Annotated in this window: 86 protein-coding genes, 2 rRNA genes, 3 pseudogenes and 1 riboswitch; of the genes and pseudogenes, 26 read left to right on the top strand and 65 right to left on the bottom strand. The window is 73.2% G+C overall.

Features of this window, described 5'->3' with window-relative positions; translation table 11 throughout:
- Nucleotides 1-227: 227 nt before the first annotated feature.
- On the bottom strand, nucleotides 228-1,391 hold the full coding sequence (dusB, locus tag ABTW87_RS24815) for a tRNA dihydrouridine synthase DusB (protein WP_350653356.1): 1,164 nt from the start codon (nucleotides 1,389-1,391) through the stop codon (nucleotides 228-230).
- A gap of 178 nt (nucleotides 1,392-1,569) precedes the next feature.
- On the opposite strand from dusB, the gene ABTW87_RS24810 reads away from it, so the two are divergent.
- On the top strand, nucleotides 1,570-2,529 hold the full coding sequence (locus tag ABTW87_RS24810; protein WP_350653355.1) for a type IV toxin-antitoxin system AbiEi family antitoxin domain-containing protein: 960 nt from the start codon (nucleotides 1,570-1,572) through the stop codon (nucleotides 2,527-2,529).
- A gap of 61 nt (nucleotides 2,530-2,590) precedes the next feature.
- On the opposite strand, the gene ABTW87_RS24805 is transcribed toward ABTW87_RS24810, so the two are convergent.
- The 3 genes from ABTW87_RS24805 to ABTW87_RS24795 all read right to left on the bottom strand — a co-directional run bounded on the left by ABTW87_RS24805 (nucleotide 2,591) and on the right by ABTW87_RS24795 (nucleotide 5,028).
- Nucleotides 2,591-3,970 carry a glycine--tRNA ligase gene (locus tag ABTW87_RS24805; protein ID WP_350653354.1) on the bottom strand — a complete coding sequence of 460 codons (1,380 nt, stop codon included), beginning with the start codon at nucleotides 3,968-3,970 and terminating at the stop codon, nucleotides 2,591-2,593.
- A 113-nt stretch (nucleotides 3,971-4,083) separates the two neighbouring features.
- Complete coding sequence (locus ABTW87_RS24800; protein WP_350653353.1) at nucleotides 4,084-4,662, bottom strand: Rv0361 family membrane protein; 579 nt, start codon at nucleotides 4,660-4,662, stop codon at nucleotides 4,084-4,086.
- A gap of 24 nt (nucleotides 4,663-4,686) precedes the next feature.
- Entirely contained in the window at nucleotides 4,687-5,028 is a 342-nt protein-coding gene (locus tag ABTW87_RS24795; protein WP_350653352.1) for an antibiotic biosynthesis monooxygenase, read from the bottom strand.
- Nucleotides 5,029-5,055: 27 nt separating this feature from the next.
- Here ABTW87_RS24795 and ABTW87_RS24790 point away from each other — a divergent pair, with 27 nt between their 5' ends.
- From ABTW87_RS24790 to ABTW87_RS24760, 7 genes are all read left to right on the top strand, one after another.
- Nucleotides 5,056-5,313 (top strand): hypothetical protein, encoded by a 258-nt coding sequence (locus ABTW87_RS24790; RefSeq protein WP_350653351.1) that lies wholly within the window; start codon nucleotides 5,056-5,058, stop codon nucleotides 5,311-5,313.
- Nucleotides 5,314-5,367: 54 nt separating this feature from the next.
- Nucleotides 5,368-6,357: a metal ABC transporter substrate-binding protein gene (locus ABTW87_RS24785; RefSeq protein ID WP_350653350.1), complete on the top strand. Its 990-nt coding sequence runs from the start codon at nucleotides 5,368-5,370 to the stop codon at nucleotides 6,355-6,357.
- Nucleotides 6,354-7,106: a metal ABC transporter ATP-binding protein gene (locus tag ABTW87_RS24780; RefSeq protein WP_350653349.1), complete on the top strand. Its 753-nt coding sequence runs from the start codon at nucleotides 6,354-6,356 to the stop codon at nucleotides 7,104-7,106. Before ABTW87_RS24785 ends, ABTW87_RS24780 begins: the two co-directional genes overlap by 4 nt.
- 11 nt (nucleotides 7,107-7,117) lie before the next feature.
- The gene (locus ABTW87_RS24775) at nucleotides 7,118-7,993 is read left to right on the top strand and encodes a metal ABC transporter permease (protein ID WP_350653348.1); all 876 of its coding nucleotides are present in this window, start codon (nucleotides 7,118-7,120) and stop codon (nucleotides 7,991-7,993) included.
- A 37-nt stretch (nucleotides 7,994-8,030) separates the two neighbouring features.
- The gene (locus tag ABTW87_RS24770; RefSeq protein WP_350653347.1) at nucleotides 8,031-8,330 is read left to right on the top strand and encodes an ArsR/SmtB family transcription factor; all 300 of its coding nucleotides are present in this window, start codon (nucleotides 8,031-8,033) and stop codon (nucleotides 8,328-8,330) included.
- Between the two features lie 101 nt (nucleotides 8,331-8,431).
- On the top strand, nucleotides 8,432-9,061 hold the full coding sequence (locus ABTW87_RS24765) for a hypothetical protein (protein WP_350653346.1): 630 nt from the start codon (nucleotides 8,432-8,434) through the stop codon (nucleotides 9,059-9,061).
- 9 nt (nucleotides 9,062-9,070) lie between these two features.
- Complete coding sequence (locus ABTW87_RS24760; RefSeq protein ID WP_350653345.1) at nucleotides 9,071-9,238, top strand: hypothetical protein; 168 nt, start codon at nucleotides 9,071-9,073, stop codon at nucleotides 9,236-9,238.
- A 79-nt stretch (nucleotides 9,239-9,317) separates the two neighbouring features.
- Here ABTW87_RS24760 and ABTW87_RS24755 read toward each other — a convergent pair whose 3' ends face one another.
- The 4 genes from ABTW87_RS24755 to ABTW87_RS24740 form a co-directional block, all read right to left on the bottom strand.
- Entirely contained in the window at nucleotides 9,318-11,321 is a 2,004-nt protein-coding gene (locus ABTW87_RS24755) for an acyl-CoA dehydrogenase family protein (protein WP_350653344.1), read from the bottom strand.
- A gap of 119 nt (nucleotides 11,322-11,440) precedes the next feature.
- Nucleotides 11,441-11,941 (bottom strand): DUF6328 family protein, encoded by a 501-nt coding sequence (locus ABTW87_RS24750; protein WP_350653343.1) that lies wholly within the window; start codon nucleotides 11,939-11,941, stop codon nucleotides 11,441-11,443.
- A 341-nt stretch (nucleotides 11,942-12,282) separates the two neighbouring features.
- Complete coding sequence (locus tag ABTW87_RS24745) at nucleotides 12,283-13,032, bottom strand: sugar isomerase domain-containing protein (RefSeq protein ID WP_350653364.1); 750 nt, start codon at nucleotides 13,030-13,032, stop codon at nucleotides 12,283-12,285.
- A gap of 71 nt (nucleotides 13,033-13,103) precedes the next feature.
- A complete protein-coding gene (locus ABTW87_RS24740; RefSeq protein ID WP_350653342.1) occupies nucleotides 13,104-13,925 on the bottom strand; it encodes an alpha/beta fold hydrolase in 822 nt (273 codons plus the stop codon).
- A 124-nt stretch (nucleotides 13,926-14,049) separates the two neighbouring features.
- A riboswitch (TPP riboswitch) is annotated at nucleotides 14,050-14,155 on the top strand.
- 73 nt (nucleotides 14,156-14,228) lie between these two features.
- Between ABTW87_RS24740 and ABTW87_RS24735 the strand changes: the two genes are divergently transcribed.
- The 3 genes from ABTW87_RS24735 to ABTW87_RS24725 all read left to right on the top strand — a co-directional run bounded on the left by ABTW87_RS24735 (nucleotide 14,229) and on the right by ABTW87_RS24725 (nucleotide 17,194).
- Nucleotides 14,229-14,819 (top strand): ECF transporter S component, encoded by a 591-nt coding sequence (locus ABTW87_RS24735; RefSeq protein ID WP_350653341.1) that lies wholly within the window; start codon nucleotides 14,229-14,231, stop codon nucleotides 14,817-14,819.
- A 150-nt stretch (nucleotides 14,820-14,969) separates the two neighbouring features.
- On the top strand, nucleotides 14,970-16,394 hold the full coding sequence (locus ABTW87_RS24730; RefSeq protein ID WP_350653340.1) for an ABC transporter ATP-binding protein: 1,425 nt from the start codon (nucleotides 14,970-14,972) through the stop codon (nucleotides 16,392-16,394).
- The gene (locus tag ABTW87_RS24725; protein WP_350653339.1) at nucleotides 16,394-17,194 is read left to right on the top strand and encodes an energy-coupling factor transporter transmembrane component T family protein; all 801 of its coding nucleotides are present in this window, start codon (nucleotides 16,394-16,396) and stop codon (nucleotides 17,192-17,194) included. The genes ABTW87_RS24730 and ABTW87_RS24725 overlap by 1 nt, the downstream gene beginning before the upstream one ends.
- Nucleotides 17,195-17,251: 57 nt before the next feature.
- Here the strand turns inward: ABTW87_RS24725 and ABTW87_RS24720 are convergent, their stop codons facing one another.
- Complete coding sequence (locus tag ABTW87_RS24720) at nucleotides 17,252-17,488, bottom strand: hypothetical protein (protein WP_350653338.1); 237 nt, start codon at nucleotides 17,486-17,488, stop codon at nucleotides 17,252-17,254.
- A 388-nt stretch (nucleotides 17,489-17,876) separates the two neighbouring features.
- Between ABTW87_RS24720 and gnd the strand changes: the two genes are divergently transcribed.
- Nucleotides 17,877-19,316, top strand: coding sequence for an NADP-dependent phosphogluconate dehydrogenase (gnd, locus tag ABTW87_RS24715; RefSeq protein ID WP_350653337.1), 1,440 nt, complete (start codon nucleotides 17,877-17,879; stop codon nucleotides 19,314-19,316).
- 26 nt (nucleotides 19,317-19,342) lie between these two features.
- On the opposite strand, the gene ABTW87_RS24710 is transcribed toward gnd, so the two are convergent.
- From ABTW87_RS24710 to recO, 5 genes are all read right to left on the bottom strand, one after another.
- Nucleotides 19,343-20,104: a pirin family protein gene (locus tag ABTW87_RS24710; RefSeq protein WP_350653336.1), complete on the bottom strand. Its 762-nt coding sequence runs from the start codon at nucleotides 20,102-20,104 to the stop codon at nucleotides 19,343-19,345.
- Nucleotides 20,101-20,322, bottom strand: coding sequence for a thioredoxin reductase (locus tag ABTW87_RS24705; protein ID WP_350653335.1), 222 nt, complete (start codon nucleotides 20,320-20,322; stop codon nucleotides 20,101-20,103). Before ABTW87_RS24705 ends, ABTW87_RS24710 begins: the two co-directional genes overlap by 4 nt.
- Nucleotides 20,323-20,511: 189 nt before the next feature.
- Complete coding sequence (locus ABTW87_RS24700) at nucleotides 20,512-20,697, bottom strand: hypothetical protein (RefSeq protein ID WP_350653334.1); 186 nt, start codon at nucleotides 20,695-20,697, stop codon at nucleotides 20,512-20,514.
- Nucleotides 20,698-20,760: 63 nt separating this feature from the next.
- On the bottom strand, nucleotides 20,761-21,537 hold the full coding sequence (locus ABTW87_RS24695) for an isoprenyl transferase (protein WP_350653363.1): 777 nt from the start codon (nucleotides 21,535-21,537) through the stop codon (nucleotides 20,761-20,763).
- A 32-nt stretch (nucleotides 21,538-21,569) separates the two neighbouring features.
- Entirely contained in the window at nucleotides 21,570-22,412 is an 843-nt protein-coding gene (gene recO, locus ABTW87_RS24690) for a DNA repair protein RecO (protein ID WP_350653333.1), read from the bottom strand.
- 102 nt (nucleotides 22,413-22,514) lie between these two features.
- On the opposite strand from recO, the gene ABTW87_RS24685 reads away from it, so the two are divergent.
- Nucleotides 22,515-23,288, top strand: coding sequence for a DUF4097 family beta strand repeat-containing protein (locus ABTW87_RS24685; RefSeq protein WP_350653332.1), 774 nt, complete (start codon nucleotides 22,515-22,517; stop codon nucleotides 23,286-23,288).
- A 16-nt stretch (nucleotides 23,289-23,304) separates the two neighbouring features.
- Here the strand turns inward: ABTW87_RS24685 and ABTW87_RS24680 are convergent.
- The 9 genes and pseudogenes from ABTW87_RS24680 to ABTW87_RS24635 form a co-directional block, all read right to left on the bottom strand.
- Nucleotides 23,305-24,369 (bottom strand): annotated as a pseudogene (locus ABTW87_RS24680) (acyltransferase family protein); the annotation flags it as partial.
- A 181-nt stretch (nucleotides 24,370-24,550) separates the two neighbouring features.
- Nucleotides 24,551-25,453 carry a GTPase Era gene (gene era, locus ABTW87_RS24675; RefSeq protein WP_350653330.1) on the bottom strand — a complete coding sequence of 301 codons (903 nt, stop codon included), beginning with the start codon at nucleotides 25,451-25,453 and terminating at the stop codon, nucleotides 24,551-24,553.
- Nucleotides 25,450-25,827: a cytidine deaminase-like protein gene (locus ABTW87_RS24670; RefSeq protein ID WP_350653329.1), complete on the bottom strand. Its 378-nt coding sequence runs from the start codon at nucleotides 25,825-25,827 to the stop codon at nucleotides 25,450-25,452. Before ABTW87_RS24670 ends, era begins: the two co-directional genes overlap by 4 nt.
- Complete coding sequence (locus ABTW87_RS24665; RefSeq protein ID WP_350653362.1) at nucleotides 25,820-27,235, bottom strand: hemolysin family protein; 1,416 nt, start codon at nucleotides 27,233-27,235, stop codon at nucleotides 25,820-25,822. Before ABTW87_RS24665 ends, ABTW87_RS24670 begins: the two co-directional genes overlap by 8 nt.
- Nucleotides 27,211-27,684: an rRNA maturation RNase YbeY gene (gene ybeY / locus ABTW87_RS24660; RefSeq protein WP_350653328.1), complete on the bottom strand. Its 474-nt coding sequence runs from the start codon at nucleotides 27,682-27,684 to the stop codon at nucleotides 27,211-27,213. The genes ABTW87_RS24665 and ybeY overlap by 25 nt, the downstream gene beginning before the upstream one ends.
- Before the next feature lie 18 nt (nucleotides 27,685-27,702).
- Nucleotides 27,703-28,065: pseudogene (locus tag ABTW87_RS24655) on the bottom strand (PhoH family protein); the annotation flags it as partial.
- 264 nt (nucleotides 28,066-28,329) lie between these two features.
- A pseudogene (locus ABTW87_RS30280) lies at nucleotides 28,330-29,556 on the bottom strand (PhoH family protein); the annotation flags it as partial.
- 497 nt (nucleotides 29,557-30,053) lie between these two features.
- Complete coding sequence (locus tag ABTW87_RS24640; protein ID WP_350653327.1) at nucleotides 30,054-31,433, bottom strand: serine hydrolase domain-containing protein; 1,380 nt, start codon at nucleotides 31,431-31,433, stop codon at nucleotides 30,054-30,056.
- Complete coding sequence (locus ABTW87_RS24635) at nucleotides 31,430-31,792, bottom strand: histidine triad nucleotide-binding protein (protein ID WP_350653326.1); 363 nt, start codon at nucleotides 31,790-31,792, stop codon at nucleotides 31,430-31,432. Before ABTW87_RS24635 ends, ABTW87_RS24640 begins: the two co-directional genes overlap by 4 nt.
- 94 nt (nucleotides 31,793-31,886) lie before the next feature.
- On the opposite strand from ABTW87_RS24635, the gene ABTW87_RS24630 reads away from it, so the two are divergent.
- A complete protein-coding gene (locus tag ABTW87_RS24630) occupies nucleotides 31,887-32,648 on the top strand; it encodes an SDR family NAD(P)-dependent oxidoreductase (protein ID WP_350653325.1) in 762 nt (253 codons plus the stop codon).
- Between the two features lie 102 nt (nucleotides 32,649-32,750).
- Here ABTW87_RS24630 and ABTW87_RS24625 read toward each other — a convergent pair whose 3' ends face one another.
- The 3 genes from ABTW87_RS24625 to hrcA form a co-directional block, all read right to left on the bottom strand.
- Complete coding sequence (locus ABTW87_RS24625) at nucleotides 32,751-33,485, bottom strand: 16S rRNA (uracil(1498)-N(3))-methyltransferase (protein WP_350653324.1); 735 nt, start codon at nucleotides 33,483-33,485, stop codon at nucleotides 32,751-32,753.
- A 45-nt stretch (nucleotides 33,486-33,530) separates the two neighbouring features.
- A complete protein-coding gene (gene dnaJ, locus ABTW87_RS24620; RefSeq protein WP_350653361.1) occupies nucleotides 33,531-34,676 on the bottom strand; it encodes a molecular chaperone DnaJ in 1,146 nt (381 codons plus the stop codon).
- Between the two features lie 72 nt (nucleotides 34,677-34,748).
- Nucleotides 34,749-35,771: a heat-inducible transcriptional repressor HrcA gene (gene hrcA / locus ABTW87_RS24615; protein ID WP_350653323.1), complete on the bottom strand. Its 1,023-nt coding sequence runs from the start codon at nucleotides 35,769-35,771 to the stop codon at nucleotides 34,749-34,751.
- A gap of 249 nt (nucleotides 35,772-36,020) precedes the next feature.
- Between hrcA and ABTW87_RS24610 the strand changes: the two genes are divergently transcribed.
- A complete protein-coding gene (locus ABTW87_RS24610; protein WP_502891639.1) occupies nucleotides 36,021-36,596 on the top strand; it encodes a DUF4870 domain-containing protein in 576 nt (191 codons plus the stop codon).
- A 78-nt stretch (nucleotides 36,597-36,674) separates the two neighbouring features.
- On the opposite strand, the gene hemW is transcribed toward ABTW87_RS24610, so the two are convergent.
- Nucleotides 36,675-37,898: a radical SAM family heme chaperone HemW gene (gene hemW, locus ABTW87_RS24605; RefSeq protein WP_350653321.1), complete on the bottom strand. Its 1,224-nt coding sequence runs from the start codon at nucleotides 37,896-37,898 to the stop codon at nucleotides 36,675-36,677.
- Between the two features lie 20 nt (nucleotides 37,899-37,918).
- On the opposite strand from hemW, the gene ABTW87_RS24600 reads away from it, so the two are divergent.
- Nucleotides 37,919-38,722 (top strand): enoyl-CoA hydratase-related protein, encoded by an 804-nt coding sequence (locus ABTW87_RS24600; RefSeq protein ID WP_350653320.1) that lies wholly within the window; start codon nucleotides 37,919-37,921, stop codon nucleotides 38,720-38,722.
- A 132-nt stretch (nucleotides 38,723-38,854) separates the two neighbouring features.
- Nucleotides 38,855-39,718 (top strand): hypothetical protein, encoded by an 864-nt coding sequence (locus ABTW87_RS24595; RefSeq protein WP_350653319.1) that lies wholly within the window; start codon nucleotides 38,855-38,857, stop codon nucleotides 39,716-39,718.
- 184 nt (nucleotides 39,719-39,902) lie between these two features.
- Here ABTW87_RS24595 and ABTW87_RS24590 read toward each other — a convergent pair whose 3' ends face one another.
- The 8 genes from ABTW87_RS24590 to ABTW87_RS24555 all read right to left on the bottom strand — a co-directional run bounded on the left by ABTW87_RS24590 (nucleotide 39,903) and on the right by ABTW87_RS24555 (nucleotide 47,485).
- Entirely contained in the window at nucleotides 39,903-40,541 is a 639-nt protein-coding gene (locus ABTW87_RS24590) for an MOSC domain-containing protein (protein WP_350653318.1), read from the bottom strand.
- Between the two features lie 133 nt (nucleotides 40,542-40,674).
- Nucleotides 40,675-41,505, bottom strand: a complete 831-nt coding sequence (locus ABTW87_RS24585; RefSeq protein ID WP_350653317.1) for a carbohydrate ABC transporter permease — start codon at nucleotides 41,503-41,505, stop codon at nucleotides 40,675-40,677.
- On the bottom strand, nucleotides 41,502-42,488 hold the full coding sequence (locus tag ABTW87_RS24580; RefSeq protein ID WP_350653316.1) for a carbohydrate ABC transporter permease: 987 nt from the start codon (nucleotides 42,486-42,488) through the stop codon (nucleotides 41,502-41,504). Before ABTW87_RS24580 ends, ABTW87_RS24585 begins: the two co-directional genes overlap by 4 nt.
- Complete coding sequence (locus ABTW87_RS24575; protein ID WP_350653315.1) at nucleotides 42,485-43,774, bottom strand: sugar ABC transporter substrate-binding protein; 1,290 nt, start codon at nucleotides 43,772-43,774, stop codon at nucleotides 42,485-42,487. Before ABTW87_RS24575 ends, ABTW87_RS24580 begins: the two co-directional genes overlap by 4 nt.
- 237 nt (nucleotides 43,775-44,011) lie before the next feature.
- A complete protein-coding gene (locus tag ABTW87_RS24570; protein ID WP_350653314.1) occupies nucleotides 44,012-44,296 on the bottom strand; it encodes a GlsB/YeaQ/YmgE family stress response membrane protein in 285 nt (94 codons plus the stop codon).
- Nucleotides 44,297-44,520: 224 nt separating this feature from the next.
- Nucleotides 44,521-44,808, bottom strand: a complete 288-nt coding sequence (locus ABTW87_RS24565; RefSeq protein ID WP_350653313.1) for a GlsB/YeaQ/YmgE family stress response membrane protein — start codon at nucleotides 44,806-44,808, stop codon at nucleotides 44,521-44,523.
- A 152-nt stretch (nucleotides 44,809-44,960) separates the two neighbouring features.
- Entirely contained in the window at nucleotides 44,961-46,838 is a 1,878-nt protein-coding gene (gene lepA, locus ABTW87_RS24560) for a translation elongation factor 4 (protein WP_350653312.1), read from the bottom strand.
- Between the two features lie 110 nt (nucleotides 46,839-46,948).
- Nucleotides 46,949-47,485, bottom strand: coding sequence for a DUF4240 domain-containing protein (locus ABTW87_RS24555; protein ID WP_350653311.1), 537 nt, complete (start codon nucleotides 47,483-47,485; stop codon nucleotides 46,949-46,951).
- Between the two features lie 119 nt (nucleotides 47,486-47,604).
- Between ABTW87_RS24555 and ABTW87_RS24550 the strand changes: the two genes are divergently transcribed.
- Both ABTW87_RS24550 and rpsT read left to right on the top strand, forming a co-directional pair.
- Nucleotides 47,605-48,579 carry an aminoglycoside phosphotransferase family protein gene (locus ABTW87_RS24550; protein ID WP_502891638.1) on the top strand — a complete coding sequence of 325 codons (975 nt, stop codon included), beginning with the start codon at nucleotides 47,605-47,607 and terminating at the stop codon, nucleotides 48,577-48,579.
- 128 nt (nucleotides 48,580-48,707) lie between these two features.
- Nucleotides 48,708-48,974 (top strand): 30S ribosomal protein S20, encoded by a 267-nt coding sequence (gene rpsT, locus ABTW87_RS24545; protein WP_350653310.1) that lies wholly within the window; start codon nucleotides 48,708-48,710, stop codon nucleotides 48,972-48,974.
- 169 nt (nucleotides 48,975-49,143) lie between these two features.
- On the opposite strand, the gene ABTW87_RS24540 is transcribed toward rpsT, so the two are convergent.
- From ABTW87_RS24540 to pepN, 10 genes are all read right to left on the bottom strand, one after another.
- Nucleotides 49,144-49,602, bottom strand: a complete 459-nt coding sequence (locus tag ABTW87_RS24540; protein ID WP_350653309.1) for a hypothetical protein — start codon at nucleotides 49,600-49,602, stop codon at nucleotides 49,144-49,146.
- Nucleotides 49,599-50,579 (bottom strand): DNA polymerase III subunit delta, encoded by a 981-nt coding sequence (gene holA / locus ABTW87_RS24535; RefSeq protein ID WP_350653359.1) that lies wholly within the window; start codon nucleotides 50,577-50,579, stop codon nucleotides 49,599-49,601. The genes ABTW87_RS24540 and holA overlap by 4 nt, the downstream gene beginning before the upstream one ends.
- A gap of 113 nt (nucleotides 50,580-50,692) precedes the next feature.
- Complete coding sequence (locus ABTW87_RS24530) at nucleotides 50,693-53,095, bottom strand: ComEC/Rec2 family competence protein (protein ID WP_350653308.1); 2,403 nt, start codon at nucleotides 53,093-53,095, stop codon at nucleotides 50,693-50,695.
- A complete protein-coding gene (locus ABTW87_RS24525; protein ID WP_350653307.1) occupies nucleotides 53,092-53,958 on the bottom strand; it encodes a ComEA family DNA-binding protein in 867 nt (288 codons plus the stop codon). The genes ABTW87_RS24530 and ABTW87_RS24525 overlap by 4 nt, the downstream gene beginning before the upstream one ends.
- A gap of 124 nt (nucleotides 53,959-54,082) precedes the next feature.
- The gene (locus ABTW87_RS24520; RefSeq protein WP_350653306.1) at nucleotides 54,083-54,913 is read right to left on the bottom strand and encodes an SDR family NAD(P)-dependent oxidoreductase; all 831 of its coding nucleotides are present in this window, start codon (nucleotides 54,911-54,913) and stop codon (nucleotides 54,083-54,085) included.
- Nucleotides 54,914-55,025: 112 nt separating this feature from the next.
- Nucleotides 55,026-55,883 carry a DegV family protein gene (locus ABTW87_RS24515; protein WP_350653305.1) on the bottom strand — a complete coding sequence of 286 codons (858 nt, stop codon included), beginning with the start codon at nucleotides 55,881-55,883 and terminating at the stop codon, nucleotides 55,026-55,028.
- Nucleotides 55,884-55,892: 9 nt separating this feature from the next.
- Nucleotides 55,893-56,525, bottom strand: coding sequence for a histidine phosphatase family protein (locus ABTW87_RS24510; RefSeq protein WP_350653304.1), 633 nt, complete (start codon nucleotides 56,523-56,525; stop codon nucleotides 55,893-55,895).
- Entirely contained in the window at nucleotides 56,522-56,923 is a 402-nt protein-coding gene (rsfS, locus tag ABTW87_RS24505) for a ribosome silencing factor (RefSeq protein ID WP_350653303.1), read from the bottom strand. Before rsfS ends, ABTW87_RS24510 begins: the two co-directional genes overlap by 4 nt.
- 110 nt (nucleotides 56,924-57,033) lie before the next feature.
- On the bottom strand, nucleotides 57,034-57,630 hold the full coding sequence (nadD, locus tag ABTW87_RS24500) for a nicotinate-nucleotide adenylyltransferase (protein ID WP_350653302.1): 597 nt from the start codon (nucleotides 57,628-57,630) through the stop codon (nucleotides 57,034-57,036).
- A 59-nt stretch (nucleotides 57,631-57,689) separates the two neighbouring features.
- Complete coding sequence (pepN, locus tag ABTW87_RS24495) at nucleotides 57,690-60,206, bottom strand: aminopeptidase N (RefSeq protein WP_350653301.1); 2,517 nt, start codon at nucleotides 60,204-60,206, stop codon at nucleotides 57,690-57,692.
- A 66-nt stretch (nucleotides 60,207-60,272) separates the two neighbouring features.
- On the opposite strand from pepN, the gene ABTW87_RS24490 reads away from it, so the two are divergent.
- Together ABTW87_RS24490 and ABTW87_RS24485 are read left to right on the top strand one after the other, a co-directional pair.
- Entirely contained in the window at nucleotides 60,273-60,491 is a 219-nt protein-coding gene (locus ABTW87_RS24490) for a DUF397 domain-containing protein (RefSeq protein WP_350653300.1), read from the top strand.
- 134 nt (nucleotides 60,492-60,625) lie between these two features.
- The gene (locus tag ABTW87_RS24485; protein ID WP_350653299.1) at nucleotides 60,626-61,873 is read left to right on the top strand and encodes a cytochrome P450; all 1,248 of its coding nucleotides are present in this window, start codon (nucleotides 60,626-60,628) and stop codon (nucleotides 61,871-61,873) included.
- 42 nt (nucleotides 61,874-61,915) lie between these two features.
- On the opposite strand, the gene ABTW87_RS24480 is transcribed toward ABTW87_RS24485, so the two are convergent.
- The 5 genes from ABTW87_RS24480 to ABTW87_RS24460 form a co-directional block, all read right to left on the bottom strand.
- On the bottom strand, nucleotides 61,916-63,085 hold the full coding sequence (locus ABTW87_RS24480; protein ID WP_350653298.1) for a zinc-dependent alcohol dehydrogenase: 1,170 nt from the start codon (nucleotides 63,083-63,085) through the stop codon (nucleotides 61,916-61,918).
- Nucleotides 63,082-63,714, bottom strand: a complete 633-nt coding sequence (locus ABTW87_RS24475; RefSeq protein WP_350653297.1) for an SRPBCC family protein — start codon at nucleotides 63,712-63,714, stop codon at nucleotides 63,082-63,084. Before ABTW87_RS24475 ends, ABTW87_RS24480 begins: the two co-directional genes overlap by 4 nt.
- Before the next feature lie 215 nt (nucleotides 63,715-63,929).
- Entirely contained in the window at nucleotides 63,930-64,580 is a 651-nt protein-coding gene (locus tag ABTW87_RS24470; protein ID WP_350653296.1) for a DUF3618 domain-containing protein, read from the bottom strand.
- Nucleotides 64,577-65,005 (bottom strand): phage holin family protein, encoded by a 429-nt coding sequence (locus tag ABTW87_RS24465; RefSeq protein ID WP_350653295.1) that lies wholly within the window; start codon nucleotides 65,003-65,005, stop codon nucleotides 64,577-64,579. Before ABTW87_RS24465 ends, ABTW87_RS24470 begins: the two co-directional genes overlap by 4 nt.
- 28 nt (nucleotides 65,006-65,033) lie before the next feature.
- On the bottom strand, nucleotides 65,034-65,786 hold the full coding sequence (locus ABTW87_RS24460) for a hypothetical protein (RefSeq protein WP_350653294.1): 753 nt from the start codon (nucleotides 65,784-65,786) through the stop codon (nucleotides 65,034-65,036).
- A 252-nt stretch (nucleotides 65,787-66,038) separates the two neighbouring features.
- Between ABTW87_RS24460 and ABTW87_RS24455 the strand changes: the two genes are divergently transcribed.
- Complete coding sequence (locus ABTW87_RS24455; RefSeq protein WP_350653293.1) at nucleotides 66,039-66,509, top strand: DUF4383 domain-containing protein; 471 nt, start codon at nucleotides 66,039-66,041, stop codon at nucleotides 66,507-66,509.
- Nucleotides 66,510-66,512: 3 nt separating this feature from the next.
- On the opposite strand, the gene obgE is transcribed toward ABTW87_RS24455, so the two are convergent.
- From obgE to ABTW87_RS24425, 6 genes are all read right to left on the bottom strand, one after another.
- Nucleotides 66,513-67,979: a GTPase ObgE gene (obgE, locus tag ABTW87_RS24450; protein ID WP_350653292.1), complete on the bottom strand. Its 1,467-nt coding sequence runs from the start codon at nucleotides 67,977-67,979 to the stop codon at nucleotides 66,513-66,515.
- Between the two features lie 90 nt (nucleotides 67,980-68,069).
- Complete coding sequence (gene rpmA, locus ABTW87_RS24445; protein WP_073838295.1) at nucleotides 68,070-68,324, bottom strand: 50S ribosomal protein L27; 255 nt, start codon at nucleotides 68,322-68,324, stop codon at nucleotides 68,070-68,072.
- An 11-nt stretch (nucleotides 68,325-68,335) separates the two neighbouring features.
- The gene (rplU, locus tag ABTW87_RS24440; protein ID WP_350653291.1) at nucleotides 68,336-68,650 is read right to left on the bottom strand and encodes a 50S ribosomal protein L21; all 315 of its coding nucleotides are present in this window, start codon (nucleotides 68,648-68,650) and stop codon (nucleotides 68,336-68,338) included.
- A 245-nt stretch (nucleotides 68,651-68,895) separates the two neighbouring features.
- Nucleotides 68,896-72,054: an Rne/Rng family ribonuclease gene (locus ABTW87_RS24435; RefSeq protein ID WP_350653290.1), complete on the bottom strand. Its 3,159-nt coding sequence runs from the start codon at nucleotides 72,052-72,054 to the stop codon at nucleotides 68,896-68,898.
- Between the two features lie 132 nt (nucleotides 72,055-72,186).
- Nucleotides 72,187-72,912: a TIGR03936 family radical SAM-associated protein gene (locus ABTW87_RS24430; protein ID WP_350653358.1), complete on the bottom strand. Its 726-nt coding sequence runs from the start codon at nucleotides 72,910-72,912 to the stop codon at nucleotides 72,187-72,189.
- 100 nt (nucleotides 72,913-73,012) lie between these two features.
- Nucleotides 73,013-75,052, bottom strand: coding sequence for a TIGR03960 family B12-binding radical SAM protein (locus ABTW87_RS24425; RefSeq protein ID WP_350653289.1), 2,040 nt, complete (start codon nucleotides 75,050-75,052; stop codon nucleotides 73,013-73,015).
- Nucleotides 75,053-75,632: 580 nt separating this feature from the next.
- Between ABTW87_RS24425 and ABTW87_RS24420 the strand changes: the two genes are divergently transcribed.
- Nucleotides 75,633-76,745, top strand: coding sequence for a hypothetical protein (locus tag ABTW87_RS24420; protein WP_350653357.1), 1,113 nt, complete (start codon nucleotides 75,633-75,635; stop codon nucleotides 76,743-76,745).
- 18 nt (nucleotides 76,746-76,763) lie between these two features.
- Here the strand turns inward: ABTW87_RS24420 and ABTW87_RS24415 are convergent, their stop codons facing one another.
- The 3 genes from ABTW87_RS24415 to ABTW87_RS24405 all read right to left on the bottom strand — a co-directional run bounded on the left by ABTW87_RS24415 (nucleotide 76,764) and on the right by ABTW87_RS24405 (nucleotide 82,727).
- Nucleotides 76,764-77,462: a lysophospholipid acyltransferase family protein gene (locus ABTW87_RS24415; protein ID WP_350653288.1), complete on the bottom strand. Its 699-nt coding sequence runs from the start codon at nucleotides 77,460-77,462 to the stop codon at nucleotides 76,764-76,766.
- 164 nt (nucleotides 77,463-77,626) lie between these two features.
- Entirely contained in the window at nucleotides 77,627-80,773 is a 3,147-nt protein-coding gene (ileS, locus tag ABTW87_RS24410; RefSeq protein ID WP_350653287.1) for an isoleucine--tRNA ligase, read from the bottom strand.
- A gap of 385 nt (nucleotides 80,774-81,158) precedes the next feature.
- Nucleotides 81,159-82,727: an alkaline phosphatase D family protein gene (locus tag ABTW87_RS24405; protein WP_350653286.1), complete on the bottom strand. Its 1,569-nt coding sequence runs from the start codon at nucleotides 82,725-82,727 to the stop codon at nucleotides 81,159-81,161.
- Between the two features lie 175 nt (nucleotides 82,728-82,902).
- Between ABTW87_RS24405 and ABTW87_RS24400 the strand changes: the two genes are divergently transcribed.
- Nucleotides 82,903-83,343 (top strand): carboxymuconolactone decarboxylase family protein, encoded by a 441-nt coding sequence (locus ABTW87_RS24400; protein WP_350653285.1) that lies wholly within the window; start codon nucleotides 82,903-82,905, stop codon nucleotides 83,341-83,343.
- A 59-nt stretch (nucleotides 83,344-83,402) separates the two neighbouring features.
- On the opposite strand, the gene ndk is transcribed toward ABTW87_RS24400, so the two are convergent.
- On the bottom strand, nucleotides 83,403-83,828 hold the full coding sequence (gene ndk / locus ABTW87_RS24395) for a nucleoside-diphosphate kinase (RefSeq protein ID WP_350653284.1): 426 nt from the start codon (nucleotides 83,826-83,828) through the stop codon (nucleotides 83,403-83,405).
- Between the two features lie 141 nt (nucleotides 83,829-83,969).
- Between ndk and ABTW87_RS24390 the strand changes: the two genes are divergently transcribed.
- Nucleotides 83,970-85,328 carry a VOC family protein gene (locus tag ABTW87_RS24390; protein ID WP_350653283.1) on the top strand — a complete coding sequence of 453 codons (1,359 nt, stop codon included), beginning with the start codon at nucleotides 83,970-83,972 and terminating at the stop codon, nucleotides 85,326-85,328.
- Nucleotides 85,329-85,337: 9 nt separating this feature from the next.
- On the opposite strand, the gene ABTW87_RS24385 is transcribed toward ABTW87_RS24390, so the two are convergent.
- Genes ABTW87_RS24385 through ABTW87_RS24375 form a run of 3 tightly spaced genes read right to left on the bottom strand, consistent with a single transcriptional unit; the run spans nucleotide 85,338 to nucleotide 89,676 of the window.
- Nucleotides 85,338-85,730 (bottom strand): DUF4233 domain-containing protein, encoded by a 393-nt coding sequence (locus ABTW87_RS24385; RefSeq protein ID WP_350653282.1) that lies wholly within the window; start codon nucleotides 85,728-85,730, stop codon nucleotides 85,338-85,340.
- Nucleotides 85,727-87,061: a bifunctional folylpolyglutamate synthase/dihydrofolate synthase gene (locus ABTW87_RS24380; RefSeq protein ID WP_350653281.1), complete on the bottom strand. Its 1,335-nt coding sequence runs from the start codon at nucleotides 87,059-87,061 to the stop codon at nucleotides 85,727-85,729. The genes ABTW87_RS24385 and ABTW87_RS24380 overlap by 4 nt, the downstream gene beginning before the upstream one ends.
- On the bottom strand, nucleotides 87,058-89,676 hold the full coding sequence (locus ABTW87_RS24375; protein WP_350653280.1) for a valine--tRNA ligase: 2,619 nt from the start codon (nucleotides 89,674-89,676) through the stop codon (nucleotides 87,058-87,060). Before ABTW87_RS24375 ends, ABTW87_RS24380 begins: the two co-directional genes overlap by 4 nt.
- Before the next feature lie 69 nt (nucleotides 89,677-89,745).
- On the opposite strand from ABTW87_RS24375, the gene ABTW87_RS24370 reads away from it, so the two are divergent.
- Nucleotides 89,746-90,429 carry a hypothetical protein gene (locus ABTW87_RS24370; protein WP_350653279.1) on the top strand — a complete coding sequence of 228 codons (684 nt, stop codon included), beginning with the start codon at nucleotides 89,746-89,748 and terminating at the stop codon, nucleotides 90,427-90,429.
- Nucleotides 90,430-90,615: 186 nt separating this feature from the next.
- Here the strand turns inward: ABTW87_RS24370 and rrf are convergent.
- Together rrf and ABTW87_RS24360 are read right to left on the bottom strand one after the other, a co-directional pair.
- Nucleotides 90,616-90,732, bottom strand: a 5S ribosomal RNA gene (gene rrf, locus ABTW87_RS24365).
- An 81-nt stretch (nucleotides 90,733-90,813) separates the two neighbouring features.
- Nucleotides 90,814-90,911, bottom strand: a 23S ribosomal RNA gene (locus ABTW87_RS24360); the annotation flags it as partial.

Here is a 90,911-nt window from a genome sequence, read left to right as displayed (position 1 = left end):
GAGGCCCTCGCCGACTGGATCGCCACCCGCGGCTACAGCACCAGCTGACCCACCACGACAAGGGCCGGCCCCTGACGGGGCCGGCCCTTTCGTCGTCCCCCGCCCACGCCACCAGGCGACACCTTCGGGGAAACTGCTGCCTCGACCCAGACGGAGGCAGCAACTTCCCCGAAGTTGTCACCCGCCCGTCGTTGCCGGGTGCGGGGGGCGGCTCGGGCGGCTCCGGCTCAGCCGCCGGAGTCGTCCAGCTCGGCGCCCTCGGGGACGGTGTCGTCGTCGCGGCTGGCCAGCCAGCCGTCGGGCAGGAAGACCTTTCCCGGCGAGTTGGTCCGCCCGCGCGGCTGGCCCAGGGTCTCCACCGGGAACGGCACCGCCGGGTCGAGCTTGCCGAGCAGGTCGTCGAGCTGGGCCAGGCTGTCGATCATGGCGAGCGAGCGGCGCAGCTCGCTGCCGATCGGGAAGCCCTTCAAGTACCAGGCGACGTGCTTGCGGAAGTCGGTGCAACCGTCCCGCTCGCCCCGGGCCGCCGTGCGGGCGCCCGCGGTGAACTGCTCGACCAGCAACTCCGCGTGGCGGCGCATCGTCGTCGCCACCTCGCCCAACGTCGGCAACCGCCGCTGCGGGGCGCCGTTGAACGCGGCCTCCAGGTCGGCGAAGAGCCACGGGCGGCCGAGGCAGCCGCGCCCGACCACGACACCGTCGACGCCGGTGTGCGCGACCATCCGCAGCGCGTCGTCGGCCTCCCAGATGTCGCCGTTGCCGAGGACCGGTACGTCGAGCGCCGCCTTCAAGGTGGCGATCGCGTCCCAGTCCGCGGTGCCCGAGTAACGCTGCGCCGCCGTACGCCCGTGCAGGGCCACGGCCGCGACACCCGCGTCCTGGGCGGCGAGGCCCGCCTCGACGTACGTCAGGTGGTCGTCGTCGATGCCCTTGCGCATCTTGACCGTGACCGGCACCCCGGCGGGTGACGCGGCGTCCACCGCGGCCTTGACCAGACGGGCGAAGAGCCGGCGCCGCCACGGCAGGGCCGAGCCGCCGCCCTTGCGGGTGACCTTCGGGACCGGGCAGCCGAAGTTCAGGTCGATGTGATCGGCGAGGTCCTTCTCGACGACGATCCGCACGGCGGCGGCGGTGATCTCCGGGTCGGTGCCGTAGAGCTGGAGGCTACGCGGCGACTCGTCCGGGCCGAAGGCGATCATCCGCAGGGTCTTCGGGTTCCGCTCGACCAGCGCGACCGTCGTGATCATTTCGCAGACGTAGATGCCGCCGCCCTGCTCGCGGCAGAGCTGGCGGAAGCCGACGTTGGTGATGCCCGCCATCGGAGCCAGCACCACCGGCGGCCACACCTGGTGCGGCCCGATCGTCAGCGGGCGAAGCTGGGCAGCAGTCACCGCCCAAGTGTAAGGAAGGGCCCCTTATTAACGTCTCCGGTAGAGCAGGGGCCCCTTGTTAACAGGGCCCATATCACAACCGACCCCTCGTGCGGGGGTTTTCCACAGCGGCACCGGCTGTCCACAGATCGGGCGCACGGGCAGGAAGCGGCGCCGCGGAACAAGCAGGCTGCGGTGCATGCGTGAACACCCACCCGAACTCGCCGACCTGGCGGAGCGCCAGCAGCAGATCGTCACCCGGACGCAGCTCCTGAGCGTCGGATTCGACGACATGTACCTGTACCGGCAGACCCGACGAGGCCTGTGGCAGCGGGTCCTGCCGGCGACGTACGCCCTGGTCACCGGCACCCTCACCGACGAGCAGCGACGCATCTCGGCGGCGCTCTACGCGGGCACCGACGCGCAGCTCACCGGTCTGGCGGCCCTGATCTGGTACGGCTTCCGGCACAGCCCGCGCACCACTGACGTACACCTGATCCTGCCGCACCACGCGCGGCGCCGGTCGGCCGGTCACGCCCTCATCGCGCGTGCCCTGGAGCTTGATCCGCGCGCCCGGCGCACGGCGCTGTACCCGGTGTGCTCGCCGGCGCGGGCGGTGGTGGACGCGGCCCGCGACCTGCGCCACCTGCGGCCGGTCCGGGCGACCGTGGCCGAAGCGGTCCAGCGGGGCTACACCGACCTGGCCAGCCTCGACGAGGAGATCCGCCGGGCCAGGCGGAGCCGCACCGCGCTGATCCGCAAGGCGTTCGCGGAGATCACCGACGGCGCCCGGTCAGCGCCGGAGACCGAACTGCGGGAGTGCCTGGGCGGCAGCGGCGTGCTCCCCGAGATCCTGTGGAACCCGCGGTTGTCGGCGAGCGACGGGACCCGGCTGCCGACGCCGGACGGCTACCTCCCCGACTGCGCGGTGGCCCTGGAGGTCGACTCGCGGGAGTACCACTTCAGCCCGGACGACTGGGCGCGGACGTTGGACCGGCACAACGAGCTGAGCCGGCACGGCGTCCTGATCCTGCACTTCACGCCGGCGCAGATCCGGCGCGAACCCCGGCGCGTCCGGCGCATGGTGGAGGACGCGTACGCGGCCCGGCGCGGATTGGGCGCCGGGACCGGCGTACGAGCGGAGCGGGTGCCGGGTTGAGTGTTAAGAAGGGGCCCCTCCTCTACGCCAGGCGTTAAGAAGGGGCCCCTCCTTACCAAGCTCAGCAGCCGGGGAGGCGCTCGATGAGGTAGCGCTCGACCTGGTCCAGGGCGATCCGCTCCTGGGCCATGGTGTCCCGGTTCCGCACGGTCACGGCGTCGTCGTCGAGCGTGTCGAAGTCGACGGTCACGCAGAACGGCGTGCCGATCTCGTCCTGCCGGCGGTACCGGCGGCCGATCGCCTGCGAGTCGTCGAACTCCACCACCCAGCGCTTCCGCAGGTCGGCGGCGAGCTGCTTGGCCTTCGGCGACAGCGCCTCGTTGCGGGACAGCGGCAGCACCGCCACCTTGACCGGGGCGAGCCGCGGGTCGAACCGCATCACGGTGCGCTTGTCCACGCCGCCCTTGGTGTTCGGGGCCTCGTCCTCGTCGTACGCCTCCAGCAGGAACGCCAGCACCGCGCGGGTGAGGCCGGCGGCCGGCTCGATCACGTACGGCACCCAGCGCTCGCCCTTGGTCTGGTCGAAGTACGACAGGTCGACGCCGGAGTGCTTGCTGTGTGTGGACAGGTCGAAGTCGGTGCGGTTGGCGACGCCCTCCAGCTCGGCGAACTCGGTGCCGCCGAACTGGAACCGGTACTCGATGTCGACGGTGCGCTTCGAGTAGTGGGAGAGCTTCTCCTTCGGGTGCTCGTACAAGCGCAGGTTACCCTCGGACAGGCCGAGGTCGACGTACCAGTTCCAGCGCTCCTGGAGCCAGTACTCGTGCCACCCCTCGTCGGTGCCCGGCTCGACGAAGAACTCCATCTCCATCTGCTCGAACTCACGGGTGCGGAAGATGAAGTTGCCCGGGGTGATCTCGTTGCGGAACGACTTGCCGGTCTGGGCGATGCCGAACGGCGGCTTCTTGCGGGCCACCGTCTCGACGTTCTTGTAGTTGACGAAGATGCCCTGCGCGGTCTCCGGCCGCAGGTAGTGCAGGCCTTCGTCGCTCTCCACCGGGCCGAGGAAGGTCTTCATCAGGCCGTTGAACATCTTCGGCTCGGTGAAGGTGCCCTTGTTGCCGCAGTTCGGGCAGTTCAGCTCGGTCAGCGAGGCCGGCGGGCGACCGTGCTTGGCCTCGTACGCCTCCTCGAGGTGATCGGCCCGGAACCGCTTGTGGCAGGACTGGCACTCGGTGAGCGGGTCGACGAACGCGTCCAGGTGGCCGGACGCGGCCCAGACGTCGCGGGCCAGGATGACCGCGGAGTCGAGCCCCACCACGTCGTCGCGCTGCTGGACCATCGTCTTCCACCACTGCCGGCGGACGTTCTCCTTCAGTTCCACGCCGAGCGGACCGTAGTCCCACGCCGAGCGGGTGCCCCCGTAGATCTCACTGGAGGGGAAGACGAAGCCCCGGCGCTTGGCGAGGCTGACAACGGCGTCGATACGGTCGGCTGGCATGTTTCCTCCTACGCCGGCTGGCGGTCGGCGGGGACAGTGTGGGATGGATCGAACAGTTCGGGACAACGGTACGACCAGCGGCGTCCCGAGCCCAGCAGAATACCGGTGGCGGGTCAGTTGACCCCGCACACCTCCAGTTCGCCGGTCTGCCGGTCCTGTTCGAGGTTGACCTGCTGGCGTTCGCGGTCCCCGCCGGTGTACGTGACGTCGACCGGCACGGTAAGCGTGTTCGGGTCGACGTCACCGACCCGGAACGAGTCGATCTGCGGTTCGTCGGCGACGCGCCGCTCGAACTCCCGCCGCGACTCGCGCCGCTGCGCGGAGTCGCAGAGCTGGTCGTACGCCGCGCCGTACTTCCGTTCCGCCAGCGCCCGGTAGTAGTCGGTGGAGACCGCCCGCCCCTGCTCCTCGATGGCCTGCACGCCAGTCACCGCGAGGCCGACCACCGCGGCCCCGCCGCCGCCGCAGCAGAGCAGCAGGGCGAGCGCGCCGGCGCCGAGGCCCAGCCAGAGGCGGGTGTTGCGCCCCTCGGTCGGCGGCGCCGCGAACGGCGGCGCGACGCCGGGACCGGCCGGCGGGGCGGGGACCCCCGACTCCGGGGGCGGGCCGGGCACGGCGGGCGGTGGCGCGCCGCCCTCCTGGCCGGGCACCGGAGGGTACGGCGAGGAGGCGGCCGGTCCGGGAGCGGTCATGAGATCAATGTAGTGCGTACGGGCTCAGCGGTAAGGACCGGCGGCCCGATCGCTGGACGCCACGACCACCTCGCCGCCGGGCGCGGCGGTGGCGAGCGCCTCGTACGCGGACGGCTCGTCGACCGACTCGGCGAGCAACGGGATCGCGGTGACCTTGACGTCGAAGTCGCCGAGCGCCCGCCGGTAGGTGCCGACGGACTCCCACTCGGTGAGCAGGCACCAGTGGCGCGGGTCGTCCAGGGCGCGTACGAGTTGGCCGCGCAGGTACCCGGGGCGGGCCGCGAGTGTGGCGAGCGCGGCGTGCGCCCGCGCGGTGAAGTCGTCGGCGACATCGACGTCGACCACGAACCGGTTGGTCACCAGCACCGGGTTCCTCCTCGTAGAGTCTGTGGGATGCAGCGTACGCAGAGCGGGCTGGCGAGCCGGTTGGCCCGGGCGAACCCGACGACGGTCTTCCTGATCACCCTGGTGCTGGTGCTTGTCGCCTTCTTCACCCCGGGGGTGGTGGGCGGGCTGCTCACGCTGGCCCTCGCGGCGGGCGTGGCCGCGCTGCTGGTCACCACGTGGGCGGTCCAGACGCCGCAGACCCGGGTGATCCGGCTGCTGGTGCTGACGCTGCTGGTCACGGCCGGGCTGGTCAAGCTGCTCTGACATGCACTCATGCGTTTTTGACAATCATTATCGTTGGCGCGGACAGTTGACGACATGAACAACCGATCCGTTCCGCGTACGCTGGCCGCCGCCTCCGCCGCCCTGCTCGCCCTCGGCGGCGTCGCCGCCTGCTCCGACGAGAAGGCCGGCGGCGACCCGCAACGGGTCGACGTGGTCGCCGCGTTCTACCCGCTGCAGTTCCTCGCCGAGCGGATCGGTGGTGACGCGGTGACGGTCAGCAACCTGGTCAAGCCGGGCGCCGAGCCACACGACGTCGAGCTCAACCCGAGCCAGGTCGGCGACGTGGCCGGGGCCGAGCTGGTCGTCTACCTCAAGGGCTTCCAGCCGCAGGTCGACGAGGCCGTGGAGCAGAACGCCGCCGACCGGGCGTTCGACGTCGCGACCGTCGCGCCGCTGCTGGACGCGGCCGCCGGCGGGCACGACCACGAGCACGAGGGCGAGGAGCCCGGCCACGCCGAGGAGTCCGGCGCAGCCGAGGAACCGGGCCACGAGGAGGAGACCGGCGGCAAGGACCCGCACCTGTGGTTGGACCCGACCCGGCTCGCGACGGTCGGTGACCAGCTCGCCGAGCGGCTCGGGAAGGCCGACCCGGACCGCGCCGCCGACTACACCGCCCGGGCCGCGTCGCTGCGCACCGAGCTGGAGAAGCTCGACGCCGACCTCGCCGCCGGCCTCAAGACCTGCCAGCGCCGGGAGATCGTGGTCAGTCACACCGCCTTCGGCTACCTGGCCGAGCGCTACCAGCTGGAGCAGATCGGCATCACCGGGCTCAGCCCGGACAACGAGCCGTCGCCGCAGCGGCTCGCCGAGGTGATCGAGGAGGCGAAGGAGCACAAGGCCACCACGATCTTCTTCGAGACCCTGGTCAGCCCCAAGGTCGCCGAGACCATCGCCGACCAGGTCGGCGCGCGGACCGCGGTGCTCGACCCGCTGGAGGGGCTGTCGACCGACGACGGCGGGGACTACCTTTCGGTGATGCGCACCAACCTGGCGACCCTGAGGACGGCGTTGAGCTGCTCGTGACCACCCCTGTCATCACCGTCACGCACGCGGCCGTCGGGTACGACGGCCGCGCCGTGCTACGCGACGTCTCCCTCACGGTGACCACCGGCGAGGTGGTCGCCGTGCTCGGCGCCAACGGCTCCGGCAAGTCCACCCTCATCCGCGCCGTGCTCGGGCTGGTCCCGCTCGGCGCCGGGTCGGTCGCCCTCTTCGGGCAGCCACTGCGCCGGTTCCGGCAGTGGCACCGCATCGGGTACGTCCCGCAGCGCCTCGGCGCGGGCGGCGGCGTACCGGCCACCGTCCGCGAGGTGGTGGCCTCCGGCCGGCTGGCCCGCCGAGGTGTCCTGCGGCCGCCGGGCCGCGCCGACCGGGCCGCGGTGGAGGCCGCGCTGACGTCGGTCGGGCTCGCCGACCGGGCCGGCGACCCGGTGGCCACCCTCTCCGGCGGGCAGCAGCAGCGGACCCTGATCGCCCGGGCGCTGGCCGGTGAACCGGAGCTGCTCGTCCTCGACGAGCCGACCGCCGGGGTCGACGCCGCCAGCCAGGAGGCGTTCGCCGGGGCGCTGAAGGACTTCGTGGCCGGCGGCGGCACGGTCCTGCTTGTCGCGCACGAGCTGGGGCCGCTGCGCCCGCTGATCTCCCGGGCCGTGGTCGTGCACGCCGGCGGGATCGCGCACGACGGGCCGGTGCCCGAGCCCGCCGGCCACCACGCCGACCCCGACCACGACCACGTGCACCCGCACGGTCCCGACGAGCCCGCCGGGCTCTGAAGCAGCTGAGCATGGAACTCTTCCAGTACCCGTACATGCAGCGGGCCCTGATCGGCGCGCTGGTCATCGGGCTGGCCGCCCCCGCGCTCGGCATCTACCTGGTGCAGCGGCGGCTGGCGCTGATCGGCGACGGGGTCGGGCACGTGGCGCTCACCGGCGTCGGCGCCGGCCTGCTGCTCAACCGCTCCCCGGTGCTGGTGGCGGTGATCGTGGCGAGCCTCGGCGCGATCACCATCGAGCTGGTCCGGGCGCGTGGCCGCACCTCCGGCGACCTGGCCCTCGCCCTGCTCTTCTACGGGGGCATCGCCGGTGGCGTGATGCTCGTGGGGCTCTCCGACAGCACGAGCGCGAGCCTCAACGCGTACCTCTTCGGCTCGCTGTCCACGATCAAGCCCGAGGACCTGGTCGTCATCGCGGTGCTCGGCGCGGCGATCCTGCTGACCATGCTGGCGCTGCGCCCGGCGCTGTTCGCGATCTGTCACGACGAGGAGTACGCCCGGGTCTCCGGGCTGCCCGTCCGTACGCTCAACCTGCTCCTCGCGGTGGCCACCGCGGTCACCGTGACGATCGCGATGCGCGCCGTCGGCGTCCTGCTGATCAGCGCGCTGATGGTGGTGCCGGTCGCGGCCGCCCAGCAGGTGACCCGCGGCTTCCGCAGCACGATGACCGCGGCGATGACGCTCGGCCTCTTCGCCGCCGGCTCCGGCGTGTACGTGGCCGCCACCGCCGACACCGCCCCCGGCGCGTCGGTGGTGCTGATGGCGATCGCCTCGTTCGCGGTCGTGGCGCTCGCCGGCGCCGGCTGGCGTACGCTGCGGCGACGCCCGGTCGCCCCGGCCACCGCGCCGACCGCCGAGCCGCACGAGGTCGTCCTGGACCGGTCCTGACCAGCGGCCCGCCCGTGCCATTGGTTACCGTTAGCCGGTGAGCAGCGGGTCAGGGTACGACGCCTTCGACGGGGCGAGCGAGCTGCTGCGTGCCCTGTCCGCGCCGATCCGGCTGGCCATCGTCAGCGAACTCGCCACGGGCGAGCGGTGCGTGCACGAGCTGGTCGACAAGCTCGGCGCACCGCAGCCGCTGGTCTCCCAGCACCTGCGGGTCCTGCGCGGCGCCGGCGTGGTGCGCGGTTCGCGCCGCGGACGCGAGATCGCGTACACGCTCGTCGACGAGCACGTCGCACACATCGTGGCGGACGCCGTGAGCCACGCCGGCGAAAGCGTGTAAGGAAGGGCCCCCTGTTAACGCCTGGCGTTGTACCGGGGCCCCTTCTTAACACCTGGCCGCACGGGGTGCCCCGGCCGCGCCGCCGTGGGACGCTGTCCGGCGTGAAGATCTACGCCGATCGCTTCCCGACCGCCGCCCGCCAGTTCCTCACCGACCTGCTCGTCGTCGCCTGGGTGTACGCGTCGGTGCGCGGCGCGCTGTGGCTGCACGACCTGGTGCAGAAACTCGCCGTACCCGGACAGAAGCTGGAGGGGGCCGGTAGCGGCCTGGCCGACAACCTGGCCGAGGCCGGCGGCAAGGTCGGCCGGGTCCCGCTGGTCGGGGACGAGCTGACCGCGCCGTTCGAGCGGGCCGCCGGTGCGGCGCGGTCCCTCGCCGACGCCGGCCGCGACCAGCAGGAACTGGTCGACCAGCTCGCCCTGGCGCTCACCGTCGCCGTGCTGGTGTTCCCCCTCGGCCTGGTGCTCCTCGGCTGGCTGCCGCTGCGGGTGCGGTGGATGCGCCGCGCCGGCGCCGCCGCCCGGCTGGCCGCCGCGCCCGCCGGCCGGGACCTGCTCGCCCTGCGGGCTCTGGCCACCCAGCCCCTCGGCCGGCTGACCCGGATCGCGCCCGACGTGGCGGAGGGGTGGCGGCGCGGCGACGACGACACCGTCGAAGCGCTGGCGGCGTTGGAGTTACGCCAGCTCGGCCTGCGCCCAGCCGCTGACGCTCGACCCCCGGCCCGCCGTTAAGGTCGTCGGGTGTTCTACTTCCTGGTCGTCATCGCCGTGCTGCTGCTCGGCTACGCCGCGTTCCTCGTCCGCTTCGTCCGGCAGGGGCGGCGGATCCCGCCGGCGGCGTACCTCGGGCTGGCCGTGCTGAACGGCCTGATCCTGGCGGCGGTACTGGCCTGGGCCGTCGCCCGCTGAGCGACCCCGTGCCAGCGAGATCCCGCAGGTTGCGGTGCCGGCGTGCCGGGACACCGCGACCTGCGGGACCTCGAGTGGATCAAGCAGGTGGCGGGATGCGCCGGCGGGCGTCGGCGGCGGTGGACGGGCCAGGCGACCAGGGCGCCACCCAGGGCAGGTCCGCCGGCGGCGTGATCACGCCCTCCTCGAGGCTGGCGTAGCGACCGGCGAGGATCCGCTTCGCCGCCGCCGTGTCGACCGAGTCGGTGTTGTCCCAGAGGGCGGTGAAGAGCGCGTCCACCCGGACCCGGGCCTGTCGGCAGAAGAGATCGGCCAGCTCGACGTTCTCCGGATGGGTCTCCCGCTCGGCCGCCGCCCGGACGCAGACCGCCGCCATCGCGAACAGCTCCGCGCCGATGTCCACCACCCGGCCGAGGAACGCCTGCTTGCGCTCCATCTTTCCCTGCCAGCGGGACATCGCGTAGAACGTCGACCGGGCCAGCTTGCGCGAGAACCGCTCCACCTGGCGAAGGTGGCCGGCGAGCGGGCCGAACTCGGCGTACGCCCCAGGTGCCTGCCCGCGGCCCACCGCGAGGGTCGGCAGCCACTTGGCGTAGAAGACACCGGCCCGCGCGCCGGCGCGGGCCTTGCGGCCGAGCCCGGCGTCCGGGTCGATGATGTCGCCGGCAACCGACAGGTGCGCGTCGACCGCCTCCCGGGCGATCAGCAGGTGCATGATCTCGGTCGAGCCCTCGAAGATGCGGTTGATCCGCAGGTCGCGGAGCATCTGCTCGACAGCGGCCGGACGTTCGCCCCGGGCCGCGAGGGACTCGGCCGTCTCGTAGCCACGCCCGCCCCGGATCTGGATCAGCTCGTCGGCGACCCGCCAGGCCATCTCGCTCGCGTAGAGCTTCACAAGCGCGGCCTCGATGCGGATGTCGTTGCGGTCGTCGTCGGCGAGCAGGCAGCACAGGTCGAGCATGGTCTCCATGCCGTACGTGGTCGCGGCGATGAAGGACAGCTTCTGCGCCACCGCCTCGTGCTCACCGACCGGCCGGCCCCACTGGACCCGCTCGGCCGCCCACTCGCGGGCGACGTTCAACGCCCACTTGCCCGCGCCGACACACATCGCGGGCAGCGAGAGCCGGCCGGTGTTGAGCGTGGTCAACGCGATCTTCAGGCCCTTGCCCTCCCCGCCGATCACGTTCTCCTTGGGTACGAAGACGTCGTGGAAGCGGGTGAGGCTGTTCTCCAGGCCGCGCAGGCCGAGGAAGGTGTTGCGACGTTCCACCGTGATGCCCTCGGAGTCGCCCTCGACGACGAACGCCGTGATCCCGCCGCGGCGGCCCTCGCCGGCCGGTACGCGGGCCATCACCACCAGCAGGGTGGCCACCGTGCCGTTGGTGGCCCAGAGCTTGACGCCGTTGAGCCGGTAGCCGGTGCCGTCCGGGGTCGGCTCGGCGGTGGTGGCCAGTCGGGCCGGGTCGCTGCCGACGTCCGGCTCCGTGAGCAGGAACGCGGACACCTCACCGGCGGCGAGCCGGGGCAGGAAGCGCTGCTTCTGCTCGGCGGTGCCGAACATCTTCAACGGCTGCGGCACGCCGATCGACTGGTGCGCGGAGAGCAGGGCGCCGATCGCCGGGTTGATCGAGCCCGCCAGCATCAGGGCGCGGCAGTAGTGCAGGTTGCTCAGGCCCAGCCCGCCGTACGACTGGTCGATCTTCATACCGAACGCGCCGAGCCGGGCCAGCCCCTGGAACACCTCGTCCGGGATGGCCGCGTCGCGCTCGATCGCCGCGCCGTCCACCTCGGACTTCAGGTAGTCGCGGAACCGGCCGAGGAACTCGTCGGCCCGGGCGACGTCGTCGGCTGCCGGACGCGGCCATGGATTGATGAGGTCCAGCCGGAACCGGCCGAGGAAGAGCTCCTTGCCGAAGCTCGGCCGGTCCCAGGAGGATTCGCGTGCCGCCTCGGCGACCTGGCGCGCCTCCTTCTCGGAGACCTGCCCGGCCTCGGAGGGCAGCGGGCCGGCCGTGCCGGGCGCGGTGGCCTGCTCGGGACCCGCACCGTCGGGTGCGGACCGGCTGTTCTGCGTCGTGGTCACGGCTGCCTCCTCGAACCTCGGTCCGGATGCGTCGACGTGCTCGACACCCGCCACGCTACCCTCGGGTGTTACCCAGCGGTAGCGTTAGGTGAAGATCGATTTACCGGTTTCGCCGCGGTTCAACTGCCGTACGACGTGGGGCTGTCATCATCGTCGTCCAGATCGTCCTCGCCCCAGTTGCGGCGGGCGAACGGCAGCGCGACCCAGAGCATCAGGAACCACAGCCCCGCGACCGCGCTGAGCACGAAGGCGATCGTCCGGTCGAGAACGAAGTCGGTGACCAGCAGCACCGCGGAGACCATCGACACCAGCATGAACGCGAGCCCGCCGCTGGCCATCCGGTGCGCGAACCGGACCAGCTCCGGCTTCCGTCCCTGCCGGAACAGCGCCCGGTGGAAGGCGACCGGCGAGATGATCATCGCGGTGGCGAAGGCCGCGGCCAGCAGCGCGACGATGTAGACGTCCTTCTGGAAGGGGGTCGTCCGTTCGAACCCGGCGCTGAACGGCAGGGTCAGCAGGAAGGCGAAGAGGATCTGCACGCCCGTCTGCGCGACCCGCAGCTCCTGGAGCAGGTCGGCGAAGTTGCGCTGCCAGCGCTGCTTCTCGGTCTCTTTCGACACGCGCTACCTCCGGTGCGAACCAGTCCCGGGAGGGTCCACCCCGCCGGCAGGATCGCTGATGCCCCACCGGGCGTTCCGCGAAACCGGCTCACACCACGCGCGGACCCACCGCCGCCGCGGCGCACCCCCGCATCGTCGCACGCCCGCACCCGCCGTGCGCTCGCACCGCCGTGCGCTCGCACCGCCGCGCGCCCGCACCGCCGTGCGCTCGCACCGCCGCGCGCTCGCACCGCCGCGCGCTCGCACCGCCGCGCGCCCGCCTGCGGCCGGGCGGTACGCCGGGTGTTAAAAGGGGGCCCCTCCTCTACCGGAGGCGTTAACAAGGGGCCCTTCCTTACACCTCAGGCGCCGCGGCGGATGCGGCCGGCGTACCGGGCCTCGAGTTCGTCGTTGTGGGCGTCTCCGCCGGCGATGTTCGCCGACAGGTAGACCGGGGGACGCTCCCCCGCGGCGAGCAGTCGGGCCACCACCTCGACCGTGATCTGCTGGGCCAGCAGGGCCGCCGTGATCGACGAGACCGCACCGACGGCGCCGCCACCGGGCAACGGCAGGGTCGCGTCGCCGTACGGGGCGCCGTTGTCGAGCACCACGTCGGCGAAGTCGGCGAGCTTGCGCCCGGACGGGTGGCGCGAGGTCATCTGTCCGGAGTGGTCGGCGGAGGTGATGGCGATCAGCCGGTGACCCCGGTCCCGGATCAGCGAGGCGAACTCCACAATCGCTCCGTTGACGCCGGAGTTGGAGGCCAGCACGAAGATGTCCGGCGGGCGGACCGGCGCGAGGTCGTACAGCCGGTGCGCCACCGACGGCTCCCGCTCCAGGCGGGGACCGAGTACGTCCGGTGACTCGCCGCCGACCAGGACGAGGTCCCGCAGCGCGATCCGGTTCGTCGGCACCAGGCCGCCGGCCCGGCCGGCGATCTCCATCGCCAGCGCCTCGGAGTGCCCCGTGCCGAACGCGTGCACCACCCCGTCGGCGCGCAGCGCCTCGGTGATCAGGTCGGCGGCCCGGCCCACCGCCTCCCGCTGGCTCGCCGCGACGCGCCGCATCGTCTCGGTCACGACCGCCAGGAAGTCCTCGGCTCCGGGGGTCACGTCTTCTACGTCCATTCCTGCCTCTCTCGTCTCGGCCGGGGATGCCGACCCCTCACCGGGCACCGGCCCGGCTATCCGCCGGCTCGGACCAGGATCGCCTCGGCCAGCGGCGCGGGGGCCGCGTCGGGGATCCAGTGGCTCACCCCGGCCAGTTCGACGAACCGGTAGTCGCCGCTCACCTGGGCCGCGCAGGCCTCGGCGGCGGTGCGGCCGATCGCGATGTCCCGGTCGCTCCAGACGTACGTCGTCGGCACCGCCACCGGCCCGACGGCCGCCAGGTCGGTCCGGGACATCGCCCGGTACCAGTTCAGCGCCGCGGTGAGCGCGCCGGGCGCCCGCATCGGCTCGGCGTACGCAGCCACCCGGTCGGCGTCGCCGACTCCGGACAGCATCCGGCGCAGCCCGGCGGCCTTCAGCGCCAGCAACACCGTCTCCGCCTTGCCGGGCTGCCGGAACAGCAGCATGTACGCCGAGCGCGCCTTCTGCTGGGGGTCGTTCGCGAGGGCGTGCGCCATGGCGGCGGGGTGCGGCACGGAGACCGCGGTCAGCGTGCGTACCCGGTCGGGGTGCCCCGCCGCCAGGGCCCACCCGACGACCGCGCCCCAGTCGTGCCCGACCACGTGTGCCGCGTCGACGCCGAGGGCGTCCAGCACCGCGACCGCGTCGGCGACCAGCTCCGCCAGCCGGTACGCCTCGACCGCCGCCGGCCGGGCGCCGGGTGAGTACCCGCGCTGGTCGAGTGCGTAGGTGCGCAGCCCGGCGGCGTGCAGGGCCGGCGTCACGTCGCCCCACTCACCGCTGTGCTGCGGGAACCCGTGCAGCAGGAGCACGGCGGGACCGCCCTCCGGCCCAGCGTGTACGTCGAACGTGAGGCCCCGGGCGTCGATCCGCATGATCGGCAGCCTATCCAGGCCGGGCGGAAGCCGCCCGCCCCACTCCGGCCCGTCCCCGCGCTGACCTGCACGGAGATCACTTTGCCCGATGATCTTCCGGGGTGTTAGCGTCGTGGGACAACTTCACATCCGACAGGGGAGCGCACAGCGCTGAGAGTGCGGGCACCGCCCGCAGACCCTCGAACCTGATCTGGGTAATGCCAGCGCAGGGAGTTCGGTCGACCTCCAGCCGCGCCGCCGTCCGGCCGATCCGGGCGCGGCGTGCGTCTTCTCCTGGTTCGTAGCAAGGACTGGGAGGATTCGATGACTCAACCAACCACCACCCGATGGCGCACGGTCGACGTGATCGTGGCCGCCGTCATCGCCGTCGCCTTCGGCGTCATCTTCTGGGCCTGGGGCCTGCTCTGGCGGACCGTCGACCCGGCGTTCGCCTTCTTCCCGGCGGCGCAGGCGATCATGTACGGCGTCTGGCTGGTCCCGGCGGTTCTCGGCGGCCTGGTGATCCGCAAGCCCGGCGCGGCGCTGTTCTGCGAGGCGGTCGCCGCGACGATCTCCGCACTGCTGGGCTCCGAGTGGGGCGGGATCACCATCGTCCAGGGCCTGATCCAGGGGCTCGGCGCCGAGCTGGCGTTCGCGGCGTTCCGCTACCGCTCGTTCCGGCTGCCCACCGCGCTGCTCGCGGGCGCCCTGACCGGCCTCGGCGCGGCGCTGTTCGACTTCTTCGTCTGGAACGTCGAGTACGCGCTGGTCAGCTACCGGATCCCGTACGCCCTGCTGACGGTCGTCAGCGCCATGGTCATCGCCGGGGCGGGCGCCTGGTACCTGACCCGGGCGCTGGCCGAGACGGGCACCCTGGACCGTTTCCCCGCCGGCCGCGAACGCGCCGCCGTCTGACCCCCCCACCCGGCCGTGTTGATCAAGAGGTTTGCGTCAACGATCGAGGGCTTTCCTGCCCCAAACCTCTTGATCAACGGGACGGGAGGGTGGTGCGGGGACGGGAGGGTGGTGCGGGGGCGGGGGGTGGCGCGGGGGCGGGGTGGCGGGGTGAGCGCGGTCATGCTGCGGGGGTTCGGGTGGCGGCACGCCGGCCGGCGGCGCTGGGCGCTGCGCGGGGTCGACCTGCGCATCGAGCACGGGGAGCGGGTGCTGCTGCTGGGGCCGTCCGGCGCCGGGAAGAGCACCCTGCTCGCCGCGCTGGCCGGGCTGCTGCCCGAGGACTCCGGCGCCCAGGAGGGCAGCGTCGAGATCGACGGCCTCGACCCGCACAAGGGCCGGGAGCGGGTCGGTGTGGTCTTCCAGGACCCGGAGACCCAGCTGGTGATGGCGCGCTCCGGTGACGACGTCGCCTTCGGGCTGGAGAACCGCGGGGTGCCCGCCGAGGACATCTGGCCCCGGGTGGACGAGGCGCTGCGCCGGGTCGGCTTCCCGTACCACCGGGACCGCCCCACCGCGGCCCTCTCCGGCGGCGAGCAGCAGCGCCTCGCCCTCGCCGGGGTTCTCGCCCTGCGGCCGAACCTGCTGCTGCTCGACGAGCCCACCGCGAACCTCGACCCGGACGGGGCGGCGCTGGTCCGCGACGCGATCGTCCGGTCGCTGGACGCCGACACCACGCTGATCCTCGTCGAGCACCGCGTGGCCGAGGCGCTGCCGCTGGTCGACCGGGTGGTCGTGCTGGAACCGGGCGGCGGCGTCCGGGCCGACGGCACACCGGAGGCGGTCTTCGCCACCCAGGGCGAGGAGCTCGCGGCCGACGGCGTCTGGGTGCCCGGCCGCCCGGTGCCACCCCGGCGGGCCACCACCCCGGCCGGCGACGCGCTGCTCACCGCCGAAGGGCTCGGCCTGCCGCCGCGGCTGGGCGCGGTCGACCTGACCGTACGCGCCGGCGAGGCGCTCGCCGTCGGCGGGCCCAACGGCGCCGGGAAGTCCACCCTGGCCCTGCTGCTGGGCGGGCTGCTCGCACCGGGAACGGGCCGGGTGGCCGCGACCGGTGAACTGGCCGGCCGGGACGCCCGCACTCCCCCGCACCGCTGGCGCGCCCCGGCGCTGGCCCGCCGGATCGGGTCGGTGTTCCAGGACCCGGAACACCAGTTCGTCACGAGCAGGGTCTACGACGAGCTGGCGCTGGGCCCGCGCCGCGTCGGCCGGCCCGAGTCCGAGGTCCGTGCCACGGTCGACGCGCTGCTCGACCGGCTGCGGCTGGCGGCGCTCGCCGGCGCCAACCCGTACACCCTCTCCGGCGGCGAGGCGCGGCGGCTGAGCGTCGCGACCGCCCTGGCCACCGCGCCCCGCCTGCTCATCTGCGACGAGCCCACGTTCGGCCAGGACCGGCGGACCTGGCTGGAGCTGGTGGACCTGTTCGCCGGGCTGCGCGACGCGGGGCACGGACTGGTGACGGTGACCCACGACGCGGAGTTCGTGGCGGCGCTCGCCGACCGTCACGTGCGACTCGAACGCCCGGCCCACCCGTGATGATCAGCCTGGAGCCGGTGGCCCGCCCGGACGCGCCGTTGGCGAGGCGCAACCCGGTGGCGAAGCTCGCGGCGGCCCTGGTCTTCTCGGTCGTGCTTGTCGCCACCCTGGACCCGGTGGCCCCGGCCATCGCCATCGGGGTGGAGCTGGCCGTGCTGCCGCTCTTCGGGGTACGCCCGGGCGTGCTCGCCCGGCGGGCGTGGCCACTGCTGCTGGGCGCCGTCGGCATCCTCGCGACGCTCGTGCTCTTCGCCGCCGAGCGCTCCGGCCGGGTGCTCGTCGACGCGGGGCCGGTCGTGGTGACCACTGGTGTGCTGCTCACCGCGCTCGGGCTGGTGCTGCGCATGTTCGCGGTGGCCCTGCCCGGGGTGATCGTCGTCGCGACCACGGACCCCACCGACCTGGCCGACGCGCTGGTGCAGAACGCGAAGGCGCCCGCCCGGTTCGCGTACGGGGCGCTGGCCGCGTTCCGGCTGGTGCCGCTGCTCGGCCAGGAGTGGCAGATGATCAGCATGGCCCGCCGGGCCCGCGGCGTGGACGCCGGCCGGAGCCCGGCGGCCCGGCTGCGGCTGTTCGTGTCGACCGCGTTCACGCTGCTGGTCGGCGCGATCCGCCGGGGCACCCGGCTCGCGGTGGCGATGGACGCACGGGGTTTCGACGCCACCACGCCCCGGACGGTGGCGCGCCGCCAGCACTTCGGCGCGGCCGACGCGCTCCTGATCGCCGGCGCCGCGGCACTCGCCGGCGCCGCCCTCGCGGTCAGCGTCGTCCTCGGTACCTTCCGCCCGCTGATCGGCTGACCGCCGGCGCCGCGGGCGGCCACCGTGCCACCGGTGACCGCCCCCGGTCCGGGTCCGTCAGCTGCGCCGGAAGGCGTACCGGCGGGCCTGGGCGATCCGCTGGCCGCGCTGGCCACCGGACCGGGGCGCGCCGGCGACCGGCGGCCCGGACGTCGGCGGCGCGGGCCGCTCGACCGGCAGCGCCGGCACGGCCGGCGCGACGGCCACCTCGTCGAGGTTGACCGGCGTCAGGTCCGTGGCGGTCGGCGTGGACTGGGACGTACGGGACTTCTTCGGTTTGCGCCTGGCGGGCATCCGGGCCTCCTTGGTCTGCGGACCGCGGCCCCGTGGTGCGGGTGGACACGGTCGGCTCGTCGGGGGACCGTCGAAGAGCGACGGTCGAACGGATCGGGACTGCTCCGGCGAGCGACCGTCAGGGACGACACCGTCACGCATCGGCGACAGGACGGGAGTGCGGACGCCCGGGAGCACGCGGACCCGCGCCGGCAGGGCGGCGGGTCGGCTCGGAGGTTGGGGCGTCAGTACCGCATGCCCACACGCTAACCGCCGGGAGCGCCGCGCGCAGCCGAATATCGGCACCACCGCTCGTGACCCGGCGGTGACCGGCTGTCGGTCGCCGCGCGCGGCCGGGCGTGGGCCGCGATACGGTCGCAGGCAGGCTGTCGACGCGGAAGGTGGACGGATGAGCGGACAGGCACAGATCGGCGTTACCGGGCTGGCGGTGATGGGCCGCAACCTCGCCCGGAACCTGGCTCGCAACGGCTTCACGGTGGCGCTGCACAACCGCTCGCCCGAGCGGACCCGCAGCCTGGTCGCCGAGCACGGCGACGAGGGGCGGTTCGTACCCGCCGAGTCGATGGCCGATTTCGTCGCCGCGCTGGAGCGCCCCCGGGCGGTCATCGTGATGGTCAAGGCGGGCGGACCCACCGACGCCGTCATCGACGAGCTGGTACCGCTGCTCGACCCGGGCGACATCATCGTGGACTGCGGCAACGCCCACTTCGCCGACACCCGGCGGCGGGAGGAGGCGCTGCGGAAGCAGGGGCTGCACTTCGTCGGCACCGGTGTGTCCGGCGGCGAGGAGGGCGCGCTGCGCGGCCCGAGCATCATGCCGGGCGGTTCCGCCGAGTCGTACCGCAAGCTCGGCCCGATCTTCGAGCGGATCGCGGCACAGGTCGACGGCGTACCCTGCTGCCGGCACGTCGGGCCGGACGGCGCCGGGCACTTCGTGAAGATGGTCCACAACGGCATCGAGTACGCCGACATGCAGCTCATCGCCGAGGCCTACGACCTGCTGCGGGCCGGTCTGGGCGCGGAGCCTGCGGAGCTCGCGGAGATCTTCCGGGAGTGGAACTCCGGCGAGCTGGAGTCGTTCCTCATCGAGATCACCGCCGACGTGCTCGGGCACACCGACGCCGCCACCGGGAGCGCGTTCGTCGACGTCGTGCTCGACCAGGCGGAGCAGAAGGGCACCGGTCGCTGGACCGTACAGAGCGCGCTCGACCTGGGCATCCCGATCACCGGCATCGCCGAGGCGACGTTCGCCCGGTCGCTCTCCGGGCACGCCGACCAGCGGGAGGCCGCCCGCCGGGCCTTCGCGGAGTCGGGATCGTCGCTGCGGGTCGAGGACCGGGAGACCTTCGTCGAGGACGTGCGACGCGCGCTGCTGGCCAGCAAGATCGTCGCGTACGCGCAGGGCTTCGACCAGATCCGGGCCGGCAGCCGGGAGTACGACTGGGACATCGACCTGGGTGGCACCGCCACGATCTGGCGGGGCGGATGCATCATCCGGGCACGCTTCCTCGACCGGATCCGGCAGGCGTACGACGACCAGCCGGACCTGCCCACCCTGCTGGTGGCGCCGTGGTTCGCCGACACCGTGCGCGACGGCGTGCCGAGCTGGCGGCGGGTGGTGGCCGACGCGGCCCGGGCCGGCGTGCCCGTCCCCGCGTTCGCGTCCTCGCTGTCCTACTTCGACGCCCTGCGCGCGGACCGCCTGCCGGCGGCCCTGATCCAGGGCCTGCGGGACAACTTCGGCGCCCACACCTACCGCCGCACGGACCGCGACGGCGCGTACCACACCCTCTGGGCCACCCCCACCCGCCCCGAAACCGAAGCCTGACCCCGCTCCCGGATGGGAGGAGGCGGTCAGCTCAGGGTGGCGTGCATTTCCCAGACCAGGAGTTCCGCCGGTTCCGTCGCCGTTACGCGGCGAGGGCCGGCGGCGGTCAGGCGGGCGGCGTCGCCGGCGCCCAGCAGGTCGCCGCCCTCCAGGGTCACCGCGCCGTCGGGCACGTAGACGTGCACGAACGGGGCGTCCGGGAGGGTCACCTCGTCGCCCGGGCGCAGGCGGGCGGCGTGCAGGGTGGCGAACCGGTTGCGGATCCGGATCGCCGACTCGCCCGCGTACCGGTCCATGCCGGATGCCACCGGAACCAGGCCGCCGCGCAGCAGCTGGTCGTCGATCTCGAGCTGCTCGTAGCCCGGGTCGACGCCCGCCTCGTCCGGCACGACCCACATCTGCACGAAGTGGACGGGATCGGTGTGCGGGTCACGCCCGTCGAGGCGCCACGAGTCGTTCTTCTCCGAGTGCAGGATGCCGGTGCCGGCGCTCATCCGCTGCGCCAGCCCGGGGTAGATCACGCCGGAGTGGCCGGTGGAGTCCTGATGCACCAAGGAACCGCGGAGCACCCAGGTCACGATCTCCATGTCCTCATGGGGATGGGTCTCGAAGCCGGCGCCGGGGCGGACCACGTCGTCGTTGTTGACCAGCAGGAGGCCGTGGTGCGTGTTGGCCGGGTCGTAGTGCCGGGAGAACGAGAACGAGTGGCGCGAGTCGAGCCAGGAGATCCGGGTGTGGAACCGGTCGTCGGCCCGCCGCACGTCGACGGCGGGAGCGGACGCGCTCACCACGCCCGCTGCCCGGTCTCGGTGGGCGCCCAGGTCAGGGCGGGCTCACCGGTCGCCAGCTCGGCGATCTCGCCCGAGCGGACCTGCACGGCGTGACCCAGCTCCTGGCAGTGCTGCTCGGCGATCTCGGCACAGATCTCGGCCACCTGGCCGCAGATCGGCTCACCGATGTCCGCGGCGTTCAACGCCATGAGCATCTTGTACCGCAGCTCCCGCATGCCCCGATCGTATTCAACCCGGAGCCCCCTCACGCCCAAACCGCTCCGCCTCAGACGATCATGGAGTTGTGGTGGGCGGAGAGTGACGGTAGGCGGCTTTCGTCGGCACCACAACTCCATGATCGACCGGGGCCGAACCGCGCCGCCGCCCGCCCGCGGACGGCGGGCGGGCGGTCAGCGGGTGGTGCCTCAGAAGAAGCGGCGGCGCTTGGCCTTCTGCGGGCGGATCAGGTCGGCGCCCTTGGTGAGCAGGCGGGAGACGCCGGACGGGCCCCGCCGGGCCTCGATCGTGTTGCTTAGCTTGCGCGCGCCCGCGGCCGCCACCGGCACGGCGAGGGCCATGAACGCCCACTGGGCGATGCGCTTCTGGATCATCGGGTTCACCTCCGTCAGTGACTGCTGACGAAGGGGATACCCCGCGCGAGCACGCGGTAAGCGTCAGGTGGTGGGTGCCACCGGGTTGGGCAGCGCGCCGCCGAACCGCCGGTCCCGCTGGGCGTACAGCTCGCACGCGTACCACAGGTGCCGGCGGTCGAAGTCCGGCCAGAGCGTGTCCAGGAAGACCAGCTCGGCGTACGCGCTCTGCCAGAGCAGGAAGTTCGACGTGCGCTGCTCACCGGAGGGGCGCAGGAAGAGGTCCACCTCGGGGACCTCCGGGTGGTAGAGGTACTTCGCGAGGGTCTTCTCGCTGACCTTCGCCGGATCCAGCCGGCCGGCGGCGGCGTCCCGCGCGATCGCGGCGGCCGCGTCGGCGATCTCGGCCTGACCGCCGTAGTTGACGCAGAACTGCAGGGTCAGCGTCGAGTTGCCCCGGGACATCTCCTCGGCGGTCTGCAGCTCGGAGATGACGCTCTTCCACAGCCGCCCCGCCCGCCCCGACCAGACGACCCGCACGCCCAGGTCGACGAGCTGGTCGCGGCGGCGCCGGATGACGTCCCGGTTGAAGCCCATCAGGAAGCGCACCTCGTCCGGCGAGCGCCGCCAGTTCTCCGTCGAGAACGCGTACGCCGACAGGTACGGGATGCCCAGCTCGATCGCGCCCTCGATGGTGTCGAAGAGCGAGTACTCCCCCGCCTCGTGGCCCTTCGTGCGGGGCAGGCCACGCTCCTTGGCCCACCGGCCGTTGCCGTCCATCACGACCGCGACGTGCCGCGGCAGCGCCTCGGACGGCAGCGCCGGAGGACGGGCCCCCGACGGGTGCGGGGTCGGCGGCACCGGCTCGCGCCGGGCGCCCCTGCTCGATCGGATCACTCGGTCTTCTCCCTGTCCACGCCGTCCGCGGCCGGCCCGTCGCCGGCCGGCGACGGGACCGTACCGGCCGCCGGGGCACCCCGGTCGACCAGCGGCAGCGAGCGTAGCGCGCGCTCCAGGTGCCACTGCAGGTGCGCCGCGACCAGGCCGCTGCACTCCCGGCGTACCCCGGTCTCGGTGGCGTCCGCGACCCGCCAGTCGCCGCTGGTGAGCGCGGACATCAGCTCGATCGTCGCCGGCGCGGGGTGGGCCGCGCCGGGCGGCCGGCAGTCCGGGCAGACGGCGCCCCCGGCCGGGACGGAGAAGGCCCGGTGCCGCCCCGGCGTGCCGCACACCGCGCAGGCGGCGAGCGCCGGCGCCCAGCCGGCGAGGGCCATGCCGCGCAGCAGGTACGCGTCGAGCACCAGGGTGGTGGCGTGCTCCCCGCCGGCCAGCGCGCGCAGCGCGCCCAGGGTGAGCTGGAACAGCCGCAGCGACGGCTCCCGCTCCACCGGGGTGAGCCGCTCGGCGGTCTCGCAGATGGCGCTGGCCGCCGTGTAGCGGGGGTAGTCGACGAGGAAGCGCTTGCCGTAGAGGTCGATGCCCTCGACCTGGCTCACCGTGTGCAGCGAGCTGCCCTGGTTGCCCTTCGGGTCGCCGGCGAGCTGGAGGTCGACGTGGCCGAACGGCTCCAGCCGGGCCCCGAACTTGCTTGTGGTGCGGCGTACCCCGCGGGCGACCGCGCGGAGCCGACCGTGCCGGCGGGTGAGCAGGGTGATGATCCGGTCGGACTCGCCGAGCTTCTGCACACGCAGCACCACCGCGTCGTCGCGGTAGAGCTGTCGGCGGTACCCGGCCATCGGGCCATTCTCCCTCGGGGTGGGAAATCAGGGTCGGTTCGGGGTGGACGGGCGGACCGACCCCGATGCGGGGCCGGGGCACCCGGCCGTAGCGTGCTCGCCATGGCACTGCACCGGAGCACCGCCGCGCTCGCGGCCGCCACGCTGATCGTCGCCGCCGGGTGTGACAACCTGTCGTTCCGCCGGCTCGACTTCGACAACACCGAGACGGTGAAGATCAGCACCGTACGGGTGCTCCCCGGCGCCGGCGACGTCGTCGTACGGGCCACCGGCGCACCCGGTTCGGTACGGATCAAGCGCGTGGTGCGCTACCAGGACAGCCAGCCGCGCACGACGCACCGGATCGAGGGCGAGGAACTGGTGCTGGACACCGACTGCGGCCCCCAGTGCAGCATCTCGTACGAGGTCACCGCCCCGGCCGGGGTGGCGGTGCGGGGCGAGACCGGCTCCGGGGACGTCGACGTGAGCCGGACCGGCGCCGTGGACCTCAAGGTGGGCTCCGGTGACGTCCGGGTGGCCGGCGCGACCGGCGCGGTACGCGTCGAGACCGGCTCCGGCGACATCGAGGTGATCGACGTCGACACCGCCGTGACGCTGCGGGCGTCCTCCGGCGACATCAACGCCCGAGGCCTGGGCGGCGGTGTCGACGCCGAGGCCAACTCGGGCCGGGTGACCATCGAGCTGGCCGAGCCCGCCTCGGTACGGGCGCACGCCTCCAGCGGGGACGTCGAGCTGGTCGTACCGGCCGGCAGCTACCAGGTCCGCTCCGACGTGGGCTCGGGCGACACGAACGTGGCCGTGCCGAACACGCCGGGCGCGCCACTGGTGCTCGACGTCTCCACCGGCAGCGGTGATCTCACGGTCACCTCGCGCTGATCTCCGCCGGCTCGGGTTCCGGCGTCCGCTGCTCCGGCACGGCGACCCGGCCCTCCGCCAGGCGCGGTCCCGGCACCGGACGCCGGCCACCGGGAAGCAGCTCCGGCCGGCGCCGGGCCGCCACGTCCTCCACCCAACCGACGAGCAGGGTGACGACGCCGACCAGGGCGAAGACGAGGAGGACCCGGATGGCCAGGCCGAGCGGGTCCTGGTGCGACCAGCCGACCACGTCCACAAGCGGAGTGAGCGCGACGACGAACGCCATGTGCCAGAGGTAGACGGTCAGCGCGCGCCGGTTGAGCACGGTGACGACCCGACCGAAGAGGGCGCTGCGGTCGACCCAGGCCGCGCCGGCCGGTCCGCGGCCGAGCAGGACCAGGATGAAGCCCGCCGACCAGAGGGCGTTGCCGAGCGGGATGTCGTTCAGGTCGAAGCCGCGCGGCCCGGGGTGGGTGACGATCCACGCCCCGCCGGCCGCGATCAGCGCGGCCGCGGTGGGCCACAGGACGCGGTTGCCGAGCCGGCGCAGTGTCCCGTCCTGGTGGGCGAAGCCGAGCAGCCACGCCCCGAAGTACAGGCCGAACTGCTGCAGCGCCATCGGCGGGTCCGGGTAGATCCCCGACTCGATGGCGGCGAGCAGGACGTACGGGGCGAGGAGGGTGGGCAGCGGAGCGCGGCGGAACAGCCACAGCGCCACGGGTGACGCGAACACGAACCATAGGTAGTCGCGCAGGTACCAGATCGGGCTGAGCGCCAGCGCGCCCCAGTAGTTGGCCGGCGGGTCGGCCACCGGGAAGAGCCAGAGCAGGACCTTCGGCGTGAGCGGCAGCCCGGTGAGCAGCATGGCGGGTACGAAGACCGCGGCGAGCACCCACAGCGACGGCAGCAGCCGCCGCAGCCGCCGGCCGACCGCCGGTGCCCCGGACCGCCGCAGCGACGCCGCCATCAGTGAGCCGGCCAGCGCGAACATCACCGACATCGCGGGAAAGACAAGCGTCAGCGTGGCCCACCCGGTGACGTGGTACACGACGACCCGCACGATCGCGAGGGCGCGCAGCAGGTCCAGGTATCGGTTTCGCATCAGCCTGCATCTGTGTCCGGGGGCAAGGGGACGTACGGTTCCCTACCCTCCTTCGGGCGCACGCGAACCCGCGAGGAAGCCGGGCAGATAGTGACATACCCCATCGTCCTGGCCGATGACGATCAGCGATACACGTCACGCCGGGTCGGGCAGCGGACGTCGACGCACCCGCCGCCGGAGGTCAGAAGCCGAGCTTGCGGAGCTGCTTCGGGTCGCGCTGCCAGTCCTTCGCCACCCGCACGTGCAGGTCGAGGTAGATCCGCGTGCCCAGCAGCTCCTCGATCTGCCGCCGCGCGCGGGTGCCGACGTCCTTGAGCCGGCTGCCCCGGTGCCCGATCACGATCGCCTTCTGGCTCGGCCGCTCGACGTACACGTCGGCGTAGATCTTCGTGACCTTGCCCTCCGGGATCATCTCCTCCACCACCACGGCGATGGAGTGGGGCAGCTCGTCGCGCACGCCCTCCAGCGCCGCCTCGCGGATCAGCTCCGCCACCAGCACCTGCTCAGGGTCGTCGGTGAGCATGTCGTCCGGGTAGAGCTGCGGCGACTCCGGCAGGTAGCGGGTCATCACGTCGACAAGCGTGTCCACCTGGTGCCCGGAGACCGCGCTGACCGGCACCACGTCGGCGAAGTCGGCCAGCTCGCTCACCGCGAGCAGCTGCTCGGCCAGCCGCTTCCGGTCGACCAGGTCGGTCTTGGTGACCACGGCGAGGACGGTGGCCTTCAGCTCGGCCAGCTCCCCGGAGATGAACCGGTCGCCCCGGCCGATCGGCTCGTCCGCCGGGACGCAGAGGCCGATCACGTCCACCTCGCTCCAGGTCTGCCGCACCAGGTCGTTGAGGCGTTCGCCGAGCAGCGTACGCGGACGGTGCAGGCCCGGGGTGTCGACGAGGACGAGCTGCGAGTCGGGCCGGTGCAGCACCGCCCGGATGACGTGGCGGGTGGTCTGCGGCTTGCTCGACGTGATGGCGATCTTCTGCCCGACGATCGCGTTGGTCAACGTCGACTTCCCGGCGTTCGGCCGGCCCACGAAGCAGGCGAAACCCGCCCGGTACGGCCGCCGCTCCAGCTCCTCGGGCGTCACTCGACCACCGTGCCGAGGACCGTGCCGTCCGGGGCCGCCACGTGGATCGGCGCGTCGGTGGCGAGATCACGGACCGCGGCGTGACCGGCGCCGTCCAGCGTCGACGCCTCGGTCACCACGGCCGCGGCCTCCAGCCGGGTCGCGCCGGCGGCGGCCGCCGAGGCCACGGCGAGCTGCAGCGCGGTGAGCGCCAGCGAGGGCAGCGAGACGCTGGCCGCGGCGTACGTCCGGCCGTCCTGGTCCCGGACGGCGGCGCCCTCGACAGCGCCGACGCGCCCCCGCGCGCCCCGCGCCAGCACCACCAGCTTGGCGTCCTCGGCGCTCAACTCGACCGGGGTGGACGAGGCCGTCGGTGCGGCGGGTGACTCAGGCATCGGCGGGTTGCCTCTCCTCGGCTCGATCTGTGCTGCCCCGGGCCTCGGACGGCTCGCCGCGACCCGGATCCTCCTGCTCGTCGGTCGGCTCCACCCGGCGCACCAGCACCGTGTCGATCCGGTTGCGCCGGCCGGTCGTGCCCTCGGCCAGCAGCCGGAGACCGGCCACCTCGACCTGCGCGCCGGGGATCGGAACCCGACCCAGCGACTGGGCGAGCAGGCCGCCGACGGTCTCCACCTCGTCGGTGGGCAGGTCCGTGTCGAACAACTCGCCGAGGTCCTCCACCGGCAGTCGTGCGGTGACCCGTACCGCGCCGTCGTCGAGGTGCTCGACCGGCGGCCGCTCGACATCGTACTCGTCGGTGATCTCGCCGACGATCTCCTCCAGGATGTCCTCGATGGTGACCAGGCCGCCGGTCCCGCCGTACTCGTCGACGACGATGACCATGTGGTTGCGGGCGGCCTGCATCTCGGAGAGCAGGTCGTCGACGGGCTTGGACTCCGGCACGAAGGTGGCCGGGCGCATCAGCTCGGCGACCGGTAGCTGCCGGTCCTCCGCGGCGCCGCCCTGCGTGCGCCGGATCAGGTCCTTGAGGTAGAGCACGCCCAGCACGTCGTCGACGCTCTCACCGATCACCGGGATCCGGGAGAAGCCGGAGCGCAGGAAGAGCGCCAGCGCCTGGGAGAGCGTCTTGTGCCGCTCGATCCACACCATCTCGGTGCGTGGCACCATCACCTCGCGGGCGATCGTCTCGCCCAGCGCGAAGACCGAGTGGATCATCTGCCGCTCGCCGTGCTCGACCACACCGCGCTGCTCGGCCAGGTCCACCAGCTCGCGCAACTCCACCTGGGTGGCGAACGGGCCCTCGCGGAAGCCGCGGCCCGGCGTGACCGCGTTGCCGATCAGGATCAGCAGCGACGCCAGCGGGTTGAGCGCCCGCCCCAGCCAGCGCACCAGCGGCGCGACCGCACGGCCCACCGCGTACGCGTGCTGGCGGCCGAGGGTGCGCGGCCCGACGCCGACCACCACGAAACTGACCACGGTCATCGCGCCCGCGGTGACCAGCGCGGCGCGCCAGCCGGCGCCGAACGTGTCGACCGCGACGAGCGCCACCAGGGTGGTGGCGGTCAGCTCGGCGAGCAGCCGCAGCAGCAGGAGCAGGTTGAGATGCCGGACCACGTCACCGGCGAGGGCCTGCAGGGCACGCGCCCCACGGGCACCGTCCCGGGCCAGCTCGGCGGCGCGCGCCGGGGAGACGGCGGCGAGTGCCGCCTCGGTCATCGCGATCAGGCCGGCGAGCACGACCAGCCCGGCCGCGAAGAAGATCAGTTGCAGGTCGGGCAGGCCGGCCGCGCCGGCCGCCACTGTCGCGGAGGCGGACATCACCGGGACCGGCTCGACCGCCAGCTGGCCAGCAGCCGGGCCTGGAGCGCGAACATCTCCCGCTCCTCCTCCGGCTCGGCGTGGTCGTAGCCGAGCAGGTGCAGCACGCCGTGCACGGTGAGCAGGTGCAACTCGTCGGCGGCGGCGTGCCCGGCGGCGGCCGCCTGCTTGGCCGCCACCTCGGGACAGAGCACGATGTCGCCGAGCAGGGCCGGCTCGGCGCCGGCGGCGGCGTTCTCGCCCGGCCCGTGGTCGACGCTGCCCTCGTCCATGGGGAAGGCGAGCACGTCCGTGGGACCGTCGCCGCCCATCCAGCGGTGGTTCAGCTCGGACATGTAGTCGATGTCGACGAGCAGCACGGACAACTCGGCGAGCGGGTTGACCCCCATCTCGTCGAGGGCGTGCCGGGCGACGGCGAGGACCGCGTCGGTGTCGACGTCGACCCCGGACTCGTTGGCGATCTCGATGGACAACTGTCTTCCTTCAGCTCGTTAGCGGCGCCGGCCGGCCCGGCCGCCCTGGGCGGTACGCCCGGGAACGGCGTGCACGCTCTGCGCCTGCTGGTTCTCCCGCTCGGCGTCCCAGCGGGCGTACGCGTCGACGATCTCCCCCACCAGCCGGTGGCGCACCACATCCGAGCTGGAGAGCTGGGCGAAGTGCACGTCCTCCACGTTGCTGAGGATCTCCCGGACCACCCGCAGGCCGCTGGTCGTCCCGCCGGGCAGGTCCACCTGGGTGACGTCGCCGGTGACGACGATCTTGGAACCGAAGCCGAGCCGGGTGAGGAACATCTTCATCTGCTCCGGCGTGGTGTTCTGCGCCTCGTCCAGGATGATGAACGCGTCGTTGAGGGTGTTGTGGGTGAGCAGGAAGTCGTCGGTGACGTAGAGCGAGTCCTCCGCCGCGACCTGGATACACATCGTCTCCCGCACCCCGGCCGGGACGATCGAGTCGATGAACCGCATCGGCCGGCCGCCGCCGTGCTCGTCGTACAGCCGGCGCTTGCGTGGCAGGCGGAACGGCGGAACGCCGGCAGGGAGCCGGATCTCCACGACGTAGGCGTCGGAGCGGTACGGAACCGGTCGACCCTTCACCAGGCCGGGCTTGCGTCCCTCGGCCTCCCGGACCCGGCAGGTCGCGACCCCGCCGAGCGACTCGACCAGGTGGACGACGTCGTCCCGTAGCCGGGCCGAGGTGGTCGAGTACTGCACGCGGCACGTGCGCCCCGCCTGGACGACCGGCCCACCGTCGGTGTCCAACAGCCCCTGCAGGACGGCCAGCCGCACGCCGACGCTGTTGTTCTTGTACACGTCAGGTACGAACCTGGTCCCTGACGTGGCCCCGGCCAGGCCAAGCTCGCGGATCGCGAGTGTCACCGGGTTCGCCACGATCACGCCGCCGCGATGACCGTTGACGTGCCGGAGGACGTAGTCGTAGTCGCCCTTGCGGACGAGCTCGATGTCGACAAGCGCTTCCTCGAGCCCGACCGCGAGCTCAGGGTCCGCGGTGCAGAAGCCCGGTGTCGCTCGGGAGGAGATCGAGCCGTCGCCGAGCAGCAGCCCGAGCGCGTACGGATCGAGCGGAACGGCCTGTGGCTCCATCTGCACCGGCGCCACGAGCGGAAGCTCGTACCGGCGGGTGTGGCCCCGCCACTCCTTGCCGATCATCTCGCGCGTCTCGAGCGTCCGTCGGCGCCCGCGCCGCTTGTCGTCCGGCGTCGCGACGGTCCACAGGTGCTCACCGCAGCAGAGCGTGGACGCCCCGTCCTGCGTGGTGACCCGGTAGACCTGCTTCGGGCCCTGGGGGTAGATGCCGATCACGGGTGTGGGCGTCCCGTCGGAGCCGATGACCAGGTCACCGACTCGGAGAGACCCGAACGGCTTGAAGCCCTCGGGGGTCAGGACCCGGGCGTCGTACGGCTGCGCGCGGCCCCGCATGTACGCCAGCGGCGCCACCTCGATCGTCCCGGCCGCCATCAGCTTGGGGATGGAGTCGGGGTCGAGCATGTCGTGCAGCGCGTCGTACAGCGGCCGCAGGTACGGGTCGATCTTCTCGTTCAACGTGCCGGGCAGGAAGCCGAGCCGCTCGCCCGCCTCGACCGCCGGACGGGTGAGGATGATCCGGTTGACCTGCTTGGCCTGCAGCGCCTGGACCGCCTTCGCCATCGCTAGGTAGGTCTTGCCGGTGCCGGCCGGGCCGATGCCGAAGACGATTGTGTGCGCGTCGATCGCGTCGACGTAGCGCTTCTGCCCGAGCGTCTTGGGGCGGATGGTGCGCCCGCGCCGGGAGAGGATGTTGAGCGTCAGGACCTCGGCGGGCCGCTCGGCGCTGCCCTGCTCGAGCATGCCGACGGTACGCCGGACGGCGTCGGTGGTCAGGGTCTCGCCTTTCTCGATGAGTTCGAGCAGCTCACCGAAGAGCCGCTCGGCGAGGGCGTTGTCCGCGGGAGCGCCGGTGATCGTGATCTCGTTGCCCCGGACGTGCACGTCGCTGTTCACCGAGCGCTCGACCAGTCGCAGGATCTCGTCACCCGCGCCGAGGAGATTGACCATGATCTTCGAATCCGGAACGGTGATCCTGGTCTGTGCCCGGGGCGGGCCGGGAGGTGGGGTGCTGGTCATAGGTCGGGCCGAGCGGCCCTGAGCCACCTGCTCTCGATCTCGGCGCCGGGCCGGGTGCCACGGCGTGCTGGCGTTGCTCCCATCGTATCGGTTCAACACCGCCGGCACCGCGCCCATTTCCCCGCGCCCACCCCCCGCGATCTTGCACTTTTGGCCCCTGTCATGCCCTGGTTGGAGCTTTTTGCCGGGGCAGAAAGTGCAAGATCGCGGAGGCGGGTGGGTCAGGAGGGGCCGGTGCGGAAGTCGTAGCGGTCGAAGGTCTCCTGGGTACGGGTGAAGCGGTAGGTGGCCCAGTGCATCCGCACGACCGTTCCGGTTCCGTCGCGGGTCAGGCGCAGCAGCTCGCCGACCTCCCGGCCGGAGACCGTGCGGTAGACGTCCGGGCGGTCCGGCAACGGGGCGAAGACGGCCGGCGGCTTGCCCGCTGGGTCGTCCGCGCCGCGGGCTCGCAGGGCGCCGTCGTGCCAGCTGAACACGTACTCGAAACCCTCGCCCCACCAGCGGCCGAGCAGCCCGCGTACCTCCGGTGGGGCCGGCGGCCCGGGCCGCCAGGGTTCGATGTCGGCCGGGTCGTGCTCGGCCGCGGCGGCCAGCAGCCGGTGCGGCAGGTCGAACAGTTCGCCGGCCGTGCCGCTGGAACCCAGCACCGCCGCGCCCATCGCGCCGGCGGTGCCCGCACCGCCCCGACGGCCGTAGACCGCGGCGAGGAAGCCGGGCATCGCACCGTCGTGGCCGACATGCATGATCCGCTTGCCCTGCGGCACCAGGATCAGCCCGAGGCCGAACCCGCCGGCCCAGAGCGTCTCGTCGGTGACCGTCACCGGCCAGCGCATCTCCTCAAGGGTGGCGGGCGAGAGCACCCGGCCGACCGCGTCGAGCGCCGCCGGGTCGGCCAGGAAGGCCGCCCAGCGGGCCATGTCGCCGGCCGTGCTCCAGAGCTGGGCGGCCGGGCCCACCGCGCCGAAGTCCGTCGGCGGCTCCGGGTGCGCCTCGTCGGAGTACACGTCGACCAGGAAGCCGGTGGCGGCCCGCCGGCCGGGTGTCACCGTGGTGGTGGTCAGCCCCAGCGGGACCAGCACCCGGTCGGTGAGCACCTCCGCCCAGGTGCCGCCCCGCAGCTGCCCGACCAGCCGGCCGAGCAGGGCCAGCCCCAGGTTCGAGTAGTGGTAGCGCCGACCCGGCGGCAGCACCCGCTCGGCCTTCGCCAGGTCGGCCAGCAACTGGTCGGCGTCCGGGGCGCGCAGGGTGTCCCAGACGTCGCCGTACGGCTCGCGCTGCAGGCCGGCGGTGTGCGACAGCAGCCGGCGCACGGTGAGCTCGCCGTGCGCCGGCACGTCCAGGTGCCGGCTCAGCGGGTCGTCCAGGTCGAGCAGGCCGTCGTCGCGGCACTGCATGACCAGGACGGCCGTGAAGGTCTTCGTCACCGAGCCGATCCGGAACCGGGTCTGCGGGTCCAGGGCGGTGTCGTTCCCGGTCCAGCCGACCGTGCAGGTCCACAACGGGCGGTCGGCACGGTGCAGGGCCGCCGAGAGCGCCGGGATCCGCGCCTGCGCCTGGACCTGCCGGACCATCCGGTCCAGCCGGTCCGGCACGGCCGTCACGCCACGTTCCGGGCGAGCATCGGGCCGAGCGGCGCGCCGCCGAGCAGGTGCGCATGGACGTGGAAGACCTCCTGCCCGCCGTACGCCCCGGTGTTGAACATCAGCCGGAAGCCGTCCCCGAGCAGGCCCTCGTCCTCGGCCACCGCGGCGGCGGTGACGAGCACCTCGCCGGCGAGCCCCGGGTCGCCCTGCGCGAGGGTGGCCACGTCGGCGTAGTGCTCCTTCGGGATGACCAGCACGTGCACCGGCGCCTTCGGGTCGATGTCCCGGAAGGCGAGGGTGGTTTCGGTTTCCCGGACGACGGTGGCCGGGATCTCCCCGGCGACGATGCGGCAGAACAGGCAGTCAGTTGTGCTCACCGGGGCAGTGTAAGGAAGGGCCCCTTGTTAACGCCTGCGGTAGTGGAAGGGTCCCTTCTTAACAGGCCGCGCCGAGTGCGGCAGGATGGCCGGCGTGACTTCACGGGCGGTGCTGGTGACAGGGGCCTCGCGGGGCATCGGGCGGGCGGTGGCGCGGGCGTTCGCCGCCGGCGGGGACCGGGTGGCGATCCACCACCGGGACTCCGGCGAGGCCGCCGAACGGGTCCGTGCCGACCTGCCCGGCGACGGCCACGTGGTGGTCCGCGCCGACCTCACCGACCCGGCGGCGGTACGCGCCATGGTGGACGAGGCCGCGGCGCGCCTGGGCGGGCTGGACGTGCTGGTCAACAACGCCGGTGTGTACGGCGAGCGGGACGCTCCCCACCCGGTCTTCGGCACCTCGTACGAGGAGTGGCGGGCCCGCTGGCGGCAGGCGGTGGAGACGAACCTGACCGGCGCGGCCAACGTCACCTGGTGCGCGGCGCAGCACATGCGGGAGCGGGGCGGCCGGATCGTCAACGTCTCGTCGCGGGGCGCGTTCCGGGGCGAGCCGGAGCAGCCGGCGTACGGGGCGAGCAAGGCGGGTTTGAACGCCCTGGGCCAGTCCCTGGCCGTCGCGCTGGCGCCGTACGGCATCGCGGTCGCCACCGTGGCCCCGGGCTTCGTCGAGACCGACATGACCACCGAGCACCTCAGCGGCGAGCGGGGCGCCGCGATCCGCGCCCAGTCCCCGTTCGACCGGGTGGCCCGTCCCGAGGAGATCGCCGCTGCGGTGCACTGGCTGGCGAGTCCCGCCGCGGAGTGGGCCTCCGGCACGATCGTGGACCTGAACGGCGCCAGCTACCTCCGCACCTGACCCACCCCCAGCCTGTCGATCATTGACTTATGGTGCCCGTTGCAGCCAGATTTGCGGTTTTTGTCAGGCACCACAACTCCATGATCGCCAGGGTGGGGCGGGTTACCAGCGGGAGAGGCGGGTGGAGAGGACTGCAAGGGCCGCTACGCCGGCGGTGGAGGTACGCAGGACGGACGGGCCGAGGCGGACCGGGCGGGCGCCGGCCTCCGTGAAGGCGTCCAGCTCGCGGTCCGAAATGCCGCCCTCGGGGCCGACCACCAGGACGATCTCACCGGTCGCCGGTAGCGCCACCGTCGTCAGCCGCTCCTCGGCCGCCTCGTGAAGGACGAACGCGGCGTCCGCCCCGGCGAGCCGGCGGGCCACCCGGGCCGTCGACTCGTCCGGGGAGCCGGCCACCACCGGCAGCCACGGCCGGCGGGCCTGCTTCGCCGCCTCCCGCGCGGTGGCGACCCACTTCTCCCGGGCCCGTACGCCCCGGTCACCGCGCCAGAGGGCGATCGACCGTTCGGCCGCCCAGGGCACGATCTCGTCGACGCCCGCCTCGGTCATCGCCTGCACCGCCAGTTCGCCCCGGTCCCCCTTGGCGATGCCCTGCACCACCACCAGCCGCGGGACGGGCGCGTCCGCGTACCCCCGGGAGGTGATCTCGACGTCGAGGGTGGCCTTGCCGACGGCGGTGACCACCGCGGCGGCCGTGCCACCCCGCCCGTCGGCGAGCAGCAGCCGCTCGCCGACGCGGAGTCGCTGCACGGTGGCGGCGTGCCGCCCCTCGGGGCCGTCGAGGACCATCTCGTCGGCGGTGGGCAGCGACTCGACGAGGAAGAGCGGTGCGGACACGATCGTCAGGCTAACGGCCCGGCCGGTCGCCGGGCCGCCGGACCGTCAGGCGTGGCCGTTGAAGGCGTCCCGCATCCGGGAGAAGAAGCCGCCCTGCTTGGTCAGCTCGGCGACCTCCTCGCCACGGGTACGGGCGAACTCGCGCAGCATCTTCTCCTGCTCGGCGTCGAGCTTGGTCGGCGTACGGACGTCGAGGTGGACGTAGAGGTCGCCGCGCCCGGTGCCGCGCAGGTGCGGTACGCCACGGGCGCGCAGCCGCAGCGTGCTGCCGGGCTGGGTGCCGGGCTTGACGTCGACGGGCTCCTCGCTGTCGAGCGTCTTGATGGTGAGGCGCGTGCCGAGCGCCGCCGCCGTCATCGGGACGGTCACCCGGCAGTGCAGGTCGTCGCCCTTGCGGGAGAAGACGTCGTGCGGCCGCTCGTGGATCTCGACGTAGAGGTCGCCGGCCGTGCCGCCGCCGGGGCCGACCTCGCCCTGCTGGGCCAGCCGGATGCGCATGCCGTCCTCGACGCCGGCCGGAATCTTGACGGTGAGCGAGCGGCGGGTGCGCACCCGCCCGTCACCGGCGCAGGTCGGGCAGGGGTGCGGGATCGTCGTGCCGTAGCCCTGGCAGACGGTGCACGGCCGGGCCGACACGACCTGGCCGAGGAAGGTTCGCTGCACCGACTGGACCTCGCCCCGGCCGCCGCACGCCTCACAGGTGGCCAGGTGGGTGCCGGCGGCGGTGCCGGCGCCGGAGCACGTGGTGCAGAGCACGGCCGTGTCGACGGTGATCGGCGCCTCGACGCCGAACGCGGTCTCCTGCAGATCCAGTTCCAGGCGGAGAATCGCGTCGGCACCGGGCCGGGTACGCGGGCGCGGCCCCCGGGCACCGCCGGCGGCACCGCCGAAGAACGCGTCCATGATGTCCTGGAAGCCGACGAACGGGCCCGCCCCGCCGGGACCGCCCGGACCGCCGGCGCCCCCGCCGCCCGGCGCGAGGGGATCGCCGCCGAGGTCGACGATCTGCCGCTTCCGGTCGTCGGAGAGGACCTCGTACGCGGCGTTGATGTCCTTGAACTTCTCCTGCGCCTCCGGGTCCGGATTCACGTCCGGGTGGTACTTGCGCGCGAGCTTGCGGTAGGCGCGCTTGATCTCGTCGTCGGAGGCGTCCCGGCTCACGCCGAGGATGCCGTAGTAGTCCCTGGCCACTGCGTTCCGTGTCCTCATGTTCGTCTCGCGTTGCGCCGGCCGCCGGCCCGAACGTGGCCGGACGGGTACTGCCTAGTTCTGGGCCAGCAGGTCGCCCACGTAGCGTGCCACGGCCCGCACCGTGGCGATGGTGCCGGGGTAGTCCATCCGGGTCGGGCCCAGCACGCCGAGACCACCGACGATGGTGGCCCCGGGGCCGTAGCCGGTGCTGACCACCGACGCCGCACGGAGATTGTCGATCTCATTCTCGTCGCCGATGCGGACCCGCATGGTGCTCGGCTCGACCTCGCCGATGAGCTTGAGGAGCACGACCTCCTCCTCCAGCGCCTCCAGGATCGGCCGCAGCGAGCCCTGGAAGTCGAGCAGGCCGCCCCGGGCCAGGTTGGCGGTGCCGGCCAGGGCGATCCGCTCCTCGTGCCGCTCGACCAGCGTCTCCAGCAGCACCGTGGAGAGCGTGGTCATGGCGGGGCGCAGCTCGGCCGTGGCCTCGTCGACCAGCGCCTGCACCAGGGGCGGCGTCTCGGACAGCCGGGTGCCGACCAGCTTCTCGTTGACCAGTCGGCGCAGGTCGGTGACGTCGTCGGCGGGGATCGGCCGGGGCAGCTCGACGAGGCGCTGCTCGACGCGGCCGGTGTCGGCGATCATGACGAGCATCAACCGGGTGGTGGAGATGGGCACCAGCTCCAGGTGACGCACCGAGGAGCGGGCCAGCGACGGGTACTGCACGACGGCGACCTGCCGGGTCAGCTGGGCCAGCAGCCGGACGGTGCGGTGCACCACGTCGTCGAGGTCGACCGCGCCGACCAGGAAGCGCTCTATCGCGCGGCGCTCGGCCGGGCTGAGCGGCTTGACCCGGGACAGCCGGTCCACGAAGAGCCGGTAGCCCCGGTCGGTGGGGACCCGGCCCGCGCTGGTGTGCGGCTGCCGGATGTAGCCCTCCTCCTCGAGGACCGCCATGTCGTTACGGACGGTCGCCGGGGAGACGCCCAGCTGATGGCGCTCGACCAGGGCCTTGCTGCCGACCGGCTCCTGGGTGGCGACGTAGTCCTCGACGATCGCGCGCAGCACCGCGAGCTTGCGGTCGTCGAGACCCATCCTCCCCACCTCCTGTCGCGCGTCGGCCGCCGGCTGCCCGGGCGGCGCCCTGGCACTCGACTGTAGCGAGTGCCAGTCTACGTCGGCGCGCCCGCCGCCGCGATGATCAACGAGGGACGATTGGGGCGCCCCGACGGCCGACCGCGACGCCGGGGCGGTGCCGTCCCGTCACACCAGGGCCGTTCATCCGGACATCCGGGCCGGTGTCGCTCTGGTGCGCCGTTGTCGGCTGCCCCTACCGTGATCCCCATGACTGAACCACCTCGCCCTCCCGGCAGCGGAGACCCCCAGGGCCCCGGCCCCGACGAGCCCACCACACCACTGTCCGGCGCACCCGGCGCGGGCGGCTATCCCCCGCCCGGCGGCTATCCGCCACCCACCGGTGACACTCCGCCGTCCGGCGGCTACCCGCCGCCGGGTGGATATCCCCCTCCCGGTCCGGGCTACCCGACCGGCGGCGCGTACGGCCCACCCGCCGGCTACGCCAACAACGAGGACAAGACCTGGGCGCTCGTCGCGCACTTCGGCGGCGCGCTCGGCGCGTTGGTCAGCTTCGGCCCGCTCGGTTTCGTCGCCCCGCTGATCGCGTACCTGGCCCGCGGCAACCAGTCGCCGAGCGTCCGGGCCCACGCCCTCGCGGCGCTGAACTTCCAGATCGTGTGGTCGCTCATCGCCTTCGTGCTGCTCTTCGTCAGCTGGTGCCTGCTGTTCCTGCCCAGCATCGCCGTCGTGGTGATCCAGATCGTGTTCGGCATCATCGCCGGCCTGCGGGCGAACGAGGGCACGCTGTACCGCTACCCGATGTCCGCGAACTTCATCAAGTGATCCCGACCGGCCGCTCCCCCGGCCGGTCGGCACCACCCACCCTCGCCCGACGCGGGGGGACCCGGCCGGGAGCGGCGGTCACGGCAGCAGGTCACGCACCACGGCGTCGGCGAGCAGCCGGCCACGCAGGGTCAGCACGGCGCGGCCGGCCGCCCACTCCGCCGCGTCGAGCAGGCCGCTCGCCCGCGCCCGCTCCGCGCCGGCCAGCCCGGCCGGGTCCAGCACGTCCAGCGGCAGGCCGGAGGCGAGCCGCAGGCGCAGCATGACGTCCTCCATGTGCGCCTCGTCGGCGGACAGCACCTCCCGGGCCAGACCGGGCGACTCCCCGGCGGCCAGGCGCTTCGCGTACGCCGTGGGGTGCTTCACGTTCCACCAGCGCACACCGCCGACGTGGCTGTGCGCCCCTGGGCCGAGGCCCCACCAGTCCCCGCCGGACCAGTACAGCAGGTTGTGGCGGCAGCGGGCGGCCGGCGTCCGTGCCCAGTTGGAAACCTCGTACCAGGAGAAGCCGGCCGCGCCGAGGGCGGCCTCCGCGGCCAGGTAACGGTCCGCGGCGACGTCGTCGGAGGGGTACGCCAGCTCACCGCGGCGCATCCGGGCGGCGAGCCGGGTGCCCTCCTCCACGATCAGGGCGTACGCGCTGACGTGGTCCACCCCGGCGCCGACCACCTGGTCGAGCGTGGCCGCGAAGTCCGCCGCGCTCTCCCCCGGCGTGCCGTAGATCAGATCCAGGTTGACGTGCGCGAACCCGGCGTCGCGGGCCTCCCGCGCGGCGGCGACCGCCCGGCCGGCGCTGTGCCTGCGGTCGAGGATCGCCAGCACCCCCGGCGACGCGGACTGCATGCCCAGCGAGATCCGCGTGTAGCCGGCGGCCCGCAGCGCGGCGAGCGACTCCGGGGTGACCGACTCCGGGTTGGCCTCGGTGGTGACCTCGGCGTCCGGCGCCAACCCGAACGCGCGGTCGACGCCGTCGAGGATCCGCGCCAGGTCGCCGGGCGGAAGCAGGGTCGGGGTGCCGCCGCCGACGAAGACCGTGTCGACCCGGGGCGGCGGGCTGTCGCGCAGCACCCGGGCGGCCAGGGCCAGCTCGGCGAGGACGGTGTCCGCGTACTCCTCGCGGCCGGCACCACCGCCCAGCTCGGCCGCCGTGTACGTGTTGAAGTCGCAGTAGCCGCAGCGGCTGGCGCAGAACGGAACGTGCACGTACACGCCGAAACCGCGCGCGCCGACCGAGCCGAGGGCGGTGGCGGGCAGCGAACCGTCGGCGGGGACGATCTCGCCTTCTGGAAGGACGCCGGGCATGGCCACTAGTGTGCCCTTCCATGACCTCTCCCGACGCGCTCGTGCGGGTCACCACGGCCCGCGGGGTGACCACCCTCACCCTGGACAGCCCGCACAACCGCAACGCGCTCTCCACGCCGCTGATGACCCAGCTGCTCGACGGCCTCGCCGCGGCGGTCGCCGACGACGGCGTACGCGTGGTCGTGCTGGACCACACCGGTCCGGTCTTCTGCTCCGGCGCCGACCTGAAGGAGACCGCCGCCGCGTACGCCAGCGGGACCGTGCCCGCCGGGATGCTCGGCGACGTGCTCGCGGCCGTCTGGGAGTGCCCCAAGCCGGTGGTGGCGCGGGTGGCCGGACCGGCCCGGGCCGGCGGGCTGGGCCTGATCGCGGCGGCCGACCTGGCGGTGTGCGCGCAGGAGGCGACGTTCGCGTTCACCGAGGTCCGGATCGGGGTGATCCCGGCCGTGATCTCGGCGACCGTGCTGCCCCGGCTGCACCCCCGCGCCGCGGCCGAGCTGTACCTGACCGGGGACACCTTCGACGGGCGGCGGGCCGCCGAGGTCGGGCTGGTCACAGCCGCCGTGCCGGCCGCGGAGCTGGACGCCGCGGTGGCCCGGTACTGCGACTCGCTGGTCCGGGGCGCGCCGGGCGCGCTGGCCGGGGCGAAGGGACTGCTGCGCCGTCCCGCGTCGACCGATCTGCGGGCCGAGATCGCCGACCTGGCGACCCTGTCCACCGGCTACTTCCTCTCCGACGAGGGCCGCGAGGGTGTCCTGGCGTTCCGGGAGAAGCGGCCCGCGAGCTGGGTGCCCGGCGATTACCGGTTTCCGCCCGGGCGGTGAGGGAACGTCGGTCCCGCCCGCCCGTGCCCGCCGGGCGGACCCGGCACCACGCCCGGTGGACCGACCGGAACCGGTCGGACGACCCGCGGGGCGCGACGGGGGACGTACGCTTGTCGAACTGTCGAACAGGGGGTGCAGGTGCGAACTCGGGCAGTCGTGGCGGGTGGCGTCGTCCTCGTTCTCGTCGCCGTGGTCGGGCTGTTCATCGTTCTCCGCCAGCTCGGCGACGGGTTCCGGCTTCCGCTCGCCGCCCGGACGTGCACGGTGCAGGCGGACGGCCGGGTGGCCCTGGACGCCGACCAGATGGCAAACGCGGCGACGATCGCGGCCATCGGGATCCAGCGCGGCATGCCCGAGCGGGCGGTGGTGGTGGCGCTCGCCACCGCGTACCAGGAGTCGGGCCTGCGCAACCTGGCCGGCGGCGACCGGGACTCGGTCGGGCTGTTCCAGCAGCGACCGAGTCAGGGCTGGGGCACACCGACCCAGATCCGCGACCCGCGGTACGCGGCGAACAAGTTCTACGCGGCCCTGAAGAAGGTGCGGGGCTGGGAGGGAATGCGGGTCACCGACGCCGCCCAGAAGGTGCAGCGGTCGGCGTTCCCCGAGGCGTACCAGAAGTGGGCCGACGAGTCGGAGGTGCTGACCCGGGCGCTGCTCGGCAACGCGACCGGGGCGGTCGCCTGCACGGTGGCCGGTGACCCGCTGCGCCGGGGCGCGGCGGCGACCGCGGCGCTGACCCGGGGGCTCACCCTGGACTGGGGTCTCGCCGCCACGGCCGCCGCGACCGACCTGACCCGCCTCACGGTGACCGCCGACGACGAGCGGGGCGGCTGGCGGTACGCGCACTGGCTGGTGTCGCACGCCCAGGACAACGGCGTGCGGCTGGTCCGCTTCGGCGACCGGCAGTGGACCGCCGAGAAGGGCACCTGGGACCGGGTGACGGCCGACGATCCGGCGGCCGCCCGGGTGGTGGCCGAGGTGTTCGCCGCCACCTGACCCGGCTCCCGCCGACCCCGCGCCCCGACCGCTGTGCAAGGAAGGGCCCCTTGTTAACGCCTGCGGTAGAGGAAGGGCCCCTTGTTAACAGCACCGGCTCGGTTGGCAGCGGCTCGGCTGGCAGCGGCTCGGCTGGCAGCGGCTCGGCCGGCGGCGGCTCGGCTGGCGCCCGTCGTGGTGGCGCTCAGCCGGCGGCGACGCGGCGGCGGGCCTTCTCCCGGACCCGCTCCGGCAGTTCCTCGGCGTGCAGCAGGCGCGGCAGCAGCTCCGGCTCGAGGTTCAGCGCCCGGAACACCTCGCCGACGGTGACCCCGTGCGCGGGCCGGTCCAGAACCTCGACCCGGTCCCCCGCGCCGATCTCGCCCTCGCCCAGCACCCGCAGGTACGCCCCGGGCCGGGCCCGGACGGTGAACCGCTTGATCAGGTCGGGTACGCCCCAGAAGCCGGCGAACGTCGTGCACGGCGTACGCGGCATGCTGACCTGGAGCACCGCCGACCCGATCGCCCACCGCTCGCCGATCACCGCGCCGGTCACGTCGACCGCCCGGGTGGTCAGGTTCTCGCCGAAGGCGCCCGGAGCGACCCGCCGCCCCAGCTCGGCCGCCCACCACGCGGCGTCCTCCTCCGCGTACGCGTACACCGCCTTGTCCGGGCCGCCGTGGTGGGCCCGCTCGCCGATGAAGTCGCCGGCGAGTCCTTCGCCGTGCACGTGCACCCGACCGTCGGCGGGGCGCTTGTCGATCCCGCTGCGGCCGCTCGCGTCGCCGGCCCACTCCGCCTCGGTCACGATGCCGAGGTTCACCGAGATCACCCTGCCCGTCATGCGGCCACCCTAGCGGCGGTGCCAGGTCAGCCCGCCGCCGCGCCGCGCCGCGCCCCGCCGCACCGCGCCGCGCCGCGTTAACAAGGGTCCCTTTTACAACGCCAGGCGTTAAAAGGGGGCCCTTCCTTGCACCTCAGCCCTTGACGGCGCCGGCGACCAGGCCGGAGACCATTCGGCGCTGCACCAGCAGGAAGAAGATGATCACCGGGAGGGTGAAGATCGTGGAGGCGGCCATCACCGGCCCCCAGGCGGTGTCGTCGCGGCCGAAGAAGAAGGTCATCGCGACCGGCAGCGTGTAGCGGTCCTGGTCGTTGATGAACGTCAGCGCGAAGATCAGCTCGTTCCACGCGGTGATGAAGGAGAAGATGCTTGTCGCCACCAGGCCCGGTGCGACCAGCGGGAAGAGGATCCGCCGGAAGGTCTGCGCGCGGCTGGCGCCGTCGATCGCGGCGGCCTCCTCCAACTCCTTGGGCACCGCGGCGACGAAGCCGCGCAGCATCCAGACCGCGAACGGCAGCGAGAAGCCGAGGTACGTGAGGATGAGGCTCGGCAGCGTGTTGTAGAGCCCGAGCCGTTGGATCATCAGGAACAGCGGGATGACCAGCGCCTCCAGCGGGATCATCTGCACCACCAGCAGCATGATCAGGAAGCTGGTGCGCAGCTTGAAGCGGAAGCGGGCGACCGCCGTCGCCGCGAGCAGCGCGACCAGGCCGCTGAGCAGCACGGTCGCGACGGCGACCAGGACGCTGTTGAGGAAGAAGTCCGCGAACGTCACGCCGGGGATCAGGTTGCCGGTGAGGATCTGGCGGTAGTGCTCCAGGGTCGGCTCGGCCGGCACCGGCCGGGGCGTGCTGGCGAAGATCTCCGAACTCGGCTTCAGCGAGGTGGCGATCATCCAGTAGACCGGGAAGGCGGCGAAGAGCGCCACCAGCAGGCCGGCGCCGTTGAGGGCGAGCCGTTTCACGCGACCTCCTCCTGCTTGAGCATCATGCGTACGTAGATGCCGGTCACCACGAGCAGGATCAGGGTGAGGATCACCGCGATCGCCGAGCCGAGCCCGTACTTGGGCGGCGGCGAGAAGGCCTCGGCGTACGAGTAGACCGAGAGCATGAAGGTGGGCCGGTCCTGCGTACCCCCGGCCAGGACGTAGTACTGCGTGAAGACCTTGAAGTCCCAGATGGTGGAGAGCACCACCAGGATCCCGAAGACCGGCCGCAGCAGCGGGAAGGTGACTCGCCAGAAGACCTTCCAGGGGCCGGCCCCGTCGACCCGGGCCGCCTCGTGCAGTTCGCTGGGCACGCTCTTCAGCCCGGCCAGCACGCTTACCGCGATGAACGGGAACGAGTGCCAGACCACCACCAGGGTGAGGATCGAGAAGAAGAGCAGCGGCGAGTTGAACCAGCCGTAGCCGGTCCACTCGGTGCGCCCGAAGAGCGCCTGCGACAGGTTGTCCGGCAGCGCGTTGAACAGCCAGGTGACCAGGCCGCTGGTGTCGTCGAAGATCCACTTCCAGACGATCGTGCCGGTCAGCGCCGGGGTGGCCCAGGCGAGCATCACGCAGCTCGCGACGAACGCGACCATCCGCTTGCCGAGCCGGTTGAGCAGCAGGCCGACCAGGGTGCCGAGGATCATCGTCAGGGCCACGTTGGCGGCGGCGAAGAGGACGGTGTTGCGCAGCACCGTCCAGAAGAACGGGTCACCGAGGATGTCGGCGTAGTTGCCCAGGCCGACCCACGGCCACTCCCGGTCCCCGCGCAACTGCCGCACGTTGTCGAGCCGGAAGAAGGACATCGCCACGACCTGGCCGAGCGGCCAGAGCAGCAGCACGGCGATGATCACCAGGCAGGGCAGGAGCAGCAGGTACGGGAGGCGGTCCACTCGGCGACGCCGCCGCGCGGGGGTCTCCCGCGCGGCGGACGTCTCCGGCGCCTCGGTCAGCGTGGTCACTTGGCGTTGAGGATGCTTTCCATCTCCGCGGCCGCGTCGGCGGTAGCCTTCTCGACCGTCTTCTGACCCTTCATGACCGAGCTGTTCATCGCCTGGGTCACCGTCTTGGTCCGGCTGACCTCCACCCACTTCGGGGTGAGCGGCGTGAGCTTGGTGTTCTGCATGGCGGTGGCGAACGGCGCCATGATCTTGTCGCTGGCGTACTTGTCGCCGCCGACCAGGTCCCCGTAGACCGGGAAGAAGCCCAGGCTCTCGGCGAACGCCGCGTCGTTCTTCTTGCTCAGCAGCACCGTCATGTAGTCCCAGGCGAGGTCCTTGCGCTCGCTGTCCTCCCACATGGCGATGTCGGAGCCGCCGGCGAAGGCGGGGGCGGGCTGGCCGTCCGGGCCGGGAATCGGGAACGTGCCCCAGACCTTCTCGATATCCGGGTTGTCCTTCTTGATGGCGTTCTGCTGCCAGCTTCCGCCGAACGCCATGGCCGCCTTGCCGGTGGCGAACTGGGTCCGCGCGTCGATCTCGTTCCAGCCGGCGGCGGCCGGCGGGGCGACCTTGTGCACGGTCACCAGGTCGGTCCAGAACTTGACCGCCTTCTGGGCCTCCGGCGTGTTGTAGCCGGACTTCCAGGTGTCACCGTCCTTGGTGGCGATCTCCGCGCCGGCGCCCCAGAGGAAGGAGTAGAAGGGCAGCTCGGAGTTGCCGGGCAGGGCGATGCCGTAGGTGCCGGGCTTCTTCGCCTGCACGGCCTTGGCCGCGGCGACCAGGTCGTCCCAGGTCTTCGGCGGCTGCACGCCGGCCTCGGCGAACCAGTCGGTGCGGTAGTAGATGCCGCGGACGCCGGCGTACCACGGCACGCCGTACTGCTTGCCGTCGAGCTGCGCGTTCTTGACCAGGTCCGGGAGGATGTCCTTGCCCTCGGCCCAGCCGCCGAACCGGTCCGTCAGGTCGGCAAGCGCCTCCTGCGCCGCCCACCCCTGGGTCTCGGTGTTGCCCAGTTCGGTGACGTCCGGTCCCTCGCCGCCGGCCAGCGCCGCCTGGAACTTCTTCGGCGCCTCGAGCCAGGGGATGTACTGGACCACCACGTCGGTCTCGGGGTGCTTCTGCTTGAACTCGGCCTCGACGCCGTCGAGGAACTTCGTCTGGGTTTCGCTGCCCTCGCCCATCATCCAGACGGTCAGCTTGCTGTTGTCGGCCGCCGTATCGTCGTCGGAGCCACCGCAGCCGGCCAGCACCATCGCGGCCGAGGCCACGACGGCGGTGACCGGGGCCAGCCGCTTCCACCTGTTCACGCCATATCTCCCTCGCGCCTCTTGGCACTAACCTTCTGCGCCGCACCTTAGTAGGAAAAAATCCTTTACGACAGTGGGCGCTCGGTGCGAAGCGTGGCGACGGTATCTCAGTTGGCCGGCCGGCCGGCCAACGGGACCGGGGCGAAAGCGGTCATAGACCTACGAACGGGCGCTCGACCGTCCGGTCGAGCGCCCGTTGTTCAGGCTGTGCGAGTTTTGCCGGTTGATGTTGCCGACTCACCGATGAGTGACGCTGCGGCGCCGGCCTACACCGGCGACCAGGGCCACCGCGACGGCGGCGAACAGAACCTGCAGCATCAGCTCACGCCAGTCGATCCCGGCGGTCTCGGCGAAGCCCGCGGCCCGGGCGACGATGGTGCCGAGCAGCGCCGCACCGACACCGATGAGCATGTGCAGCCAGATCGGCATGTTCTGCCGGCCCGGCACGACCAGACGGCCCAGCGCGCCGACGATCAGACCGACGATCAGCGCGGTGATGATGCCCCAGACGGTCAGCTCCACGGTCGTTCTCCTAACGGGATGTGTGAGTCCGTGTTGGATCGATGTTTCTGTGGTGACCCCACAGTTCCCGACCCCCGGATCTCCCAAACCGACTTCGCGGGACAGCCGGGACCGGGACCGAACAGACCGGACGGCCGGGCCGCGATGGGCGGTCGTACCCGGAACCGCGACGGGCGCCCGACCAGCCGGTCGGGCGCCCGCGAGGCGGATTCAGTTGTCGGCGGTTAGTAGCGGCTGATGCTGCGCCGTCGGCCGACACCGGCCACCAGGGCCACGGCGATGGCGGCCAGCACGACCTGGACCAGCAGCTCGCCCCAGTCGATGCCAGCGGTCGCGGTCGCGATGCCCAGGGCCCGGGCCAGCACGGTGCCGAGCAGCGCGGCGCCGACACCGATCAGCATGTGCAGCCACATCGGCATGTTCTGCCGGCCCGGCACGACCAGACGGCCCAGCGCGCCGACGATCAGACCGACAAAGAGCGCGGTGATGATGCCCCAAACGGTGAGCTCCACGGTCGCCCTCCTTCACGAATTCCTGCCACGGATAGGTGGTGTTCCTGTCGTGGCCCCTCATTGCCCGACCCGGCGGATTCCCAAACCGGAACCGCCGGGCCGGAGAGCGTCGCTGGTCGATGACGACGTGTGCGCCGATCCGCCGGCGGCGATCACTTCTTGCCGGGCGCCTTCCCGTCGCCGGAGTCCGACGAGAGCGCGGCGATGAAGGCCTCCTGGGGGACCTCCACCCGACCCACCATCTTCATCCGCTTCTTGCCTTCCTTCTGCTTCTCCAGCAGCTTGCGCTTCCGGCTGATGTCACCGCCGTAGCACTTCGCCAGCACGTCCTTGCGGATCGCCCGGATCGTCTCGCGGGCGATCACCCGACTGCCGATCGCCGCCTGGATCGGTACCTCGAACTGCTGACGCGGAATGAGGTTCCGCAGCTTCGCGGCGATCGTGGTGCCGTAGTTGTACGCCTTGTCCTTGTGCACGATCGCGCTGAACGCGTCGACCGGCTCGCCGTGCAGGAGGATGTCCACCTTCACCAGGTCGGACGACTGCTCGCCGGAGGGCTCGTAGTCCAGCGACGCGTACCCCTTGGTGCGGCTCTTCAACTGGTCGAAGAAGTCGAAGATGATCTCGGCGAGGGGCAGGGTGTAGCGCAGCTCCACCCGGTCGGCCGAGAGGTAGTCCATGCCGAGCAGGTTGCCCCGGCGGCCCTGGCAGAGCTCCATCACGGCGCCGACGTAGTCGTTCGGGGTCAGCACGGTGGCCCGCACCGTCGGCTCGTACACCTCGGCGATCTTGCCGGTCGGGTACTCGCTCGGGTTGGTCACCACGACCTCCTCGCCGTCCTCGGTGAGGGCCCGGTAGACCACGTTCGGCGCGGTCGAGATCAGGTCGAGGTTGAACTCCCGCTCCAGCCGCTCCCGGATGATCTCCAGGTGCAGCAGGCCGAGGAAGCCGCAGCGGAAACCGAAGCCGAGCGCCCCGGAGGTCTCCGGCTCGTACGTCAGGGCCGCGTCGTTGAGCTTGAGCTTGTCCAGCGCGTCCCGCAGGTTCGGGTAGTCCGAGCCGTCGATCGGGTAGAGGCCCGAGTAGACCATCGGCTTCGGGTCCTTGTAACCGCCGAGCGGCTCGCCCGCCGGCCGGGTGTTGATGGTGACCGTGTCACCCACCCGGGACTGCCGGACGTCCTTCACGCCGGTGATCAGGTAACCCACCTCGCCGACGCCGAGCGCGTCGGCCTTCACCATCTCCGGCGAGATGACGCCGATCTCCAGCAGCTCGTGGGTCGCGCCGGTGGACATCATCTTGATCCGGTCCCGAGCGCTGATCCGCCCGTCGACCAGCCGCACGTAGGTGACGACGCCCCGGTAGACGTCGTACACCGAGTCGAAGATCATCGCGCGGGCGGGCGCGTCGGCGTCCCCGACCGGCGGCGTGAACTGCCGGACGATCTCGTCGAGCAGGTGCGGCACGCCCTCGCCGGTCTTGCCGGAGACCCGGATGCAGTCCGCCGGGTCGCCGCCGATCAGGTGGGCCAGCTCCTCGGCGTACTTCTCGGGCTGCGCCGCCGGCAGGTCGATCTTGTTGAGCACCGGGATGACGTGCAGGTCGTTCTCCAGCGCCAGGTAGAGGTTCGCGAGGGTCTGCGCCTCGATCCCCTGGGCCGCGTCCACCAACAGGATCGCTCCCTCGCAGGCGGCGAGGGAGCGCGACACCTCGTACGTGAAGTCGACGTGCCCCGGGGTGTCGATCATGTTGAGCACGGCGCTCTCGCCGGCCCGCTCGCCCTCCCGGATCGTCCAGGGCATGCGGACGGCCTGGCTCTTGATGGTGATGCCGCGCTCGCGCTCGATGTCCATCCGGTCGAGGTACTGGGCGCGCATCTGCCGCGGGTCGACCACGCCGGTGAGCTGCAGCATCCGGTCGGCCAGGGTCGACTTCCCGTGGTCGATGTGGGCGATGATGCAGAAGTTCCGGATGCGCGCCGGGTCGGTGGCACCAGGAGCGTTCGCGCCGGGATCGAGCGTCGGTGGCACAGCGGTCCGTTCTGGTCGGCTGACGTTGAGCAGGCCGGCGTGACACCGGCCCCCTCTATGCTCCCACGTCGCCCGCGCGCGTCCGCTGCGCGGGCGAACCCCGGCCCGGGCTACTCGCCCGGCGGCTCGACGAACAGGGCGGCGAGCCTCGGCAGCCGCCGGCGGGCCTCGTCCTCGTCGTCGAAGTCCCAGAAGTCGTTGAGATCCGGCACCGGGACCGGATCCCGGTCCGCCGGCAGCTCGGTCGCGGTCGCCTTCCGGTACGCCTCCCACGGGACGGCAAGCATCTGCGCACAGGCGAACTCCTCGCCGGACAGCGACGCGGCGCGCACCTGCGGCAGCTCGGCAAGCGAGTCCGGCTCGGCGACCGCCCGGGCGAACACCGCCCGGCCCTGGGCCATCAACCAGCCCCGGAAGTGGTGGAAGCCGTCGCCGGAGACGCCACCGTTGATCAGGTAGGCGGCGCCCCACAGGTCCACCCGGTGCGACGCGGCCAGCACGCGCGCCTGGTGGTGCGCGTACCCGACGATCTCCTCCGGGTCCCGCAGCGCGAGCAGGGCGACCGCCCGGGCGGCGACCGCGTGCGGCTCTCCCCCGCCGCCGGCCCGCGCCTGGTCGATCAGCTGCCAGAAGTCGTCGGTCCTCATGGCCTGGCAGTCTCCCAGACGCCCGCACCGCCGCCGCTGGGCGGCGCGGGCGGACACCGCCGCGTCGACACGTCCCGGTTCATGCGGGCAGTCTCGACGCCGGGTACGACACTGGTGGGGTGAGCAGCTCACCAGTGTCGTACCCGGAGACCACCCGCCGCCCCGGGTGGTCGGCGCTGCCGGTGGGCCTGCGGGCCGCGCTCGCCGACCGGCTCGGCGCTCCCGTGGTCGCGACCCGCGCCGCGACCGCCGGCTTCACCCGCGGCTTCGCCGGCGTACTGACCGCCGCCGACGGCGGCCGGATCTTCGTCAAGGCCGCGCCACGCGACTCGCACCTGACCGACTGGTACGCGCGGGAGGCGGCGATCCTCGACCGGCTCCCGCCCGACGTACCCGCGCCCCGCCCACGCTGGACCCTGCACGAGGCGGGCTGGTTCGCGCTCGGCCTGGACGTGGTCGACGGCCACCCGCCCCGCCACCCCTGGGACCCGGTGGAGCTGGCCACGATCCTGGCGGCGTACGCCGACCTGGCCGCCGCCCTGTCCGATTCGCCCGGCGACCTCGCCGCACTGGACCCGCCGCACCTGGCCGACCTGGCCCGCGACGACATCCTCCGCTGGGCCGACGTGGCGGCGGGCCGGGAGCCGGTGCCGGGCCTCCCGACCGGGCTGGAACGACGGTTGCCCGAGCTGGTCGCGCTGGAGTCCCGGCTGCCGGGGTACGCCGCCGGGGCGCCCGGCCTGGTCCACGGCGACCTGCGGCCGGACAACGTGCTGCTCGAGCGGGACGGGCGGGCCTGGTTCTGCGACTGGACCTGGCTCTGCCACGGCCCCGCCTGGTTCGATCTGGTCACGCTGCTCCTCGACGGGTACGCGCCGGAGACCGCCGGACTGGACGCGGCGTTCGCGGCGCATCCGGCCGCCGCCGGCGCTCCCCCGGACGCCCTGGACGTCACGCTGGCCGCCCTGGCCGGCTATTTCCTCACCACCGCGTCGGCGGTACCGGCCACCGCGACCGGGGACCTGGCGACGCACCAACGTCGCAGCGGCGAGGCGGCGCTGGCCTGGCTCGCCCAGCGGCAGGGCTGGGACTGAGGCCGGGGCGGGAGGCCGTTTTGGCCTCGCCCGGGCCGACCTGGTAGCCTGGCCCTTCGCGCAGCGATGACGCATGCTCGCAGCGCGTGCAAGCAGACCAACCCGAGCTATCAAGACGAGGCTGTCGCGTGGCGAACATCAAGTCCCAGATCAAGCGCAACCGGCAGAACGAGAAGCGCCGGCTGCGCAACAAGTCGGTCAAGTCGTCGCTGAAGACCGCCATCCGCAAGTTCCACGAGGCCGCAGAGGCCGGCGACGTCGAGAAGGCGACCGTTCTCATGCGGGATGCGGCCCGCAAGCTGGACAAGGCCGCCAGCAAGGGCGTGATCCACGCCAACCAGGCCGCGAACCGGAAGTCCGCCATCGCCAAGCGCGTGGCGTCCTTCTCCGCCTGACGCGACACCAGACCTGACGAAGCCCCGGGCCTCCCGCCCGGGGCTTCGCCCTGTCCGCGCCCCGCCCCCGGCGCGGCGATCCTGCGCTCTCGGCCCTCGATACGTGGCATTCGCACCTTTCGCCGGGGCAGAAATCGCAAGATCGCGGAGGGCGGAGGGCGGGTCGCGGTCAGGCAGGGTGGGTCGGCGGGGCCGGACGGCGTACGGCGGGAGCGGGCGGAGGTGGCTCGTCGGGTGGCTCCGGTACCGGCGTGGCGGAGATGACGACGCCGGGCACGCTGTGCCGGATCCAGTCCACCCGCGCGGTGCCGACCACCGGTTCCATCTGCCGGCGGAAGCGGTCCCGCTCCTGCTCGGGTACGAGCGCCGCGGAGCGCACCACCCGCGCCGCCACCAGGTCGTTCAGCTTCACCATCACCGCGACCGTCGCCGGCAGCACCAGCACCGCCCACCAGGTGACCAGCTCGGCGAGGGCGAGCAGTGCCGCCAGCGCGATCGCGCCCTCGAAGAAGACGAAGCAGAGCACCCCACCCGGGTTGACGAACCGCAGCCCGAGCACCCGGGCGTACAGCGGCCGGTAGCGCTCCTCGTCGGCCGCGACGGTGGCCCACGACCCGGCTCCGGTCACCGGGTGCCGCCCTGCCGCGCCGCCGCGACGGAGAAGACGGCCCGTTCGAGGGCGTACGCCCGGTCGTCCGAGCCGCCCTTCACCGCGGCGTTGCACTCGGCGGCGGCCTGCATGGCGCGGACCAGGCCCTCCGGCGTCCAGCCGCGGCTCTGTCGCTGCGCCCGCTCGATCTTCCAGGCCGGCATTCCCAGCGTGCTCGCCAGCTGGTACGCGCTGCCCCGGCCGGCGGAGGCGACCCGCGCCACGGTGCGTACGCCGTCGGCCAGGGCGTCCGCGATCGGCACCGGATCCACGCCGACGTGCAGCGCCCAGCGCAGCGCCTCGAGCGCGGCCGGCACGTCGCCCACCATCGTCGCGTCGGCGACCGTGAACCCGGTCACCTCGACCCGCCCCCGGTAGTAACGGGCCACGGTCTCCGGGCTGATCCTGCCGTCGGTGTCGGCCATCAACTGGGAGCAGGCGGCCGCCAGCTCACGCAGGTCGTTACCGACCGCCGCGATGAGCGCCTCGGCGGCGTCGTCGGTGCACCGCCCGCCCGACCGCCGGATCTCGTCGCGGACGAACGCCACCCGCTCGCGATGCCCCTTCAGCTTGGCCGCCGGCACGACTGTCGCGCCGGCCGCCTTGAGACCGTCCGCGAACGCCTTGCCCTTGGCGCCGCCCGGATGGAGCACGACCAGCTGCACGTCGGGGTCGGGGTTCTTCGCGTACGCGAGGAGCGCGCTCGTCAGGTCCTTGCGGGCGTCCTGGCCGGAGCGGAGCACGAGCAGCCGCCGCCCGCCGAAGAGCGACGGGCTGAGCATCTCCGCTATCTCGCCGACCGCCAGTGCACCGGCCTGGTACTCACGGACGTCCACGTCGGGCTCGACGCTCCGCGCCCGGGCGATCGTCTCGGTGACCGCGCGCGTGGCGAGCAGCTCCTCGTCGCCGAGGACGAGCACAATGGGCGGGAGGCTGGCGGCGGTCACGCCGCCCATATTCGCACGGCGGGCCGCGAGCGCCAGCCTGGTCGTGCGCACTCCCAAGGCGTACCCCGCACTCAGCGCAAATCCCGACATTCAACTCTGTTATTGGCCAATCATGACAATAGTCATCGATCGGCTGTGCCCTCGGCTCCCCGCCTGACGACGCCCAGGCCGGACGGCCCGGCCACGGCGGCCACGTCGCCGTCGACGTCGGTACGCAGGACCCGGGCCCCGCCGCGGGTGAGCCGGCCGAGCACCGACGGGTCCGGATGCCCGTAGGTGTTGCCGGTCCCGACCGGGACGAGAGCGACGAGCGGGCGGACCGCGTCGAGGAACGCGGGGTCCTGGTACGCCGATCCGTGGTGGGCCACCTTCAGTACGTGCGACCGGAGGCCGCCGGGCGGCGGACGGTCGAGCAGCGCCCGCTGCTCCTCGGTCTCCGCGTCGCCGGCGAGCAGGATCCGCACCCCGGCGACCCTGGCGAGCAGGACCAACGAGTTGTTGTTCGGGTCCGACCGGGTGCCCCGCAGCGGCGACGGCGGACCGACGAGCGTCAGCTCGACCTGGCCGGCACGGTAGTGCCAGCCGACCGGGGCGGACCGGACACCGGCGGAGCCCGCCGCCGCCGCGGCCCGGACCAGGTCCCGGCCGGCGGCCGGTTCCGGCAACGGCGGAGCGAGCACGGCGCCGACCCGGCGACCCCGGAACACGCCGGCCACACCACCGACGTGGTCGACGTGGAAGTGGCTGACCACCAGCAGTGGCACCTCCCGGACGCCGAGCCCTCGCAGGCACCGGTCCACCGCGCCCGGCTCCGGCCCGGCGTCCACCACCACGGCCCGGCCGCGCCCGACGGGCAGCACCACGGCGTCGCCCTGGCCGACCGCGCAGGCGACGACGACCCAACCCACCGGCGGCCAACCGGACGCCACGAGCCGCACCGGCAGCGCGCCGAGCACCGCCGCCACGGCGGTCACCGCCACCAACCGGCGTACGACCCGGCGCCGGGCGGCCACCAGCAGCGCGAGGGTCAACCCGGACAGCAGCAGCGCGCCCGTCACGCCCCCCGGCCAGGGCAGCGTCCCCGCCGGCACGCGTGCCCCCTGGTGCGCCACCGTCACCAGCCACCACGCCGGCCAGCTGGCCAGCCAGGCGACGAAGCCGGCACCGGCCGGCCAGAGTGGCGAGATCGCCGCCGCCAGGACGCCGAGCACCGTGGCGGGGGCGATGGCCGGCACCGCCAGCAGGTTCGCCGGCACGGCGACCAGGCTCACCGTGCCGGAGATCCCCGCCACGACCGGGGCGCAGGCGAGCTGCGCGGCGGCGGGCACCGCGAGCGCCTCGGCGACCCCCGCCGGCACCCGGCGGCGGCGCAGCGCGTCCCGCCAGCGTGGGGCGAGCAGCAGCAGCCCGCCGGTGGCGAGCACGGAGAGGGCGAAGCCCGCGTCCCCGGCCAGCTCGGGGTCGACGAGCACAAGCACGGTCACCGCCGTGGCCAACGCCGGTAGCGCCGCGCGGGGGCGGCCGGCGGCGAGCGCGGCGAGCCCTACCGCGCCCATCGTGGCCGCCCGCACCACGCTCGGCGACGGCCGGACCAGGATCACGAACGCCACCAGCGCGAGCGCGCAGAGCCCGGCGGCGAGCAGGGGCCCGGCCCGCCCCCAGCGGGCGAGCAGCAGGACCGCACCGACGACGATCGCGACGTTGGACCCGGAGACGGCCGTCAGATGCGTCATGCCGGTGGCGAGGAAATCCTCCTCCACAGCGGACGGCAAACGGCTCGTGTCGCCGACGACCAGCCCCGGCAGCAGGCCACCCTGCTCGTCGGGCAGCGGGTCGCAGGCGTCCTGCAGGCCGGCGCGGAGCGAGCCGGCGGCCCGCTGGGAGCCCGGTGGCGGCCCGTGCAGCACCGGCGCCCGGGCCGACCGGAGGACGGCGGCGGTCAGGTCGCCGCCGCGCGGGGCGCCGAGCCGGCCCTCGGCGGTCAGTCGCTGCCCGGGCAGCAGGCCCCGCCAGGCCGGGTCGGTGGCGAGAACGAGCATCCGGACCCGCGCCTCGACGCGCCGTCCGTCGGAAGCGGTGACCCGGATCGACTCCACCGCCACGAGGAGCATGGCCGGCCGTCCCGGGACGCCGCGCAGCGGCCGGGGATCGTCCCGGACTGCCAGCTCGGCGGTGACGGGGGCGGGCCCGTCGACGAGGGCACGGATCGCAGCGGCGTCCCGCACGGCGACCCGGGCGGCGGTGGCGCTCGCCCCGCACACGACACCGAGCAGCACGGCGACGGCGATCCACCCGTACCGCCGGACCGGCGCGGCGGGCCGGCCGAGGAGCCCGCGCAGGTGCAGGGCCCCGGCGCCGGCCAGCACGGCGGCGACAAACGCGATAAGCAGGGTCGCGCCGGCGCTCAGGTGCAGCCCGGCCAGCGCGGCGAGCCACGCGGCGACGGCCAGGCCGGCCAACCGCAGATCCGGCACGTCGTACGCGGCCCGTCCGGGCACCGCGTCGGCGGGGGTACGGCCGTTCACACCGTCACCAGGTCCTTGAGCTGTTCGTACCGCGCGTCACCGATCCCGTCGACCTGGCGCAGGTCGCCCACGGACCGGAAGCCTCCGTGCTGGTCCCGGTGGGCGAGGATGCGCTGCGCGAGCACCGGCCCGACCCCTGGCAAAGCGTCGAGCTGCGCCAACGTGGCGGTGTTCAGGTTGACCCGGCCGCCGGCGCCGGGGTCGGCACCGGGCGCGCCGCCACCCGGCAGCTGACCGTTCGGCGCGCCGGCCGGTGCGGGTACGCCGACGACGATGAGTTCGCCGTCGGCGACCTTCCGGGCCGGATTCAGCAGGGCGACGTCCACGCCCGGCAGCGCTCCCCCGGCCGCCTGCACGGCGTCGGCGACCCGGGCACCGGCCGGTACGCGCACCAGACCGGGACGGCGTACCTTGCCGGCGACGGCCACCACCAGTTCACCGCCCGGCGTCGCGGTCGCCTCGGCCGGTGCGGACGGGGTGACCGTCGCGGCGTCCGCCACCGGCGCGACCGGCTCGACCTGCGGCCGGGACCGCCACGCCCAGAACGCGGCGCCGAGCACCACCAGCACGGCGACGACGGCCAGCGCCCGGACGCCCCGCCGGCCCGGATCGAAGGCCCCCGCGCCGGGCAGCATGCGGCCCACCGCCGACCCGCCGTCTGCCTCCTCCCCGCGCGCGGCAGCGGCGGCCCGCCCGGCCGGTTCCGGCGGCCGGACGACGTCCGCACCCGTCTCGCCGGAACCGGGCGGACGGGCGCCGCGGCCCTTCCGCAGCCCCGACCCGGGGACCGGCGCACCGTCCGCCCCCGGCGGCAGCAACCGGTGCAGGCGCTCCCGCACCGCCGTCTCCTCGTCGTACGACACGGCGCGAGGTTAGGTCGCCACGAGGGGTCACCGCCGTCCCGGAAGTCGTCACCTGTGGACAACCTCGCCCCTGTGGACAACGCCCTGATCATGCCCTTGATGTGCTATGGGCCGGCGCGCACGGTCAGCGGGCCTCGGGGTCGAGTCCGAGGACGGACCGGCCGCCGTCGACCGGGAGGATGACCCCGTTGACGAAGCCGGCTGCCGGGGACAGCAGCCACGCCACCGCCTCGGCGACCTCGTCGACCCCACCGATCCGGCCGAGCGGGTGCAGCCGCCGCAGCTCGGCGTCGATCCACTCCGCCTCCGCGGGTTCCCGCGCGGCGAGGAACGCGGCGTGCCGTTCGGTCGCCACCGAGCCGAGAGCGACCGCGTTGATGCGGATCCCCCGCGCCCCGTACTCCACGGCCAGCGCCCGGGTCAGACCTTCCACGGCCGCCTTCGCGGTGGCGTACGGCAGGCAACCCGGCACCGGCCGGCGGGCCTGGTGCGACGAGACGTTGACGATGGCCCCGCCGGTGCCGGCGGCCAGGAAGCGGCGGACCGCGACGGTCGCCCCGACCAGGGCCGGACGGAGGTTGCGGGCGATCAGCTCGAACACCTCCCCGGCCGGCGTCTCGTGCACCGAGGCGTCCCGGAACACGGCGGCGTTGTTCACCCAGCCGGTCAGCGGCCCCGCCCGTTGCGCCCGGCGCGCGGCGTCGGTGGCGACGTCCTCGTCGGCGGCGTTCCCGACGACCGCGGTCAGGCGGTCGCCGGCCGGATGCGGGTTCACCCACGCGACCGCCTGCGGATCCCGCTCGATGACGACGACGCTCTCGCCGCCGGCGAGGAGACGTTCCACGACGGCGCGGCCGACCCCACGGCCACCACCGGTCACCACACAGGACATCGTGGCGCCCTCCTCGATCCGGCTCTCGCGCGACGGATGACGTCGCAGACGACTCAGCTCCACAGTGCCGCATCCGGCGCCTCGACCGGGCCCGGAGCGGCAGACGTCCGGTGCCGCGACGCCACAGCAAGCCGGTCACACCGGCCCGACCGCCACGCTGGGCCGGCCGGGTGGGTCAGTCGGTCGCCGGGCGGCGGTGCACGACGACGCACGCCAGGCCCGGACCCGCGTGTGCGGCCACCACCGCGCCCGCCTCCGAGACGTACGTGTCGTGCAGCCGGTCGCCCAGCCGGTCAACCAGCGCCTCCCGGAGCGCCTCGGCGCGCTGCGGTGCGGCCAGGTGGTGCAGGGCGAGGTCCACGTCGGCGTCACCGGCCGCCTCCACGGCGAGGTCGACCAGGCGGGCGACCCCCCGGCTGGCGGTGCGCACCTTGTCCCTGAGAACGATCGCGCCGTCCGGCATGTGCATGATCGGCTTTACCGAGAGGGCGGTGCCGAGCAGGGCCGAGGCGGCGTTGATCCGGCCACCCCGACGGAGGAACTCCAGCGTGTCGACGTAGAAGAAGACAGCGGTCCGCTCGACGGCGTCCCGCGCGGCGTCGCGTACCCCGGACCGGTCGGCGCCGGTCGCGGCGGCCTGGGCGGCGGCGACCGCCGGGAAACCGACACCCATGCCGCAGGACCGGCTGTCCACCACCGCCACCCGGTCGCCGAACCCGGCCGCGGCCAGCTGGGCGGCCTCGACCGTGCCGGACAGCTCCGCGGACAGGTGCACCGAGACGATTCCGTCGGCGCCGTCGTCGAGGAGCCGCCGGTACGTCCGCGTGAACTGTTCCGGGGCGGGCCGCGAGGTGCTGACCGACACCCGCCGGCCGCTGAGCACGCGGGTGGCGTCGGCCGGAAAGACCTCCACCCCCTCCAGCCCCTCCGCGCCGTTGAGCACGACGGTCAGGGGCACCACCGTGAGCGGGTGGGCGGCCAGCAGCTCGGGCGGAAGGTAGGCGGTGGAGTCGGTGACGACCGCGACGGGCATGCCGGAACGCTAGCCGATCTCGCCCCGGATCGCCGGTGCGGCGAGCACGCCGACGTTGTGGGCCCGCAGGTGCCAGCCGCGCGTGTCGTCGTGGCGCAGCTCGGTCCAGTGACAGTTCCGCAGGGCGCCGATCGTCCGCAGGACGCCGTGGTCCCAGCCGAGCAGCTGACCGACGCCCTGCCGGGCGCCGCCGCCGTGGGTGGCGACCACGACGGTGCCGCCGGGTGCGGAGTCGGCGGCCTCCTGGAGCGCGGCGCCCATCCGCTTGCCGAGGTCGTCCATCGTCTCGATGCCGGCGCCCGGGTCCGGGTCGCCGGCCCGCCAGCGGGCGTACTCGTCCGGGTACCGTTCGGCGGCCTCGGTGAGAAGCAGACCCTGCCAGAGCCCGAAGTACCGCTCCCGCAGCCGCGGGTCGCTGCGGACCGGCAGCCCGGTCAGAGCGGCCAGCGCGGCGGCCGTGTCGGCGGCGCGGCTCAGGTCGCTGGCGACGATCGCGTCCGGACGGAGCGCGGCGAGCAGCGGCGCTGCGCTGCGGGCCTGCTCGCGGCCGAGGTCGTTGAGCGGGATGTCGCTCTGCCCCTGCACGCGCCCGGCGGCGTTCCAGTCGGTGTTGCCGTGCCGCCAGACGATCAGCCGGCTCATTCGGCGGCGGCGCCGGACTCGGCCGCGGCGAGGTCCCGGTCGACGAACGGGATCTGCGGGCAGTCCTTCCAGAGCCGGTCCAGCGCGTAGAACTCGCGCTCCTCGGTGTGCTGGACGTGCACGACGATGTCGACGTAGTCGAGCAGGACCCAGCGACCGCCCCGCTCCCCCTCCCGACGGACCGGCTTGGCCTTCTCCGGCAGCTGGAGCAGCCGCTCCTCGATCGCGTCGACGATGGCCAGCACCTGACGCTCGTTGGGGGCGGCGGCGAGCAGGAACGCGTCGGTGATGGCGAGCTGGTCACCCACATCGATGATGACGATGTCCTGTGCCTTCTTGTCGGCGGCGGCCTGGGCGGCGGCGGTCGCCAGCTCGTGTGCGCGTTCGGAAACTGTCACCGTTCTCCTTCGATCATCCGTGCGACCCTTCAAGCCTCTCACACACCGGTGCGGCGCGACCGGTCAGTCAAGGCCTGTCGAGGGCATGAACCACCGCATAGCGGGACGGATCACCGCTGGTAGAGACGTCGTTTGGCGATGTACTGCACCACACCGTCAGGCACCAGATACCACACCGGTTCGCCCCGAGCCACCCGCGCCCGGCAGTCGGTGGAGGAGATCGCCATCGCCGGCACCTGCACCAGGCTCACCGTGTCGGCGGGCAGGTGGGCGTCGGACAGCTCGAACCCGGGCCGGGTCACCGCGATGAAGTGGGCCAGCTCGAAGATCTCGTCCAGATCCTTCCAGGAGAGGATCTTCGCCAGCGCGTCGGCGCCGGTGATGAAGAAGAGCTGGGCCTTCGGGCCGTACTCGGCGTGCAGGTCGCGCAGCGTGTCGACGGTGTAGGTCGGGCCGCCGCGGTCGATGTCGACCCGGCTGACCTGGAAGCGGGGGTTGGAGGCGGTGGCGATGACCGTCATCAGGTACCGGTCCTCGGCGGGACTGACCGGCTCGTCGGCCTTCTGCCACGGCTGGCCGGTCGGCACGAAGATGACCTCGTCCAACCCGAACCGGTCCGCCACCTCGCTGGCCGCGACCAGGTGCCCGTGGTGGATCGGATCGAACGTGCCGCCCATGATGCCGATCCGCCGGATGTCTTCCTCCACCCCGCGATCCTAGGCCGTCCGTACCCCCGACCGGCTGCCCGGCCCGACGCCCGCCGGCATCAGGCGGAGGCGGCGGCGACGGCGGTGCGGGCGACCAGGGCACGGCGCAGGTCGTCGTCCCGGTCGACCAGGCGCCGGCGCAGGCCCGGCGTCAGATCGTCGCGGGCGAGGAGATCCGCGACGGCTTCCCGGGTGGTCTGGGCGACGGCGTAACGAGGGAAGGCCAGGCTCGCGATCCGGTCCGCCACCCAGGGCGTACGCAGGCGCGCGGCGGCCGGCATGTCGGCGAAGTAGCGCGCCACGTACGGTGCGGTCAGCTCCGCCTGCTCGGGCTGCCAGAACCCCTCCGCGGTCGCCTCGACCAGGCGGTTCGACAGCTCCGTGTCGGCCACGACGATCTCCCACGCGGCCTGCTTGGCCCCCGCGTCCGGCAGCGCCGCGCGACAGCGGGCGGCCCGCTCGGCACCGGTGGCGCTCCGGTCGGCCGCCGCCTCGGCGGTGATCTCCGCAGGGCCCGCCGCGCCCAGCACCACCAGCCGGCCCAGCACCGACCAGCGCAGCTCCGCGTCGACGGCGAGCCCGGGCGGCACGTCCCGGCCCGCCAGCCAGCCGGTCAGCAGATCGGCGTCACCGGTCGCGGCGATCCAGCCGCGGGCGGCGGCGAGCTGAAGCGACCCGCCGGGGGGCGCGGTGTCCAGCAGCCGCCGGCAGGCCTCGGCGACCCGGGCCAGGGCGCTCGCGCGGGCCAGCGGGTCGAGGTAGCGGTCGATGAGCGAACGGCTCAGCGTGAGCACGTCCTCGGCGATCACCACCTCGGTCTCGGCGGGCAGCGCGGCCACGATCAGCTCCACCAGGGCGGTGACGGGTCGTTCCCCGTCGGTCGCGGCGTCCAGCGCCTCGCCCCACAGCAGCGCCCGCGCGAGCGGGTCGGGCAGGCCGGGCAGCACCAGGGGTACGGCGTCCGCGGAGGCCGGGTCGAGCCGGATCTTGGCGAACGTCAGGTCGCCGGCGTTGGGCAGCAGCAGCCGGGCGGCCGGTGCCCCGGCCAGGTCGGCGAGCACCGTCCGGCCGCCGTGGACGTCCGGGTCGAGGTCCACCTCGCGGTGCTCCACCGTGCCGTCGGCCGCGTACCGGCCGATTCCGATCCGGTGCGGGCGCAGCACCGGGTGCGACTCGGGGGCGGTCTGCACCACGGCCACCTCGGCGTACCGGCCGTCCGGGCCGACCGCGACCTCGGCGCGCAGGGTGTTGACCTGGGCGGCGCGCAGCCAGCGTTCCGCCCAGCCGGTCAGGTCGCGCCCGCTGCTGGCGGAGAGACTGTCGAGCAGATCGGCCAGGGTGGCGTTACCGAACCGGTGCTTCGCGAAGTGCGCGTTGAGCCCGGCCAGGAAGGCGTCGTCGCCGAGCCACGCCACGAGCTGGCGCAGCACCGAGGCGCCCTTCGCGTACGAGATGCCGTCGAAGTTGAGCAGGCCCTCGGCGGCGTCGGACACCTCCGCGGGCGCGACCGGGTGGGTGGACGGGCGCTGGTCGGCCGCGTACCCCCAGGCCTTGCGCTTCATCGCGAACGTCGTCCACGCCCGGTCGAAGCGGGTCGCCTCGGCGGTGACCCGGGTGCCCAGGTACTCGGCGAACGACTCGTTCAACCACAGGTCGTCCCACCACCGCATGGTGACCAGGTCACCGAACCACATGTGCGCCATCTCGTGGGCGATCGTGGTGGCCCGCAGCTCACGCTCGCTGTCGGTGACGGCGGACCGGAAGACGTAGTCGTCGCGGATGGTGACCAGGCCGGGGTTCTCCATCGCGCCGGCGTTGAACTCCGGCACGAACGCCTGGTCGTACTTGTCGAACGGGTACCGCTCGGCGAAGAGCTCGTGGAACCGGTCCAGGCACTGCTTGGTCACGGTGAAGATCTCGTCGATGTCGGCGTCCAGGTGCGGCGCCAGGGAGCGCCGGCACCAGACGCCGAGCGGGATGCCGTCGTGCTCGTCCCGACGGACGTGCCAGGGCCCGGCGATCAGGGAGACGAAGTACGTGGCCAGCGGCGCCGTCGGCGCGAACTCCCACCGCCCGGGACGCGGGTTCGCCGCCAGCCGGCCGTTGCCGGCGACGGTCCAGTGCGCGGGGGCGGTGACGCGGAGCGTCACCGGGGCCTTCAGGTCGGGCTGGTCGAACGCGGCGAAGATGCGCTGCACGTCGTCGAGGAACGACATCGCGTACAGGTAGGTCTCGCCGTCGGCCGGGTCGACGAAGCGGTGCATCCCCTCCCCGGTGTTGGAGTACGCCATGTCGGCCTCGACCGTCAGCGTGTTGTGCTCGGCGAGGCCGGGCAGCGGCAGCCGGTTGTCGGCCAGCGCGGCGGGGTCGAGGTCGGCGTCGTTGAGCCGGACCGACCGCAGTTCGGCGGGCTTGCACTCGACGAACGTCGCGGCGCCGGGGGTCGCCCGGAACCGGATGGTGACGTGCGAGCGGAACCGCTCGCCGTCCCCGGTCAGGTCGAGGTCCACCTGGTAGGACTCGACGGTGATCGCCGCGGCGCGCGCGGTCGCCTCTACACGGCTCAGGCTCGGCATCCGCTTATCCTGCCCGATGGGGATCCCGACCCGCTCCCCTGACCTGCGGCACTGGAGGACTGGACCATGACGACGCACCCCAAGGGCGACTTCGACCTTTCGCGGGCCGTCTGGCAGCGGGCGGAGGGCGACACCTCCGACGGCGCCGTGGAGGTCGCGTTCGTCGACGACCTGATCGGCATGCGCAACTCGGCCGAACCGGACGGGCCGGTGCTGGTGTTCACGCAGGCCGAGTGGGACGCCTTCGTCGCCGGCGCCCAGGACGGGGAGTTCGACCTGGACTGAGCGCGGGTACCGGCGCGGACCGCGGGATCATCGGGATTCAGCCGGCCTGACCTGGGTAGATGCTCCCGGAGGGGCACGGGCCGCGACCGTGCGGTCCCCGGCGGGGATCCGCACGACCAGCGTCAGGAGGAACGATGGCGACGATGCCGGTCGACCGCAGCCCGGACAGCACGCTCGCGTTCCTGCGTTCCGGCTACCGGTTCATCAGTGAGCGGTGCGACCGCCACGGCAGCGACATCTTCGCCACCCGCCTCCTGCTGGAGCGCACGATCTGCCTGCGCGGGCGGCCGGCGGCCGAGCTGTTCTACGACAACGAGCGGTTCGTCCGGGCCGGGGCGCTGCCGATGCGGGCCCAGCGGACGCTGACCGGCGTCGGCGGGGTGCAGGGGCTCGACGGCGCGGAGCACACGAACCGCAAGGCCATGTTCATGTCACTCATGACGCCGAGCGCGGTCGGTCGGCTGGGTCAGCTGTTCGAGGACGAGTGGCGGGCCCGGATCCCGGTGTGGGAGTCGTCCGGTCCGGTGGTGCTCTACCGGGAGGTGGCTCGCGTCCTGACCCGGGCGGTCTGCGCCTGGGCCGGGGTGCCGCTGCCGGAGTCGCAGGTGCGGCGGCGCACCGCCCAGCTGCACGCGATGATCGAAGGCGCCGCCGCGATCGGCCCCGGCCACTGGAAGGGGCTGCTCGCCCGGCGCCTGGGCCAACGCTGGGTCGGCGACCTCATCGACCGGGAGCGGATCGGCACGCTGCCCGCCCCGGAGGGCAGTGCCCTGCGGGTGATCGCGGAGCACCGGGACGCCCGGGGGCGGCTCCTCCCCCGCCGGATCGCCGCGGTGGAGCTGCTCAACGTGCTGCGCCCGACGGTCGCGGTGGACCGCTACATCGTCTTCGCGGCGCTGGCCCTGCACGACCACCCGGGCTGGCGCGAGCGGGTCCGCGAGAGCGCGGAGACCACCGAGGCCTTCGTGCAGGAGGTACGCCGGTACTACCCGTTCTTCCCGGTCACCGCGGCGCGGGTGCGGCGCTCCTTCGACTGGCAGGGCCACCACTTCCCCCGGGGCCGGCGCGTGCTGCTCGACCTCTACGGCACCAACCACCACCGGGCGCTCTGGCCGTCCCCGGAGGAGTTCCGGCCGGACCGCTTCGCGGGGTGGCGTGGCGACCCGTACAGCTTCGTCCCGCAGGGCGGCGGCGAGCACCTGGCCGGGCACCGCTGCGCCGGCGAGTGGGTGACCATCGAGCTGATGAAGCGGGCGGTGCACCTCCTGACCACCGCCATGGCGTACGAGGTGCCCCCGCAGAACCTGGCCCTGGACCTGGGCCGGATGCCGGCGCTGCCGCCGAGCGGCTTCCTCGTCACCAACGTCCGCCGCACCGCCTGAGCCGCTCCCCGCGCCCGCGGGCGGGCGCGGGGAGCGGTGGACTCAGGGATGCAGGACGGTACGCAGGCAGCCCTCCTCCTTCTTCTCGAAGATCTCGTAGCCGCGAGCCCCCTCCTCCAGCGACATGGGGTGGGTGGCCAGGTAACCGGGGTCGATCTCCCCGGCGGCGAGCCGGTCGAGCAGCATCGGGATGTAGCGCTGGGCGTGCATCTGCCCCATTCTCAGGACCAGTGCCTTGTTCATCGCCGCGCCCAGCGGGAACTTGTCGATCAGCCCGGCGTAGACGCCGACGATGCTGACGGTGCCGCCCTTGCGACACGCCATGATCGCCTGCCGTACCGACGTCGGCCGGTCGGTCTGCAGCCGGGCGGTCTGCTTCGCCTTGTCGTACGCGTACGCCGGCCCCACGTCGTGCGACTCCATGCCGACGGCCTCGATGCAGGCGTCCGGGCCCCGGCCGGCGGTCAGCTCCCGCAGCGCCTCCAGCACGTCGGTCTCCGCGTAGTTGACGGTCTCCACGCCGAGCCGGTCGGCGGCGGCGGACAGCCGCTCCGGCAGCCGGTCGATCATGATGATCCGCTCGGCGCCGAGCAGCTGGGCGGCCCGCGCCGCCATCTGACCGACCCCGCCGGCGCCCCACACGGCCACCACCTCGCCGCCGGTGAGGCCGCAGAAGTCGGCGGCCATCCAGCCGGTCGGCAGCGCGTCGGAGGCGAAGACGAGGGCGTCGTCGGGCACGCCGTCGGGCACCTTGAAGGCCCCGATGTCGCCGAACGGCACCCGCACGTACTCGGCGTGGCTGCCCGAGTAGCCACCGGCGGCGTGCGAGTAGCCGAGGATGCCGGCCGGTGCGTGGCCCCACAGCTTCTCGGCGAAGACGGGCTGCGGGTTGGAGTTGTCGCAGAGCGAGTACTGCTCGGTGCGGCAGTACCAACACCCGCCGCACGCCACGACCGAGCCGACCACGACCCGGTCGCCGACGGTGAGCCGCCGGACGCCGGGCCCGGTCTCCACGACCTCGCCCATGAACTCGTGGCCGAGGATGTCGCCCTCCCGCACCGCCGGCACGAAGCCGTTGATGAGGTGCAGGTCGGAACCGCAGACGCTGCTGGCCCGGACCCGTACGATCACGTCACCCTCGGCGCGTACGCGCGGCTCGGGCACGTCCCGTACCGCAAGCTTGCCGACGCCCTCCCAGCACAGCGCCCTCACGACCGGCCGCCAACCGTGAGCTTCTCGCGGACCTTGTCGGTCGCCTTCTCCTGCGCCTCGCTGCGCCCGGACGGGTCGCGCCGGGTCTCGATCACCTGGCCGCACTCCACCAGCGACTTGACCCGGCGCAGCGTGTCGCGCAACGCGAGGTCCGGCTCGTGGCTGGTCGCCAGGCCGATCGCCCGGCGCAGCGGCCCGGACCGGTACCGCAGCTCGGCGCGGATCTCGGTGCCCCGGCCCTGCGGCGCGGGCACCAGCTCGACGGTGCCCTCCTGCTCCGGCCCGTCGGTCACCCGCCAGCGCAGCCGTCCCGGCCCCTCGACGGTGAGCTCCGCCCGCCACTGCGTGCCGCCCGCCGGGTCGGCGGCCACCGCGCGCCACCGGTCGTCGTCGAGCTGCTCAAGCGTCGCCCACTCGGCCAGCGCGCGGTCCATCCGTTGCCGGTCGGTCCAGAAGCCGATCACCGCCTCGACCGGACGGTCGACCGTCACGCCGCGCCGCACCACGTACCAGCCGTCCTGCCGTTCGGGCTGGTGCCGGTGCCGCCGCCGGGCCACCGCGTGACCGATCCCGACCGCGGTCACGGTGGTGACGCCGAGCACCGCCCACCTCGTTCCGCTGCTGGTCATCACGCCCCCTCCACCCGGGCCGCCCGCGACCGGACCGCCCGTCTCACCACACCGCTACCCACCAGAAACCCGACAAAACAAGCCGCCCCCACCCGGCCCCCGCCTCCGCGATCTTGCACTTCCGGCCCTCGAATCGCCCGGGTTCGGGCCTTCCGTACGGGCACGAAGTGCAAGATCGCGGGGGTGGGGTGGGGTGGGGGCGGGGCGGGTGGGGGTCAGGAGGGGATTTGTTCGCGGGGGTGCTGGGCTCGGTCCCTGACGTCGTCGGCGGCGGAGCGGGTGTCGTGCTGGACCGTCTGGACGGCGTCCTGGGTGGTCTGCTTCACCGACTCGGCGGCCTGCTGCGCGGGCTCGCGCAGCTCCTCCTTCACCTCCTGCGCGACCTCGGTCAGCTTCTCCTTGACCGCACCGGCGTGCTCGCCGGCCCGCTCCTTGACCTGCGTCGCGACCTGCTGCTCACGCTGGCTGGCCGGGATCAGGGAGGAGACCAGCCAACCCACCCCGAACGCGATCAGCCCGGCGGCGAGCGGATTGCCCTCCGACTTCCGACGGATCACGTGGGGGGCCCGGTGAGCGGCGTCGCTCACCGTCGACGCGGCCGACTGCGCCTTGTCGCTGACCGCCGAGGCCGCCGAGGACGCGTGGTCGCCGACGGCGTGGGCGCCGTGCTTCGTGCTGTGGCCGAGGTCCGACGCGGTTCCCATCACCTTGTCCCTCACATTCTGCAGCGCGCCACGGACCCGCTGCTTGCGGTCGTCGACGATGCGGCCGGGGCTGACCTTGTACGCCAGCGCGTCCACATCGGAGCTCAAGTTGGTACGAGTGGCTTCGATCTCCCGGCGGATCTGCTCGGGATCGGTGCTCATCGGGTGACCTCCTGCGGGTGGGGCTTGAGCGCGTCGGGGATCCGCTGCACGCTCTCGTTGGTCTGCTTGAGGCCGCGGATCCGCTCCGCGTTCTTCTTCGCCATGGAGTAGAGGACAGCGGCGATCCCGCCCCAGATGACGGCCACGATCAGGGCCGCCCAACCGGCGTCCATGACGTTGGACAGCCCGGCCCAGAGAGCCAGCGAGAGGAACAGGGCCACCATGTAGCCGCCGAACCCGGCGCCGCCGAAGAACCCGGCCGCCTTGCCGGCCTTCTTCCCCTCCTCGCGGATCTCGGCCTTGGCCAGCTCCACCTCCTGCCGCAGCAACGTGGACAGGTCCGTGGTGACCTGGCGCATCAACTCACCGACGGAGCTGTTGCGGACCTCGTCCGCGTCGTGCGGGTGATATTTCGGCGTGGTCATGCCGTCGCTTCCCTTCCGTGTCGGCCGGTCACGGACGGGTGGTGCCGCTGGAGGGCACCCCTGGCAGCGGGTCGGTCTGGCTGACCGGAGGCAGCGGCTGCCCGGTCCCGCCGGCCGGGTCGGCGTAGCTGGTCCGGGTCTGCGGGTCGACGTACGCGCCCGGGGTCGGGTCGAGGTAGCCGCCCGGCGGGATCTGGTCGGGCACCGCACGCGACGACGGGATCACCGCCGTCTGCTCCGGGTCGTAGCCACCGCCGTACGTCCCGCCGTCGTCGTCGCCCGCGGCCGAGAGGCTGCGGGTCATCCGGCCGGCGAGCACGCCGAGCACGGCGGCGCCGACCAGGAACGTGCCCGGGTTGCGGCGGGCGTAGTTGCGGACCTCGGCGACGAGGTCGCCCGGTTCACGCTGCTCCAGCCAACCGGCGACGCCGTGCACCCGGTCGGCGGCCTGGCGGGCCAGTTCGCTGACCGGGCCGGCCTGGCCGCCCTGCTCGGCCATCGTGCGCATCTCGTCGGCGAGCGAGCGCAGCCCGCCCGCGGCGCGCCGCTGCTGCTCGCCGGCCTGACCGGCGAGCTGGCTGCGGGCCTCGCCGTAGAGGTTGCGCGCCTGCTGCCGGGCCTCCCCGACGACCTCGCGGCCCTGCTCCTTGGCGGTCTCGGCGACCGCGCCACCGGCGTGCTTCGCCTCCGAGCCCACCTGGCGGGCCTGATCGCGAACCCCGCCGCCGTTCGCGGACTCCGACGCGTACGTGGAAGTCGTGGGTGACAGATCGTAGGTCATGATGTCCCTTCCGCTCGGATGACCGTCGCGGTCTTGTTGGGGGATGAGCGGCGGTCGTACCGCCGCCAACGAATGACCTACCCTGCGTTTTTGCTTCCATACCTGATCCGCCGTTTCTCTGCGGAACGGCCCACCCGGACTTCAAAATGGAGGATCGTCGGGCCCGGGTGTCGTCACCGTCGCGGACAGTGACGGGCGATCCGCGCGACCGGTACCGCGGGCGGGGGTCCGCGGCTCCACGGAGGTGCATGGATGGCACAGAACGCACGCGGGGGATCGAGGCGCGCGGTCCAGGTCGCGGCCCTCGTGGCGGCCGGGGTCTTCCTGCTCATCGGGGTGCTCGGGTTCATCCCCGGCATCACCACCGACTACGACGAGATGCGCTTCGCCGGGCACCACTCCGGGGCGAAGGTACTCGGCCTGTTCCAGGTGTCGATCCTGCACAACATCCTGCACCTGGGCTTCGGCCTGGCCGGCCTGGTGCTGGCCCGCCGGGTGAGCGGGGCACGCCTCTTCCTCGCCGGCGGCGGCGCCCTCTACCTCGGCCTCTGGCTGTACGGCTTCTTCATCGACCGGGAGAGCGGGGCCAACCTGCTCCCGGTGAACGACGCCGACAACTGGCTGCACCTCGTGCTGGGCTTCGGCATGCTCGCCCTCGGGCTGCTGCTCTCCAACCAGGTGGGCAGCGGCGGCCGGCTCGACACGCCCCTCGACCGCCCCTGACCGCTAACCGGCGTCGTCCACGTCCGGCTCGCCGGCCCCGACCTCGCCAGGCTCGATCTCGTCGGCCGGCCGCTGCCGGCGGGCCTTGCGGGCCGCCAGCCGCTCGGACGCCGTGGGCCGGTTCGACTTGTCCTCCAGCCGGATGTCGGCGCCCCGGACGCCGGGCACGAACTCGGCCCCCGCGTACAGCGTGGGCTGCCAGTCGAACTCGCGCTCCCCGATCCGCACCAGGTCGCCCGCCTGGGCGCCGGCCTTGCCGAGCTTCTCCTCCACGCCGAGCCGGGCCAGCCGGTCGGCCAGGTAACCGACCGCCTCGTCGTTGTCGAAGTTCGTCTGCCGGACCCACCGCTCCGGGCGGGTGCCCCGCACCACCCAGGCGCCGTCGGGCGCGGCCTCCACGGTGAAGCCGGCGTCGTCGACCGCCTGCGGCCGGATGACGATCCGGGTGGGCTCGGCCGGCGGCGCGGCGGCGCGGGCCGCCTCCACCAGCTCCGCCATCGCGTACGTCAGCTCCTTCAGCCCTTCCCGGGTGGCCGCCGACACCTCGAACACGCGGAAGCCGCGCGCCTCCAGGTCGGGCCGGACGATCTCGGCGAGGTCCCGCCCGTCCGGCACGTCGACCTTGTTGAGCGCCACCAGGCGCGGGCGGTCGGCCAGCCCGCCGTACGCGGTCAGCTCCGCCTCGATCGTCTCGATGTCGGCGACCGGGTCGCGTTCGGTCTCCAGCGTCGCGGTGTCGACGACGTGCACGAGCACCGCGCAGCGCTCGATGTGCCGGAGGAACTCCAGGCCGAGCCCCTTGCCGGTGGCCGCGCCCGGGATCAGGCCGGGCACGTCCGCGACGGTGAAGGTGTGGTTGTCCACCCGGACCACGCCGAGATTCGGCACCAGGGTGGTGAACGGGTAGTCGGCGATCTTCGGCTTGGCGGCCGAGATCACCGAGATCAGCGACGACTTGCCGGCGGACGGGTAGCCGACCAGGCCGACGTCGGCGACGCTCTTCAGCTCCAGCACCACGTCGAGCTTCTCGCCGGGCTCGCCCAGCTCGGCGAAGCCGGGCGCCTTGCGGCGGGCGTTGGCCAGCGCCGCGTTGCCCCGGCCGCCGCGCCCGCCGCGGGCCACCTCGTAGGTGGTGCCGGCGCCGACCAGGTCGGCGAGCACCGTGCCGTCGGCGGTCTGCACGACGGTGCCGTTGGGCACCGTGAGCACCAGGTCGGCGCCGTTCGCGCCGTCCCGGTTCGAACCGGCGCCCCCCTTGCCGTTCGGCGCCTTGACGTGCGGGCGGAAATGGAAGTCGAGCAGCGTGTGCACCTGCGGGTCGACGACCAGCGAGACGCTGCCGCCGTGCCCGCCGTTGCCCCCGTCCGGGCCGCCGAAGGGCTTGAACTTCTCCCGGTGGATCGAGACACAGCCGTGCCCGCCGTCGCCGGCCTGCAGGTGCAGGACGACCCGGTCAACGAACGTCGTCACGCTGCCAATCCTTCCAGCGGAGGCCAGCCCCGCACGAGAAAAGGCGGAGCGGGCCGGGACCCCAGGTCCTCGGCCCGCTCCGCCGGAGTGTTACTGCTGCGGCACGATGCTGACGGTCTTGCGGCCGCGCTTGGTGCCGAACTGGACCGCGCCCGCGGCCAGGGCGAAGAGCGTGTCGTCGCCGCCGCGGCCGACCAGGTCACCCGGGTGGAACTTGGTGCCACGCTGGCGGATGATGATCTCGCCCGCGTTGACGACCTGACCACCGAAGCGCTTCACGCCGAGTCGCTGGGCCGCGGAGTCACGGCCGTTACGCGAGCTGGACGCACCCTTTTTGTGAGCCATTGGAGGACGACCTACTTCCCGCTGGAGATGCCGGTCACCTTGACCTGGGTCAGCGGCTGGCGGTGACCCTGGCGCTTGTGGTAGCCGGTCTTGTTCTTGAACTTGTGAATCTTGATCTTCGGGCCCTTGGTGTGCGCGGCGATCTCGCCGGACACCTCGACCTTGGCAAGCTTCGCCGCGTCGGTCACCAGGTCGTCACCGTCGACGAGGAGCACCGCGGCGAGCTTCACCGCGTCGCCGGGGACACCGGCGAGCTTCTCGACCTCGATCACGTCGCCCTCGGCGACCTTGTACTGCTTGCCGCCGGTCTTGACGATCGCGTACATCGGAGGCGGACTCCCTGTCGTTGAGGCTGCTGGCGGTCGTTCCCGCGGCGGCTCGCCGGACAGCTGAGGCGCGGCGGCGCGGGCACGCGGGAACTCGGCACACCAAAGTGCGCCGCAGGCAAGCGTACGCCATGGTCGGGCCGACTCCCAAACCGGGCCCACCGGAACGCTCCCACCCTACCGCCCGCACGACGGCAGGGCCCCCGCCCGTCCGGGGCGGGGGCCCTGCCGATGAATCGGGCCGGTCAGGGGCGGGTACGCCGCCGCGCGCCACCCCGGCGCGAGCGCCGGCGGCCGGTGCCGCCCTCGGACTCCTCGCCGTCGCTGTCGCCCAGCGCGTCCGGGTCGTCGGGTGCCGCGAGCCGCGCCGCGTCGCCGGTCTGGGCCTCCGCGACGTCCGGGGCGGCCGGCGTCTCGGCCTCGTAGCGGGACAGGTCGTAGCCCATCGTGTCGTAGTACTCCGGGTCCGTCGCGGTGGTGGTCGTACCGGTGGCGTCGGTGCCGCCGGTCAGCTCGGCCGGGCTCTCGGTCTCGGCGACCTCGACCACCGTCCGCTCGGCGGGGGCGCTCTTGCGCGCCCGGCGGCGCGACGAGCCCGCCTCCGCCGTCGGCGCCGCCGAGGCGACCGCCTTGACCTTCTCCCCCGCCCCGCCCGCGCGCGGCTTCTCCGGCACGGGCTCGGTGTGGATGATGAGCCCGCGGCCCTTGCAGCACTCGCAGGTCTCGCTGAAGGCCTCCAGCAGGCCGGCGCCGATCCGCTTGCGGGTCATCTGGACCAGGCCGAGCGAGGTGATCTCGGTGACCTGGTGCTTGGTGCGGTCCCGGCCCAGGCACTCGGTCAGCCGGCGCAGCACCAGCTCCCGGTTCGACTCCAGCACCATGTCGATGAAGTCGATCACCACAATGCCACCGATGTCGCGCAGCCGCAGCTGGCGGACGATCTCCTCGGCGGCCTCCAGGTTGTTCCGGGTGACGGTCTCCTCCAGGTTGCCGCCGGCACCGGTGTACTTACCGGTGTTGACGTCGACCACGGTCATCGCCTCGGTACGGTCGATCACCAGGTGACCACCGGACGGCAGGAAGACCTTCCGGTCCAGGCCCTTGAGGATCTGCTCGTCGATGCGGTACTCGGCGAACACGTCGGTGGTGCCGACGTGCCGCCGCAGCCGGGCGACCAGGTCCGGTGAGACGTGCGACAGGTACGACTCGACCATGTCGTACGCGCCCTCGCCCTCGATCACCAGGTCCCGGAAGTCCTCGTTGAAGAGGTCCCGGACGACGCGGATGACCAGGTCCGGCTCCTGGTAGAGCAGCACCGGCGCGCCGCCCTCGGCGGCCTTCGCCTGGATGTCCTCCCACTGCGCCTGCAACCGCTTGACGTCGCGGGCCAGCTCGTCCTCGCTGGCGCCCTCCGCGGCGGTGCGGACGATCACGCCCGCACCGTCGGGCACCAGCTTCTTCAGCACGTCGCGCAGGCGCTTGCGCTCGTTGTCAGGCAGCTTCCGGCTGATCCCGGAGGCGTTGCCGCCCGGCACGTACACGAGGTGGCGGCCGGAGAGCGCGACGTGGCTGGTCAGCCGGGCGCCCTTGTGCCCGATCGGGTCCTTCGTCACCTGCACGAGCACCGAGTCACCGGACTTGAGCGCCTGCTCGATCGAGCGGGCCCGCCCTTCCAGGCCGGTGGTGTCCCAGTTGACCTCGCCCGCGTACAGCACGGCGTTGCGGCCGCGGCCGATGTCGACGAACGCGGCCTCCATGCTGGGCAGCACGTTCTGCACCTTGCCCAGGTACACGTTGCCGGCCATGGTGGCGGACGAGTTCCGGGTGACGTAGTGCTCGACCAGCACGCCGTCCTCGAGGACGGCGATCTGCGTCCGGTCGCCGCGCTGCCGCACGGCCATCACCCGGTCCACCGCCTCACGGCGGGCCAGGAACTCCGACTCGCTGAGGATCGGCGGCCGGGTGCGCCGCTGCTCACGGCCGTCGCGGCGCCGCTGGCGCTTGGCCTCCAGGCGGGTCGAGCCGGAGACGCCCTGCACCTCGTCGACGGTGCGGCGCGGCTCCCGGATCTTCACGACCGTGGGTACGCCGTCCTCGGCGGCCGCCTCGACGTCACCCGCACCCCGCCGGCGCCGGCGTCGGCGACGGCGGGTCATCCCCTCGCCGTCCTCGGCCTCCTCCGCCTCCTCGGTCTCGGCGGCGACAACCTCCTCCGCCTCTGCCTGGACGGCCTCCTCGGCCTCCTCGTCCTCGGCCTCCTCGGCGCCGCCCTTGCCCCGGCCCCGGCCCCGCCGGCCGCGCCGCCGCCGGCGGCGTCCAGCGGCGGTCTCGTCCTCGTCCTCGGCGGCCTCCACGACCTCCTCGGCGGGCTCCTCCTCGACCTCGACGGCCTCGACCGGCTCGGCCGGTTCCACGTCGCGGCGGCCCCGCCGGCGGCGGCGCGACGGCTCGGCCGGCTCCTCGGCGGCGGGCTCCTCGGCGGCCCGCGCGGCCACGATCTCCTCCGGCTGCGGTGCCATGAACAGCACGGTGGGTGCGGAGAGCACCGCCCGCCGGCGGCGTGCCGGGCGCTCGGGCTCGGCCTCCTCGGCGGTACCGCCCACGGCCACGCCGGGGGGAACCTCGCCCGCGGCGCTCCCGGCGCCGCTGGCGACCGGCGGCTGCGCCGCGCCGAACTCCGTGCCGGCCTCCGGCTCGACCTGCTCCTCCTCGTCGTCCGCCGGCTCGGTGACGAGCGTCTCCGCCGGCTCGATGATCTCGGCGGCGGGCTCGGCGGCCGCCGGGGCGACGGGCTCCGCGCCGGCCGGAGCAGCCGGCCCGGCCGTTCCGGCACCGGTGAGTTCGGTCTCGGCGGCCGGTTCGGCCGCCGCGGGGGCGGCCTTCCTGCGCCGGGTACGCGTCACCTTCACCGGCGGCACGACCTCCGCCGTCGCCTCCTCGGCCCCGTCGACCGCCAGCCGCTCCTCGGCCGCCTTGGCCGTGGTGGCCTTCCGGCGGCGACGCGTCGCCTTCGCGGGCGGCTCGCCGTCGCCCGCGATCGGAGCGAGCACCTCCGCCTGGGGGGCCTCGCCGCTGCCCGACACGGTGGCGCTGCCGGCCTCGACCGGCGCCTCGGTCTGTTCCGGCCGGTTGACCGGGGTGGCCCGCTTCCGGCTGGCCCGCTTGCGGGCCGGTGCCGCCGGCTCGCCCAGCTCGGCGACGCCGGTGCCGGCCGCCTCGCTCGGCGCCGGGCCGGTCATCTCGCTCCGGCCGGCCGGGGTGCCGGCGGCGGGCTCGCCGCCGGCCGGGGTGCCCGCGTGCGCGGGGTTCGTGGGGACGCCGCCCTCGGCGGCGGGGTGTGCGGCGGTCTCGCCGGCCGGCTGGTAGCCGGTGCGTTCGCCGCCCTCGGGCTCGTTCTCGAGCATGGACGTTCTCCAGTTCTGGCTGCCCCGGGCGCGGGTGAGCGCTGCCACGCAGGGTCGCCGCAAAAGGTGTTTCCGCCGGTCGCGCTACCCGCGCGACCGCCGAAGTCTGCCTAGCCGGGCACCGACCGTCGGTCAGTGCCCTCCGATGGTTGCCCCGTCGCGGTCCGCTTCCAACGGATCCGCGATCGCACCCTGCGCGGTCAACGTGCCCTGCGCCAGCCGGGTCACCCGAGGTGAGACCGGCGGCTCCAGGTCGGCCACCACGCGGAGGCCGGAAAGGACGTCATCGGGCCGAACGGCGGGGGTGACCTGCCGCACGACCAGTTCGAGTATCGCACACGGTACCGCCGGGACCCCGGAAGGTGCCTCCGCCTGCGTCGCCACATCGACGGAGATCACCGCCGCCCGGGCGTCGAAGGTCCGCCGGCCCTGCTTGGTCATCCGCTCGACCAGCACCTCGTCCGCCGCGGCGAAGGCGGCGACGGCCTTGTGCAGCAGGGCCGGATCGACCTCGGGCAACTCGACCCGCCAGTGCGACGCCTCGATCCGGTCGGCGAGGCTCCCGCCGGTCGCCACGACGGCGTCCAGCACGTCCAGCCCGGGCGAGAGCGCGGCGTCGAGGGCGGCCCGCAGCTCCGCCGGGTCGACCGGCTCGCGCAGCCCGATCTCCAGGTACTCGGCCTCGCTCGCCACCCCGGTCGGCGCGGCGCTGGCGTACGAGATCTTGGGGTGGGGGGTGAAGCCCTGCGAGTACGCCATGGGCACGCCCGCCCGGCGCAGCGCCCGCTCGAAGGCGCGCGCGAAGTCCCGGTGCGAGGTGAACCGCAACGGTCCCCGCTTGGCGTACCGGAGGCGGATGCGCTGGACGACCGGCGCCTGCCCGCCCTCCGGCTGTGGTTTCCTACTGATCGTCGTGCTCCTCGGGTGTCGGGCCGGCGGCGGTCGCCGGCCCCGGGGGCTACTGCTGAGCGCCGCTGGCGACCCGCAGGCCGTTGATCGGGGTGAGCGGGAGCAGCTTCCGCCCGGTGGGGCCGATCTGGATCTCGGTGTCCATGGCCGGGCAGACACCGCAGTCGAAGCACGGCGTCCACCGGCAGTCGTCCTGCTCGTACTCGCTGAGGGAGTCCTGCCAGTCCTGCCAGAGCCAGTCCTTGTCCAGGCCCGAGTCCAGGTGGTCCCAGGGCAGGACCTCCAGCTCGTCGCGCTCGCGGGTGGTGTACCAGTCGAGGTCGACCCCGAAGGCCGGCAGCACCTCGGCGGCGGCGTCCACCCAGCGCTGGTACGAGAAGTGCTCGCTCCAGCCGTCGAACCGGCCGCCGTTCTCCCAGACCCGGCGGATCACCGCGCCGACCCGGCGGTCACCGCGGGACAGCAGGCCCTCGATCAGCGACGGCTCGCCGTCGTGGTAGCGGAAGCCGATCGCCCGGCCCAGCGACCGGTCCGCGTTGATCGCCTGCTTGAGCAGCTTCAGCCGGCCGTCGATGACCTCGGGCCGTTCCATCGCGGCCCACTGGAACGGGGTGTGCGGCTTCGGCACGAAACCGCCGATGGACACCGTGCAGCGGATGTCCTTGCTGCCCGTCGCCGCGCGGCCGGCCCGGATGACCTCGTGCGCCATGTCGGCGATCTCCAGGACGTCCTCGTCCGTCTCCGTGGGCAGGCCGCACATGAAGTAGAGCTTCACCTGCCGCCAGCCGTTGGTGTACGCGGTGACGACGGTGCGGATCAGGTCCTCCTTGGAGACCATCTTGTTGATCACCTTGCGGATCCGCTCCGACCCGCCCTCCGGGGCGAAGGTCAGACCGGTACGCCGGCCGTTGCGGGACAGCTCCTGGGCCAGCTCGATGTTGAACGCGTCCACCCGCGTCGACGGCAGCGACAGCGACACGTTGGTGCCCTCGTACTGCTGGGCGAGCCCGGAGCACATGTCGCCGATCTCCGAGTGGTCGGCCGACGACAGCGACAGCAGGCCCACCTCGTGGAAGCCGGAGAACTCCAGCCCCTGCTGCACCATCTGCCCGACGGTGGTGATCGAGCGCTCCCGGACGGGCCGGGTGATCATGCCCGCCTGGCAGAACCGGCAGCCCCGGGTGCAGCCCCGGAAGATCTCCACCGCGTACCGCTCGTGGACCGTCTCGGCCAGCGGCACCAGGGGCTTCTTCGGGTAGGGCCACGCGTCCAGGTCCATCGTCGTGCGCTTGTGCACCCGGAACGGCACGTCCGGGCGGTTCGGCACGACCCGCTGGATCCGGCCGTCGGGCAGGTAGTCCACGTCGTAGAAGCGCGGCACGTACACGCTCTCGGTGCGCGCCAGCCGAAGCAGCAGCTCGTCGCGCCCACCGGGACGGCCCTCGGCCTTCCACTCCCGGACGATCGCGGTGATCTCCAGGACGGCCTCCTCGCCGTCACCGAGCACGGCGGCGTCGACGAAGTCGGCGATCGGCTCCGGGTTGAACGCGGCGTGCCCGCCGGCCACGATCACCGGGTCGGCGTCGGTGCGGTCGGCGGCCAGCAGCGGAACACCGGCGAGGTCGATCGCGGTGAGCAGGTTGGTGTAGCCCAGCTCGGTGGAGAAGGAGACACCGAACACGTCGAAGTCACGGACCGGCCGGTGCGCGTCGACGGTGAACTGCGGCACGCCGTGGGCGCGCATCAGCCGCTCCAGGTCCGGCCAGACCGCGTACGTCCGCTCGGCGAGCACGTCGGGCAGCTCGTTGAGCACCTCGTAGAGGATCTGCACGCCCTGGTTGGGCAGGCCGACCTCGTACGCGTCGGGATACATAAGCGCCCAGCGCACGGCCGCCGCGTCCCAGTCCTTGACCACCGCCCCCAGCTCGCCACCGACGTACTGGATGGGCTTGGTCACCTGGGGCAGCAGCGGCTCCAGCCGCGGCCAGACCGACGGCTCCAGGTCGCGGCGCGGCGACAGACGCGCCGAGCTGGAGTCGTCGCCAGAGTTTGCCGCGGCGGGGCGCGGCGTGGTGGGCGGGACACTCATGATGCCCAAGGGTACGCGCCCGCCGACCGGTCGACCGCGCCGCACCGCGCCCGGGGTGCAAGGAAGGGCCCCTTGTTAACGCCTCCGGTAGAGGAAGGGCCCCCTCTCAACGCGACACGGGTTCGTGGCTGGTGGCGGCACGGTACTAACCTCGGATCGGCGAGAGGAGACTGCCGAGATGCCGGAGCCGCAGCCGGAAGCAGACCGGCCGGTCGACGGGACCACCCAGCACCACGCCCCGGAGCTGGCGGTCGCCCCCACCACGCCGGGTGAGGTCGCCGCCCCGAGCGCCGGGACGTCCGGCCCGGCCGACCCGCCCACCGCCGCACCATCGGCAGCCCCGGACGACCAGCCGACCGCCCCGGAGTCCCACGACCGTGCCGGGCCCTCCGGGGCGCCGGGCACCCGTGCAGCGGCCGGCGGGAACGCCGCGTCACCGGTCGGAACGGCACCCGAGGCCGCAACTTCCGAGCCGCCGGCGGACGATGCCGGTCCGGGCGGCCCACCGGAGCCACCGATCGGCCCGGCCGGCACCCGGAGAGTGCCGGCGGAGGACGCCGGCAACCCGGGCACCCGCGCGATGCCGGCGAAGGACGCCGGCCCCTCGGGCACCCGCGTGATGCCGGCCGACGAGGCCCCCGGGCCGCCCGCTCCCCGCTGGAGCGGGTCGGCCGCCGTGCCGCCCCCGCCGCCACCGAAGCGCGGCTGGGGCGAGTCGGCCGAGCCCACCCCGCTGCCGCCGAGCCCCGCCGAGGCCCCGGAGGACCGGACGCCGGTCGATCCGTGGGCCGGCGCCGACACCGGCGGGTGGGACCTGCACTCCGCCGAGCTGCCCGAGCTTCCGCCGCTGTCACCGACCACGCCGTACCCGGCCCCGGCGCCGACCCGGCCGTACTCCGGTCCGCCGGCACCGGCGTCCCCGCCGGCCGGGTACCCGGTCTCGCCACCGGGGGCACCGTCCTACCCGAGCCCGCCGCCGGCCGCGTACCCGGCGCCGCCCGTCCCGCCACCGCCCGCGTACCCGGTCCCGGCGCCGCCGGCCCGACCGAAGCGCCGGTGGGGGCGCGGCGCGCCCGCGGCCGTGCGGCCGGTCGCGCCGCCACCCGGCTGGCAGGCCCCCAAGGGGTACGTGCCGGTGCCCGTCCGCAGGCGCCGCAAGTGGCCCTGGGTCCTGCTGCTGACGCTGGCCTGCTGCTGCGGCTGCCCGGCCTACTGGGCGACGCCCATGCTCAGCCAGGTCCCGGCGACCGCCGCGCTGCCGGCGGAGGTCAAGGACCTGCAGCTGCGCGACGACAGCCGCAGCACGCAGACCGCCGAGGAGCTGAAGGCGGAGATGCGGAACGCACACCTGCTGGCCAGCGACACGTTCGCCGGGGTCTACGCCACCCGCGCGGGCAAGCGGGTGACCGTCTTCGGCGGCACCGGCTTCTGGTTCTCCCCCGAGTCCGAGGCGGACGCCGAGATCGCCCGGCTCCGGGAGAAGTACGACCTCGGCGAGCCGAAGGTCTTCGACACCGGCGTCCGGGGGCGGTACGACCGGTGCGCCGTCGGCCGGGACGGCGGCGCCGACGTGGTGGTGTGCACCTCCGTCGACCACGGCAGCATCGCCACGGCCGTGTTCACCCGGTTGTCGATCGAGGACAGCGCTTCCCTGCTCGGCACCCTGCGGGAACAGATCGTCACGAAGAGCTGAGCGGCGGGCAGGCCGGGATCAGACCGCCCCGGGCTCGCCGGCGACCGGCGGGTGGGCGCGCGGCGGCGCGTACCGGGGGACGTACTCCTGGCCGGTCAGCTTCTGGATCTCGCTCATCACCTCGTCGGTCATGGCGCGCAGCGAGGTCCGGTCGTCGGGCCGCCCGGTGAAGTCCAGCGGCTTGCCGAACCGCACGGTGATCTTGCCGGTGAACGGGCGGGGCACCCGGGTGCCGATCGGCTGGACCTTCTCGGTGCCGATCATGCCCACCGGGATGACCGGCACACCCGCGGCCAGCGCCAGCCGGACGGCGCCGGTGCGCCCGCGGTAGAGCCGCCCGTCCGGGGACCGGGTCCCCTCCGGGTAGACGACGACCAGCTCACCGCCCTTGAGCGCGGGGATGGCGGCGTCGAACGCGGACAGCGCGGCCCGTCCCCCGGCCCGCTCGACCGGGATCGCGCCCAGGCCGGTCAGCACGAACTTGGAGAACCGACCCCTGAGACCGGTGCCCTTGAAGTACTCCGACTTGGCCCAGAACGCCAGGTGCCGCGGGACGACCGTGCCGAGGAACAGCTCGTCGGCGACCGAGAGGTGGTTGCCGGCGAAGATCGCTCCGCCGGTCTCCGGGACGTGCTCCAGCCCCTCCACGGTCGGACGGAAGGCCAACCGCAGCGCGGGCGCCACGGTCAACTTGCCGATGGTGTAGAGCAGCGGCACTGGTCACTCCGGCAGGTCGAGTGCGGTACGGGCGGTGTCACCGTAGCGGACGTCCGCCCGCCCCGACGACGGAGGTGGCGGGCGGTCCGCCGCCCGTCGCCACCGGGGTTAGGAAGGGGCCCTTCTACCACCTCAGGCGTTAACAAGGGCCCCTTCCTCACCCCTCATACCCGGCGGACGGTCACCGTCACCTGCTCGCCCTCGCCGACCTCGCCGGTGAAGCCCGCCAGCCCGTCGGCGAAGTCCACCGAGTCGGCCAGCACCTCCCGGGCCACGAAGTCGGTGTACGCGGACACCGCCGCCCGCACCTCCTCGGAGGCGGCGAGCGCGACCACGATCCGGTCCGAGACGTCCAGGTCGGCGTCCCGGCGGGCCTGCTGCACCACCCGCACCACGTCCCGGGCCAGCCCTTCGGCGGCCAGCTCCGGGGTCACCTCTGTGTCCAGGACGACGACGCCCTCGCCGCCGGGCAGCGGCACCGAGTGCTCTGCGTCGGCGGCGACCAGGCGCAGCTCGTACTCGCCCTCGGCCAGGGTGACCCCGGCGGCGACCGGGGCGCCGTCGACCAGCTCCCACTCCCCCGCCTTGACCGCCTTGATCACCTGCTGGACGGCCTTGCCGACCCGCGGGCCGAGCGCCCGGGGCACCACCGTCAGCACCTGCCGGCAGTAGTTGTCCACCTCGTCGGTGAACACCACCCGTTTGACGTTGACCTCGTCGGCGACCAGGTCCGCGAAGGGGCGCAGGGCGTCGGCGGCCGGCGAGGCCACGGTCAGCGCCGACAGCGGCAGCCGCACCCGCAGGCCCTTGGCCTTGCGCAGCGACAGCGCCGCCGAGGCGACCGCCCGCACGTCGTCCATGGCGGACACCAGCTCGTGGTCGACCGGGAAGTCGGCGGCGTCCGGCCAGTCGGTCAGGTGCACCGACCGCTCGCCGGTCAGGCCACGCCAGATCTCCTCCGCGGTCAGCGGCGCCAGTGGCGCCACCACCCGGCAGAACGTCTCCAGCACCGTCCACAGGGTGTCGAACGCGGCGGCGTCGCCGGACCAGAACCGGTCCCGTGACCGGCGCACGTACCAGTTGGTGAGCGCGTCCAGGTAGGACCGCACGGTGGCGCAGGCGCCGGAGATGTCGTACGCCTCCATCTGCGCCTGCACCGTCGACACCAGCTCGTTCGTCTTCGCCAGCACGTACCGGTCGAGCAGGTGCGTCGAGTCGGTGCGCCGCCGCGCGGTGTACCCGTCGGCGTTGGCGTAGAGCGAGAAGAAGTACCAGACGTTCCACAGCGGCAGCAGCACCTGCCGCACCGCGTCCCGGATGAGGGTCTCGGTCACCGACATGTCGCCGCCGCGCAGCACCGGCGCGGACATCAGCATCCAGCGCATCGCGTCCGAGCCGTACGTGTCGAAGACGTGGTACACGTCCGGGTAGTTGCGCAGGCTCTTGGACATCTTGCGGCCGTCCGAGCCGAGCAGGATGCCGTGGCTCAGGCAGTTGCGGAACGCCGGCCGGTCGAACAGCGCGGTGGCCAGCACGTGCATGGTGTAGAACCAGCCGCGGGTCTGCCCGATGTACTCGACGATGAAGTCACCCGGGTAGTGGTGCTCGAACCAGTCGGCGTTCTCGAACGGGTAGTGCACCTGGGCGAACGGCATCGAGCCGGACTCGAACCAGCAGTCCAGCACCTCCGGCACCCGGCGCATCGTCGAGCGCCCGGTCGGGTCGTCCGGGTTGGGGCGGACCAGCTCGTCCACCGCCGGCCGGTGCAGGTCGGTCAGGCGTACGCCGAAGTCCCGCTCGATCTCCGCGAGCGAGCCGTACACGTCCACCCGTGGGTAGGCCGGGTCGTCGGACTTCCACACCGGGATCGGCGCGCCCCAGAACCGGTTCCGGCTGATCGACCAGTCCCGCGCGTTGGCCAGCCACTTGCCGAACGAGCCGTCCTTGATGTGGCCCGGCGTCCAGTTGATCTGCTGGTTCAGCTCGACCATCCGGTCCTTGAACCGGGTCACCGCGACGAACCAGGACGACACCGCCTTGTAGACCAGCGGGGTGTCGCAGCGCCAGCAGTGCGGGTACGGGTGGGTGTAGGTGTCCTGCTTGAGCACCACCCCCCGCTCCTTCAGCTCCCGGATGACCGGCTTGTTGACGTCGAAGACCTGCTCCCCCTGGTACGGCGGGACGAGGGAGGTGAACCGGGTGTGGTCGTCCACGGTGACGACGGTCGGGATGCCGGCCGCGGTGCAGGCGTTCTGGTCGTCCTCACCGAACGCGGGCGCCAGGTGGACGATCCCGGTGCCGTCCTCGGTGGTGACGAACTCCGCCCCGAGCACCTGGTACGCGTTCGCACCCGCGTGCTCGACCAGGAAGTCGTACAGCGGGTTGTAGCGGCGCCCGACCAGGTCCCGGCCGTACACGGTGCCGACCTGCTGGTAGCCGTCCAGCTCCTTGGCGTACGCGCCGAGCCGCTCGGCGCCGACGACGTACCGCTGCCCGTCGCGCTCCAGCACCGCGTACTCGATGTCCGGGCCGACGGCGAGGGCGAGGTTGGACGGCAGCGTCCACGGCGTGGTGGTCCAGACGCCCAGCCGGGCCGCGCCGCGCACCGGGTCCGGAGCGGCGTCGTCCGGGGTCAGCTCGAACCACACGGTCAGCGTCGGGTCGTGCCGGTCCCGGTAGACGTCGTCCATCCGGGTCTCGGTGTTCGACAGCGGCGTCTCGCAGCGCCAGCAGTACGCGAGCACCCGGAAGCCCTCGTAGACCAGACCCTTGTCGTGCAGAGTCTTGAAGGCCCACAGGACGCTCTCCATGTAGTCCAGGTCGAGCGTCTTGTAGTCGTCGGCGAAGTCGACCCAACGGGCCTGGCGGGTGACGTACCGCTCCCAGTCCTGCGTGAACTCCAGCACCGAGGTGCGGCACGCCTCGTTGAACCGGGCCACGCCCAGGTCGAGGATCTCCGCCTTGGTGGTGATGCCGAGCTGCTTCTCGGCGACCACCTCGGCGGGCAGCCCGTGGCAGTCCCAGCCGAAGCGCCGCTCCACCCGGCGGCCGCGCATGGTCTGGTAGCGCGGCACCACGTCCTTGACGTAGCCGGTGAAGAGGTGGCCGTAGTGCGGCAGCCCGTTGGCGAACGGCGGGCCGTCGTAGAAGACGTACTCGTTCTCTCCCTGCTCGCCGGCCGGGCGGGCCGCCATCGAGGCCTCGAAGGTCTTGTCGGCCGCCCAGTGCCCCAGGACCCGGCGCTCGACCTCGGGCAGGTCCGGGCCGGCGGGGACGCCGGTCGCGGCCGGGTCGTGCAACGGATAGGCCATCGGGGGTCGCTCTCCTCAGCAGCTCACTTGTCGTGTGGTCTGCGAGGACGAGCCGGGTCCCGGACGCCGTCAGGCGTGCCCGGGGCATGGCCCGCGGTACCACCCCGCTTGGCGGCCGTGATCGGCCGCCCGCTCGTTGGCCGGCGGTGACGGGCCGGACCCGTCCGGTTCTACTCGGGCGCGGACGCCCTTTCTTCCGGAGGCTCGCCGGTGATGGCCGGGTCGTCGCCTGTGCGCTCCAGCCTACTCGCCCGCCCGGCCGCCCGCCGCCGAGTAACCGCCCCCGCACTCCCCGCGCCGATCATGGAGTTGTGGTGCCCGCAAAAGGTGCGTACCGGGCCGCATCACCCACCACAACCCCATGATCGACCGCGGGTGGGACGGGTCAGCGGCCGGGTGCGGGAAGGGTGGTGGTCCAGAGGGATCGGCCGGCGCGGTCGCGGAGGTGGACCGTGAAGGCGCCGGTGTCGGCGTCGATCGTCACCTCCCCGAAGTGCTGGAAGCCCTCCGCCGGGGACGTGTTGGCGCGGGGCGGAGCGTTGACGAAGACCGCCTCCGGGCCGAACGTGCCGTCCAGCCGGTTCGGGCCGAACGCGCCGGCGTGCGCCGGGCCGGAGACGAACTCCCAGAACGGGGTGAAGTCCGCGACCGCCGCCCGGGCCGGGTCGTAGTGGTGCGCGGCGGTGTAGTGCACGTCGGCGGTGAGGAACACGATCCCGGTCACGCCCGCCCGGTGTGCCGCGGTGAGCACCTCGGCGAACTCGATCTCCCGCCCGGCCGGGGCGCCCGGATCGCCCTGCGCGACGCCCTCCTGGGCGGCCCCGTCCGGCACCACCAGGCCGAGGGGCAGGTCGGCGGCGATCACCTTCCAGGTCGCCCGGGACCGGGTCAGCTCACGGATCAACCAGTCCCGCTGCTCGCGGCCGAGCAGGCCCCGGCCCGGGTCGGCGTAGGTGTTGCCGTCGTTGGGGTCCTTATACGTGCGCATGTCGAGCACGAAGACGTCGAGCAGCGGCCCGTACGGCAGCCGCCGGTACAGCGGACCCCGGACCGGAGTGGGCAGCCACTCGTCGAACGCCTGCCGGGCGCGGGCGGCGAGCACGTCGACCCGCTTCTCCGTGTACCGGGGGTCGGTCAGCACCTCGCCCGGGTACCAGTTGTTCGTCACCTCGTGGTCGTCCCACTGGTTGACCTGCGGCACCTCGGCGGCGAACGCGCGCAGGTGCTCGTCGAGCAGGTTGTACGCGTACTGCCCCCGGAACTCCGCGAGGGTCTCGGCGACCTTGCTCTTCTCCGGGGTGACCAGGTTCCGCCAGATCCGCCCGTCGGGCAGCGTCACCGTCTCGGTGAGCGGGCCGTCGGCGTACACGGTGTCGCCGCTGCACAGGAAGAAGTCCGGCCGGGTGGCCCGCATGGCGGCGAAGATCGACATGCCGCCGAAGTCCGGCGCGATGCCCCAGCCCTGCCCGGCGATGTCGCCGCTCCACACGAACCGCACGTCGCGCCGCTGACGCCGGCCCGGGGCGGTGCTCAGCGACCCGGTCAGCGGCTCGCTGAGCAGGCCCGGCCGGTCCAGGCTCTCGACCCGGACCCGGTAGTACAGGCGGTCCCCGGCGGGCAGCCCGCGCAGCCGGACCTTGCCGGTGAAGTCGCGGGTCGGGTCCAGCACCGGCCCGCGCAGCCGCCGGGCCCCGCGCAGGTCCGGGCGGCGGCTCACCTCCACGAACATCCGGCCCGGCCGGTCGGCCCGGGTCCACACCACCGCCGACTCGGCGGACACGTCACCACTCTGCACCCCGTGGGTCAGCACGGGACGCCCGGCCGGCCGCCAGGCCGGCGCGCCAGGACCGCCGGCGGCGGACCCGCCGGCGCCGCCGAGGAGAGCGCCCCCGGCGACTCCGGCACCCGCCGCCAGGCCGGCGCGCAGCAGCGTACGTCGATCAAGCTCGGTCATCGTTCCTCCCGGATCGGGGACTGACCCCGTCGGTCTACCGGGCCGACATGACCGGCGATCGCGACCCGGGTGGCCGGATCGGGAACGTGGCATGACCGCCGTCACAGCGCCGAACGGTCACGCCGTCCGCTGCCGTCCCGTCGGATCGGTGTCCGAGACCGACAGGGAGGATGTCATGCAGCGGATCAACGCGGCCGAGGTGGCGCCGGAGGCGTACCACGCGGTGCTGGGGTTGGAGAAGTACGTCCGGGCGAACGTCGAGCACACCGTCCTGGGGCTGGTGAAGCTCCGGGCGTCGATCCTGAACGGCTGCGCGTTCTGCGTCGACATGCACAGCCGGGACGCGCTCGCCACCGGCGAGTCGAGCCGGCGGCTGTTCGCGGTCGCCGCCTGGCGGGAGGCGCCGTTCTTCGACGAGCGGGAGCGCACCGCCCTGGCGCTCACCGACGCGGTCACCCGGCTCGGTCAGCACGGGGTGCCCGACGACGTCTGGGACGCGGCGGCGAAGGTGTGGTCGGAGAAGGAGCTCGCCGACCTGGTGATGGCGATCGCGACGATCAACGTCTGGAACCGGATCGCGGTGACCACCCGGACCCAGCCGCCGCTGGAGGTCTGAGCGGCACGGACGGCGGCCGGTGAGCTCGGAGCGCACCGGCCGCCGCCGTCAGGTCTGCCTCAGGCCAGCTCGGGGAACCAGAGCGCGATCTCCCGCTTGGCGCTGTCGACCGAGTCGGACGCGTGCACCAGGTTCTCCCGGTTCGACAGGGACAGGTCGCCCCGGACGGTGCCGGCGACGGCCCGGCGGCCGTCGGTGGCGCCGATCATGCCGCGCACCACGTCGATGACCTGGTCGCCGGAGAGCACGAGCGCCACCAGCGGTCCGTCGGTCATGAAGGCCTTCAGCGGCGGGTAGAACGGCTTGTCGACGTGCTCGGCGTAGTGCTGGTCGGCGAAGTCGCCGTCCATCGTCCGCTGCACCAGTGCGTCGATCCGCAGCCCCTTGCGCTCGAAGCGGGAGATGATCTCGCCGACCAGCCCACGACGGACCGCGTCGGGCTTGATCAGTACGAGCGTGCGTTCGTCCGGGCTGCTGCTGGACACGCTGTTTCCTCCTGTACGCGGAAGGCGGTCGGGCTGGGTAACGTCAGCGTAGCGACCCGGTCCCGGTGCCGGTGCGGCGGCCGGACCTTCCCCCGGCGGCCGACCCGGCCTAGCCTGGCCCTTACCCCCGGGAGGTCCACAGTGGCGAATGGCGGTAGCCGACCCATCGCGCCGGTCCGCAAGCTGGTCGGCGCGGTGCTGGGCACGGTGGCCACCTTCGTGATCCTGTTCGGCCTGGGCATGACCAGCTGGTCGATCGTGGCGCTCGGCGGTGCGCTCCTGGTCCTGGCCATCGCGCTGGCCACCGTCCGGGCCGGTGGGCGCACCTGGGTCGTCGGCGAGGGCACGGTGCACACCGTCTCCGAGCCACCCACCCAGTACGCGTTCGGCCGCTGCGAGCTGCAGCTCGTCATCGACGCGCCGGGGCTGCCGCCGCGGTCGAAGAAGATCATCGAGCCACGGGTGCCGGTCGCCAAGTGGCCGGCGCCCGGCCAGGCCCTGCCGATCCGGGTCGCCCTCGACGACCAGCGGCACGTCCGGGTCCTGTGGGACGACGTGCCGACCCACGCCGAGACCGCGGCGGGCGTCGCGGACCTGCCCCCCGAGTTCGGGGGCCCGGAGCCGGTGGAGGAGGTGCTCATCCAGCAGGAGGCGCCGCCGTGGGCCGGCCGCGCGCCGGAGGACGACTTCCGCGACCCGTACGGCGACCCGTACGGCGACCCGGTCGCGCCGCCCACCGAGCGGGAGACGGTCGTCGTGCGCCAGGTTCCCGGCGGGCCGAAGGTGCTGGACGGAGAGCTGGTCGAGGCGCCCACCGGTGACCTCCCGCGCCGGGCGACCCCGAGCCCGCGTCCCCCGGCCGACGAACGGCTCGAACCGCCGGTCGGGGTCCCGTACTCGCCGCCCGCCGACGCCACCGGCGACCCGTACCCGGCCGACTCCGTCGGCGACCCGTACCCGCCGGAGCCGCCGCCGGCCCGCACGTTCCGGGTGCCGGCCCCGGCGGACCCGCTGGACCCGCTCGACCTGCCCCTGGACGACCCCGCACCGCCCTTCGCCGCCGGGGAAGCGGTGACGCCGGAGGACCTCGACGAGGCGATCTTCGGCGAGCCGGCCGGCGATGACCCCCCGATCGCCGGCGTCGGGCTCACCCTGCTGGTCACCGATCTGTCGCGGTCACTCGCCTTCTACCGGGACCTCGGGTTCACCGAGGTCGACCGGGGCGCCGGCAACGCGGTGCTCGCCTCGGGGCCGACCCGGCTGGTGTTGCGGCAGGTCACCGAGGCGGCCCCGGTCCGGAGCCGGCAGGTGCACGTCAACCTGGAGGTCGACGACATCGAGGCGGCGTACGCGCGGCTTCGGGAGTCCGGGGTGCGCTTCACGTACGCGCCGCGGGTCGTCAACCGGGGCTCGAAGCTGGAGGTCTGGGCGGCCGCCTTCCGCGACCCCGACGGGCACGGCATCGCGCTGACCCAGTGGCGGGAGCGCGCCGACGCCTGACCGGTCGCGTCAGCCGAGGATGACCCGGCGCACGTGCAGGGCGTACGCCCACACCAGCGCGAAGATGACCCCGAGCGCCAGCAGCGACCAGTGCAGCAGGCCGGCGAGCATGAGGGCACCCTGGAGGGCGGTGCCGGCGTGCCACGCCCACGGGCGGCGCATCAGCCCGGCCAGCAGCACCGCGAGCACCGCCAGCGCCACCACGGCGGCGACGGCGCTGCCGCTCAGCCCTCCGCCGACCACCCGGATCGGCTGGATGGCAAGCACCAGCACGAGAGCCTCCAGGCTCAGGACCCCGGCGCCGAGCCCGCGTACCGCCCGTTCCGGGTTGCGCAGGCCGGACCGGCGCGGGGCCGGATCCCGCTGCCCGGGCGACCCGCCCGGCTGCTGCGGGGCGCTCATCGCTTGAGCAGCCGGCGGGCGTCGGCCACGGTCACCACCGACCCGGTCACCAGCACGCCGACACCGGCCAGCTCGCCCGGGACGTCCTCCTCGGCCAGCGCGACCGCCGCCTCGATGGCGTCCGGCATCTCCTCGGCCACCTCGACCCGGTCCGGCCCGAACACCTCCGCGGCGAGCGCCGCCAGCTCCCGGGCCGGCATCGCCCGCGGCGAGCTGTTGCGGGTCACCACCACCTGGTCGACGACCGGCTCCAGCAGCTCCAGCAGGCTGGCCGCGTCCTTGTCGCCGAGGACGCCGAGCACGGCGACCAGCTTGCTGAACGCGAACTCCTCCTGGAGCGCGGTGACCGTGGCGGCCATGCCCTGCGGGTTGTGCGCGCCGTCGAGCAGGATGGTCGGCGCGCTGCGCACCCGCTCCAGCCGCCCCGGCGAGCTGGCCGTGGCGAAGCCCTCCCGGACCGTCTCGACGTCCAACTGACGCCGGGCGCCGGCACCGAGGAACGCCTCCACCGCCGCGAGCGCCACCGCCGCGTTCTGCGCCTGGTGCGCCCCGTGCAGCGGTACGAAGACCTCCTCGTACACCCCGCCCAGCCCCTGCAGGGTGAGCACCTGCCCGCCGACGGCGACCGCTCGGCGCAGCACCCCGAACTCGGAGCCCTCCCGGGCGATCGTCGCGCCGACCTCGGCGCACCGCTCGAGGATCGGCCGGGCGGCGGCCTCCTCCTGCGCGGCGGAGATGACGGTCGCGCCCTTGTGGATGATGCCCGCCTTGTGCAGCGCGATGTCCTCGATCGTGTCGCCGAGCCACTCGGTGTGGTCGAGCCCGATCGGGGTCAGCACGGCGACGCCGGCCTGCAGCACGTTCGTCGAGTCCTCCGCGCCGCCGAGCCCCACCTCGACCACCGCGACGTCGACCGGGGCGTCGGCGAACGTCGCGAACGCCAGCGCCGTGGTCATGTCGAAGTACGTCAGGGGCTCCGCCGACCGCTCGTCCACGAGCCGGGCCAGCGGCGCGACCTCCCGGTACGTGGCGACGAACCGCTCCTCGCCGACCGGCTCGCCGTCCAGGCTGATCCGCTCCCGGACGGTCTCCAGGTGCGGGCTGGTGTAGCGCCCGGTGTGCAGCCCGAAGGCCCGCAGCAGCGAGTCGATCATGCGCGCCGTCGAGGTCTTGCCGTTGGTGCCGGTGAGGTGGATCGCCGGGTACGCCCGCTGCGGGCTGCCGAGCAGGTCCAGCAGAGACTCGATTCGGTCCAGTTCGAAGACCATGCGGGTGAACCCGCGGCCGGCGAGCTCGGCCTCGACGGCAGCGAAGTCGGTGCGGTCGGTCACGAGGGCAGTGCCTCCAGAGCGGCGTCGATCCGGGCCAGGTCGGCCTCGGCGGTGGCGAGCCGGTCGCGGATCTTCTGGACCACCGGCTCGGGGGCCTTGCCGACGAACGCCGGGTTGTCGAGCTTAGCCCGGGCCTGCGCGGCCTCCTTCTCGGCGGCGGCGCGGTCCTTGCTCAGCCGTGCCCGCTCGGCGGCCACGTCGATCGAGCCCCGGGTGTCCAGGGCGACGCGCACCTCGCCCGGCACGGTAAGGGTGGCGCTGGCCTGGAAGTCCGCGCCCGCCTCGTCGAGGCGGACCAGCGAGCGGATCAGCGGCTCGTGCGTGGCGATGCCGGCACCGGCCAGCCCGTCCAGCCGGGCGACGACCCGCTGCGTCGGACGCAGCCCCTGATCGGAGCGGAACCGCCGAATCTCGGTGACGACCCGCTGGAGGGTGGCGATCTCCGCCTCGGCGGCGTCGTCGACGAGCGCCCGGTCCGCCACCGGCCAGGCGGCCGTCAGGACCGTCCCGCCGCCGGTCAACGCGACCCACAACTCCTCGGTGACGAACGGGATCACCGGGTGCAGCAACCGCAGCAACTGGTCGAGCACGTGCCCGAGGACCCGCCGGGTGGCGTCGGCGGCCGGACCACCGGCGGCCAGCACCGGCTTGGTCAGCTCCACGTACCAGTCGCAGACGTCGTCCCACGCGAAGTGGTACAGCAGGTCGCACACCTTCGCGAACTCGTACGCCTCGAACTGCTCGTCCACCTCGGCGGTGACGTGCGCGAGCCGGGACAGGATCCACCGGTCGACGGTCGACAGCTCGCCCGCCGTCGGCAGCGGACCCTCGGTGTGCGCGCCGTTCAGCAGCGCGAACCGGGTGGCGTTCCACAGCTTGTTGCAGAAGTTGCGGGAGCCCTGGCACCACTCCTCGCTGACCGGCACGTCCCCGCCGGGGTTCGCGCCCCGGGCCAGCGTGAACCGGGTGGCATCGGCACCGAAGCGGTCGATCCAGTCCAGCGGGTCGACGACGTTGCCGAACGACTTCGACATCTTCTTGCCGTGCTCGTCGCGCACCATGCCGTGCAACGCGACCACGTCGAAGGGCTGCCGGCCGTCCATCGCGTACAGGCCGAACATCATCATCCGGGCGACCCAGAAGAAGAGAATGTCGTACCCGGTGACGAGGACGCTCGTCGGGTAGAACTTCGCCAGGTCCGGGGTCTGCTCGGGCCAGCCCAGGGTGGAGAACGGCCACAGTCCGCTGGAGAACCAGGTGTCCAGCACGTCCTCGTCCTGACGCCAGCCCTCGCCGGTCGGCGGCGCCTCGTCCGGCCCGACGCAGACGACCTCGCCGTCCGGGCCGTACCAGACGGGGATGCGGTGCCCCCACCAGAGCTGGCGGGAGATGCACCAGTCGTGCATGTTGTCGACCCAGGCGAAGTAGCGCTTTGCCAGTTCCGCCGGCTCGATCTTCACCCGCCCGTCGCGGACCGCGTCACCGGCGGCCTTCGCCAGCGGCGAGGTGTTGACGAACCACTGCAGCGACAGCCGCGGCTCCACCGTGGTGCGGCACCGCGAGCAGTGGCCCACCGCGTGCACGTACGGCCGCTTCTCCGCCACGATCCGGCCCTGCTCGCGAAGCGCCGCGACGATGGCCGGTCGCGCCTCGAACCGGTCCAGGCCCTGGAACGGACCGTGCGCGGTGATGACACCCCGCTCGTCCATGATCGTGAGCGAGGGCAGGCTGTGTCGCTGGCCGATCTCGAAGTCGTTCGGGTCGTGCGCCGGTGTCACCTTCACCATGCCGGTGCCGAACGCCGGGTCGACGTGCTCGTCACCCACGATCGGGATCCGGCGGCCGGTCAGCGGCAGCTCGACCTCGGTGCCGATGAGGTGCCGGTACCGCTCGTCGTCCGGGTGCACCGCCACCGCGGTGTCGCCCAGCATCGTTTCCGCGCGGGTGGTCGCCACCACCACCTCGTCGCTGTACCGGATCGAGATCAGCTCGCCGTCGTCGTCGCTGTGCTCCACCTCGATGTCGGAGAGCGCGGTCAGGCAGCGCGGGCACCAGTTGATGATGCGCTCGGCCCGGTAGATCAGGCCGTCGTCGTACAGCTTCTTGAACATGGTCTGGACGGCGCGCGACAGGCCCTCGTCCATGGTGAAGCGCTCGCGGTCCCAGTCGACGGAGTCGCCCAGCCGGCGCATCTGGCCGAGGATCGCGCCGCCCGAGGTGGCCTTCCACTGCCAGACCCGCTCGACGAACGCCTCCCGGCCCAGGTCGTGCCGGGACAGGCCCTGCCCGGCGAGCTGGCGCTCCACGACGTTCTGGGTGGCGATGCCGGCGTGGTCCATGCCGGGCAGCCACAGGGCCTCGTAGCCCTGCATCCGCTTACGCCGGATCAGCGCGTCCTGCACGGTGTGGTCCAGGGCGTGGCCCATGTGCAGGGAGCCGGTGACGTTCGGCGGCGGGATGACGATCGTGAACGGGGGCTTGTCGCTCTGCGCCGACGCGCGGAAGTGGCCGGCGGCTACCCACTGCTCGTACCGTCGCTGCTCTACCTCACCGGGCTGGTACTGGCCGGCAAGGGTCGGGGCGTCGGGGCGGTGGGCATCCAGTCTCTCGGTCACCCTGAAAGTCTACGGAGAGCTTCGGCGGACCCGACGTGCGCCACCTGTGCTTCGCGTACGGTGTCGGCTATGTCCGACGCACACCTCACCGAGCGCCCCGTCGACGACGCCCCCGACCCGGTCGACCTGACCGACGAGCCGATCCGGCTGGGCAGCGGGGACCCGGAGACGACGCCCGGGCGGCAGGCCGCCCGGTCCCGCCGCCGGCGGGTGGCGTGGCTGCTCGCGGCGGCCGTGGGGCTCGCCGGCGTCGGCGCTTTCGGCGTCGCCGGCTGGCGCGTCGTGCAGCAGAAGGACGCGGAGATCTCCTCCCCGGACCGGGTGGCCGGGTTGACCCGCGACGACAGCGAACGGGCCCGCAGCACCGCCGACTACCTGCGCAGCGGCTTCGCGGCCGACATCGAGCTGGACAGCAGCTTCGGCACCGTCTACCGGGATCCGGCGAACGAGCGCCGCTCGGTGCTCATCTTCGGCGGCACCACCCTGCTCTGGCAGCCGGAGCGTGACCTGGACAGCCTGTTCGAGCTGATGGGCGACGAGACCGGGAAGGTCACCGGTGTGCGCGAGTTCCCGGCTGGCCGGTTCGGTGGTGTGCTGAAGTGCGGAACGACCAGCGGTGAGGGCGGGGACTTCGCGGTGTGCGGCTGGGCGGATCACGGCAGCGCCGTCATGGCGATGTTCCCGGACCGTTCGGTGGACGAGGCGGGCGGCCTGCTGCGCGACATGCGCGAGCAGATGCAGACCCGCGGCTGACTCTCGCCGGTCGCCGCATCCTTCTGTCGTGAGCAACTTCGGGGAAGGTGTCCCCTCGGGTGTGGGGTGAGGCAGCATCTTCCCCGAAACTGCGTGCATTCTGCGCGGGAGGTGGTGTTGTGGGTGGCTTTCGGGGTGGAAACGCGTTCAGGGCCACCCTCATGGGTGGCCCTGAACGGGAAGGTTGTCCGGCGGTGTCCTACTCTCCCACACCCTCCCGGGTGCAGTACCATCGGCGCTGGAGGGCTTAGCTTCCGGGTTCGGAATGTTACCGGGCGTTTCCCCTCCGCCATGACCGCCGTAACTCTATCGACATGTCAAACAACACGATCTCGGGTGTTGTTCGTTTGTCTAGAGTTGCACAGTGGACGCGTAGCAGCTTTGTAGGTCAAGTCCTCGGCCTATTAGTACCGGTCAACTGAACCCGTTACCGGGCTTACATTTCCGGCCTATCAACCCAGTCGTCTAGCTGGGGGCCTTAC

Source organism: Micromonospora sp. NPDC126480 (assembly GCF_040302465.1).
In the GTDB taxonomy this organism is placed as follows: Bacteria; Actinomycetota; Actinomycetes; order Mycobacteriales; family Micromonosporaceae; genus Micromonospora.
Note: the sequence above shows the minus strand (reverse complement) of the source record. Positions and strands in the feature narration are given on the sequence as shown.

What these genes read in the sequence shown, in the direction of transcription:
- ABTW87_RS24515 (WP_350653305.1), bottom strand. Translation starts at nt 55,883, where the DNA reads ATGCCCGTCGCGGTCGTCACCGACTCCACCGCCTACCTTCCGCCCGAG.
- ABTW87_RS24805 (WP_350653354.1), bottom strand. Translation starts at nt 3,970, where the DNA reads ATGCCAGCCGACCGTATCGACGCCGTTGTCAGCCTCGCCAAGCGCCGG.
- ABTW87_RS24610 (WP_502891639.1), top strand. Translation starts at nt 36,021, where the DNA reads ATGACTGAACCACCTCGCCCTCCCGGCAGCGGAGACCCCCAGGGCCCC.
- ABTW87_RS24455 (WP_350653293.1), top strand. Translation starts at nt 66,039, where the DNA reads ATGGCACAGAACGCACGCGGGGGATCGAGGCGCGCGGTCCAGGTCGCG.
- ABTW87_RS24435 (WP_350653290.1), bottom strand. Translation starts at nt 72,054, where the DNA reads ATGCTCGAGAACGAGCCCGAGGGCGGCGAACGCACCGGCTACCAGCCG.
- ABTW87_RS24775 (WP_350653348.1), top strand. Translation starts at nt 7,118, where the DNA reads ATGGAACTCTTCCAGTACCCGTACATGCAGCGGGCCCTGATCGGCGCG.
- ABTW87_RS24405 (WP_350653286.1), bottom strand. Translation starts at nt 82,727, where the DNA reads ATGACCGAGCTTGATCGACGTACGCTGCTGCGCGCCGGCCTGGCGGCG.
- ABTW87_RS24385 (WP_350653282.1), bottom strand. Translation starts at nt 85,730, where the DNA reads ATGAGCGCCCCGCAGCAGCCGGGCGGGTCGCCCGGGCAGCGGGATCCG.
- rplU (WP_350653291.1), bottom strand. Translation starts at nt 68,650, where the DNA reads ATGTACGCGATCGTCAAGACCGGCGGCAAGCAGTACAAGGTCGCCGAG.
- ABTW87_RS24740 (WP_350653342.1), bottom strand. Translation starts at nt 13,925, where the DNA reads ATGCGGATCGACGCCCGGGGCCTCACGTTCGACGTACACGCTGGGCCG.
- hrcA (WP_350653323.1), bottom strand. Translation starts at nt 35,771, where the DNA reads ATGGGTCTCGACGACCGCAAGCTCGCGGTGCTGCGCGCGATCGTCGAG.
- ABTW87_RS24720 (WP_350653338.1), bottom strand. Translation starts at nt 17,488, where the DNA reads ATGCCCGCCAGGCGCAAACCGAAGAAGTCCCGTACGTCCCAGTCCACG.
- ABTW87_RS24370 (WP_350653279.1), top strand. Translation starts at nt 89,746, where the DNA reads ATGTCCGACGCACACCTCACCGAGCGCCCCGTCGACGACGCCCCCGAC.
- gnd (WP_350653337.1), top strand. Translation starts at nt 17,877, where the DNA reads ATGAGCGGACAGGCACAGATCGGCGTTACCGGGCTGGCGGTGATGGGC.
- ABTW87_RS24485 (WP_350653299.1), top strand. Translation starts at nt 60,626, where the DNA reads ATGGCGACGATGCCGGTCGACCGCAGCCCGGACAGCACGCTCGCGTTC.
- ABTW87_RS24810 (WP_350653355.1), top strand. Translation starts at nt 1,570, where the DNA reads ATGCGTGAACACCCACCCGAACTCGCCGACCTGGCGGAGCGCCAGCAG.
- ABTW87_RS24465 (WP_350653295.1), bottom strand. Translation starts at nt 65,005, where the DNA reads ATGACCACGCCGAAATATCACCCGCACGACGCGGACGAGGTCCGCAAC.
- ABTW87_RS24685 (WP_350653332.1), top strand. Translation starts at nt 22,515, where the DNA reads ATGGCACTGCACCGGAGCACCGCCGCGCTCGCGGCCGCCACGCTGATC.
- ABTW87_RS24705 (WP_350653335.1), bottom strand. Translation starts at nt 20,322, where the DNA reads ATGCGGGAGCTGCGGTACAAGATGCTCATGGCGTTGAACGCCGCGGAC.
- rpmA (WP_073838295.1), bottom strand. Translation starts at nt 68,324, where the DNA reads ATGGCTCACAAAAAGGGTGCGTCCAGCTCGCGTAACGGCCGTGACTCC.
- ABTW87_RS24470 (WP_350653296.1), bottom strand. Translation starts at nt 64,580, where the DNA reads ATGAGCACCGATCCCGAGCAGATCCGCCGGGAGATCGAAGCCACTCGT.
- ABTW87_RS24600 (WP_350653320.1), top strand. Translation starts at nt 37,919, where the DNA reads ATGACCTCTCCCGACGCGCTCGTGCGGGTCACCACGGCCCGCGGGGTG.
- holA (WP_350653359.1), bottom strand. Translation starts at nt 50,579, where the DNA reads ATGGGCGGCGTGACCGCCGCCAGCCTCCCGCCCATTGTGCTCGTCCTC.
- pepN (WP_350653301.1), bottom strand. Translation starts at nt 60,206, where the DNA reads ATGCCGAGCCTGAGCCGTGTAGAGGCGACCGCGCGCGCCGCGGCGATC.
- ABTW87_RS24420 (WP_350653357.1), top strand. Translation starts at nt 75,633, where the DNA reads ATGCCGGCGAAGGACGCCGGCCCCTCGGGCACCCGCGTGATGCCGGCC.
- ABTW87_RS24790 (WP_350653351.1), top strand. Translation starts at nt 5,056, where the DNA reads ATGCAGCGTACGCAGAGCGGGCTGGCGAGCCGGTTGGCCCGGGCGAAC.
- ABTW87_RS24400 (WP_350653285.1), top strand. Translation starts at nt 82,903, where the DNA reads ATGCAGCGGATCAACGCGGCCGAGGTGGCGCCGGAGGCGTACCACGCG.
- ABTW87_RS24475 (WP_350653297.1), bottom strand. Translation starts at nt 63,714, where the DNA reads ATGACCAGCAGCGGAACGAGGTGGGCGGTGCTCGGCGTCACCACCGTG.
- ABTW87_RS24800 (WP_350653353.1), bottom strand. Translation starts at nt 4,662, where the DNA reads ATGACCGCTCCCGGACCGGCCGCCTCCTCGCCGTACCCTCCGGTGCCC.
- ABTW87_RS24785 (WP_350653350.1), top strand. Translation starts at nt 5,368, where the DNA reads ATGAACAACCGATCCGTTCCGCGTACGCTGGCCGCCGCCTCCGCCGCC.
- ABTW87_RS24725 (WP_350653339.1), top strand. Translation starts at nt 16,394, where the DNA reads ATGATCAGCCTGGAGCCGGTGGCCCGCCCGGACGCGCCGTTGGCGAGG.
- ABTW87_RS24425 (WP_350653289.1), bottom strand. Translation starts at nt 75,052, where the DNA reads ATGAGTGTCCCGCCCACCACGCCGCGCCCCGCCGCGGCAAACTCTGGC.
- ABTW87_RS24460 (WP_350653294.1), bottom strand. Translation starts at nt 65,786, where the DNA reads ATGACCTACGATCTGTCACCCACGACTTCCACGTACGCGTCGGAGTCC.
- recO (WP_350653333.1), bottom strand. Translation starts at nt 22,412, where the DNA reads ATGGCCGGGTACCGCCGACAGCTCTACCGCGACGACGCGGTGGTGCTG.
- ABTW87_RS24735 (WP_350653341.1), top strand. Translation starts at nt 14,229, where the DNA reads ATGACTCAACCAACCACCACCCGATGGCGCACGGTCGACGTGATCGTG.
- ileS (WP_350653287.1), bottom strand. Translation starts at nt 80,773, where the DNA reads ATGGCCTATCCGTTGCACGACCCGGCCGCGACCGGCGTCCCCGCCGGC.
- ABTW87_RS24700 (WP_350653334.1), bottom strand. Translation starts at nt 20,697, where the DNA reads ATGATCCAGAAGCGCATCGCCCAGTGGGCGTTCATGGCCCTCGCCGTG.
- ABTW87_RS24555 (WP_350653311.1), bottom strand. Translation starts at nt 47,485, where the DNA reads ATGAGGACCGACGACTTCTGGCAGCTGATCGACCAGGCGCGGGCCGGC.
- ABTW87_RS24590 (WP_350653318.1), bottom strand. Translation starts at nt 40,541, where the DNA reads ATGACGGGCAGGGTGATCTCGGTGAACCTCGGCATCGTGACCGAGGCG.
- hemW (WP_350653321.1), bottom strand. Translation starts at nt 37,898, where the DNA reads ATGCCCGGCGTCCTTCCAGAAGGCGAGATCGTCCCCGCCGACGGTTCG.
- ABTW87_RS24490 (WP_350653300.1), top strand. Translation starts at nt 60,273, where the DNA reads ATGACGACGCACCCCAAGGGCGACTTCGACCTTTCGCGGGCCGTCTGG.
- ABTW87_RS24670 (WP_350653329.1), bottom strand. Translation starts at nt 25,827, where the DNA reads ATGCCTGAGTCACCCGCCGCACCGACGGCCTCGTCCACCCCGGTCGAG.
- ABTW87_RS24510 (WP_350653304.1), bottom strand. Translation starts at nt 56,525, where the DNA reads ATGAGCCGGCTGATCGTCTGGCGGCACGGCAACACCGACTGGAACGCC.